Source organism: Streptomyces sp. NPDC020845, assembly GCF_044334165.1.
Lineage (GTDB): Bacteria > Actinomycetota > Actinomycetes > Streptomycetales > Streptomycetaceae > Streptomyces.
The window spans coordinates 224,962-340,304 of the sequence record NZ_JBIRSJ010000003.1 but is presented as its reverse complement, the minus strand read 5'-3'; the positions used below and the strand labels follow the sequence as shown (position 1 = coordinate 340,304).

Annotated in this window: 95 protein-coding genes, 4 pseudogenes and 1 riboswitch (2 of these 100 only partly in view); of the genes and pseudogenes, 40 read left to right on the top strand and 59 right to left on the bottom strand. The window is 72.0% G+C overall.

The annotated features are described in order from the left end of the window. The 9 genes from ACH4U7_RS08815 to ACH4U7_RS08775 form a co-directional block, all read right to left on the bottom strand. Positions 1–713 carry the 5' portion of a LacI family DNA-binding transcriptional regulator gene (locus tag ACH4U7_RS08815; RefSeq protein ID WP_398527508.1) on the bottom strand. The gene continues 319 nt to the left of window position 1, outside the view, so 713 of the gene's 1,032 nt are visible here — the first part of the coding sequence; its start codon is at positions 711–713; its stop codon lies beyond the left edge, outside the window. Between the two features lie 141 nt (positions 714–854). Continuing rightward, positions 855–2,360 (bottom strand): glycoside hydrolase family 28 protein, encoded by a 1,506-nt coding sequence (locus tag ACH4U7_RS08810; protein ID WP_398527258.1) that lies wholly within the window; start codon positions 2,358–2,360, stop codon positions 855–857. Positions 2,361–2,519: 159 nt separating this feature from the next. After that, complete coding sequence (locus ACH4U7_RS08805; RefSeq protein WP_398527257.1) at positions 2,520–3,542, bottom strand: LacI family DNA-binding transcriptional regulator; 1,023 nt, start codon at positions 3,540–3,542, stop codon at positions 2,520–2,522. Continuing rightward, the gene (locus tag ACH4U7_RS08800; protein WP_398527256.1) at positions 3,542–4,966 is read right to left on the bottom strand and encodes an arabinose isomerase; all 1,425 of its coding nucleotides are present in this window, start codon (positions 4,964–4,966) and stop codon (positions 3,542–3,544) included. The genes ACH4U7_RS08805 and ACH4U7_RS08800 overlap by 1 nt, the downstream gene beginning before the upstream one ends. 75 nt (positions 4,967–5,041) lie before the next feature. Next, positions 5,042–5,362, bottom strand: coding sequence for an L-rhamnose mutarotase (locus tag ACH4U7_RS08795; RefSeq protein ID WP_398527255.1), 321 nt, complete (start codon positions 5,360–5,362; stop codon positions 5,042–5,044). An 11-nt stretch (positions 5,363–5,373) separates the two neighbouring features. Continuing rightward, positions 5,374–6,462 (bottom strand): rhamnose ABC transporter substrate-binding protein, encoded by a 1,089-nt coding sequence (gene rhaS, locus ACH4U7_RS08790; protein WP_398527254.1) that lies wholly within the window; start codon positions 6,460–6,462, stop codon positions 5,374–5,376. A gap of 65 nt (positions 6,463–6,527) precedes the next feature. Continuing rightward, a complete protein-coding gene (locus ACH4U7_RS08785; protein WP_385625872.1) occupies positions 6,528–7,517 on the bottom strand; it encodes an ABC transporter permease in 990 nt (329 codons plus the stop codon). After that, positions 7,514–8,548, bottom strand: coding sequence for an ABC transporter permease (locus ACH4U7_RS08780; protein WP_398527253.1), 1,035 nt, complete (start codon positions 8,546–8,548; stop codon positions 7,514–7,516). Before ACH4U7_RS08780 ends, ACH4U7_RS08785 begins: the two co-directional genes overlap by 4 nt. Next, a complete protein-coding gene (locus tag ACH4U7_RS08775; protein ID WP_398527252.1) occupies positions 8,545–10,074 on the bottom strand; it encodes a sugar ABC transporter ATP-binding protein in 1,530 nt (509 codons plus the stop codon). Before ACH4U7_RS08775 ends, ACH4U7_RS08780 begins: the two co-directional genes overlap by 4 nt. 327 nt (positions 10,075–10,401) lie before the next feature. On the opposite strand from ACH4U7_RS08775, the gene rhaI reads away from it, so the two are divergent. The 7 genes from rhaI (at position 10,402) to ACH4U7_RS08740 (ending at position 21,673) form a co-directional block, all read left to right on the top strand. Next, positions 10,402–11,562 carry an L-rhamnose isomerase gene (rhaI, locus tag ACH4U7_RS08770; protein ID WP_398527251.1) on the top strand — a complete coding sequence of 387 codons (1,161 nt, stop codon included), beginning with the start codon at positions 10,402–10,404 and terminating at the stop codon, positions 11,560–11,562. Between the two features lie 1,205 nt (positions 11,563–12,767). Next, complete coding sequence (locus ACH4U7_RS08765) at positions 12,768–14,813, top strand: bifunctional aldolase/short-chain dehydrogenase (protein ID WP_398527250.1); 2,046 nt, start codon at positions 12,768–12,770, stop codon at positions 14,811–14,813. Positions 14,814–15,115: 302 nt separating this feature from the next. Then, complete coding sequence (locus ACH4U7_RS08760; RefSeq protein WP_398527507.1) at positions 15,116–16,621, top strand: rhamnulokinase family protein; 1,506 nt, start codon at positions 15,116–15,118, stop codon at positions 16,619–16,621. Continuing rightward, entirely contained in the window at positions 16,612–17,364 is a 753-nt protein-coding gene (locus tag ACH4U7_RS08755; RefSeq protein ID WP_398527249.1) for a (Fe-S)-binding protein, read from the top strand. Before ACH4U7_RS08760 ends, ACH4U7_RS08755 begins: the two co-directional genes overlap by 10 nt. Next, positions 17,361–18,857, top strand: coding sequence for a lactate utilization protein B (locus ACH4U7_RS08750; RefSeq protein ID WP_398527248.1), 1,497 nt, complete (start codon positions 17,361–17,363; stop codon positions 18,855–18,857). The genes ACH4U7_RS08755 and ACH4U7_RS08750 overlap by 4 nt, the downstream gene beginning before the upstream one ends. After that, positions 18,854–19,507, top strand: a complete 654-nt coding sequence (locus ACH4U7_RS08745; protein ID WP_398527247.1) for a lactate utilization protein C — start codon at positions 18,854–18,856, stop codon at positions 19,505–19,507. The genes ACH4U7_RS08750 and ACH4U7_RS08745 overlap by 4 nt, the downstream gene beginning before the upstream one ends. A 558-nt stretch (positions 19,508–20,065) precedes the next feature. Next, the gene (locus tag ACH4U7_RS08740; RefSeq protein ID WP_398527246.1) at positions 20,066–21,673 is read left to right on the top strand and encodes a penicillin-binding transpeptidase domain-containing protein; all 1,608 of its coding nucleotides are present in this window, start codon (positions 20,066–20,068) and stop codon (positions 21,671–21,673) included. Positions 21,674–21,723: 50 nt separating this feature from the next. Here the strand turns inward: ACH4U7_RS08740 and ACH4U7_RS08735 are convergent, their stop codons facing one another. After that, positions 21,724–21,963, bottom strand: coding sequence for a hypothetical protein (locus tag ACH4U7_RS08735; RefSeq protein ID WP_398527245.1), 240 nt, complete (start codon positions 21,961–21,963; stop codon positions 21,724–21,726). A gap of 109 nt (positions 21,964–22,072) precedes the next feature. Between ACH4U7_RS08735 and ACH4U7_RS08730 the strand changes: the two genes are divergently transcribed. Together ACH4U7_RS08730 and ACH4U7_RS08725 are read left to right on the top strand one after the other, a co-directional pair. Further along, the gene (locus ACH4U7_RS08730; protein ID WP_398527244.1) at positions 22,073–23,314 is read left to right on the top strand and encodes an ROK family transcriptional regulator; all 1,242 of its coding nucleotides are present in this window, start codon (positions 22,073–22,075) and stop codon (positions 23,312–23,314) included. A gap of 240 nt (positions 23,315–23,554) precedes the next feature. Beyond that, a complete protein-coding gene (locus ACH4U7_RS08725; RefSeq protein WP_398527243.1) occupies positions 23,555–26,479 on the top strand; it encodes a glycoside hydrolase family 2 TIM barrel-domain containing protein in 2,925 nt (974 codons plus the stop codon). Positions 26,480–26,558: 79 nt separating this feature from the next. Here the strand turns inward: ACH4U7_RS08725 and ACH4U7_RS08720 are convergent, their stop codons facing one another. Next, complete coding sequence (locus tag ACH4U7_RS08720; protein WP_398527242.1) at positions 26,559–27,530, bottom strand: ArsR/SmtB family transcription factor; 972 nt, start codon at positions 27,528–27,530, stop codon at positions 26,559–26,561. Between the two features lie 645 nt (positions 27,531–28,175). On the opposite strand from ACH4U7_RS08720, the gene ACH4U7_RS08715 reads away from it, so the two are divergent. Then, entirely contained in the window at positions 28,176–28,277 is a 102-nt protein-coding gene (locus ACH4U7_RS08715; RefSeq protein WP_358642318.1) for an HNH endonuclease signature motif containing protein, read from the top strand. Between the two features lie 49 nt (positions 28,278–28,326). On the opposite strand, the gene ACH4U7_RS08710 is transcribed toward ACH4U7_RS08715, so the two are convergent. Then, a complete protein-coding gene (locus ACH4U7_RS08710; protein WP_358642320.1) occupies positions 28,327–28,533 on the bottom strand; it encodes a hypothetical protein in 207 nt (68 codons plus the stop codon). 415 nt (positions 28,534–28,948) lie between these two features. On the opposite strand from ACH4U7_RS08710, the gene ACH4U7_RS08705 reads away from it, so the two are divergent. Both ACH4U7_RS08705 and ACH4U7_RS08700 read left to right on the top strand, forming a co-directional pair. Next, a complete protein-coding gene (locus ACH4U7_RS08705; RefSeq protein ID WP_398527241.1) occupies positions 28,949–29,113 on the top strand; it encodes a hypothetical protein in 165 nt (54 codons plus the stop codon). A 562-nt stretch (positions 29,114–29,675) separates the two neighbouring features. Beyond that, positions 29,676–30,887, top strand: coding sequence for an alpha/beta hydrolase (locus tag ACH4U7_RS08700; RefSeq protein ID WP_398527240.1), 1,212 nt, complete (start codon positions 29,676–29,678; stop codon positions 30,885–30,887). A 6-nt stretch (positions 30,888–30,893) separates the two neighbouring features. Here the strand turns inward: ACH4U7_RS08700 and ACH4U7_RS08695 are convergent, their stop codons facing one another. Next, entirely contained in the window at positions 30,894–31,349 is a 456-nt protein-coding gene (locus ACH4U7_RS08695; protein WP_398527239.1) for a peroxiredoxin, read from the bottom strand. Positions 31,350–31,514: 165 nt separating this feature from the next. Between ACH4U7_RS08695 and ACH4U7_RS08690 the strand changes: the two are divergent. Continuing rightward, positions 31,515–32,621, top strand: a pseudogene (locus ACH4U7_RS08690) (RNA-guided endonuclease InsQ/TnpB family protein); the annotation flags it as partial. Between the two features lie 76 nt (positions 32,622–32,697). Here the strand turns inward: ACH4U7_RS08690 and ACH4U7_RS08685 are convergent. The 4 genes and pseudogenes from ACH4U7_RS08685 to ACH4U7_RS08670 form a co-directional block, all read right to left on the bottom strand. After that, complete coding sequence (locus ACH4U7_RS08685; RefSeq protein WP_398527238.1) at positions 32,698–34,935, bottom strand: hypothetical protein; 2,238 nt, start codon at positions 34,933–34,935, stop codon at positions 32,698–32,700. Positions 34,936–34,994: 59 nt separating this feature from the next. Then, positions 34,995–35,822 (bottom strand): MerR family transcriptional regulator, encoded by an 828-nt coding sequence (locus tag ACH4U7_RS08680; RefSeq protein WP_398527237.1) that lies wholly within the window; start codon positions 35,820–35,822, stop codon positions 34,995–34,997. Positions 35,823–35,978: 156 nt separating this feature from the next. Continuing rightward, positions 35,979–36,818 (bottom strand): annotated as a pseudogene (locus tag ACH4U7_RS08675) (family 16 glycosylhydrolase); the annotation flags it as partial. A gap of 207 nt (positions 36,819–37,025) precedes the next feature. Further along, a complete protein-coding gene (locus ACH4U7_RS08670; protein WP_398527236.1) occupies positions 37,026–37,442 on the bottom strand; it encodes an ankyrin repeat domain-containing protein in 417 nt (138 codons plus the stop codon). A gap of 139 nt (positions 37,443–37,581) precedes the next feature. On the opposite strand from ACH4U7_RS08670, the gene ACH4U7_RS08665 reads away from it, so the two are divergent. After that, complete coding sequence (locus tag ACH4U7_RS08665) at positions 37,582–37,776, top strand: hypothetical protein (protein WP_014174892.1); 195 nt, start codon at positions 37,582–37,584, stop codon at positions 37,774–37,776. Between the two features lies 1 nt (position 37,777). Beyond that, positions 37,778–39,514 carry a hypothetical protein gene (locus ACH4U7_RS08660; RefSeq protein ID WP_398527235.1) on the top strand — a complete coding sequence of 579 codons (1,737 nt, stop codon included), beginning with the start codon at positions 37,778–37,780 and terminating at the stop codon, positions 39,512–39,514. Between the two features lie 117 nt (positions 39,515–39,631). On the opposite strand, the gene ACH4U7_RS08655 is transcribed toward ACH4U7_RS08660, so the two are convergent. Beyond that, on the bottom strand, positions 39,632–41,152 hold the full coding sequence (locus ACH4U7_RS08655; RefSeq protein WP_398527234.1) for a PLP-dependent aminotransferase family protein: 1,521 nt from the start codon (positions 41,150–41,152) through the stop codon (positions 39,632–39,634). Between the two features lie 237 nt (positions 41,153–41,389). On the opposite strand from ACH4U7_RS08655, the gene ACH4U7_RS08650 reads away from it, so the two are divergent. Next, positions 41,390–42,067: a YitT family protein gene (locus tag ACH4U7_RS08650; RefSeq protein WP_398527233.1), complete on the top strand. Its 678-nt coding sequence runs from the start codon at positions 41,390–41,392 to the stop codon at positions 42,065–42,067. 256 nt (positions 42,068–42,323) lie between these two features. Continuing rightward, a complete protein-coding gene (locus ACH4U7_RS08645) occupies positions 42,324–42,698 on the top strand; it encodes an RNA polymerase-binding protein RbpA (RefSeq protein ID WP_043486392.1) in 375 nt (124 codons plus the stop codon). Positions 42,699–42,795: 97 nt separating this feature from the next. Here ACH4U7_RS08645 and fxsA read toward each other — a convergent pair whose 3' ends face one another. From fxsA to ACH4U7_RS08620, 5 genes are all read right to left on the bottom strand, one after another. After that, positions 42,796–43,359 (bottom strand): FxsA family membrane protein, encoded by a 564-nt coding sequence (gene fxsA, locus ACH4U7_RS08640; protein WP_398527506.1) that lies wholly within the window; start codon positions 43,357–43,359, stop codon positions 42,796–42,798. Between the two features lie 101 nt (positions 43,360–43,460). Next, entirely contained in the window at positions 43,461–44,234 is a 774-nt protein-coding gene (locus ACH4U7_RS08635; RefSeq protein ID WP_398527505.1) for a polyprenol monophosphomannose synthase, read from the bottom strand. Positions 44,235–44,508: 274 nt separating this feature from the next. After that, complete coding sequence (gene lnt, locus ACH4U7_RS08630) at positions 44,509–46,275, bottom strand: apolipoprotein N-acyltransferase (RefSeq protein ID WP_398527232.1); 1,767 nt, start codon at positions 46,273–46,275, stop codon at positions 44,509–44,511. 592 nt (positions 46,276–46,867) lie between these two features. Continuing rightward, positions 46,868–48,556 carry an amidohydrolase gene (locus ACH4U7_RS08625; protein WP_398527231.1) on the bottom strand — a complete coding sequence of 563 codons (1,689 nt, stop codon included), beginning with the start codon at positions 48,554–48,556 and terminating at the stop codon, positions 46,868–46,870. An 86-nt stretch (positions 48,557–48,642) separates the two neighbouring features. After that, complete coding sequence (locus ACH4U7_RS08620) at positions 48,643–49,083, bottom strand: Lrp/AsnC family transcriptional regulator (protein ID WP_089510296.1); 441 nt, start codon at positions 49,081–49,083, stop codon at positions 48,643–48,645. Positions 49,084–49,337: 254 nt separating this feature from the next. On the opposite strand from ACH4U7_RS08620, the gene ACH4U7_RS08615 reads away from it, so the two are divergent. Continuing rightward, positions 49,338–49,715, top strand: a complete 378-nt coding sequence (locus ACH4U7_RS08615) for a hypothetical protein (RefSeq protein WP_398527230.1) — start codon at positions 49,338–49,340, stop codon at positions 49,713–49,715. 96 nt (positions 49,716–49,811) lie between these two features. Here ACH4U7_RS08615 and ACH4U7_RS08610 read toward each other — a convergent pair whose 3' ends face one another. Further along, positions 49,812–50,984: an acyl-CoA dehydrogenase family protein gene (locus ACH4U7_RS08610; RefSeq protein WP_398527229.1), complete on the bottom strand. Its 1,173-nt coding sequence runs from the start codon at positions 50,982–50,984 to the stop codon at positions 49,812–49,814. 377 nt (positions 50,985–51,361) lie between these two features. On the opposite strand from ACH4U7_RS08610, the gene ACH4U7_RS08605 reads away from it, so the two are divergent. Then, complete coding sequence (locus tag ACH4U7_RS08605) at positions 51,362–52,636, top strand: glycoside hydrolase family 18 protein (RefSeq protein ID WP_398527228.1); 1,275 nt, start codon at positions 51,362–51,364, stop codon at positions 52,634–52,636. Between the two features lie 169 nt (positions 52,637–52,805). After that, positions 52,806–54,002 (top strand): PP2C family protein-serine/threonine phosphatase, encoded by a 1,197-nt coding sequence (locus ACH4U7_RS08600; RefSeq protein ID WP_398527227.1) that lies wholly within the window; start codon positions 52,806–52,808, stop codon positions 54,000–54,002. A 191-nt stretch (positions 54,003–54,193) separates the two neighbouring features. On the opposite strand, the pseudogene ACH4U7_RS08595 reads toward ACH4U7_RS08600, so the two are convergent. Next, positions 54,194–54,841: pseudogene (locus ACH4U7_RS08595) on the bottom strand (sigma-70 family RNA polymerase sigma factor); the annotation flags it as partial. 34 nt (positions 54,842–54,875) lie between these two features. Between ACH4U7_RS08595 and ACH4U7_RS08590 the strand changes: the two are divergent. Next, positions 54,876–55,052: a zf-HC2 domain-containing protein gene (locus ACH4U7_RS08590; RefSeq protein WP_078610878.1), complete on the top strand. Its 177-nt coding sequence runs from the start codon at positions 54,876–54,878 to the stop codon at positions 55,050–55,052. A gap of 129 nt (positions 55,053–55,181) precedes the next feature. Here ACH4U7_RS08590 and ACH4U7_RS08585 read toward each other — a convergent pair whose 3' ends face one another. Next, the gene (locus ACH4U7_RS08585; protein WP_398527504.1) at positions 55,182–55,862 is read right to left on the bottom strand and encodes a hypothetical protein; all 681 of its coding nucleotides are present in this window, start codon (positions 55,860–55,862) and stop codon (positions 55,182–55,184) included. Positions 55,863–56,123: 261 nt separating this feature from the next. Between ACH4U7_RS08585 and ACH4U7_RS08580 the strand changes: the two genes are divergently transcribed. The 3 genes from ACH4U7_RS08580 (at position 56,124) to ACH4U7_RS08570 (ending at position 59,428) form a co-directional block, all read left to right on the top strand. Continuing rightward, entirely contained in the window at positions 56,124–57,464 is a 1,341-nt protein-coding gene (locus ACH4U7_RS08580) for a GAF domain-containing protein (protein WP_398527226.1), read from the top strand. A gap of 63 nt (positions 57,465–57,527) precedes the next feature. Then, positions 57,528–59,051: an aldehyde dehydrogenase gene (gene adh / locus ACH4U7_RS08575; RefSeq protein WP_398527225.1), complete on the top strand. Its 1,524-nt coding sequence runs from the start codon at positions 57,528–57,530 to the stop codon at positions 59,049–59,051. Further along, the gene (locus ACH4U7_RS08570; protein ID WP_398527224.1) at positions 59,051–59,428 is read left to right on the top strand and encodes a DUF779 domain-containing protein; all 378 of its coding nucleotides are present in this window, start codon (positions 59,051–59,053) and stop codon (positions 59,426–59,428) included. Before adh ends, ACH4U7_RS08570 begins: the two co-directional genes overlap by 1 nt. 50 nt (positions 59,429–59,478) lie before the next feature. On the opposite strand, the gene ACH4U7_RS08565 is transcribed toward ACH4U7_RS08570, so the two are convergent. The 5 genes from ACH4U7_RS08565 to ACH4U7_RS08545 form a co-directional block, all read right to left on the bottom strand. After that, complete coding sequence (locus ACH4U7_RS08565) at positions 59,479–61,023, bottom strand: DUF4038 domain-containing protein (protein WP_398527223.1); 1,545 nt, start codon at positions 61,021–61,023, stop codon at positions 59,479–59,481. A 36-nt stretch (positions 61,024–61,059) separates the two neighbouring features. Then, on the bottom strand, positions 61,060–62,073 hold the full coding sequence (locus tag ACH4U7_RS08560; RefSeq protein ID WP_398527222.1) for a sugar-binding transcriptional regulator: 1,014 nt from the start codon (positions 62,071–62,073) through the stop codon (positions 61,060–61,062). 66 nt (positions 62,074–62,139) lie between these two features. Next, complete coding sequence (locus tag ACH4U7_RS08555) at positions 62,140–63,639, bottom strand: FGGY family carbohydrate kinase (RefSeq protein WP_398527221.1); 1,500 nt, start codon at positions 63,637–63,639, stop codon at positions 62,140–62,142. Then, positions 63,636–64,622, bottom strand: a complete 987-nt coding sequence (locus ACH4U7_RS08550; protein WP_398527220.1) for a transketolase family protein — start codon at positions 64,620–64,622, stop codon at positions 63,636–63,638. Before ACH4U7_RS08550 ends, ACH4U7_RS08555 begins: the two co-directional genes overlap by 4 nt. Beyond that, positions 64,619–65,500, bottom strand: coding sequence for a transketolase (locus tag ACH4U7_RS08545; RefSeq protein ID WP_398527219.1), 882 nt, complete (start codon positions 65,498–65,500; stop codon positions 64,619–64,621). The genes ACH4U7_RS08550 and ACH4U7_RS08545 overlap by 4 nt, the downstream gene beginning before the upstream one ends. Positions 65,501–65,723: 223 nt before the next feature. Between ACH4U7_RS08545 and ACH4U7_RS08540 the strand changes: the two genes are divergently transcribed. The 4 genes from ACH4U7_RS08540 to ACH4U7_RS08525 all read left to right on the top strand — a co-directional run bounded on the left by ACH4U7_RS08540 (position 65,724) and on the right by ACH4U7_RS08525 (position 69,933). After that, positions 65,724–66,713 (top strand): sugar phosphate isomerase/epimerase family protein, encoded by a 990-nt coding sequence (locus tag ACH4U7_RS08540; RefSeq protein ID WP_398527218.1) that lies wholly within the window; start codon positions 65,724–65,726, stop codon positions 66,711–66,713. An 87-nt stretch (positions 66,714–66,800) separates the two neighbouring features. Next, entirely contained in the window at positions 66,801–68,102 is a 1,302-nt protein-coding gene (locus tag ACH4U7_RS08535; protein WP_398527217.1) for an ABC transporter substrate-binding protein, read from the top strand. Beyond that, complete coding sequence (locus ACH4U7_RS08530) at positions 68,102–69,025, top strand: carbohydrate ABC transporter permease (protein ID WP_398527216.1); 924 nt, start codon at positions 68,102–68,104, stop codon at positions 69,023–69,025. The genes ACH4U7_RS08535 and ACH4U7_RS08530 overlap by 1 nt, the downstream gene beginning before the upstream one ends. Before the next feature lie 2 nt (positions 69,026–69,027). Further along, positions 69,028–69,933 carry a carbohydrate ABC transporter permease gene (locus ACH4U7_RS08525; RefSeq protein WP_398527215.1) on the top strand — a complete coding sequence of 302 codons (906 nt, stop codon included), beginning with the start codon at positions 69,028–69,030 and terminating at the stop codon, positions 69,931–69,933. 30 nt (positions 69,934–69,963) lie between these two features. Here the strand turns inward: ACH4U7_RS08525 and ACH4U7_RS08520 are convergent, their stop codons facing one another. The 3 genes from ACH4U7_RS08520 to ACH4U7_RS08510 form a co-directional block, all read right to left on the bottom strand. Beyond that, positions 69,964–72,177: a putative bifunctional diguanylate cyclase/phosphodiesterase gene (locus tag ACH4U7_RS08520; RefSeq protein ID WP_398527214.1), complete on the bottom strand. Its 2,214-nt coding sequence runs from the start codon at positions 72,175–72,177 to the stop codon at positions 69,964–69,966. A gap of 323 nt (positions 72,178–72,500) precedes the next feature. Next, a complete protein-coding gene (locus tag ACH4U7_RS08515) occupies positions 72,501–72,929 on the bottom strand; it encodes a DUF2267 domain-containing protein (RefSeq protein WP_089510307.1) in 429 nt (142 codons plus the stop codon). A 134-nt stretch (positions 72,930–73,063) separates the two neighbouring features. Further along, positions 73,064–73,564 (bottom strand): Hsp20/alpha crystallin family protein, encoded by a 501-nt coding sequence (locus ACH4U7_RS08510; RefSeq protein WP_398527213.1) that lies wholly within the window; start codon positions 73,562–73,564, stop codon positions 73,064–73,066. 92 nt (positions 73,565–73,656) lie between these two features. Between ACH4U7_RS08510 and ACH4U7_RS08505 the strand changes: the two genes are divergently transcribed. Continuing rightward, complete coding sequence (locus ACH4U7_RS08505; protein ID WP_398527212.1) at positions 73,657–74,043, top strand: hypothetical protein; 387 nt, start codon at positions 73,657–73,659, stop codon at positions 74,041–74,043. A gap of 92 nt (positions 74,044–74,135) precedes the next feature. Here ACH4U7_RS08505 and ACH4U7_RS08500 read toward each other — a convergent pair. Together ACH4U7_RS08500 and ACH4U7_RS08495 are read right to left on the bottom strand one after the other, a co-directional pair. Continuing rightward, positions 74,136–74,279 (bottom strand): annotated as a pseudogene (locus tag ACH4U7_RS08500) (hypothetical protein); the annotation flags it as partial. A gap of 349 nt (positions 74,280–74,628) precedes the next feature. Then, positions 74,629–76,020, bottom strand: a complete 1,392-nt coding sequence (locus ACH4U7_RS08495) for a peptidase C39 family protein (protein ID WP_398527211.1) — start codon at positions 76,018–76,020, stop codon at positions 74,629–74,631. A 596-nt stretch (positions 76,021–76,616) separates the two neighbouring features. Here ACH4U7_RS08495 and ACH4U7_RS08490 point away from each other — a divergent pair. Continuing rightward, on the top strand, positions 76,617–77,303 hold the full coding sequence (locus tag ACH4U7_RS08490; protein ID WP_398527210.1) for a uridine kinase: 687 nt from the start codon (positions 76,617–76,619) through the stop codon (positions 77,301–77,303). 425 nt (positions 77,304–77,728) lie between these two features. Beyond that, positions 77,729–79,630, top strand: coding sequence for an AAA family ATPase (locus ACH4U7_RS08485; RefSeq protein WP_398527209.1), 1,902 nt, complete (start codon positions 77,729–77,731; stop codon positions 79,628–79,630). Between the two features lie 59 nt (positions 79,631–79,689). Here ACH4U7_RS08485 and ACH4U7_RS08480 read toward each other — a convergent pair whose 3' ends face one another. The 11 genes from ACH4U7_RS08480 to ACH4U7_RS08430 all read right to left on the bottom strand — a co-directional run bounded on the left by ACH4U7_RS08480 (position 79,690) and on the right by ACH4U7_RS08430 (position 91,065). Beyond that, the gene (locus ACH4U7_RS08480) at positions 79,690–80,841 is read right to left on the bottom strand and encodes a hemolysin family protein (protein WP_398527208.1); all 1,152 of its coding nucleotides are present in this window, start codon (positions 80,839–80,841) and stop codon (positions 79,690–79,692) included. Next, positions 80,838–82,226: a hemolysin family protein gene (locus ACH4U7_RS08475; protein WP_398527207.1), complete on the bottom strand. Its 1,389-nt coding sequence runs from the start codon at positions 82,224–82,226 to the stop codon at positions 80,838–80,840. The genes ACH4U7_RS08480 and ACH4U7_RS08475 overlap by 4 nt, the downstream gene beginning before the upstream one ends. Positions 82,227–82,537: 311 nt before the next feature. After that, the gene (locus ACH4U7_RS08470) at positions 82,538–83,008 is read right to left on the bottom strand and encodes a PH domain-containing protein (RefSeq protein ID WP_398527206.1); all 471 of its coding nucleotides are present in this window, start codon (positions 83,006–83,008) and stop codon (positions 82,538–82,540) included. 58 nt (positions 83,009–83,066) lie between these two features. Continuing rightward, positions 83,067–83,915 (bottom strand): ATP phosphoribosyltransferase, encoded by an 849-nt coding sequence (gene hisG / locus ACH4U7_RS08465; RefSeq protein ID WP_089510315.1) that lies wholly within the window; start codon positions 83,913–83,915, stop codon positions 83,067–83,069. 45 nt (positions 83,916–83,960) lie between these two features. Beyond that, on the bottom strand, positions 83,961–84,233 hold the full coding sequence (locus tag ACH4U7_RS08460; RefSeq protein WP_014174926.1) for a phosphoribosyl-ATP diphosphatase: 273 nt from the start codon (positions 84,231–84,233) through the stop codon (positions 83,961–83,963). Between the two features lie 48 nt (positions 84,234–84,281). Continuing rightward, entirely contained in the window at positions 84,282–84,755 is a 474-nt protein-coding gene (gene ribH / locus ACH4U7_RS08455; protein ID WP_398527205.1) for a 6,7-dimethyl-8-ribityllumazine synthase, read from the bottom strand. Positions 84,756–84,827: 72 nt separating this feature from the next. After that, positions 84,828–86,129 (bottom strand): bifunctional 3,4-dihydroxy-2-butanone-4-phosphate synthase/GTP cyclohydrolase II, encoded by a 1,302-nt coding sequence (locus ACH4U7_RS08450; protein WP_398527503.1) that lies wholly within the window; start codon positions 86,127–86,129, stop codon positions 84,828–84,830. Positions 86,130–86,236: 107 nt separating this feature from the next. Beyond that, complete coding sequence (locus ACH4U7_RS08445) at positions 86,237–86,866, bottom strand: riboflavin synthase (protein ID WP_398527204.1); 630 nt, start codon at positions 86,864–86,866, stop codon at positions 86,237–86,239. Continuing rightward, entirely contained in the window at positions 86,867–87,976 is a 1,110-nt protein-coding gene (ribD, locus tag ACH4U7_RS08440) for a bifunctional diaminohydroxyphosphoribosylaminopyrimidine deaminase/5-amino-6-(5-phosphoribosylamino)uracil reductase RibD (RefSeq protein WP_398527203.1), read from the bottom strand. A 146-nt stretch (positions 87,977–88,122) separates the two neighbouring features. Further along, positions 88,123–88,253: riboswitch (FMN riboswitch) on the bottom strand. Between the two features lie 81 nt (positions 88,254–88,334). Continuing rightward, positions 88,335–89,642: an alginate lyase family protein gene (locus tag ACH4U7_RS08435; RefSeq protein ID WP_398527202.1), complete on the bottom strand. Its 1,308-nt coding sequence runs from the start codon at positions 89,640–89,642 to the stop codon at positions 88,335–88,337. Positions 89,643–89,859: 217 nt separating this feature from the next. Beyond that, positions 89,860–91,065 (bottom strand): ROK family transcriptional regulator, encoded by a 1,206-nt coding sequence (locus tag ACH4U7_RS08430; RefSeq protein ID WP_398527201.1) that lies wholly within the window; start codon positions 91,063–91,065, stop codon positions 89,860–89,862. A 128-nt stretch (positions 91,066–91,193) separates the two neighbouring features. Here ACH4U7_RS08430 and ACH4U7_RS08425 point away from each other — a divergent pair, with 128 nt between their 5' ends. The 3 genes from ACH4U7_RS08425 (at position 91,194) to ACH4U7_RS08415 (ending at position 94,745) form a co-directional block, all read left to right on the top strand. Further along, entirely contained in the window at positions 91,194–92,417 is a 1,224-nt protein-coding gene (locus ACH4U7_RS08425) for an MFS transporter (protein ID WP_398527200.1), read from the top strand. Positions 92,418–92,531: 114 nt separating this feature from the next. Next, positions 92,532–93,248 (top strand): ArsR/SmtB family transcription factor, encoded by a 717-nt coding sequence (locus ACH4U7_RS08420; RefSeq protein WP_398527199.1) that lies wholly within the window; start codon positions 92,532–92,534, stop codon positions 93,246–93,248. 93 nt (positions 93,249–93,341) lie between these two features. Beyond that, positions 93,342–94,745: a uracil-xanthine permease family protein gene (locus ACH4U7_RS08415; protein WP_398527198.1), complete on the top strand. Its 1,404-nt coding sequence runs from the start codon at positions 93,342–93,344 to the stop codon at positions 94,743–94,745. Positions 94,746–94,802: 57 nt separating this feature from the next. On the opposite strand, the gene ACH4U7_RS08410 is transcribed toward ACH4U7_RS08415, so the two are convergent. Further along, a complete protein-coding gene (locus tag ACH4U7_RS08410) occupies positions 94,803–95,648 on the bottom strand; it encodes a helix-turn-helix transcriptional regulator (RefSeq protein WP_398527197.1) in 846 nt (281 codons plus the stop codon). Between the two features lie 130 nt (positions 95,649–95,778). Here ACH4U7_RS08410 and ACH4U7_RS08405 point away from each other — a divergent pair, with 130 nt between their 5' ends. Continuing rightward, entirely contained in the window at positions 95,779–96,642 is an 864-nt protein-coding gene (locus ACH4U7_RS08405) for an NAD-dependent epimerase/dehydratase family protein (RefSeq protein WP_398527196.1), read from the top strand. A 106-nt stretch (positions 96,643–96,748) separates the two neighbouring features. Continuing rightward, the gene (locus tag ACH4U7_RS08400) at positions 96,749–97,444 is read left to right on the top strand and encodes a DUF5995 family protein (RefSeq protein WP_398527195.1); all 696 of its coding nucleotides are present in this window, start codon (positions 96,749–96,751) and stop codon (positions 97,442–97,444) included. A gap of 6 nt (positions 97,445–97,450) precedes the next feature. Here ACH4U7_RS08400 and ACH4U7_RS08395 read toward each other — a convergent pair whose 3' ends face one another. The 4 genes from ACH4U7_RS08395 to ACH4U7_RS08380 all read right to left on the bottom strand — a co-directional run bounded on the left by ACH4U7_RS08395 (position 97,451) and on the right by ACH4U7_RS08380 (position 102,305). Further along, a complete protein-coding gene (locus ACH4U7_RS08395; RefSeq protein WP_398527194.1) occupies positions 97,451–99,166 on the bottom strand; it encodes a flavin monoamine oxidase family protein in 1,716 nt (571 codons plus the stop codon). A gap of 61 nt (positions 99,167–99,227) precedes the next feature. Further along, complete coding sequence (locus ACH4U7_RS08390; RefSeq protein WP_398527193.1) at positions 99,228–100,079, bottom strand: carbon-nitrogen hydrolase family protein; 852 nt, start codon at positions 100,077–100,079, stop codon at positions 99,228–99,230. A 257-nt stretch (positions 100,080–100,336) separates the two neighbouring features. Further along, positions 100,337–100,792, bottom strand: a complete 456-nt coding sequence (locus ACH4U7_RS08385; RefSeq protein ID WP_089510329.1) for an Lrp/AsnC family transcriptional regulator — start codon at positions 100,790–100,792, stop codon at positions 100,337–100,339. A gap of 10 nt (positions 100,793–100,802) precedes the next feature. Beyond that, positions 100,803–102,305, bottom strand: a complete 1,503-nt coding sequence (locus ACH4U7_RS08380; RefSeq protein ID WP_398527192.1) for an amino acid permease — start codon at positions 102,303–102,305, stop codon at positions 100,803–100,805. A 308-nt stretch (positions 102,306–102,613) separates the two neighbouring features. On the opposite strand from ACH4U7_RS08380, the gene ACH4U7_RS08375 reads away from it, so the two are divergent. Then, positions 102,614–102,820, top strand: coding sequence for a hypothetical protein (locus tag ACH4U7_RS08375; protein WP_353591469.1), 207 nt, complete (start codon positions 102,614–102,616; stop codon positions 102,818–102,820). Further along, on the top strand, positions 102,817–103,614 hold the full coding sequence (locus ACH4U7_RS08370) for a DUF2637 domain-containing protein (protein ID WP_398527191.1): 798 nt from the start codon (positions 102,817–102,819) through the stop codon (positions 103,612–103,614). Before ACH4U7_RS08375 ends, ACH4U7_RS08370 begins: the two co-directional genes overlap by 4 nt. Before the next feature lie 51 nt (positions 103,615–103,665). Here ACH4U7_RS08370 and ACH4U7_RS08365 read toward each other — a convergent pair whose 3' ends face one another. The 3 genes from ACH4U7_RS08365 to rpe form a co-directional block, all read right to left on the bottom strand. After that, a complete protein-coding gene (locus tag ACH4U7_RS08365; protein WP_398527190.1) occupies positions 103,666–105,105 on the bottom strand; it encodes a GuaB1 family IMP dehydrogenase-related protein in 1,440 nt (479 codons plus the stop codon). Positions 105,106–105,276: 171 nt separating this feature from the next. Then, positions 105,277–106,266 (bottom strand): sugar-binding transcriptional regulator, encoded by a 990-nt coding sequence (locus ACH4U7_RS08360; protein ID WP_179285391.1) that lies wholly within the window; start codon positions 106,264–106,266, stop codon positions 105,277–105,279. A 114-nt stretch (positions 106,267–106,380) separates the two neighbouring features. Then, complete coding sequence (rpe, locus tag ACH4U7_RS08355) at positions 106,381–107,082, bottom strand: ribulose-phosphate 3-epimerase (protein ID WP_398527189.1); 702 nt, start codon at positions 107,080–107,082, stop codon at positions 106,381–106,383. A gap of 55 nt (positions 107,083–107,137) precedes the next feature. Between rpe and ACH4U7_RS08350 the strand changes: the two genes are divergently transcribed. Then, positions 107,138–108,013, top strand: a complete 876-nt coding sequence (locus ACH4U7_RS08350; protein WP_398527188.1) for a serine hydrolase — start codon at positions 107,138–107,140, stop codon at positions 108,011–108,013. Positions 108,014–108,057: 44 nt separating this feature from the next. Here ACH4U7_RS08350 and ACH4U7_RS08345 read toward each other — a convergent pair whose 3' ends face one another. From ACH4U7_RS08345 to fmt, 3 genes are all read right to left on the bottom strand, one after another. Further along, positions 108,058–109,515, bottom strand: a complete 1,458-nt coding sequence (locus tag ACH4U7_RS08345; RefSeq protein WP_398527187.1) for an RsmB/NOP family class I SAM-dependent RNA methyltransferase — start codon at positions 109,513–109,515, stop codon at positions 108,058–108,060. Positions 109,516–109,720: 205 nt separating this feature from the next. Next, positions 109,721–111,670: an ABC transporter ATP-binding protein gene (locus tag ACH4U7_RS08340; protein WP_398527186.1), complete on the bottom strand. Its 1,950-nt coding sequence runs from the start codon at positions 111,668–111,670 to the stop codon at positions 109,721–109,723. 157 nt (positions 111,671–111,827) lie between these two features. Beyond that, the gene (gene fmt / locus ACH4U7_RS08335) at positions 111,828–112,760 is read right to left on the bottom strand and encodes a methionyl-tRNA formyltransferase (RefSeq protein ID WP_398527185.1); all 933 of its coding nucleotides are present in this window, start codon (positions 112,758–112,760) and stop codon (positions 111,828–111,830) included. Positions 112,761–113,016: 256 nt separating this feature from the next. Here fmt and ACH4U7_RS08330 point away from each other — a divergent pair, with 256 nt between their 5' ends. Beyond that, the gene (locus tag ACH4U7_RS08330) at positions 113,017–113,532 is read left to right on the top strand and encodes a hypothetical protein (protein ID WP_398527184.1); all 516 of its coding nucleotides are present in this window, start codon (positions 113,017–113,019) and stop codon (positions 113,530–113,532) included. 99 nt (positions 113,533–113,631) lie between these two features. On the opposite strand, the gene ACH4U7_RS08325 is transcribed toward ACH4U7_RS08330, so the two are convergent. Further along, on the bottom strand, positions 113,632–115,343 hold the 3' portion of the coding sequence (locus ACH4U7_RS08325) for a primosomal protein N' (RefSeq protein WP_398527183.1). Its footprint extends 436 nt past the window's final position; only the last 1,712 of its 2,148 coding nucleotides appear in the window; its start codon lies beyond the right edge, outside the window — the gene reads right to left on this strand; the stop codon is at positions 113,632–113,634.

Below are 115,343 nucleotides of genomic sequence, written 5' to 3'. Positions count from 1 at the left end.
CGCGGCGACATGCCCAGCAGCCGCGCCCCCGCGTCCCGCCCCGCCCCCACATCCAGCCGCTCGGCCTCGATATGGACCAGGTCGCCGGGCGACATGTTCTCCTCGGCGAGCGCGCTGAGCAGGCCCTTGCGCCGGTCCTGGCACTGCGGCAGATGCATCGGGCCGCTGACGTAGACCAGCGCGCGGTGTCCCTGGGCGAGCAGATGGCGGCCGGCGAGGGCGCCGCCCTCGACGTCGTCCACGGACACCGAGCAGCCCTCGTCCTCCGGCATCTCACGGTCCACGAAGACGTACGGGATGTCGTGGCGCCGGAAGCCCAGCAGATTGCGCCCGGTCGCGTCGGCCGGGGTCACCAGCACACCGCGCACCCGGTGCTCGGCGAACAGCGAGAGGTAGTCGGCCTCCTCATCGGAGCTCTGCGCGCTGTTGCACACCATCACCCCGAGCCCCGCCTCACGCGCCGCCCGCTCCGCGCCACTGGCCACATCCACAAAGAACGGATTCGCCATGTCCAGCACCAGCAACGAAATGATCCGGCTACGACCCGCCCGCAACTGCCGCGCCGACTCGCTGCGCACATACCCCAGCCGCTCGATCGCGGCGTGCACCCGGTCGCGGGTGGCCTCGGCGACCATCTCCGGACGGTTGATCACGTTGGAGACCGTGCCGACGGACACGCCGGCCTGCCGCGCGACGTCCTTGATCCCTACCATGCGTCCCACGACCTTCGACCGCCCGCCTTCCCGCGGCCGGTGGCGGCCGCGGGACCCATGCTAGGCCGTCCGGGGCGGCTTCCTCCCGCACTCTGCTGCGGGTCTCCCGTACGGGCGGTCTCTCCTGCGGGCGACCTCCGCCTATGAGCAGGTCTCCGTGGAGCCGCTTGTGCTGATCCGCAACGCACCGCCCGAGGTGTTGGCGCTGTCGCTCACGCAGTAGCCGTTGACGCTCTGGAACATGACGTCGGCGGGGCTGTCGTCGCCGCGCTCCGCCGTGAAGTGGTTGAACTTCAGGCCACTGGCGGCGTTGGCGATGACCGCCGGGCGGCCGTCGTCGCCGGCGAACCGCACCGAGCTGTCGGTGAAGGTGATGCGGTCCGCGTTGTGCAGGTACCAGCCGAAGGCCGGGCGGGTGCCGATGCTCTTCGGGTTGTAGTCCTTGGCGTCATTGCTGGGCACGCCGGTGGACATGGTGCCGTTGCCACCGGGGACGGTCAGGTTGACGTTGTTGAAGGTGATGTCGCTGATGCGGTTCGAACCCGACTCTCCCCACAGGGTGGGGCTGAAGGAGGGGCTGTTGCCGGTCCCGGTGATGTCGTCGAAGGTGACGTTGCTGATGTGTCCGACACCCGGGTTGTTGCCGCAGCGCTTTCTGGTCCCGATCTTCATCATGATGGGCGAGTGGACCCCGGTCATCGTGATGTCGCGGTAGTGGACGTCCGAGATGTTGGACCCGTCCATGGACACCATGCCGAGACCGGACTTGTCCGCGCCGTTGATGGTGATGCCCTGGAAGTCGTAGTCGGTGAAGTCGCCGCAGGTCTCGGAGCCGAACATCAGGGCGTTGCAGCACTTCGCGGACAACTTGCTGTCCCGCACCTTCACATGGCCGCCTGCGAGCTTGGCGCCGAGGGCGTAGTCGCTCTTGAAGACGAGCGCGTCGTCGTTGGCGGCGATATTGGCGCCTGTGACGGTGACATTGGTGGTGCTGATGATGTTCCAGCCGTCGCGGTCGCTCGCGGTGTCGATGGTGAGGTGGTCGGAGGTCACGTTGTCACAGCCGTTGATGAGGGCCGCGAAGTGGCCGCCGCGCCGCAAGGTGATCCCGCTGAGGGTCAGGTCTTTGCAGCGGGTCAGCGAGATGATCTTGTCGGCCTCGCCGGAGTCGGGGTTGCCGGTGATGAGGTTTCCGGCGCCGTCGATGGTGCCGGAGCCGGTGAAGCCGATGTTGGTGAGCTTGTCGCCGTAGAACATCGCGTTGTGGAAGTGGCTGTGCCCGTAGTCCTGGTAGTCGTCGTTCGGGTTGGACTCGGGCTTGTCGTAGGTGTCCGCGCTGGAGCCCTGGATAGTGGCGCCGGAGTCCAGCTGGAGGGTCACATTGCTCTTGAGATGCACCGTGTTCTTGGACTTGTACTGCCCGGACGGAAACTCCACGGTCCCGCCACCGGCGGCGTTGGCCGCGTTGATGGCCTTCTCGATCGCGCCGGTGTCGTTCGTCGACCCGTCGGCCTTCGCCCCGTAGTCCATGACGTCGAAGGTGGCGGCGGCGCGGCCGGCGGCGGCCGGGGCGGCCAGCGTGGGCGCCTGGGCCACTCCGAAGACGATGGCGAGCGCGGACACCGCTAATGCGGCGATTCTCTTCACCCTTCTCTCTCCTTCGTGTATCGGCCTTGGTAGATCCGATGTATCCGAAGGTTGAGCCCGTGATCTGTGCTACCCAATCGGCTACTGATGGCGGCGCGGCATGGATAGATCGGATCTCTCAGTCGGAATGTAACAGGCAGAGAAGAGCTGTCAATGGGCTCAGCGCAGCCGCGCCAGGCTCGATCCGCGGACCACGAGCTCGGGCTGGAGCACGATCCGCTGATGCCGGTGGGCGCCGGCCGCCTCCCCCGTCTCCTCGATCAGCAGCTCCGCCGCCGTACGCCCCATCCGGAACGCCGGCTGCCGTACGGACGTCAGCGGCACCGCGGCCGCCGCCGCGAACTCGATGTCGTCGTAGCCCACCAGCGCCACATCCCCCGGCACCGACACCCCCGCCCCGTACAGCGCCTGCAACACCCCCAGCGCCAAAAGGTCGTTGGCGCAGAAGACGGCCGTCGGCCGCGGCGACATCCCCAGCAGCCGCGCCCCCGCGTCCCGCCCCGCCGCCACATCCAGCCGCTCGACCTCGACATGGCGCAGCGCGTCATCGTCCAGGCCCGCCTCCCGCAGGGCGCGCACCGCGCCGGTGCGGCGGTCGTGGCACTGGGCCAGCTGCATGGGGCCGCTGACATACGCGATGGAGCGGTGGCCCTGGTCGAGGAGGTGGCGGGCGGCCAGTGTGCCGCCGGTGACATCGTCGACCGAGACCGAGCAGCCCTCCGCGCTGGGCACCACCCGGTCGACGAAGACGAACGGGATGCCGTGGCGCCGGAACGACTCCAGGTTGCGCCCGCTGATATCGGCGGGGGTGACCAGGACGCCGCGTACCCGCTGCTCGGAGAAGAGCGCCAGATACTCGGCCTCCTCGTCGGGGCTCTGCGCGCTGTTGCACACCATCACCCCGAGCCCCGCCTCACGCGCCGCCCGCTCCGCGCCACTGGCCACATCCACAAAGAACGGATTCGCCATGTCCAGCACCAGCAACGAAATAATCCGGCTACGACCCGCCCGCAACTGCCGCGCCGACTCGCTGCGCACATACCCAAGCCGCTCGATGGTGGCGAGCACCCGGGCCCGGGTCTCCTCCGACACCGACTCCGGACGGTTGATGACGTTGGAGACCGTGCCGACGGAGACCCCGGCCTGGCGGGCCACCTCCTTGATGCCCACCGGCCGTGCCATCAAGCCGCGACTTCCACAAGCTCCAGACCGGTGAGGTCGGCGAGGGCGCGCAGCTCGGGCAGCAGTTGGCCGGTGGCCAGCGCCCAGTGGTGGGCGACCCCGCTCGCGCTCCAGGCGTCGGTCCACTCCCCCGGGTCGCAGCCGAAGTCGACACGGGAGGTGGTGTTGCCGATCTTCAGCAGCGGGCCGCCGACCACCTCGCCCTCGGAGGCGACGATCTTGTAGCGGCCGTCCCGGGTCTGGCCGAGCCCGACGAGGGTGACCGGGCCGTGTCGCACATCGAACTCGACCGACACCCCCCAGCCGCGTTTGCCGTGATAGACACCGAGTCCGCGCAGCAGCGGCCTGCGCTCGCTGATGGCGAGGTGGCCGGGCCCGTCGTGGCCCATCTCGACCACCGCGTCCCGGAAGTTGAGCGCCTGCAGCTCCGTGAAGGAGCCGCCCGCGCCGAACCGGTCGCAGATCAGCATGGCCAGCGAGGTGCGCAACTCGTACTCGCCGGCCGCCGGGACGCCGCGCGCGGTGAGCAGCGACGAGCCGAGGATCATGCCCGCGCCCAGCTTCTCGTGGATCTCCCCGTCCAGGCCCCGGTGGTAGTACGCGAGCGAGTCCAGGTCGAAGTCGGCCACCAGCCGGTCCAGGCCCACGGACACACGCGCCGCCCAGGCCAGATCCTCCTCGACGACGGAGTCGGCGAGCTCGAACACCTCACGGGTCTCGGCCAGCTTCGCCGCCACCTCGTCGTCCTTGACCTGCTGGACCCGAACCCGCAGATCGTCGAACTCCAGGACCTCGACATGGCCGCCGAGGTTGCCGGTGACCATCGTGAGGTCGGTGGACACGTCGTACATCCCCGGGTAGAGGTGTCCCATCAGCCCGTGGCGGCCGTGGCGCAGCACGGACCGCACCCCGGCGGCCCGGATCCAGCGGCCGATACGGTCCCAGGCCCGCTGGTCCTCCAGATATCCGGACACCGAGCGGAAGGGGACACCGACCCGCTCGAAGGCGTTCGCCATCTCGGGCAGCGGACATGCGCCGCAGTAGGCGAGCCAGGCGCCGGTGTCGAACGACGCGTGGTCCATGGCCTCGGTGGGCTGGAGGTTGATCAGCAGCACGGGGGCACCGCTGCGCTGGGCGATGGGCACCAGCATGGTGGCGGTCATATAGGTGGTGAGAAAGCCGACGATCAGATCGCAGTCCGCCGCGCGAAGCTTCTCGGCGGCCACCGCGCCCTCCTGGGCGTCGGAGATGAAGCCCACATCGACGACCTCGGCGTCGAACTCCCGCATACGCTCGGTCACCCGGGCCGCGGAGCGGCGCAGCTGCGGCAGCAGATCGGGGAACTGGGGCCAGTACGCCCCGAGTCCGCCCGCGACCAGCCCGATCTTCGGTTTGCGGGCGACGGCGGGGAGACGTTCGGACATGGCGGCTCTCTCATCTCTCTGGCTGGTATCTGGCTGGGGAGGCGGGGCGGGGTGTTTCCCCGCCCCGCCCCACGGCTACGCGAGGTGGAAGACCTCCGTCAGCGGCTTCATCGCCTCATCCGGCTTCGCGCCGTCCAGCGCCTCGAAGAACTCCGCCATCTCCGCCTGCCACCTGGCATTGACGTCCGTCTCCGCCATGGCCGCCTGGGCCGCCGCGAAGTCCTCCGTCTCCAGGTAGCCGACGAGCAGGCCGTCCTCGCGCAGGAAGAGCGAGTAGTTGTGCCAGCCGGTGGCGGAGAGGGCGTCGAGCATGTCGGGCCAGACGGCCGCGTGACGCTCACGGTATTCCTCGAGCCGGTCCTGGCGGACCTTCAGCAGAAAGCAGACGCGCTGCATGCCGGGCCGTCTCAGAAGTCGAAGTCGTCGATGTTGTCCTTGTTGAAGACGGTGGGCGGGCCGAGGATGACCTCGCCGTCCTTGCCGATCGTGTACTCGCCGAGCTTGCCGGCCTTGAACTTCTCCCCCTCCGCACCGGTGATCTGCCCGGACGCCAGCGCCGCCGCCGCGTAGGAGCCGAGGTAGCCGAGCTTCTTCGGGTCCCACAGGGAGAACTGCTCGACCGTGCCGTCCTTGACGTACTTGCGCATCTGGTTGGGCGTGCCGAGGCCGTTGATGACGACCTTGCCCTTGTACGAGGAGGCGCTGATGTAGCGGGCGGCGGCCGCGATGCCGACCGTAGTGGGCGAGATGATGCCCTTCAGGTTCGGGTAGGCCTTGAGCAGGCCCTGGGTCTCCTGGAAGGACTTCTGGTCGTCGTCGTCCCCGTAGGCCGTCTTGACCAGCTTCATGTTCTTGTACTTGGGCTTCTTCAGCTCGTCCTTCATGAACTCGATCCAGGTGTTCTGGTTGGTCGCGTTCTGAGTGGCCGAGAGAATGGCGATCTCGCCCTTGTAGTCGAGCTGTTCGGCGATGTGCTGGACCTGGCTGCGGCCGATCTCCTCCGAGCTGGCCTGGTTGATGAACAGCTGGCGGCATTCCTTGGCCGTGTCGGAGTCGTACGCGACGACCTTGATGTCCTTCTTCATGGCCTGCTTGAGCGGGCCGCACACCGCGTTGGGGTCGTTGGCGGCGATGAGGATGGCGTCCTGCCGCTGCTGGATGAGGGTGTTGATGTACGACACCTGGGAGGAGGCGCTGGCGTCGGAGGGGCCGACCTCCTTGCCCTTGCCGCCGAACTCCCCGGCCGCCTCGATGCCCGCGTCGTCGACGATCTTCTCGTACGGGTTGTTGATCTGCTTGGGCAGGAAGGCGAGCTTGAGCCCCTTCTTCAGCGGGGCGTCGGGGTTGGCCTTCGCATCTGTGGCCTTGACGTCGCCGCCGTTGTCTGAGGAGTCCTTCTTGGTGGTGCCGCCGCAACCCGCGAGGGTGACGGCCAGGGCACAGGCCGCGGCGACGGAGGCCGCGGCGCGGCGCCGGGAGGACGTGCGGAGGAACATGGAGAGACCTTTCGGGGAAGCGGGGAAGCAGGGAAGTGGGACGTGGTGCGGCGACGCGTCAGCTGTCAGCTGGAGGGGGTGGCAGCGGCTCTGCGGTGGCGCCATTCGCTGACGGTGGAGATCAGCCGGGGGGTGAGGACGGAGGCCACCAGCAGCAGCCCGGTGACGATCACCTGGACCTCGTTGGCGACGTCGTTGAGGGTCAGCAGGTTCTTCAGGATGCCGATGAGCAGCACTCCGGCGACCGCGCCGAAGAGGGTGCCCTTTCCGCCGTCGAAGTCGATGCCGCCGAGCAGGACGGAGGCGATGACCAGCATCTCGAAGCCCTGGCCGTTGTCGGCGCGGGCGCTGCCGTAGCGGAGGGTGAACACCACGCCCGCGAAGGCGGACACCAGCCCGGTGACCACGAACAGGAGGAGCTTGATGCGCTTGACGCGGATACCGGCGAAGTACGCGGCGTCCTCCTGGGCGCCGATGGCGAACAGCGACCGGCCCAGGCCCGTGGCGTGGAGCACCACCGCGGCCACGACGGCCAGCACGATGAACAGCGCCACCGGATAGGTGATGAAGGTGCCGGGGATGGTGGTGGTGTCCACCGCCCACTTGGCGTAGGTCTCGGGGAAGTCGGTGATGGCGTTGGAGCCGAGCACCACGGAGGCAAGACCCCGGTAGAGGGCGAGCGTGCCGATGGTGACGGCGAGCGAGGGCAGCCCGACCTTGGTGACCAGCCAGCCGTTGAGCAGACCGCCGGCCACGCCGACCAGCAGCACCACGGGCACGATCGTCTCGAACGCCCAGCCGGAGTCCCACAGCTGCCCGGTGAGGGCGCTGCTCAGCCCCAGCATCGAGGCCACCGACAGATCCACCTGCCCCGCCACCACCAGCAGCGTCATGGGCAGCGCCATCAGCGCCACCTCGGCGATGTCGTTGAAGGCGAAGGCCAGGTTGTCGCGGCTCGCGAAGCCGTCGGTGGTGCCCAGGCCCGTGACGAAGACCGCCACCAGCAGCACGCCGACCGCGGTGTCCCAGCGCAGCGCTCCGCGCAGCGGGCTCATCGGGCGCTCCTCTTCCTCAGCGCACGGGTCATGCGCACATTGACGATCCGGTCCACGCTGATCGCCGCCAGCAACAGGGCGCCGGCGATGGCGTCCTCCCAGAAGGAGTCGACCTTCAGCACGGACAGGGCGCTGCCGATGGTGGTGAGCAGCAGCGCGCCCAGCGCCGCGCCCCACACCGTGCCGACGCCGCCGACGATGGCGACACCGCCGACCACGACCGCGCTGACCACGGTCAGCTCCCAGCCGTGCGCGTTGTCCGCGACGACGGTGCCGAAGCGGGCCAGCCACAGCGAGCCCGCGAAACCGGCGACGGCGCCGGAGAAGACGTACGCGCCCAGCACCCGGCGGCGGATCGGCACCCCGGCCAGCCGGGCGGCCTCCGGGCTGGAGCCGATGGCGTACAGCTCACGGCCGCTGCGGTAGGAGCGCAGGAAGTACGCGGTCACCGCCAGCACGGCGAAGGAGATCAGCGGCAGATACGGGATGCCCAGAACGCTGCCGCTGCCCAGGTCCAGTACGGACTGCGGCACATCGGCGGCGTTGATCTGCTCGCCCTCGGCCCACCAGTAGTCGATGCCCTGGATGATGTAGAGCATCCCGAGCGTCACCACCAGCGCGGGCACCTTGCCGAAGCTGACCAGCGCGCCGCTGACCAGGCCGCAGGCCATGCCGACCGCGATGCCGAGCAGGGCCACCAGCAGCGGGCCGTGGTCCGTACCGGACACGAACTTGCCGCAGGCGAAGGCGGAGAGCCCCACCACGGAGCCCACCGACAGGTCGATGTTCCGGGTGACCACGACCACGGACTGCCCCACCGCGAGCAGCACCAGGATCGCGGCGTTGAGCAACAGGTCCTTGATGCCCTGGTCGTTGAGGAAGCGGGGCTCGGCGATCCAGGTGAAGAGCACCAGGAGCACCAGGGCCCCGGCGATGCTGATCTCGCGGGCCCGGAAGACGGTGTCGACCAGCGAGCGCGCGGAGCGGCCCGCCTCGGCCTGCGCCGTGGGTTTCTCGATGGTGGCCGTCATGCCGCAGCCCTTCCCTTGCCGGTACGGCCGGTCGCGGCCGCCATGACGGACTCCTCGGTGGCCTCGGCGCGCGGGATCTCCGCGACCAGGCGGCCCTCGTGCATCACCAGGACCCGGTCGGCCATGCCCAGCACCTCGGGCAGATCGGAGGAGACCATCAGCACCGCGAGCCCTTCGGCGGCCAGCGACGACAGCAGCCGGTGCACCTCGGCCTTGGTGCCGACGTCGATGCCACGTGTCGGCTCGTCGACGATGAGCACCGCCGGGTCGGTGGCCAGCCACTTGGCGAGTACGACCTTCTGCTGGTTGCCGCCGGACAACACGCCGACGTGGTCGCTCAGCTTGCCGTACTTGAGCTGCAGCCGGGTGGCCCAGTCGGTGGCCCGGCCGCGCTCCAGGGCCCGTTTGACGAGCCCTCCGCTGCGAATCCGGTCCAGTCCGGTGAGGCCGATGTTCCGCTCGATGGACATCTCCATCACCAGGCCGCGCTGGCGCCGGTCCTCGGGTACGAGCGCGAGCCCGGCGGCCATCGCGGCGTTCGGCGAGCCGGGGCGCAGCGGCGTGCCCGCCACCCGTACCTCGCCCGCGTCCGCCCGGTCCACGCCGAACACGGCCTGCGCCACCTCGGTGCGGCCCGCGCCGACCAGCCCGGCCAGCGCGACGATCTCGCCCCGGCGCACCTCGAAGGACACATCCCGGAACACGCCCTCGCGGGTCAGCCGGTGCACCGACAGCGCCGTCTCGCCGACCCGCGTGTCCTGCTTGGGATACAGCTCGTCCAGGTCCCGGCCCACCATCCGGCGCACCAGGTCGTCCTCGGTCAGGCCCGCCAGCGGCTCGGAGGCCACCCAGCGGCCGTCCCGCAACGTGGTCACCCGCTGGCAGAGCCGGAAGATCTCCTCCAGCCGGTGCGAGATGAACAGCACGGCCGCGCCCTCGGCGCGCAGCGCCTCGACGACCGAGAACAGCCGGGCGGTCTCGCTGCCGGTGAGGGCGGCGGTCGGCTCGTCCATGATCAGCACCCGGGCGTCGAAGGACAGCGCCTTGGCGATCTCCACGATCTGCTGGTCGGCGATGGACAGCCCACGAGCGGGCCGGTCGGGGTCCAGGGCCACCCCGAGCCGCCCCATCAGCGCGGCGGTCGCGCTGCGCACCGCCTTGTGGTCGATCCGGCCGAGCCCCCGCCGGGGCTGGCGGCCCATGAAGATGTTCTCCGCGATCGACAGGTCGGGGAAGAGCGTCGGCTCCTGGTAGATGACGGCGATGCCCACGTCACGGGCGTTGGCGGGGCCGTGGAAGACCACCGGTTCGCCGTCGAGCAGCACCTGCCCGGCGTCGGGGCGGTGGACCCCGGCGAGCGTCTTGATGAGCGTCGACTTACCGGCGCCGTTCTCGCCGGCGAGGGCGTGTGCCTCACCCGGGAACAGCTCGAGGGAGACGTCCCGCAGGGCCCGGACGGCGCCGAAGGATTTGTTCACCCCCTTGAGGGCGAGGACCGGAACTCCGGTCGAATCAGCCTGGCTCACGGTGTCGGTGTCTCCTTGCTTCCTTGCAAGAGCGGCCTTCAGGCCGAGGGAAAATGAAATGTTTCAAAGTCGGTGGCGGGAAGCTAACCCGGCGATTTGCCACCGTCAAGGGGGTATGCGCCAGGTAAATCAAGTCGTTGCCGTCCCCCTTGACGCGCCGGTCGCGGTGGACCTACGGTCCAGTAGCTTCGACATTGAATCGTTTTTCCACGTCAGCGACCCCGGGCCTGGGGCCGCACCGCTTCTTGACGCCCGGCCATCCACACGGCTAGCGTCTGTTGAATCGTTTCATAGCCGTAGTTGCCACAGTTGCCCTCGAGGAGACGTATGTCTGACCTTTCGGCCGTGAAGGCGGCCCTCAAGACCCAGGCCGTCGAGACGCCGTCATGGGCGTACGGCAACTCTGGAACCCGCTTCAAGGTCTTCGCCCAGCCCGGTGTCCCGCGCACCCCGCAGGAAAAGCTCGACGACGCCGCCCAAGTGCACGCCTTCACCGGGGTGGCCCCCACCGTCGCCCTGCACATCCCCTGGGACAAGGTCGACGACTACGCGGCGCTCGCCAAGCACGCGGAGGAGCGCGGGCTGAAGCTCGGCGCCATCAACTCCAACGTCTTCCAGGACGACGACTACAAACTCGGCTCGGTCACCAACCCCGACCCCGAAATCCGCGGCAAGGCGCTCGCCCACCTCCTGGAATGCGTCGACATCATGGACGCCATGGGCTCCCGCGACCTCAAACTCTGGTTCTCCGACGGCACCAACTACCCCGGCCAGGACGACATCGCCGCCCGCCAGGACCGGCTCGCCGAGGCCTTGCAGGCCGTCTACGAGCGGCTGGGCGACGACCAACGGCTGCTGCTGGAGTACAAGTTCTTCGAGCCCGCCTTCTACACCACCGACGTCCCCGACTGGGGCACCGCCTACGCCCACTGCCTCAAACTCGGCCCCAAAGCCCACGTCTGCGTCGACACCGGCCACCACGCGCCCGGCACGAACATCGAGTTCATCGTCGCGCTGCTGCTCCGGGAGGGGAAGCTCGGCGCGTTCGACTTCAACTCCCGCTTCTACGCGGACGACGACCTCATGGTCGGCGCGGCCGACCCCTTCCAGCTCTTCCGGATCATGTACGAGGTGATCCGCGGCGGCGGCCTGGGCTCGGGCATCGCGTTCATGCTGGACCAGTGCCACAACATCGAGCCGAAGATCCCGGCGATCATCCGCTCGGTCATGAACGTCCAGGAGGCGACGGCAAAGGCCCTGCTGGTCGACCGCGACGCGCTGTCCGCCGCGCAGACATCGGGCGACGTCCTCGGCTCCAACGCGGTCCTGATGGACGCGTACAACACCGACGTACGGCCGCTGCTGGCCGAAGTCCGCGAGGAACTGGGGATCGACCCCGATCCGATGGCGGCGTACAAGGCCTCCGGGTGGGCGGAGAAGATCGTCGCGGAGCGAGTGGGTGGCACGCAGGCGGGCTGGGGCGCGTAGCGCCTCCGGCGGGGCTGTCGCAACGCCGCCGCGGCTCCGCCGCGCGGCGCGGCGTGCTTCCGGAGCTCCGCCCCGCGGTCCCCGGGCTCGGGGCTACGCCCCGGGCCTCCGGCTGCTCGGCTACGGCTTGGAGAGCCCATGGCCGGGGCGTGCGACGACGGTGGGGTGGGGGTCGGGCACCCCGCCCGGCGCGCCCGGGGGCTCCGCCCCACGCCCTGTCGGCCCGCTGCGCGGAACTTGGGCGGACGGGGCCGGGCTGGGCACCCGGCACTTGTTGGCCAAAGCAACCAGCTACCACCGGGAGGAGTCAGTGCCGAGCCGAGGCCACGCCACGGCGACGGAGTGGCGGCCCGCCCTCCCGGAGGGCCGGGACAGGGCCGGGCTGCCCACTCCCCGCAACGCGCTGGGACAGCGAGCGCGGCCTCAGCCAACTTGCCGTGGCCGGGCGGGCCTCGCGCCCGGAGTGCCGACGGACACGCCCCGCGCCATCCGGAAACGACCCGCTGTCCCGGCCGGACCGGAGCAAGCTGCCGGCTTGCCCGACCCACCCAGGCCCTCGCCCCGGGCAGGAACTGGGCCCCACCAGGAGCCCCGTACCGGCGGACCGGAAACGGGCCCCGGCGGTGGCCGGCAGCACCGCCTCGGCCGGGCCCACGGCCGGGGCGCGCAAACCAGCCGACGGACACCCCCGGGGCGGGGCGAGCCCGCCGGGTGGGGCAGGGACGGCGAGGCTCCGCCTCGCGGCCGCCGGGAGCGGGCCCGGGCTTGGCCACGCCCCGCAGCGGGGGCCTGGCAGCAGGTGGGCAGCACAACCCCAACCAGGCGCCCGCGACTCGGGCGCACCAGCTCGGTGGGGCGGAGGCAGTGGGGCTCCGCCTGGCATCCGCCGGGAACGGGCTTCGGCCATGGGCGGCAGCACGGCCTCGGCCGGGCCACGGCCGGGGCGCGCCAACCAGCCGGCGGACGCGGAGGCTCCGTTTCGCGGCCGCCGGGAGCGGGCCCGGGCTTGGCCAGGCCGCGCAGCGGGCAGCACGCCCCCGACCGGGCAGCCGCCGCCGAGGCGCACCGACCCGCCGACGGACGCGCACGCGCCACCGCCCCGCAGCCCCGGAGGGCAAGGCGGAACCGTACGGGCCCATCCCCACCCCGGAATGGGCCCGTGCGATGGATTGGCCGACTTCACCAACACACGAAGAAGGAAGAACATGACCGCAGAACCGCACCCCGAAGCGGCCACCCTGCTCGAGCGATCACATCGCCTCGGAGCCGATCCCCGGAACACCAACTACGCGGGCGGGAACACCTCCGCCAAGGGCACCGCGACCGACCCCGTCACAGGGCAGGACGTGGAGCTGATGTGGGTGAAGGGGTCCGGAGGGGACTTGGGCACACTCACCGAGGCCGGTCTCGCCGCGCTGCGGCTGGACCGGTTGCGGGCGCTGACCGCGGTCTACCCAGGGGTTGAGCGCGAGGACGAGATGGTTGCCGCGTTCGACTTCTGCCTGCATGGGAAGGGCGGCGCCGCGCCGTCCATCGACACCGCCATGCACGGCCTGGTCAACGCCGCCCATGTCGACCATCTGCACCCCGACTCCGGCATCGCGCTCGCATGCGCCGCCGACGGTGAGGCGCTGACCAAGGAGTGTTTCGGCAACCAGGTCGTATGGGTTCCCTGGCGCCGGCCCGGGTTCCAGCTCGGTCTTGACATCGCTGCCATCAAGAAGGCCAACCCCGAGGCGATCGGCTGCATTCTGGGCGGCCACGGCATCACCGCCTGGGGTGACACCTCCGACGAGTGCGAGGCCAACTCGCTCCGTATCATCCGCACCGCCGAGCAGTTCCTCGCCGACCGCGGCAAGGCGGACCCCTTCGGCCCCGTCGTCCCCGGTCACGAACCGCTCCCCGAGGCCGAACGCCGGGCCCGCGCCGCCGCGCTGGCCCCCGTCCTCCGTGGCCTCGCTTCCACGGACCGCCCACAGGTCGGCCACTACAACGACTCCGACGCCGTCCTCGACTTCGTCTCCCGCGCCGAACACCCGCGTCTGGCCGCGCTCGGCACCTCCTGCCCGGACCACTTCCTCCGTACGAAGGTCCGCCCGCTGGTCCTCGACCTGCCGCCCACGGCCCCGCTCGACGAGGCGATCGCCCGTCTCAAGGAGCTGCACACCGCATACCGCACCGACTACCAGGCGTACTACGAGCGGCACGCCACCCCCGACTCCCCCGCGATGCGCGGCGCCGACCCGGCGATCGTGCTCATCCCGGGTGTCGGAATGTTCAGCTACGGCAAGGACAAGCAGACGGCCCGGGTGGCGGGCGAGTTCTACGTCAACGCGATCAACGTGATGCGCGGCGCCGAGGCCGTGTCCACGTACTCCCCCATCGAGGAGTCGGAGAAGTTCCGCATCGAGTACTGGGCGCTGGAGGAGGCCAAGCTTCAGCGGATGCCGAAGCCCAAGCCGCTGGCCACCCGTATCGCCCTGGTCACCGGCGCGGGCTCGGGCATCGGCAAGGCCATCGCGAACCGCCTGGTGGCCGAGGGCGCCTGCGTCGTCGTCGCGGACATCAACGCGGAGAACGCCGCAGCCGTAGCAGCCGAGCTGGGCGGCCCCGACAAGGCCGTCCCCGTCACGGTCGACATCACCTCCGAAGACCAGATCAAAACAGCCTTCGATCAAGCGGTCCTGGCCTTCGGCGGCGTCGACCTCCTCGTCAACAACGCGGGGATCTCCATCTCCAAGCCCCTCCTCGAAACCACCGCCAAGGACTGGGACCTCCAGCACGACATCATGGCGCGCGGCAGTTTCCTCTCCTCCCGCGAGGCGGCCCGGGTCATGATCGACCAGAACATGGGGGGCGACATCATCTACATCGCCTCCAAGAACTCGGTCTTCGCGGGCCCGAACAACATCGCCTACTCCGCCACCAAGGCCGACCAGGCCCACCAAGTACGTCTCCTGGCAGCCGAACTGGGCGCACACGGCATCCGGGTCAACGGGGTGAATCCCGACGGAGTAGTCCAAGGCTCAGGAATCTTCGCGGGCGGCTGGGGCGCGCAACGCGCGGCCACGTACGGCATCCCCGAAGACGAGCTGGGCAAGTTCTACGCCCAGCGCACCCTGCTCAAGCGCGAGGTCCTGCCCGAGCACGTGGCGAACGCGGTCTTCGCGCTCACCGGGGGCGACCTGACGCACACCACCGGTCTGCACATCCCGGTCGACGCCGGGGTCGCGGCGGCCTTCCTGCGCTGATACGCAGGTGAGGGGGCGGGGGTGCAGGGGTGGCGCCCTGGACGCTTACGCATATTTGTGGCGCCGAGTTCCGGTCAGGACAACGCTTCCGGGCACCGGCGCCGTAAATATGCGGTCCAGGGTGACAGCCCCGGAGGCCCTGCCCCCGCCCCGTACCGAGCACCGCAACGCACCACGAACGCACCGCACCACAACCACGCCGCACCACAACCACGCCGCACCGCAACCACCACGAGGCCCCCGTGCAACCCGCAGAATCTCGCTTCGCCGCCATCGACCTCGGCGCGTCCAGCGGCCGTGTCATGGTCGGCACGGTCGCCCCCGGCGCGCCCGGCGCCCCCGGCACCCTCGAACTCCACGAGGTGCACCGCTTCCCCAACCGCCCGGTCCGCGTGGGCGGCACCCTGCACTGGGACATCCTCGCCCTCTACCAGGGCGTCCTGGACGGCCTGCGCGCCGCGGCCGAGGCCGCCCGTGCCGCGAACGCCCGGCTGACCAGCGTCGGCATCGACAGCTGGGCCGTGGACTACGGCCTCCTGGGCGCCGACGGGGCGCTGCTCGGCAACCCCGTCCACTACCGCGACACCCGCACCGACGGCGCGGCCGAACAGGTCGCCGCCGTCCTCCCGCCCGAGGAGCTGTACGCGGCCACCGGCCTCCAGCACCTCCCCTTCAACACGATCTACCAGCTGACCGCCGCCCGGGGCAGTTCGACGCTCGCCGCCGCACACCGCCTCCTCCTCATCCCGGACCTCATCTCGTACTGGCTGACGGGCGTGGCCGGCACCGAGCTGACCAACGCGTCCACCACCCAGCTGATCGACCCGCGCACCCGCGACTGGTCCCGCGCCGTCGCCACCGTCGCCGACACCCTCGGTATCGACCTGTCGCTCTTCCCGCCACTCCGCCACCCCGGCGACCCGGCGGGATACGTACGCCCGGAGATCCTGTCCGCGACCGGGATCGAAGGCCCCGTCCCCGTCACCGCCGTGGGCTCGCACGACACCGCCTCGGCCGTCGTGGGCGTCCCCGCCACCTCGCCCGACTTCGCGTACATCGCCACCGGCACCTGGTCCCTGGCCGGGCTGGAGCTCGACGCCCCGGTGCTCACCCAGGCGAGCCGGCGCGCCAATTTCACCAATGAGCTCGGCGTGGACGGCACGGTCCGCTATCTACGCAACATCATGGGCCTGTGGATGCTCCAGGAGTGCCTGCGCACCTGGGAAGCCGAAGGCAGACCCCAGGACCTGGAAACGCTCCTGGACCAGGCGGCCCAGGCCACCCCCCTCCGCTCGGTGGTCGACGCCGGGGCCCCGGAGTTCATCGCCCCGGACCGGATGCCCGACCGGATCGCGGAAGCATGCCGCCGCACCGGCCAGCCGACCCCCCGCACCCCCGCCGAGACCGCCCGCTGTGTCCTGGACTCCCTCGCACTCGCCCACCGCCGGGCGATCCTGGACGCCCAGCGCCTGTCCGGCCGTACGGTCCGCACCGTGCATATCGTCGGGGGCGGCGCGCACAACGCGCTGCTGTGCCGGCTGACCGCCGACGCCTGTGGGCTGCCGGTGGTCGCGGGTCCGGCGGAGGCGGCGGCGCTCGGGAATGTTCTGGTGCAGGCCCGGACCGCGGGGGTGATCGGCAGCGGCCTGGCCTGCTTGCGTGCGCTGCTTCACAGCACCCAGCCGCTGAGGCAGTATGAGCCGTCGGGTGATCAAGCGGCGTGGTCCCGGGCGGCCGCCCTCGTCGAGAACGTCGAGAATGTCGAGGGCGGGCGGGCCGAGGGCCAGGAGGAGGAACCGTGCGCGTAGCGCTCTTCATCACCTGCGTCAACGACACGCTCTATCCCCGCACCGGGCAGGCCGTCGTCACCCTCCTCGAACGGCTGGGTGTCGACGTCGGCTTTCCGCCGGGGCAGAGCTGCTGTGGTCAGGCGCAGTTCAACACCGGCTACCGCCATGAGACGGAGCCTCTGGTGCGCCGTTTCGCCGAGGCGTTCGAGGACTACGACTATGTGGTGACCCCCTCGGGGTCGTGTGCCGCCATGGTGCGCGACAACTATCCGAGGATCGGGGCGAAGGCGGCCGCCGAGGGCCGTGGCCAGGAGCTGACCGAGCTCGCCGCCGCGGCAGTGCCCAAGACGTACGAGCTCACCGAGTTCATCACCGATGTCCTCAAGGTGACGGACGTGGGCGCGTACTATCCGCACACCGTGACCTACCACCCCACCTGCCACGGGCTGCGGATGCTGCGCCTGGGGGACCGGCCGCGCAGGCTGCTCTCGGCGGTCGAGGGGCTTGAGCTGGTCGAGCTGCCGGGCGCGGAGGAGTGCTGCGGCTTCGGTGGCACGTTCGCCGTGAAGAACACGGCGGTCTCGGCCGCGATGGGCGCCGACAAGGCGCGCAACATCACCGCCACCGGGGCCGAGGCGGTGTGCACGGTCGACAACTCGTGCCAGATGCACATCGGCGGGACGCTCGCCCGGCAGGGCTCGACGGTCCGCCCGGTCCATATCGCCGAGATCCTGGCGAGCACCGAAGGAGACATCTGGTGACCGGCACCTATCTGGGCATGCCCGCGTTCCCCGTCGCGGCCGCCACCTCGACCAAGAACACGCAGCTGCGCGCCAATCTGCGGCACGCCACCCACACCATCCGCGCCAAGCGCGCCAAGGCCGTCGCGGAGCTGGCGGACTGGGGCGAGCTGCGCGCCGCGGGCGCGGCGATCAAGGACCGTACACTGCGCCATCTCGACCACTATCTGGAGCAGCTGGAGAGCGCCGTGACGGCGGCGGGCGGCCAGGTGCACTGGGCGGCGGACGCGGACGAGGCGAACCGGATCGTCACCGAGCTGGTCCGGGCCACCGGTGAGCGCGAGGTCGTCAAGGTCAAGTCGATGGCCACGCAGGAGATCGGGCTGAACGACGCGCTCGCCGAGGCGGGCATCCGCGCGTACGAGACCGATCTGGCGGAGCTGATCGTGCAGCTCGGCGACGATCTGCCCTCGCACATCCTGGTGCCCGCGATCCACCGCAACCGCACCGAGATCCGCGACATCTTCACCGACCAGATGGCCAGCTGGGGCCGCCCCGCGCCGGAGGGGCTGACGGACGCCCCGGCCGATCTGGCGGAGGCGGCGCGGCTGCATCTGCGCGAGAAGTTCCTGAACGCCAAGGTCGGCATCTCGGGCGCCAACTTCATGGTGGCCGAGACCGGCACGCTGGTCGTGGTGGAGTCCGAGGGCAACGGCCGGATGTGTCTGACCCTCCCCGAGACGCTGATCTCCGTCGTGGGCATCGAGAAGGTGGTGCCGACGTGGCAGGACCTTGAGGTGTTCCTCCAGCTGCTGCCCCGCTCCTCGACGGCGGAGCGGATGAACCCGTACACCTCCACCTGGACCGGCACCACCGACGGCGACGGCCCGCGCGCCTTCCACCTGGTCCTCCTCGACAACGGCCGTACGGACACCCTCGCCGACACCGTCGGGCGCCAGGCGCTGCGCTGCATCCGCTGCTCGGCGTGTCTGAATGTGTGCCCGGTGTACGAGCGGGCAGGCGGCCATGCGTACGGGTCGGCGTACCCGGGGCCGATCGGGGCGATCCTCACACCGCAGCTGCGTGGTACGCAGAGCGAGCTGGACGCCTCGCTGCCGTACGCCTCGTCGCTGTGCGGGGCGTGCTACGAGGTGTGCCCGGTGGCCATCGACATCCCGGAGATCCTGGTCCATCTGCGCGAGCGGGTGGTCGAGGGCGGCCCGGTGTCGGTGCGCGGGACCCGGACCGTCATCAAACCGGCCAAGGGGCATGCCGCGGAGCGCGCCGCGATGCGGGCGGCGCGCTGGGCCTTCGACCATCCGGGCGTGTTGCGCGCCGGGCAGCGGCTGGCCGCCCGTACCCGCCGCTTCCATCCGAGCCGGCTGCCGGGGCCGGGGCGGGCGTGGACGGACACCCGGGAGCTGCCCGAGGTGCCCGCCGAGTCGTTCCGCGACTGGTGGCGCAGGACGCGCGGCGACGAGGGCACGAACAGTGAGGGAAAGAGGACGACGTGAGCAGCCGAGACCTGGTGCTGGCCCGCGTCCGCCGCGCGCTGGCGGACGTCCCCCGTACGGAGCGCCCCTCCGAGGCCCCCGTGGACCGCGGCTATCTGCGGGCCCACGGGGACCGGACCACGGCCCGGACCGTGGATCTGCTCGCGGAGAACCTGGCCGACTACCGGGCGATCGTCCACCGTACGGACCCCGAGGGGCTTCCGGGCCTGATCGCCCGGCTGCTGGACGGGCGGGGCGCGACGAGCGTGGTGCTGCCGCCGGGGCTGCCCGCCGAGTGGCTTTCGGCCGTGGACGCGCAGCGGGTGGAGCGGATCGCGGACACCGAGGAGCTGACCCCGCACGATCTGGACGCGGTCTCCAGCGTCGTCACGGGCTGCGCGGTGGCCGTGGCCGAGACGGGGACCGTCGTCCTGGACGCGGGCCCTGACCAGGGGCGTCGGCGCATCACGCTGGTGCCCGACCACCATGTCTGTGTCATCCGCGTGCCCGAACAGGTCGTGGACTCCGTGCCGCAGGCCCTGGAACGGCTGGCTCCGGGGCGCCCGTTGACCTGGATCTCCGGGCCGTCCGCGACCAGCGATATCGAACTGGACCGGGTGGAGGGGGTGCACGGCCCGCGCACCCTGGAGGTCGTTCTCGTCGAGAGCTGAGGCCGCCACGGGGCCGCCGCGGGGCCGCCACGGGGCCGCCACGGGGCCACTGGGCGGGCCGCTACGGGGGCCGCGGTCGGCCGTCCAGAGCCGTGCGCCGGATGCGGTCTTGCTCACATACCCGCGGTAACAGGGCACTTGAACGTTTTGCGCCGGTGCCGTTGTCGGTGGCGGCCCGTACTCTAGTGCGCATGCGTCCGACTCCTACTCACCACGAACCCGCTTTAATCACCACGCCCACCGACCAGGCGAACGAGGCGATCCGCGTGTTTCTGCGCGCGCGGGCCGGCCGAGCGCTGCGCCCTCAGGAGCGCGTCGAATACGGTCGGTTGCTCTCTGTCTACACCAGGGCGCTGCGGGGAGAGGTCGAGCAGGCGGCATGAGCCGCGGCGGCGCGCTGGAATGCGTGTCGCGGGTCACGCCGTGCGCTTGTGGCCTGAACTACCCCTTGTGATGGAGTATCACCGTCCATAGGTTGTGAACTCGTTGTGCGCCCTGCCGCTTGACGCGGGGGTGGAGCGGCAGGGCGCCAACCATCATGGGGGGACGGACCAGGGCATGCGTGCAGCGGGAAGAGCCGTGCTCGGTGTGACAGCGGTTGCGGTCGTGGGCGTAGCGGGCCTCGGCGCGTACAACCTGTACACCGGGCTCACCGGGGGCGAGAAGGGTCCGGGCCACGACGGCGCGGTGACCGCGTCCGAAGTGCGGGAGACCGCTGGGAAGTTTCTGGCCGCCTGGGCCGATCAGAACGATATGCGGGCCGCGCAGCTCACCAATGACGCCGAGTCCGCCGTGGCCGCGCTGAGCGGCTACCGCAAGGACGGCCATGTGTCGAAGCTGACGCTCAAGTCGGGCCAACCCCACGGCACCCGGGTGCCGTTCGATGTCACGGCCGATATCTCCTTCGAGGACAGCCACTCCACCTGGACCTATGCCTCGGAGCTGACGGTGGTGCGCGGCCGGACGACGGGCCGGCCGCTGGTCGACTGGAGGCCCGCCGTACTGCACCCCAAGCTGACGGCCGAGCGTCCGGCCCTGCGGACGGGGATCGCCGATTCGGTGTCGATCAAGGTGGTGGACCGGGACGGCAAGGAGCTGACGAAGGACCGCTATCCCTCGCTCGGCCCGGTGCTGACCGAGCTCCGCACGAGGTACGCCTCCGCCACGGGCGGCGCCAGCCGGGTCGAGGTGTGGGCGGCCGGCGCGAGCGGCAAGCCCACGACGACGCTCCATGTGGTGGCCAAGGGCAAACCGGGCACGCTGCACACGACGCTCGACGCACAGGTGCAGAGCCGGGCCGAGAAGGCGGTGGCGAAGCGTACGGGCGCCTCGGTGGTCGCGCTCAAGCCCAGTACGGGCGAGGTGCTGGCGGTCGCCAACTCCGACCGCGCCGAGTTCAATCCGGCCTTACAAGGGGCCACCGCGCCCGGCTCGACGTTCAAGATCGTCACCTCGGCGGCGCTGCTGGAGTCCGGCAAGGTCACGCCCGGCCGCGCGGTGCCCTGCCCCAAGACCACCTCGTACCAGCAGGGCATGACCTTCCACAACGTCGAGGACAGCGAGAATCCGGCCGCCACCTTCGCCCAGGACTTCGCGGCCTCCTGCAACACCGCCTTTGTCTCACTGGCCGGCGATCTCCCCGACAGCGGCGTCGCGGACGTGGCGCAGGACGTGTTCGGAATCGGGCTCGAGTGGCATGTGGGGGTGCAGACCTTCGACGGCTCGGTCCCCACAGGTGGCGGGGACGACAAGGCCGCCGCGCTGATCGGGCAGGGCAGGGTCCAGATGAACCCGCTCACCGTGGCCTCGGTCGCGGCCACCGCCCAGACCGGTACGTTCCACCAGCCCGTCATCGTGCCGCGGTCCCTGATCGGCGAGCAGACGGCGACGGCGGTGCGCTCCCTGAGCCCGGCGGCCGCCGGGCAACTGAGGGCCATGATGCGGCTCACCGCCACCAGCGGCACGGCGGCGCGCGCGATGTCCGGGCTCACCGGGGACATCGGGGCGAAGACCGGCTCCGCCGAGATCGACGGGCAGCCGACCACGAACGCCTGGTTCACGGCCTACCGGAACGACATGGCGGCCGCCGCCGTGGTCGTCAAGGGCGGCCACGGCGGCGACGCGGCGGGTCCGGTCGTCAGGGACGTGCTCACCACCCACGGCTGACCGGCCGACCACCCCGGGGCCTCGGCGAGGGGCGGCCGTGAGGGGGCGGCCTACCTGACGTTGTTGATCGGCCAGTGGGTCACTGATATGGCGTCTCCGCAGTCCGCGGTGTCCGTGGTACCCCGGCACACCTTCAGCTGGCCGGAGGTGGGGCCGTCGACCCGTTCGGTCCACCGGGTGCCGGATGCGGTGGCCGAACCGTGGGTCGCCGACCACTCCGCCGCGGCGGCCGCCGCACTTTGGGGAGCGGCCGCCGCCGAGTTCGCCGAGACCGATAAGGCGGCGGCCACGTCACCCGCTTCGTACAATGGTTGCGCGAAGGGGTTGTCCAGGTGCGGCGCGCGGCCTAGTGTGGCGCGGCGTCATACGGGCCGCACCACCGAGCACGGAGGACCCGGCGTGAAGCGCACGTCCCGCGATATCCGCACCGAGAACCGCTACGACGTGCTGCGCCATATCATCGCCGAATCCCCCGTCTCCCGGCAGCAGTTGGCCGCCGCGACCGGGCTGAGCCTGGCCACCGTCGCCACCCTCGTCGGCGAGCTGCTGGACTTCGGCATGCTGGTGGAGGGTGGGTACGAGGACTCCGACGGCGGCCGACCGCGCGGGCTGGTCGCCGTCAACGCCGCGGGCGGCGCGCTGATCGGCGTGGACGTGGCCGAGACCTATATCCATGTCGAGCTGTTCGACCTGGCCCTGACCGTGCTGGCCCGCGCCGACGAGGAGCTGCGCCCCGGCGAGCGGGACGCGGCGCGGCTCGTCGGGCGTATCGCCGCCGCCGTGGCCGATGTCGTGGAGCGGTCGGCCGTCGCCGCGGACCGGGTGCTGGGCGTCGGGGTCAGCATGCCGGGGCAGGTGGACCGCGAGGGCGGGGTGTCCGTCTACGCCGCCAACTGGAACTGGCACGACGTCCCGCTGCTCGACCTGCTGGCCGAACACCTCCCCTATCCGCTCCACCTCGACAACCCGCTGCGCGCCAGCACCGTCGCCGAGCAGTGGTTCGGCGCGGCGCGCGGGCGCGATGACGCGATCGTGGTCAACCTGGGTACGGGCGTGGGGGCCGGGCTCGCACTGGGCGGCGCGTTGCACCGGGGGGTGACCAACAGCGCCGGCGAGTGGGGGCACACCACGCTCGTCCTGGACGGGCGGCTGTGCCACTGCGGCAACCACGGTTGCGTGGAGACGTACGTGGGCGCCCCCGCCATCATGCGCACCCTCAGCGAACTGAGCCCCGACAGCCCGCTGCTGCACCCGGACGACCAGACCGCCACCATCGAAGCGCTCGGCCGGGCACTGGCCGACGGCGATCCGGTGGCCGCGCAGGTGGTCCGCGAGACCGCCCGCTATCTCGGCGCGGCCCTGGCCGACCTGGTCAATCTGCTCAACCCGGAGGTGATCGTGGTCAGCAGCTGGGTGGCCACCGCGCTGGGCGAGCCGCTGCTGGTCGAGGTGCGCGAGGCGGTGGCGCGGCGCGCCCTGCGCCGCCCCTTCGCGAGCGTCGAGATCGTGCTGTGCCCGATCCCGTCCAACCCCGTGAGCCTCGGGGCCGCGACCTTCGCCCTGGAGGGCTCGCTCGCCACCATGAAATCGAAGCATCACCGCACGCCCGCCGCCAACGGCGGCCGCGGCGGCGCGTCCTGATTCCCGGCCCCCACCCGCCGCCACCCGCCGCCACCCGCCGCCACCCGCACAAGCGCTTGCAACAGACTTCGTCCAACCCCTTGCAAAAGTCTTTCGCCGCTCGTTAACGTCCCGTGCTGACGGCCCGGGCCGAAGTGCTCGGGCCGACGCGCGCTCGGGCCGCTGGGGCGCGTGCCGACCGATCGCCTCCATCGCAGTTCCCTCCAGCGCAGATACCTCCATCGCAGACCGAGGAGACCGATGAGCACCACCCCCGACGCCCAGCTCCCCTACTACGAGGACATGTCACCGGGCAGCGGAGGGCTGCCGCCCCGCGCCTGGACCGCCGGGTCCGACGCCGCCCGGCTGGGCCTGAGCGGCGACTGGGCCTTCCGGCTCTCGCCGACCGCCACCGCCGAGGACGAGTCCTTCGCCCGCCCCGACTACGACGCCTCCGGCTGGGGCACGGTCGCCGTGCCGGGCCACTGGGTGCTTCAGGGCCACGGCGCGCCCATCTACACCAATGTGCTCTATCCGTTCCCGGTCGACCCGCCCCGAGTTCCCGACGAGAACCCGACCGGCGACCACCGCCGGGTCTTCGACCTGCCCGAGGACTGGCCGGCCGACGGCGGCGCCGTGCTGCGGTTCGAGGGCGTGGAGTCCTGCGCCCGGGTCTGGCTCAACGGGCAGGAGCTGGGCGTCTTCAAGGGCAGCCGACTGCCGCACGAGTTCGCGGTGGGCGAGCTGCTGCGACCGCGCGGCAATGTGCTGGCCGTACGCGTCCACCAGTGGTCCTCGGGCACCTACCTGGAGGACCAGGACCAGTGGTGGCTGCCCGGGATCTTCCGCGAGGTGACCCTGCTGCACCGCCCGGCCGACGCGGTCACCGACTTCTTCGTGCACGCCTCCTACGACCACGCCTCCGGCGAGGGCACGCTGCGGGTCGACGCCGCGCCCGGCGGCCGGGTCACCGTGCCGGAGCTGGGTCTCGACCTGGCCACCGGCGAGAGTGCGACCGTGGCCGTCGAGCCGTGGACGGCCGAGACCCCACGGCTGTACGAGGCCACGCTCGCCACCGGCGGCGAGCGGGTGGCGCTGCGGGTGGGCTTCCGTACGGTCGTCGTCGAGGACGGCGTGATCAAGGTCAATGGCAAGCGGGTGCTGTTCCGCGGGGTCAACCGGCATGAGTTCCACCCCGAGGCCGGGCGCGCCGTGGACCTGGAGACCATGCGCCAGGACCTGGTGCTGATGAAGCGGCACAACATCAACGCCGTACGCACCAGCCACTACCCGCCGCACCCCGCCTTCCTCGACCTGTGCGACGAGCTGGGCCTGTGGGTGATCGACGAATGCGATCTGGAGACCCACGGCTTCGTCGACCTCGGCTGGCGCGGCAACCCGGTCGACGACGACCGCTGGACCCCGGCCCTGGTGGACCGGGCCCGCCGGATGGTCGAGCGGGACAAGAACCACGCGTCGGTGGTGATGTGGTCGCTGGGCAATGAATGCGGCACCGGCCGCGGGCTGACCGCCATGGCCGACTGGATCCGCGAGCGCGACCCCTCGCGGGTGATCCACTACGAGGGCGACATGTCCTGCGCCGACACGGACGTCTACTCGCGGATGTACGCCCCGCACGAGGAGGTCGACCAGATCGGGCAGCGCACCGAGGCCGCCTGGGCGGACGCCGAGCTGGACGCCAAGCGCCGCGCGCTCCCCTTCATCCTGTGCGAGTACGCCCACGCCATGGGCAACGGGCCGGGCGGACTCAGCGACTACCAGCGGCTGTTCGAGGCGCATGAGCGCTGCCAGGGCGGGTTCGTCTGGGAGTGGATCGACCACGGCATCGCCAAGCGCACCGCCGAAGGCGAGCTCTTCTACGGGTACGGCGGGGACTTCGGCGAGGAGCTGCACGACGGCAACTTCGTCTGCGACGGGCTGCTCTTCCCCGACCGCACCCCCTCCCCGGGGCTGATCGAGTACAAGAAGGTCATCGAGCCGGTCCGGATCGAGGGCGACGGCGCGGCGGGCACGGTCCGCGTCACCAACACCCATGACTTCGCCGACCTGTCCCATCTGACGTTCTCCTGGGCGTACGAGGCCGAGGGCGTCAAGGTCGGCGGCGGCGAGCTGGCGGTCCCGCCGCTGGCCCCGGGCGAGTCCGCCGACCTCAAGCTCCCCGACCGGCCCGCGACGGACGCCGGCGGCGAGGCGCTGTGGACCGTACGGGCGCGGCTCGCGGCCGACACCGCGTGGGCGGAGGCGGGCCACGAGGTGGCGTGGGGGCAGATCCCGGCCACCGCCCCGACCGCCTCGCCCACAGCCTCCTCCACTGGGGCTGCCGCGCTCGCGCCACGCCGCGAGGACGGCGCGCTCGTGCTGGGCCCGGGGGCCTTCGACCCGACCACCGGCGCGCTGCTCTCCCTCGGCGGCCTCGCCGTCACCGGCCCCCGGCTCGACGTGTGGCGCGCGCCCACCGACAACGACAACGGCGCGGAGTGGCAGCCCGATGAGCGCTACGGCCTGATCTGGCGCAAGCTCGGTCTGCACCGGATCCACCACCGCGTCGACGCGGTGGAGGTGGCGGACGACGCCCTGACCGTCCGTACCCGTGTCGCCCCCGCGGCCACCGACGTCGGCCTGGAGGCCGTCTACCGCTGGACCGCCGACGCGGACAAGCTGCGTCTGGACGTCTCCGTCACCCCGCTGGGCGAGTGGAACTGCCCGCTGCCGCGCCTGGGCGTACGGCTCGGCGTCCCCGCCGCGCTGGGCCGGGCCGAGTGGTTCGGCGGCGGCCCCGGCGAGGCGTACCCGGACACCCACGCCGCCTCCCGGATCGGGCGGTGGGCGCTGTCGGTCGACGAGATGCAGACGCCGTACGTCAGGCCGCAGGAGAACGGGGCCCGGGCGGACGTCCGATGGGCGCGGCTGACCGATGACGGCGGGGCCGGGATCGCGGTGGAGGGCGCGCCGCCGTTCTGGTTCACGGCGCGGCGGTGGACCACGGAGCAGCTGGACGCGGCCGAGCACACCCCGGATCTGTCCCCGTCGGCGGACACGGTGTGGGTGAACCTCGACCACGGGCAGCAGGGCATCGGCAGCCAGTCGTGCGGGCCCGGGGTGCTTCCCCCGTACCGCCTCGGCGCCGCGCCCGCCGAGTTCTCGTTCACCTTCTCGCGCATCTAAGAGGGGAGTTCGTGGTGGGTTCGAGACGACGGCACGCCGTCTCGAACCCATCACGAACCCACCACGAACGCACGCGTGTTCAGGACCCGTGCCGCACCAGCAGCCCGCCCAGCGCGGTGCGCCGGTGCAGCACCGCGCGCCCGGCGCGGACCGTGGTGATCAGTCCGGCGCCGCGCAGCGCGGCGGTGTGGGCGGAGGCCGTGGCGTTGCTGACGCCCAGTCGCCGGGCGAGCCCGCTGGTGGTGTGTTCCTCGGCGAGCAGCAGCAGAATGTCGAGGCGGGTCCGGCCGAGCACCGCGGCCAGCGCGTCGTCGCCGCCCGTGCCGCCCGCCCCGGCCGGCGGCAGCGGCAGGCCCGGGCCGGCCGGGTAGGTGACGTACAGGGGGTGGCCGGGCAGATCGGCGAGGAGGGGCCGGCCGCTCCAGTGGAAGGTGGGCTGGAGGACCAGCCCGCGGCCGCACAGCTCGATCTCCCGCTCCCCCGGCCCGTCGAGTTCCCAGACCTCCTCCTTGAGCCGGGCGCCGGGCACCAGCGCGGTGAGCGCGGCGGCGATGCCGTGCTCGGCCACGGCGAGGGCGTGACGGGTGAACTCCCCTTGGTGCAGATCCTGTACGAGGGGCCAGACGGGGGCCAGGACCGATTCGAAGGCCGTGCGCTGGGCGCGGCGCAGCAGCCGCCAGGCGTCGGCTCCGCCGTGGTGCAGATCGCGGATCCACAGCGGGGTGGGTCCCGGGTGACCTGCGTAGACGCGCTCGATCTCGGCGCGGACCAGGGCGGGGCGGGCGGCCCGTACGGTGTCCAGGCCCTCCTTGAGGTCATCGCTGAACACATCGATGAACGCGGGGGCCAGGCCCGCCGGGGCCAGATCGCGCAGCGGCCCGGCCGCGTCGGGCAGCGAGCGCAGCAGCCGCCGTCGCCAGCGGCCGTAGAGCGGTGCGTCGCCGGGCAGGCACATCCGCATCAGGGCCACGTTCAGCTCCTGCAGCGGGGCCGGCCGGGGCGCGAAGCGAACCCGGGCGAAGTCGGCGGCCGTGAAGCGGATGCGGATCATTGCTCCCCCAAGCGGTGTCAGGCGGATCCTTCCCGTTCCCGCCCCTTCCCGATGCTCCAGACGGAAAGTTCTGGGGTGGTCGGAAGATTCGGCGAAACATTAGCTCCGCCCATGCACCACGCGCCCCGTTCCGGGGCGGCCGCTGGGGTCGTGAGGCAGAGCGCGGGGAGACCGCACCGCTATGAGTAACCGGCTCGTGCGCGAGTCGCCGAAAAGGGTTGCAGCCCGTGTGATCTCCCTACCGTGTCCGGACCGGTCCCGCCGGCGAGGACGACACCGAGCCCGCCTGACCCAATCGGCAGAGGTGCACGGTACCGGCCCCGGCTCGGGGTATCGGCCGCAGAGTTCCCGGTTCAAGTCCGGGGTGGGCACACAACGACGAGCACCAGGACCACGGCGACCAGGGGGTGACCATGGCTCGCTGTACCGAGTGCGAGGACACCGCCACACACCGCGGACGCTGCGAGGCACACCACGCCGAGAACGAGAACCGTCCGGCCGTACGGGCAAGGCGCAAGCGTCGCGATCGTCGCCCGAGGGATCTCGGCTGCCGCACGGCTCCTCCGGATCATTCGGAAGTCGGGGCGGTGGAAATGCGCTAGCTGCGTTCACCACCTGCTTGCGTCGGGAATCGACGGAGACCACGTGCAGCCGCTCGCCCTCGGTGGCGAGGACATAGACGAGAACGTGCAGCCGCTGTGTAAGAGCTGCCACAATCTCAAGACTCGTGAGGACTTCGAAAGGTGAACGCGAATGACAATGAAGGCCCCTGCTCTTCCGCAGGAGCCTTCATCGCCTAATCCTCGCTGCGTCCAACCTGGTCGTCGGGCAGCGGGTCTACATTGTCATCCTGCCGACCTTTTCCTTCACCCTTCAGCTCTTCCCAAAGAGCACGCAGGGCCGGAATGGCCCTTCTCGCTTCACGGGAGAACAGGAGAATCTGGGCAAGGACGATTTGCAGGATCAGGAAGACGTCGAGGATCACGTCTTTGATCTGGTCCACTGACTGGCTTCCTTCTCGCGAAATGGTGCCCCGACGAGCCCCAAAAGGCATCAGTCCGGGAGTGCCATAAGATTTTCCGGGAAGATCCACGCACACAAAGGGCGCACGCCATGCGAATGTGAGAGTGGAATCAGTCAGTGGCTGTTCAGTTAAAGCAGGTTACTCCGGATGAGTCTAGACGGCCGAGTTGAAGCGTCGACGACGCGAACGTTCCTGAATATTTCAGGTGTGGCGCAAAATGGCGGGCTTCGCATTCTTCTTACCCTCCCGGGTATCACGAAGTTGGTAAATGCGCGGTTTCAAGACTCAACCTCTAGACGGTCGCATTTTCCTCACTGGGGTTCTCAGGGGAGCCTCTGATGATCGTCTCGGACCATCTCTCGGGAACTCCAACTGACGCTACGAGACCTACGCGTTGGAGGCAAGGGGCGACGCGGCAGCCCTTGGAGACACCAGCTCCTTCCTCGGGCGATACCGCGCGGGGAGCGCGCTGCCCACCCTGCAAGAACTGTCGGCCCGTACGGACGAGTTGGCTGCGGACATCCGGCGCCACCTGGACCAGGCGAAGGGTGGGGAGTGACCACCAGGCAGGCACAGCACCATTCAGCCACGGCGGAGGAGAAACCAGTAGAGCGGGAGCCCAACAGCTACTGCGGGTACTGCGCTGGATGGGGTGAGGTCTGGTGCCGCCATTGTGGCGGCTTCCCTGACCACCCCGCTTTCCCGGTCGTGGAATCAATCACGTCGGACATGTGCCAGACGTGCAACCCCAACGGCAAGGTCCCATGTCCCGCATGCGCGGGAGGCACCTTCGAGCGCTGGACGACGTCATCGACAAGCCCCCGCCATCTGCCCGCTCGTGCCCGATGGCGGGGGCATCCGCCTGCTCTGACCAACCGCTGAGCCCGGAACTCTTACTTACGAGCATCGAGACTTCCCGACACTGGGGCGGAGCCGCCGCGAGGCAAAATCCGCCCGCGAGGGCCCGCGCGGCGCCGCGCAAGCCTTTCGGGCAGAGCCTGAACCATCGCCCGCGCTGCCTGCCGCGCGCCAGCATCCAGGTCATGGCCTCTTCATCGGCGTCTTCATTTTCATCGGCGTCTTCATTGGCGTCCTCTTCATTCAAACAGGGTGCCGCCGGGGTGACCCGGCGGACCGTCACCACATCCGCCCTGCTGGCCGCCGCGCTGCTCGCGGGCGGTGGCGGCCTCGCGCGGGCGCGGGCCGCGGGCACGGCCAGCGTACGGCTGCCTGCGCCGACCGGCCCGCATCCAGTCGGGGTGACCACGCTGTATCTGGTCGATCGCGCCCGGCGCGACCCGTGGGAGCCGGGGATCCCGGTGCGGGAGGTGATGGCCACGGTCCGCTACCCGGCCCGCGCCGTCCGGGGGTATCCGCTCGCGCCGCAACTGTCCCAGGGCACAGCCGAGTTGTTCGCGGCCATCGCCCCCGCCACGCACCCCGGCCTGCCGCAGTCCGGGGTGGACTGGGCGGCCACCATGACGCACGCGCACACGGGCGCGCCCGCGCGGTCCACCCCGCATCCGGTCCTGCTGTACAGCCCGGGCGGCGGCGATCCGCGCAGCCTGGGCACGCTGGTCGCCGAGGAGCTGGCGAGCCACGGCTGTGTGGTGGTGGCGGTCGACCACCCCGGGGACGCCTGCGCGGTCGAGTTCCCGTGTGCAATGACGGGACGGGACATGGTCCGCCCGACCGTCTTCCGCGGGGATCCCCGGACCGACCCGGTGACCTTCCGCACCATGATCGCCACCCGGATCGCGGACCTCCGTTTCGTCCTGGACCAGTTGGAAGTGGTGGCGGGCGGAGGGAACCCGGACGCGGCGCAGCGCCCGCTGCCGGAAGGCCTCGGCCACGCGCTGGAACTGAGCCGGGTGGGGGTGTACGGCCACTCGGCGGGCGGCACGACCGCGGCCGAGGCACTGTACGAGGACCGCCGCATCGCCGCCGCGGTCAATCTGGAGGGCTACCTGAACCACCCGGCGGAAGGGCCGGGCCGGGAAGGGGAGTTGTTCCCGGTCGCCCGGTACGGGGTGGACCGGCCGTTGCTCCTGCTGGACACCGATGGCTTCGGCGCCCGGGACGAGGACGTACAGCGTTCCTGGTCGGTCGCGCTCGCCCACCCCGGCGGCCACATCGCGCGCGGGCGGCTGCGCGACGCCGGGCACTGGGTGTTCACCGACTACGCCACCGTCGCCCCCCAGTTGCAGACCGCCGGGCTGATGACCGCCGAGGCCCGCGCCGCGCTGGTGGGCGCGGTGGATCCGGCGTGCTCGGTGCCCGCCGTACGTGGCCTCGTACGGGGCTTCTTCGCCCGGCGGCTGCCCGCACGCTGATCCGTTCTACGCCGCCCTGCTGCGCAGCGCCTCGAGCGCCTTGTCCGCGTGCACACTCATCCGGAACTCGCTCTTGACCACCTCCAGCACCCGATGGTCGGTGTCGATCACGAAGGTGACCCGCTTGGTGGGGACGGCCGCGATGCCGCGCTTGACCCCGAACCGCTCCCGTACCACCCCCTCCGGGTCGGACAGCAGCGGATAGCCGAAAGAGTGCGTCCGGGCGAACTCCGCCTGCTTGTCCACCGAGTCGGCACTGACGCCGACCGGCTGGGCCCCAAGTGCCTTGAACTCCCCCGCGACGTCCCGAAAGTGACAGGCCTCCTTCGTGCAGCCGGGCGTGAAGGCCGCGGGATAGAAGAACAGCACCACAGGGCCGTTCTCGAGCAGCCCGCTCAGCGTGCGGGCGGCGCCGCTCTCATCCGCCAGTTCGAAGTCCTCGACGACATCACCAATATCCATCAGACCTTCTTTCGCGGGGACCACCGGCTTTAGCCAGTGTGGGAATCGAATCCTTGAAACGGAGGAACAGCAGACGATTACGCTGCGTTGTTAGTAGTAGCCGATAGAGTGATGACACCGGCCTTGTCCAGGGGGAGACGCTGACGAAGGGGGTGGGCCGCGTTTCTGCATGCGTACAAGTTCCTGCTGCGGCCCACCGTCCGGCAGGCGCAGGCCCTGACGGAGATGTTGCGGGACCACTGTTCGCTCTACAACGGGGCCTTGCAGGAGCGCCGCGATGCCTGGCGGCACACGTCGAAGACCAGCATCAGGTACGGCGATCAGTCCGCGCAGCTGAGGGAGATCCGGGCGTTCGACCCGGAGCGTCAGGGCCGCTGGTCCTTCTCCAGCCAGCAGGCGACGCTCAGGCGGCTGGACAAGGCGTTCCAGGCGTTCTTCCGCCGGGTCAAAAGCGGCGGGAAGCCCGGATACCCCAGGTTCAAGGGCGTCGGCCATTTCGACACCGTCGTCTTCCCGAGGGATGGGGACGGCTGCCGCTGGGACTCCACCCCGCACGACATCCACACCCGGATACGTCTCCAGGGCGTGGGGCGCGTGCGGGTGCATCAGCACCGGTCCGTGGAGGGCCGGGTCAAGACGGTTTCGGTGAAGCGCGAGGGCAACCGCTGGTACGTGGTGCTCGCCTGTGACAACGTGCCTGCTGAGCCCCTGCCCCCGACCGGCAGCGTCGTCGGCATCGACATGGGCACGGTGCACTTCTCCACCGACTCGGGCGGCGAGCATGTCGCCAACCCCAGGTTCCTTGACGCGATGGCCGAGGAGCTGACCGAAGCCCAGCGGCACCTGTCCACCTTCCACCACAAGCGGGCACTGGCGCTGGTGCGGGAGCACGACGTGATCGCCCACGAGAAGCTGAACACGGCAGGCATGACCAAAGCGCCCGCACCCAAGCCCGACCCGCATCGCGATGGAGCGTTCCTTGCGAACGGGGCCGCCGCGAAGGCCGGGCTGAACCGCAGCATCCACGATGCGGGTTGGGGGCAGTTCCTCCGAATCCTGGCGAACAAGGCTGAGAGTGCCGGTCGCCTCGTGATCCCGGTGGACGCCCGCAACACCTCGATCACGTGCACCGCATGCGGGCACGTCGACAAGAGGAACCGTGTCACTCAAGCGAAGTTCGAATGCGTCTCCTGCGGGTTCACCGCGAACGCGGACCACATCGGCGCAATCAACGTCCTCAACAGGGCCGGGCTGGCCCTCTGCGACGCTGCTTGGCCAGCGACGCAGGAAGCCCGCGCGTTTACGCGTAGGTGGAGTCACGGAGGGAGGCTACTCGGCGGCCGGAACGCTACTCGCCCAGGGCGGCCCGCAGGGCGGCCGTACGCCGCTGGTCGGTGCGGATCCGGTGGAGGGCGAACCCGCGCAGGGGCGGGCGGCGTTCGGCGGTCAGCGATTCGCGCAGCCGGTCGGCGGCGGCCGCGGGGAGGCTGCCGCCGCCGAGGTCGCGCAGCAGGTCGAGCGCCTCCCCGGGGTGAGCGACGGAGTCGACGGTCATGAGCAGCGCCTCGGTCAGCTCCTCGCGGTCGACCACCCCCTCGGGCCCCACGGCCCCGGGGATCGCCAGCAGGGCGCGCGCGGCGGGCAGGAAGGTGGCCAGGGACTCCAGCAGCGGTGCGATCCGCTCGGCCAGGGGCGCGGCGGCCACGCCCAGCCGGCCGGCCAGGCGGGCGGCCGAGGCCCGGGTCTGGGCGTCCCGGCTCTCCAGGCCCTGGGAGATGACCGGGATCAGCTCGTCCGCCGCCGATTCGCCGACGATCGCCAGGATGGCGGACGCGGCCGACAGACAGTCGCGCGGGTCCCAGCCGACGCGCTCGCCCTCCTCGCGCACCAGCAGCTCGCGCAGCCGGGGCAGCAGCGGCTCGCCGGCCGGCCCGAGCCGCCCGGCCCGGCCCACCGCGGCGCGCCGGCTGTAGAGGATGTCGTCGAGGCCGGGGCGGATCGCCTCGACCAGCTGCGCCGTGTCGCCGATGAGCTGGTGCAGGGCCTCGACGGTGGGCATGCGGTCGTAGACGGAGGCGCCCTCGGCGGCGGCGCGCAGCCGCTCCTCGGCCTCGGCAGCCGCCTCGGTGCCGACCGCCACGGCGGCCACCGCGCCCGGGGCGTGCTGGCGCTCCTTGGTCAGCAGGGAGTACAGCTCCGGGAGGGCGGGGGCCGCCTGCGGGCCCCAGGAGGCCAGCAGGGTGCACAGATACCGGGGCGCGCCGTAGTTCCGGCGGTCCGGGTTGCGGATCAGGTCGCGGGCGGCGTCGAGGAGCTGGGGGTCGAACGGTACTGACGGCTTGTCGTGGCGGCTCCAGGGCGAGGTGCCGACGGCGGTCTCCAGGGCCTCCTTGCGGTGCGGCAGATCGCGGGCGAGCAGCGGCAGGGCCCTGGGGTCGCCGAGGTCGACGAGCGCTCCGAGGGCGTTGTCGGCCACTTCATCGGCGTCCTCGGCGTCGAACTTGTCCTCCGCCTCGGCGACCCGCTCGCCCGAGGCATGGGTCAGCAGCGCGTCGGCGGCGGGCCGGCCCTCCTCCCCCAGGCGCCGCAGCTGGCCGATGGCCGTCCCGGCCACGACCAGGTCCTGATACGTCACCAGGGACGCCAGGCGCGGGGCCAGCAGCGCCGGGGCGGTGCGGAACTCCGCGCACAGCGGCTCGATGGCGGCCAGCGCCCGGCGGCCGCGCGTACCGGCGCCGGGGCCCTCGGCGGCCAGGACCGCGTCCAGCAGGCGGAGGGCCACGGGGAGCTCGCCGCGGTCGGCGAGCAGCTGGAGCAGAAGCTCGAAGGACTCGTCGTCGGGGTCAGTGTCCTTCCAGTCGCCGGAGCCGATGTCGAACCACTGCTCGACCTGCTCGATCTCGCTGCCCCGCAGGGCCCAAGCGGTGGCGGCGGCCTCCAGCTCGTCCGTCCAGGAGGCCCCGTCGCGCACCAGGTTGAGGGCGGCCACGAGCCGGATCTCAGGATCCCGGTCGGGGCCGAGCTCGCCCGCGGCGATCTCCGCCGCGACGTCCGGGTCGGCGATGCGGCAGGCCGACAGCAGGGCGGAGCGCAGCGCGGGGTCGGACTCCTCCGCCCAGCGGGCCCGTATCGCCTCGGCGGTCTCCCGGGACCGGCCGGACAGCAGGACGATACGGATCAGCCAGCGCCTGATGTCCTCGTCGTCGTGTGCGAGGAGGGGCAGCAGCAGCGGCACCTGCGCGGCGACGGCGGCCGTGAGCTCGCCCTGGTCGTCACGGGGCTGGTCCTCGCCACTGGCGACGCTGTGCAGGAGCTCGAGCAGCGGCTCCTGGTAGATCCCGGCCGCGCAGGCCCGGGCCAGATACGGGATGACCTGCACGGTCGCGCGGTAGGCGGGGACGCGGGCGCGCATCGCGCCCCAGAAGGAACCGAGCGCCTCCTCGCGGACATGTTCGTTGTCCGCCGAGACCAGGGCGCGCAGCGTCCCGGCCGGGTCGGCGGCGGTTCCGCGGGAGAAGCCGATGGTGGGCCAGTCCTCGTCGGCCAGGCCGGCGAGGATCGTTTCCGGGTCGTGCTGTGCCGTCATGCCTGCGATCTTGACATGTCCCGGAGGCCCGTCCCGACCGGGCCTCCGGGACATCGGCATCAGCCGCCGGCGACGATGGGGTCCTGGAGTTCGGTCACCCACTGGGTGCGGTCCTCGGGGCAGTGCAGGGAGACTTCGCGCGGGTACCCCGTCGAGCGGTAGCCGTTGGCGTCGATCCAGCGGGCCAGCGCCTGCGAGGTGGCCAGCATCTCGCCCTCCATGGGGCCGCGGTGCACCACGGTGGCGGCGCGCTCGACGCCCGGCAGCTGGACGATCTGGAAGTCCCCGCCGCCGACCTGTGCGCCGACCGGCAGCCCGGCGTGGACGGTGATCGCCCCACCGCCCTCGGGGGCGTCCTCGTAGTAGGCGAGCCCGGGGCCGGTCGGGGTCACGCCCGCGGCGTCCAGCAGACCGCACAGCCGCTCGAACAGGGGGCCGATGACGGGCCCGATGTGCTGCGGTTCGAAGCTCGCCGCGGTGGCGCTCAGCTCGGCCAGCCGGAGCGGCGGCAGGCTCTTGATCACAATGTCTTCGGTGGGCATGCGTCCCTCGTTCTCAATGGTCCGGAGCCTCGCCTCGACCTGGGCCAGCCGGGCCACCGCCTCCGCGACGGCCGACTCCAGCTCCGCCCGGCGCAGCCGCAGCATCCCGCGCAGCTCCTCGGTGCCGATGTCGTCGTCGAGGAGCGCCTTGACCTGGTGGAGGCTGAAGCCCAGGTCCTTGAGCGCGATGACGCGGTTGAGCCGTGCGAGCTGACCGGCTTCGTAGTAGCGGTAGCTGCTGGTCGGGTCGGTGTGGACGGGGCGCAGCAGCCCGATGGCGTCGTAGTGGCGCAGCATGCGGACCGACACCCGTCCGTGCTTGGCGAACTCTCCGATGGTGAACATGACGCCTTCCAGTGCAGGCCCTCACACAGTGAGAGGGTCAAGCGTACGGAGGCGAAAGTTCCGTCGGCGCTCCCCGGGGACGGCGTCGGCGCCCCGCCGTGGCCGGGCGCCGACGTCACCGCGTCACCGTGTCACCGATTCATCTGGTCGTCAGTTGCCGCCGGTGACCTTGACGTAGTCGACCACCAGCTGCTGCGGGAAGGTGGTCGAGCCATCCGGGTCGCCGGGCCAGTAGCCGCCGACCGCGAGGTTGAGAATGATGTAGAAGCCGTGGTCGAACACCCAACGGTTGCCGTTCAGATCGGCCGGGGTGCGGGTCTGGTAGACGTTGCCGTCCACGGACCAGGTGATCTTGTTGGGCGACCAGTCGACCGCGAAGGTGTGGAAGCCGTCGGCGAACTTCTGCCCGTTCGGCAGGGTGTAGCCGGCGCCTATGCCGCCCGAGCCGGAGTAGCCGGGGCCGTGGATGGTGCCGTGCACGGTGCTGGGCTCGAAGCCGACGTTCTCCATGACGTCGATCTCGCCGCAGTTGGGCCATCCGGCGCTGCCGATGTCGTTGCCGAGCATCCAGAAGGCGGGCCACATGCCCTGCCCCCGGGGCACCTTGATCCGGGCCTCCACATGTCCGTACGCGGTGGTGAAGGTGCGTGCGGTGGAGAGCCGGGCCGAGGTGTACTCGCACCGGCCGTACCAGCAGTTGTAGTTGGCCGGGTTCTCCTTGCGGGCGGTGATGACCAGGTTGCCCTGGCCGTCGAGCGCCGCGTTCTTGGTGCCGTCCGTGTAGTACTGGCGCTCGTGGTTGTTGACGTTGTCGCCGGTCTCATAGCCCCATTTGGAGCCGTCGACGGCGCTGCCCGCCGCGCCGTCGAAGTTGTCGGTGAAGGTGGCGGCGACGGCCGGCGGGGCGGCGTCGGCGGCCGGGGCGGGCCAGGGGGCGGCGGCGAGGGCGGCCGCCGCGAGCAGGCCGGTCATGGCGATGCGCAGAGTTTTCCTCATGAAGCGATGGCCTTCCTGTGTGGGGGAACGGGCGCGTGGGGCGGCCCGTGGGGAAGGGTGCGCGATGGGGACATCATGCCGAGCCTTGTTCAAGGCATGTCAATAGTCCGGACCATTCGCTTCAAAGAAGTTGAGGCATTTAGCCATCGGCAGAGTCGACGGCGGACAGAAGTCGAACGGGCGACAGGCCGCCAGTACGCCGTCAGCTCACTCCGCCGCACCGAACAGCGCGAGCAGATCCCGCCGCCGGAACATACGCGCCGCCTCGACCGCCGAGGGCGAGCCCGCCCGCGGATCGGCGCCGCCGGCCAGCAGCACCCGCACCACTTCCTCCTCGCCCTTGAGGGCGGCGCCGGCGATGGGCGTCTGGCCGCGTTCATTGGGGCGGTCGGGGTCGGCCCCGCGGTGCAGCAGGGAGGAGACGGTCGCCGGGTGCCCGTAACAGGCCGCGAGCATGAGGAGCGAATCCCCCTTGTCGTTGGTGAGATTGGCCGGGACCCCCGCGTCCACATAGGCGGCGAGCGTATCGGTGTCCCCGTGCCGGGCCAGATCGAAGACCGTGGCCGCGAGCTGAAGCACCTCCGGGTCGTGGGCCGGCTCGGCCTCGCGGTTCTGGTCGCTCATGGGCGTCTCGCCTCCGACTTCGCGTCCACACCAGTGAATACACCGATAATCCACCCATTTGCACCTTTTGCCGAGTGGGTACCTGGAGTGACCCTGGAAGAACTCATGGTGACCGTCCCCCACCAGCCAGGAGCCCGTGATGATCCTGTCCATTTCCGGCGTCGTACTGCTCGGTGTCATCGTCTTCGTGTTCTTCCGCAAGGACGGCCTCAAGGCGTCGCACGCCATCATCTGCGCCCTTTTCGGCTTCTATCTCGCGAGCACCGCGATCGCCCCGAGCATCAGAGCCGGTGGCACCAGCCTGGCCAACCTGCTGGGCGGGATCAAGTTCTGACGTGCGCCGACGACCACTCCCCCGTGTCCTCAGCGGCGGCGGCCCGCTGGCCCGCGCCCGCGGGTTCGCCCGCGGCGGACTGATCCGCGGCGGCGGGCTGATCCACGGCGGCACATCCGCCCGCCTCGGCAAGCCGGCCCGCGGCGCCAGGTCGGCCCGCGTCCGCGGGTTCGCCCGGGCCGTCGGCGACGGCACCGCCGACGTACTGCATCCGCTGATCGCGCTCGGCCGCGGGCTGCGCGCCATGGCCGCCGGAGGGCGGCGCAAATGGGCGCAGACCCCGAAGGAGCGCCGCGGCCCGGCGCTGTTCCTGATGGCCACCTGCGTGGTGGGCATCGCCCTGCTGCCGTACGGCCCGACGCTGTCGGCCGTCAGCCTGATGGGGGCCGCGTTCTGGGCCGGGCGCAAGGGCCCGGTGAAGGATCCGGGGCCCGACGAGGCCGGCCGGGAGCGCCTGCGGATCCTGTACGAGGCGCTGGTGCCGTACTTCTCCGCCGCCGAGGACCCGAGCCCGCTGTATACGCACGGCGGGGAGTGGTCGAGCGCGTTCGGCTCCTTCGAGTTCGACGACGGCGGGCGGCTGACCCTGCTGAAGCTGCGCTACCCCGCGTACTTCACCGACGGCGACGAGGAGTCCCGCACCCGCGTCGAGCGGCTGCTGTACGCCAAGTCGGGGCGCGGCCGGGAGTACTTCTTCGAATGGGACGAAGAGGCCAACCGCCTGACGATGACGGTGCTGCCCGCCCTGTCCACCGCGATCGGCGCCCAGCGCTTTGTGACCACGCCCGGCGAGACCGTGCTCGGCTTCACCGACGCCTCCTCGGTGCAGCGCACGCTGCCCGTCACGGAGGCCGCCGACGACCCGGCGGAGGAGGTGCGGCGGGACGCCCCGCCGGTGGTGTGGCGCACCGGGCCGCGGTCGACGGAGCCGCATCTGCTCGCGCTCGGCCCGCCCGGGAGCGGCACCACGACCCTGCTGCGGTCCATCGCCCTCCAGGCGCTGTGCCACGGCCAGGTGCTGGTGGTGGACGGCAGCGGCACCGGCGAGTACGCGTTCCTCGGCGGCCGGGCCGGGGTGCTGGGCGTCGAATGCGGGCTCGCCGGGACGCTGGCGACGCTGGAGTGGGCGGCACACGAGACGGAGCGGCGGCTGATCGCGGCGAACCGGGCCCGCCAGACGGGCCACCCGCCGCCACAGGACATCCTTCGCCCGCTGTGGCTCGTCCTCGACCGGCCGACGGTGCTCGGCCAGCTCGCCGCGGCCGAGGGCCGCCGCGACCCGCAGGAGCTGCTGCAGGTGCCGCTGCGCCACGGGCGGGCGGCCCACGTGCGGGTGGTGGTGGCCGACCACCTCGACGCCGCGGACGCGCTCGGCGAGGTCGTACGGTCCCACACCCGGGCCCGGGTGGTGCTGGGGCCCGCCTCCGACGACCAGATCCGGGCCGTACTCGGCGCCCCGCCGCACACCACGCCGACGCCCGAGGTGCCCCCGGGCCGGGGCTACGTACGGCTCGGCGCCGGCCCGGTGCACCGGCTGCAGGTGCCGGCCACCCCCGATCCGTACGACGAGGCGACGAGCGAGGCGCAGCGGCAGGCCGTGCTCGGGCTGCTGCCGGAGCCGGAGCGGCCACGGGAGGCCGCGGCCCCGGACCCGGACCCCGTCGAGGCCGCGGGGCGGATCGACATGGCGGTCGACATGGTGAAGGCCGGGCCCGCGGGGAGCCCGGCGGAGGGGTAGGCGGTGTCAGGGCGGCCGGGCCGTGCCCAGGCGGCCAGGTCGCGGTGGCGCGGCCCAGCCGTGCCCGGACGGCTGACTCGCGGGGCGCGGCCGTCAAGGCCGCGCCCCGCCACCGGCTCAGGCCACGTAGCTGCGCGGGACCTGGGCCTCCACCACGGCGCCGCTCGCGACCAGGTCCGCCGTGGCGGCCAGGCGGGTGGCGGCCTTCTCGGCGACCGCGCCGGCGACCGTGAACGGAAGCCGCACGTACCCCTCGAAGGCGCCGTCGACCCCGAAGCGGGGGCCCGAGGGGACCCGTACGCCAAGCCGCTCGCCCGTCTCCGCGATCCGTGACCCGGACAGGCCGCCGGTGCGGGTCCAGAGGGTGAGCCCGCCGTGCGGTACGGCGAACTCCCAGTCGGGGAGGTGGCGGCGGACGGCGGCGACGAGCTCGTCGCGGTTCTCCCGCGCCTGCGCGCGGCGCAGCTCGACCGCCTCGTCCCAGCCGCCGGTGGCCAGCAGCCAGCCCACGGCGAGCTGTTCGACGACCGGGGTGCCCATGTCCGCGTAGGCGCGGGCCGCGACCAGGCTGCGGATGATGTCGGGGGCGGCGCGCACCCAGCCGATGCGCAGCCCGGCCCAGAAGGACTTGCTCGCCGAGCCGACGGTGACGACGGCGCTGCCCCCGGGGTCGAGCGCGGCGACCGGCCGGGGCGGCTCCACCTCGTCGTCCAGGCGCAGTTCGGCCATGGTCTCGTCGACGACGAGCACGGTCCCGGCCGAGCGCGCCGCGTCGACGAGCTGTCTGCGCTGCTCGTCGGTGGCGAGCGAGCCGGTGGGGTTGTGGAAGTCGGCGACGACATAGGCCATCCGCGGCGCGGCCTCGCGCAGCGTCTGCCGCCAGGCCGGCAGGTCCCAGCCCGCGAGCCCGGGTCCCATGGCCACGGGCACCAGCCGGGTGCCGGCCTCCCGCAGGAGCTGGAGGACGTTCGCGTACGAGGGCGACTCGACGGCGACCCGCTCGCCGTGGCGGACGAACAGCCGGCAGATGGCGGCCACCGCGCCCATGGCCCCGGTGGTCACCATGATCTGTTCGGGCATGGTCGGGATGCCGCGGGCGGTGTAGCGGTCGGCGAGGGCCTGGCGCAGTGCGGGCAGCCCGGCGGGGTAGTCGCCGTGGGTGTGGGCGTACGGCGGGAGCTCTTCAAGGGCGCCGCGCATGGCGCGGGTCAGCCAGGGCTCGGGCGCGGGCAGGGCCGCACAGCCCAGGTCGATCACGGAGCGCGCGGCCTCGGGCGGCAGCGGGTCGAGCCCACGGGTGGGCAGCGGGCTCCCGTCGGGCATCGCGGTCCAGCTGCCGGACCCGCGCCGCGACTCCAGGAAGCCCTCCTGGCGCAGCGCCTCGTACGCGGCGGCCACCGTGGTCCGGCTGACCCCCAGGGCCGCCGCGAGCTCGCGCTCGGCGGGCAGCCGCGCCGCGACCGGGACCCGGCCTTCGAGGACGAGCAGCCGTACGCGATCGGCGAGCGAACGGTACGCGGGTACGCGTCGGCCGCCCGTCACCGAGACGATCGCCGCGGCCTCGGCCTCGCGTGTGTGCTCCGGCCCGAGCAGGCGAGCCAACTGGGGTGCTCCCACCGCGGATGTCCACGGACTCATCGTCTGCGGTCCACCTTTCCGGAATTGGCCATAGAACTGGACTGATCTCGGGGTACAGAGTGACACGCCACAGTCCACTGCCTCCACCGGCAAGGCCACTTCAGCCTCTGGGAGCCTTCTTTGTCCGCGCCACCCGTACCGCCCACGTCGTCCGAGCCATCACCCGAACCGTCACCTGAGCCGTCGCCCGCGTCGCCGTCCGCGTCGCCGTCCGCGTCGTCCGAACCCTCGGCGCCAATGCCGCCCCCGTCCCCCGGCCCCCGGCTCGCGCGCCGTCTGGTCCACCTCTACGCGGGGCTGGTGCTGTACGGCGTGAGCATGGCGCTCCAGCTGCGCGCCGGACTCGGGCTCGACCCCTGGGACGTCTTCCACCAGGGCATCGCCGGGCACACCTCGCTGTCCTTCGGCACGGTGACCATCGTGGTCGGCGCCGCCGTACTGCTGCTGTGGATCCCGCTGCGGCAGCGCCCGGGGTTGGGCACCGTGTCCAATGTGGCGGTGATCGGCGTGGTGGTGGATATCACACTCTGGCTGATGCCGGACCTTCACGCGCTGGCCCTGCGGATCCCACTGCTGGTGTTCTCGGTGATCCTCAACGGCGCGGCCACCGGCCTCTACATCTCGGCCCACTTCGGACCGGGCCCGCGGGACGGGCTGATGACCGGGCTGCACCGGCGCACCGGCCGCTCGGTGCGGCTGATGCGGACCACGATCGAGGTGACGGTGCTGGCGATCGGGTTCGCGCTAGGCGGGTCCGTGGGGGTCGGCACGGTGCTGTACGCGCTGTCCATCGGGCCGCTCGCCCAGTATTTCCTGCGCTTCTTCGCACTTCCCTCACCCGCGGGCGAGCGCTCGCCGGTCGTCGCACAGGGCGAACCAGGGACAACACGGACAGCGATACATGACCGGATTTAGCCCTCGCGGGTGCGGAGCGGTAGTGTACGCCCTCGGCCTACAAGGCGGACCGTTACTGCGCGCTAAAGTACCAGAAACGCTGGGTGACATCTGCTGCCAGATGTGACAAACCGGGCGCCTGTGGGTAGAACAACGGGGCGGCACGACGGGCGACGCATGTCCCAGTACGGGAATCTTCACCGCCGACCGGACGTTGACCGGATGACGACGACAGCGACACCTGTCCTGTGGGCGACAAGCCCGGGAGGCACGATTCATGAGTGAGCGAGCTCTCCGCGGCACGCGACTCGTGGTGACCAGCTACGAGACCGACCGCGGCATCGATCTGGCCCCGCGCCAGGCGGTGGAGTACGCATGCCAGAACGGACATCGATTCGAGATGCCGTTCTCGGTAGAGGCGGAGATCCCGCCGGAGTGGGAGTGCAAGGCATGTGGTGCCGTAGCACTCCTGGTGGACGGCGACGGTCCTGAGGAGAAGAAGGCCAAGCCGGCGCGCACGCACTGGGACATGCTCATGGAGCGGCGCACCCGTGAAGAGCTCGAGGAGGTGCTGGCCGAGCGGCTGGCCGTACTGCGCTCCGGCGCTATGAACATCGCTGTGCATCCGCGCGACACCCGTAAGTCTGCCTGATCACACGACGGCAACCGACAGCGACAACAGCGACATATCAAGGGCCGGGGCCACTGCCGAGCAGTGGCCCCGGCCCTTGTCGACCCCGCGTAACGGGTCAGTCCCTGCGCACCGAGTGCGGGTCCTCGTCGTCCCGTATGACCTCGCCCTGGATGACCTTGCCGTCGGGGTGGCGCATCCGGTCCTGGCCGGAGTCGGGCCCCGGCCCGAAGCCGCCGCCCATCGGCCCGGGCACATACCCGACCCGGCGCCTGAGCAGCGCCTCCACCCGGCCGCGCAGCAGCGCGCGCGTCGGCGGGAACAGACACACCAGCGCGGCCACATCCGAGATCAGGCCGGGAATCATCAGCAGCAGCCCGCCGAGCATCGTGAAGCTGCTGCCCGTCCCCGCCGCCGGGTCCTGCGGCGCGGCGCCCGGCTGCATGGACCGCGAGAGGTTCTGCCAGGCCCGGCGGCCGGCACGCTTGATCACGGCCGAGCCGACCACCACTCCGGCGAGCAAGAGCGCCAAGACCGTGAACCCGCCGGCGGCCTCCGCCACCACGGTCAGCAGCCAGATCTCCAGCACCAGCCAGGCCGCGATCCCCAGCGGCAGGAAGGTGCGGAGGCGGGAGCGCTTGGGGCGGGTCGGGTCGGTCTGCTGCTGCGACGGGCCGGTCATCATGCTCCAAGTGTGCCCGGCCCGGCGGCATAGCCGGGCCCCGGGGGCCAAAGATCTCCGCGGGGAGATCCGATGCCGCGGCTGAGCGGCCCCGGGGTCGCTCAGGAGGGGTCGCGCCCCAGCAGCTTGTTCGCCCGGGAGCTCACGCCCCAGGTGGCGACCCGCCAGAACGCCTCGGTGACGATGTCCCGGCTCATCTTGCTGTCGCCCCGCTCACGCTCGACGAACGTCACCGGGACCTCGATCACATGGAAGCCCGCCTTGACCGCGCGCCAGGCCATGTCGATCTGGAAGCAGTAGCCCTGGGAGGCGACCGCGTCCATGCCAAGGCCCTCGAGAGTCTCCTTGCGGAAGGCCCGGAAGCCGGCCGTCACATCACGGATCGGCACATCCAGCAGGATCCGGGAGTAGGTGCTGGCGCCGCGCGAAAGGTACTCCCGCCGCTTGGGCCAGTTGACGATGCGGCCGCCGGGCACCCAGCGCGAGCCGATCACCAGATCGGCGCCCTTGAGCGCGGTCAGCAGCCGGGGCAGCTCCTCGGGCTGATGTGAGCCGTCGGCGTCCATCTCGACCAGTACGCCGTAGCCGTGCTCGATGCCCCAGCGGAACCCGGCGAGGTAGGCGGCGCCCAGGCCCTCCTTGCCCTTGCGGTGCAGCACGCGCACGTGGTCGTCCTCGGCCGCGAGCTCGTCCGCGACCTTGCCGGTGCCGTCCGGGCTGTTGTCGTCGGCGACGAGCACATGCGCCTCGGGCACGGATTCCCGCACCCGGGCGACGATCGGCTTGATGTTCTCCGCCTCGTTGTAGGTCGGGATGATCACCAGAACCTTGCCCAGCGGACCGTACTTCCGCCGCCCGCCGTCCCCTTCGGTCACGGCGTCGCCCTTCTCGCTGCTCCCGCCGCGAGGCGAATCCGCGGCGTCCGAAGTCTGGCGCGGCTCGTCGGCCTCGCGTGCGTCGCTCACGGCACCATTTTGTTCGCTTCTCCGCCCGCGAGGCGAATCCGCGGCGTCCGAAGTCTGGCGCGGCTCGTCGGCCTCGCGTGCGTCGCTCACGGCACCACTTTGTTCGCTTCTCCGCCCGCGAGGCGAATCCGCGGCGTCCGAAGTCTGGCGCGGCTCGTCGGCCTCGCGTGCGTCGCTCACGGTCTTACTGCCCTTTCTCGTCCGTACGTCCCCGACGGCCAATCATGATCGCGGCCGCACAGGAGAGAACGCCCACCATAGCGAGCACCCACTCGGGGGTCGCACCGACGCGGTCGGCGACAGTCTTGCCATCGCGCAGCGGGACGCGCGCGGTGAGCACATCTTGCGTGAATTCTTTCGTCCGCTGCTCGATCGTGCCATCGGGCGCGACGACCGCGCTGATGCCGCTGGTGGCCGCGGTGACCACCGTGCGGCCGTGCTCGATGGCCCGCAGCCGGCCCATGGCCAGCTGCTGTTCGGGCTGGCCGGTGCGGCCGTACGTGGCGTTGTTGGTCTGGACGACGATCATGCGGGCGCCCGCGTTGACCGTGTCCCGGACGATCCCGTCGTACGCGACCTCGAAGCAGATCACATCGCCGAGCCGGGCCGGGCCGACCTTCAGCACCCCGGTGTGGTCACCGGGGTAGAAGTCGCGCGGGACCCGCTTGAACCGGGTGATGACCTTGGAAAGCTGCTCGCGGAAGGGGACGTACTCGCCGAAGGGCACCGGGTGCTGCTTGGTGTAGGAGGCGCCGGGGCCGGTCTTGGGGTCCCAGACGATGCCCTGGTTCAGCACATAGCCCTGCTTGGTGGGGTGGTCGACCAGGGCGCCGACGAGGACCGGCACATCGATCGCCTTCACGGCCTCGTCGATCCGCGCATACGCCTCCCGATACTGGAAGGGGTCGAGGTCGGAGGCGTTTTCCGGCCAGATCACCAGGTCGGGCTTTTTGATCCGGCCGGCCTTCACGTCCTTGGCCAGCTCGATCGTGGCGTTGACGTGGTTGTTGAGGATCTTCATGGGGCGGCCCAGGAAGTCCATACCGGGCTTCTGGACATTGCCCTGGACGATCGCGATGTCCACCGCGTCGTCGGCGGCCGTGGGGATCGGCACGGCGAACCCGGCCACGGTCACGGCCGCGGCCACGGCGACCGATCCGCCGGCCGCCAGCGCGGCGCGCGGCCGCGGGGTGCCGCCACGCATGCCGTACAGGGCCAGAGCCGCGGCGGCCAGCAGCGTGCCCGTCAGGGCGACGGCGAAGCTGACCAGCGGGGCACCGCCGATCGCGGCGAGCGGCGTAAAGGGCGACCCGGTGTTGGCGAAGGCCAGCCGGCCCCAGGTGAAGCCGCCGAACGGCACCCGCCCGCGGGCCCACTCCTCGGCGATCCACAGGCAGGCCGCCCACAGGGGCCGCAGCCAGGCCACCGGAAGCCGGGAGGTCAGGGCGAGGGCCGCGCCCAGCGGGAGGAAGTAGAGCGCCTGGAGGGTCGCGAGGCCCACCGTGGCGTCCCAGCCGACGACGTGCAGCCACTTCAGCAGGACTATGAAGAACGGCAACGCCATCGCGAAGCCGGTCCAGGCGCCCTGCCGGGCCGTACGACCGTGGGTGAGCAGGCTCAGGGCCGCCACGGAGGCCAGGGACAGCGGCCACAGCCCGTACGGCGGGAAGGCGAGGCCCAGCGCGAGACCGAATACGGCCGCGATGGCGCTGCGGCGCGCCTCGCGGCGGGCGAGCCGGGCCAGCCGGCGCATCCGGCCAGGGCGGGCCGACTCGGAACGTGCCTCGGCCGGGGCCGCGGCGTCGCGCGCCGGAGCCTCGGCGTCAGGCGCCAGAGCCTCGGCGTCGGCCGTGGCAGGCGCGGCGGCGGGCTCCGGCTGCTGCTCCCCCGGTCGGTCTTCGGCCGCGCCCCGGGGGCCGGCCTCGGCGTTGGTTTCGGTACCCGATTGCACGTGCTGCCTTCCTGCAAGTCGTGCTGTGGTGAGGTGACCGTATAACGCGGGGCTCGAATATGTGTCCCGAGGTGCGGAACGCTCAGGCGGACAGGCTGGTTCCCAAGGCTGTCACGAGGGCGCCATGAGAGCGACATGAGGGCGATATGAACGCGCCACGAGGGCGTCGTGAGTGCGCTATGAGCACACCATGGGTGCGGAATCGGGGCCCGGCGCCCTTCGGGCCGGCCTGGGACCCGCTGGCTGCGGATCGACCGAGAGCCGTTGTCTACTGAGCGTCCGGGCCCCTCCCGGGTCGCACCTGCCGACCCGGCGATCCCTCCCTCGCCCCCGTGCGCTGGACCTGGCTCCCAGCGGTGGCGCACCGGTCGGCGCGCCACCCCATGGCCCAGCGGCGTTCGACGACTGCGTGGAGATTCCCCGGTCGGACGTCCTGTGGTGGACTCGGCCGAACCTACCGGCCGCCGACCGCACCCTGTCAACACCGGCACGACCTGCGCTGTTTCCTCAAATGAGCAGGTCAGTACGGACTGTGTTCAGCTACCGCGACAAGCCGGGGGAGCATCGTTCGGCGGTACGACACGGCCGTGCGTCACTCGTCCGGCCGGAGGTGGACGGTCCGCCCGCCGACCACCGTGCGCACGCAGACCGGGAGTTGACCGCCGGGTGTGAGGTCGGGCAGCCCCGGGGTCCCCGAGCGCGGATCGGTCGACCAGTCGGCGACCCGCGTGTCGGGCACTTGTACGACGAGCTCACCGGTGCGCCAGACCGCGTAGTCGGCGGGCGCGCCGGGCACCAGGACGCCCGCGTCGTCACGCCCGATGGCCCGCCAGCCGCCGCGGGTGTGCGCGGTGAAGGCGGCGCGGGCGGAGACGCGGTGCTCGGGGGTGCGGTGGAAGGCGGCGGCGCGGACGGTGCCCCAGGGGTCGAGCGGGGTGACCGGGCTGTCGGAGCCGAGCGCCAGGGGCACGCCGGCGCGCAGCAGCGCGGCGAAGGGGTTGAGGGTACGGGCGCGCTCCGGGCCGAGCCGCTGTGCGTACATGCCCGTCTCGCCGCCCCAGACGGCGTCGAAGGCGGGCTGGACGGAGGCGGTGAGGCCGAGTTCGGCGAAGGCCGCGATGGCCTCGGGGGTGAGCATTTCGGCGTGCTCGACGCGGTGGCGGGCGGCGCGGACCCGGGCGAGGCCGACCTTGTCGGCGGCCGCCCGTACGCCCTCCACCACGGTGGTCGCGGCGGCGTCGCCGATGGCGTGGAAGCCGGCCTGCAGCCCGGCCTCGGTGCAGGCGATGACATGGGCGGCGACGGCCGCCGCGTCCAGGTGGGCGGTGCCGGTGTGCGGGGCGTCGGCGTACGGCTCGTGCAGATGCGCGGTGTGCGAGCCGAGCGAGCCGTCGACGAAGAGGTCGCCCGCCGCGCCGAGGGCGCCGAGGTCGCGCACCTTGTCCAGGTCGGCGGCGCTCGCGGCGGCCTCGGCCCAGTAGCCGAAGACGCGCGGGCCCGGCTCCTCGGCGGCCAGCCGCAGCAGCCCGGTGAGGTCGTCCTCGGCGGAGATGTCGGGGCCCGCGCACTCGTGGACCGAGCCGATGCCGAGCGAGGCGGCGCGGGCGAGGGCGGCGCGCTGGGCGTCGGTGCGCTGCCGGACGGTCACGGCGGCGCGGGCCGCGGCGCGTACGGCGTGGTGGGCGGCGCCGGTCAGCGGCGCGGCAGCGTCGTCGACGGCGTGGTATCCGGTCATCCCGGCGACGCCGGGGACCAGGTCGAGCAGGGCGGTGGTGACGACGGCGGAGTGCACATCGATGCGGGTGAGATAGAGCGGGCGGCCGCCGGCGGCCTCGTCGAGCTCGGCGCGGGTGGGGGGCCGCCCCTCGGGCCAGCCGCTGGCGTCCCAGCCGTGGCCGAGCAGGATCCGGTCTTCGGGGTGGGCCCCGGCGTACGCGCGCACGCGGCCGAGCGCGTCCGCGAGCGTACGGGCGCCCGCGAGGTCGAGGCCGGTGAGGGCGAGTCCGGTGGCGGTGGTGTGCACATGCGCGTCGGTGAACGCGGGGGTGACCAGCGCTCCGTCGAGGTGGACCACCTCGTCCACACCGTCGGCGAAGCTGTCCGCGGCGCCCTCCGAGCCGACCCAGGCGACGGTGCCGCGCTCGACCACCATGGCGGTGGCGAACGGGTCGGCGGGGCTGTGCACCTCGCCGCCGCGCAGCAGAACGGTGCGGCCTTCGGCCTGGTCGGATGTGGGGTCGTTCACGGCGGGCTGCCTCGCGGGGTCGGATCGGGCGTGCATGCGGTACGCGTGCGTGCGGTACGCCCCTCAGTCTCGCCCCTCGGCGGAGCCGGCCCGCATCAGGGTGGGCCTTCGCGGGGCGGGATTCACACGCGGGGCGGGCGTGCCTCGTAGGGCGTGGACAGCACGACGGTGGTCCGGGTGGAGACCCCGGCCAGCGAGCGGATCCGGCTGAGCAGGTTCTCCAGCTCCAGCGGCGCGGCGACGCGCACCTTGAGGATGTAGTTCTCGTCCCCCGCCACGCTGTGACACGCCTCGATCTCGGGCACGTCGGCCAGCCGCTCGGCGATGTCGTCGGGCGCGCTGGGGTCGAAGGGTTTGACGGAGATGAACGCGGTGAGTGGCAGGCCGACGGCCTCCGGGTCCACGACGGCCGCGTAGCCGCGGATGACCCCCCGCTGTTCGAGCCGGCGCACGCGCTGATGCACCGCCGACGTGGACAGGCCAGTGGCCTTGCCCAGGTCGGTGTAGCTCATCCGCCCGTCCTTGACGAGCAGTTCCACGATCTGTCTGTCCAACTCCTCCACAGCCCGTCACCCTATGCGGTCGGAGGCGGTCCGGCCCAGTCGGCGTTTCCCCTGTGGACACCCGTGGGACATACGCCCATGTTCGCAGCATCTGCAGCAGGCATGTGACGAACGCCACATACATTCGCGCTAGTCCCCGGGGGTGCCGCGATTACCCGCGTAGCGCGGCGGGAAATGCTTGCTGTGGTCGAGGCCGACGCGCCTGACCAGGCCGAGGCCGACGCGCCCGGCCCGCCCACCCGAGGGGGAAACTCATGCCCTATTTGGAGCGCCTCGAAGAAGGCGACAACGATACGGACGAGACCTACGAGATCTTCCGGGTCGTCTGCCCGGACTGCGCTCGTCCGATCGCCCTGCTCGCGGACGAGGACGTGCTGCCCGAGCACGCGCTGTGCCCGTCCCCGTGGAACCCGTTCGGACTCACGGTGTGCCCCGGCACGGGGCGGGGGGTGGCGGACACCTCCGCCGCCGACGCGTCGCTGGACGCGTCGGAGCAGGACGCGGCGATGCTGCTGACGCTGCCGGAGACGCTGGACTGGCGGATGCAGCCGTTCTCGCATATCGGCGGCCCCGGGTCGCAGCCGATCCGGATGCCGGGTCTGCGCCGCCGCCCGCGGACGTCCCGGGTCTGACACACCGACCGCTGCTCAGCGAGGGGGCCCGGCGCGCCGCGCCCCCATCAGCGTGAGCTTCAGTACGTCACTTCCGCCGTCACCGGCGGCACCACCTCAGCGACTCTCCGGACCCGCGAGATGGCGGGCGATCACGACCCGCTGGATCTGGTTGGTGCCTTCCACGATCTGCAGCACCTTGGCCTCCCGCATATAGCGCTCGACGGGGAAGTCCGCGGTGTAGCCGTACCCGCCCAGCAGCTGGACGGCGTCCGTGGTGACCTTCATGGCGGTGTCGGTGCAGAACAGCTTGGCCATCGCCGCCTGCTTGGAGAACGGCCTGCCCGCGTCGCGCAGCCGCGCGGCCGCGAGGTAGAGGGCGCGTCCGGCCTCGATCTGGGTGGCCATGTCGGCGAGCATGAAGCGCAGCCCCTGGAAGTCGGCCACGGGGTGGCCGAACTGCCGCCGCTCCGTGGTGTAGGCGAGCGCCTCGTCCAGGGCCGCCTGGGCGAGACCGATCGAGCACGCGGCGATGCCGAGGCGGCCCGCGTCGAGTGCCGAGAGGGCTATGGCGAAGCCCTGGCCCTCCTCGCCGATGCGGCGGGCGTCGGGCACATGGACGTCTTCGAGGTGGATCTGTGCGGTGGGTGAGCCCTTCATGCCCATCTTGCGCTCGGGCGCGGCGGCGGTGAGCCCGGGGGCGTCGCCGGGGACCAGGAACGCGGTGATGCCCCGGGTGCGGTCGGGCCCGGTGCGCGTCATGACGGTGTAGAAGTCGGCGATGCCGCCGTGGGTGATCCACGCCTTGGAGCCGGTCAGGGTCCAGCCGTCGCCCTCGCGGGCGGCGCGGGTGGTGAGTCCGGCCGCGTCGGAGCCGGAGGAGGGCTCGGACAGGCAGTACGCGCCCAGCAGCCCGCCGCCCAGCATCGCGGGCAGATGCTCGGCGATCTGCTCCTTGCTGCCGTAGTGGGCGAGCGCGTGGCAGGCGAGGGTGTGCACGCTGACGCCGAGGCCGACGGTGAGCCGGGCCGCGGCCAGCTCCTCCAGGACCTGGAGATAGACCTCGTACGGCTGGTCGCCGCCGCCGAACTCCTCGGGGTACACAAGCCCCAGCAGCCCGGACCGCGACAACAGGGCGAACAGCTCGCGCGGGAAGCGCCCGGCGGCCTCCTCTTCGGCTGCGTTCGGCCTGATCTCCCGCTCGATCAGCTCGCGGACGAGTGAGATCAGGTCGTGGGCTTCCTCGGTGGGCAGCTCACGCTCCACCGGCTGCGGTCGGTGGTCGGTCATGGCGGCGCTCTCCTCTCCCTCTTCGTCCCTGGTTCCCTCTTCCCCTGTCGGGGAGGGGTGCGGCGGCGGCGCGACGCCGGGGGTGCGGGCGGCGGGCCGTCGGGGTGCTACCGGGCGGCCGGAGACGCTTCCCTCGGGTTGCGAAGGGGGCGTGACCTGCGCCGTGGCGGTTGGAGTATGCCCGATCCGGGGCCCCGCGTCACCGGTCGGTAGATCTTCAACCAAGTTCTGCGAACGGCGAGCACATTGGTCCAAACCATTGACCTCACTGGTCTAGTCCTTCTACGGTGCTCCCACCGTGCCCTACGCGTTCATGTCAAGTCATGGGCAGGTCGTCAGTGAGCACCACTTCCCCTCACCCCCACGGAGGAGAATCCATGCGCAGACCTCGCGGACTTCGCGGACTGCTCGCCGCCCTCGCGGCGCTGTGTACGGCGGTCCTGGCCGCCACGACGCTCGCCGGCCCGGCTGCCGCCGGTGAAGCACCCCACACAAAGGCCGCGCAGGCCGCCAAGACCACCTCCAAGGCCGCCGCCAAGGCCGCCGCGGGCAGCAAGGTGGTCGGCTACTTCACCGAATGGGGCATCTACCAGCGCAACTACCACGTCAAGAACATCGAGACCTCCGGGTCGGCCGCCAAGCTCACCCACATCAACTACGCCTTCGGCAATGTCACCGGCGGCAAGTGCGCCATCGGCGACGCGTACGCCGACTACGACAAGGCGTACGACGCGGCGAGCAGCGTCGACGGCGTCGCCGACACCTGGGACAACGGCGCGCTGCGCGGCAACTTCAACCAGCTGCGCAAGCTCAAGAAGCTGCACCCGAACCTGAAGGTGATCTGGTCCTTCGGCGGCTGGACCTGGTCCTCCGGGTTCGGCGAGGCCGCCAAGAACCCCGCCGCGTTCGCCCAGTCCTGCTACGACCTGGTCAAGGACTCGCGCTGGGCCGATGTCTTCGACGGAATCGACATCGACTGGGAGTATCCCAACGCCTGCGGCAACACCTGTGACACCAGCGGCAAGGACGCCTTCAAGAACGTGATGGCCGCCCTGCGCGCCAAGTTCGGCAGCTCCAACCTGGTGACGGCCGCCATCACCGCGGACGCCTCCTCCGGCGGCAAGATAGACGCCGCCGACTACGCCGGCGCCGCGCAGTACGTGGACTGGTACAACCCCATGACCTACGACTTCTTCGGGGCCTGGGCGGCCCAGGGCCCGACCGCCCCGCACTCCCCCCTCAACTCCTACAACGGCATCCCGCAGCAGGGCTTCAACACCGACGCCACCATCACCAAGCTCAAGGGCCTCGGCATCCCGGCCTCGAAGCTGCTGCTGGGCATCGGCTTCTACGGGCGCGGCTGGACCGGCGTCAGCCAGGACGCCCCCGGCGGGACGGCCAGCGGCGCGGCCCCCGGCACGTACGAGGCGGGCATCGAGGACTACAAGGTGCTCAAGAACTCCTGCCCGGCGACCGGCACGGTCGCGGGGACGGCGTACGCACACTGCGGCAGCCAGTGGTGGAGCTACGACACGCCCTCCACGATCGCCGGGAAGATGAGCTACAAGCAGCAGCAGGGCCTCGGCGGCACCTTCTTCTGGGAGCTCAGCGGCGACACGTCGAACGGCGAGCTGATCAAGTCCATCAGCTGACCCCCATCAGCTGACCGCTCCCTGCCGGGGGCGTGGGGTGGGGAGCCGGATCACCGGCCCCCCACCCCTCCCTTTTTCGGGTCCCTTTTTCGGGTCCCTGTCCCGCTGGCTGGGGCGCGGGGCAGCGTGCGAGTCTTGAGACCGTCCCGATCTGGAGGCGGAGGTTCCGGTGCCCTGGAGGGAGCGCATTCGCGCATACGCCAATCGCGTCTTCGCCGTGCTCCTCGTCTATCTGGCGCTGATCGTCCTCATCGACTCGATCACCCCCCGCTCGTTCCGCCTGGACGTCTTCGCCGCGCTGGCCCCGCTCCTCGCCGCCGCCTTCTGCACCTACCGCCAGACGCTGGTGCTCGGCCTGCTCGACCTCGTCGTCATGGCCATCACCCACGGCGTGATCCCCGACAGCCTGGTCCCCCTCAACCGCGTCGCCTCGGTCCTCGGCAACACCCTCATGGTCGGTGCCAGCATCGCCGTCGCGCGGCTGCTGCGGGACCGCGAAGAGCTGCTGACCCAGGTCCGCGCCACCGGCGAGGCGGCACAGCGCGCCCTGCTGCGCGAGCTCCCGCTGCGCGGCAGCGACGTGGTCGTGGACGGCTTCTATGTCTCCTCACAGCAGGGCGCGCTGGTGGGTGGCGACATCTACGAGGTCGTCGACACTCCGTACGGGGCCCGGGTGCTGATCGGCGATGTGCAGGGCAAGGGGCTGCGCACCCTGGGGGCGGGGGCGGCGGTGCTGACCGCGTTCCGGGAGGCCGCGTACCACCTGCGGAGCCTGAGCGACGGGGTGGACGCCATGGAGGTGGGGCTGCGCCGCTACAACTCCTCGCATGCGCGGGAGCGGAACGGAAGCGAGGAGGAGCGGTTTGTGACGGCCCTGGTGATCGGGGTGGAGCGGGACGATCCCGCCCCCGTGCCCGGATCCCCGGCGGACACCCGGCCCGACGCCGCTCCCGATGCCGCTCCCGATGGACCGGATCCCGGGGACACCGCGCTCATGGTGTTGATCGACTGCGGGCACGTCCAGCCGTATCTGCTCCACGCCGACGGTACGGTCAACGAGCTGGACGCGGCGGAGCCCGGTCTGCCGCTCGGCCTCGGCGATCTGACGGGCGCCCCGCGCCCCGTCCAGCGGATCCCGATCGAGCCGGACACCCGGGTGCTCGCCTGTACGGACGGGGTGACCGAGGCGCGCTGCCCCACCGGGGAGTTCTACCCCCTGGCCGACCGCCTGAGCGGCTGGGCCTCGCTGCCGACCCCCGAGCTGCTGGGGCGGCTGAGGAAGGACCTGGACGCCCATACGAAGGGGCGGCTCCAGGACGATGCGGCGGTGCTCGTCCTGGAGCACGTCCCTTGCCTGCCCGGCTAGCGCGAGCCGGCCGGCTCGGGCGCCCCGAGGCGGGCGGGCCTGCCGGACCGGCAGGCCCGGGCCTCGTGGGCCTCCCGGGCCTCGCGGGCCTCGCGGGCCGAGCAGGTCGCGCAGGCCAACCGAGCCGGCTCGGCCACACCACGCGGCCCAGCCACGCCACCCGGCAGCTCAGTCACGCCACCTGGCAGCTCAGCCGCGCCGGAAGCGACCCGCTCCGCCGTCGCCAGCTGCTCGATCAGCGCCTCGCGCGCGCGGGCGACCCGGGAGCGGACCGTGCCCACCGGACAGCCGGCGACGAGCGCGGCCTCGGCGTACGGCAGCCCGAGCAGCTGGGTGAGGACGAATACCTCGCGCCGGTCGTACGGCAACAACGCGAGCAGCTGGGTCAGGGCCACCCCCTCGTCGAAGCCGGTGTCCGGCGCCGCCCGGCGCTGGGCCCGCTCGGCCGCCGCCTGCCAGTCGTCGGTGTCGGCGGCGCGCGGCCTGGCCGCGTTGCGGCGCAGCCGGTCCACGACCGCCCGGCGGGCGATCGACAGCAGCCAGGTGCGCGCCGAGGATCTGCCCTCGAAGCGGGGCAGTCCGCGCAGCGCGCGCAGATAGGTCTCCTGGACGAGGTCGTCGGCCGCGTGCGGGTCGTCGCTGAGCCGGTGGACGTACCGCCATACATCGCGTCGGGTGGCGCGTACGAAGCGGTCCACGGCCTCGGGGTCGCCGCCGCGCGCGGCGAGCGCCCAGGAGGTCAGGGTCTCGTCGTCGCGGTCAGTGCGGCCAGTGCGGCCAGTGCGGCCAGTGCGGTCAGTGCGGCCAGTGCGGCCAGTGCGGTCAGTGCGGTCAGGCATCGCGGCCCTCCGCGGCATCGGGGACCATGTGGGGGTGTGCTGTGCTCAGTTCCGGGTCGCCGTGTCGGCCCGTGTCGACGGCGAGGCGCCGCCGCCGGAGGTCCCGGACGCGGTGCTCGACGCCCATCTGCTGGAGTGCCCGGAGTGCCGCCGCTGGGGCGAGCGGGCGCGGCGGCTGCGGGAGCTCGCGGCCGGTCTCGACGGGCCGTGACCGTGCGAGCGGGGGTACCGGCCAGGGGGCCGGGATACGGGCAGGGGTCATCGCCTGCGGTCCTTCCTGGAGTCCGGACGGCCCTGCGGGCGGTCCGGTGATGTGGTGGGCCTGGTCGGCCGCCGTCCGTCACAGGACGGCGGCCCCAGGCGGTGGACCACGGGTGGCGATGACATGAGCGAGCAGCAGCAGCCGCAGCCGCTGAGGGCCGCCGTGCCGCACGGGGCGTACGCGGGGCCGCGCGGGCACGCGCGGGGCGCCGTACAGCAGGGTCAGCAGGGGTACGAAGAGACCGACGGCCAGGGTCCGCACCAGCCGGAACGCGGCCTGTTCGCCGCCGGAGAGCCACATTCCGCACAGCAGGGCGGCCAGCAGGTGCGCGGACCACATGCCGAGCGCGCCGTACCCCTGGCCCCCGGGCAGCGGCGCCGAGGCCATGGCGTCATGGGCGTGGGCCATGTGGTGGGCATGCCCGGACGGCATGGCCACCGACATGGACGGCATGGGCATGCGCATTGGCGCACCGGCACCGGCACCGGCACCGGCACCGGCCATGGAGTCCTGCGCGAGCATGAACGCGACGTGGAGCGCGGTCTGCGCCCCCACGGTCGCGGCGACGACCACCAACGGCCCTCGCTCGCGCCCTGTCAGGCACCAGGCCGCGCCGCAGGTGACCGGCAAGGCGGCGCCGATCACCCACCACGGGACGGCGGCTCCCGACATCAGAGCATGGCCGAGGGCCGCGAGCAGCACGCAGACCGCTGCGAACACCGCGGTTCGCAGCGCCCGCAGTACGAGGCCCGCTTCCATGACGTCCACATCGTCGCACCCGGCCCGTCCCTGGCGCCGCCAGGGGCGCGGAAGTTGAGCATGTTCGGCGCGGCCCCGGCAGGGGGCACCGCCCAGCGGTAGCTGGGGGCGAACCGAGCCTCAAAAAAGGGGCCGCCGTCCGGGCTCTTGCGGGCAGGCCCGCGCTCAGGAGAGTGTGAGGAATCGGGGCGGCCGGTGCCGCTCGGCTCTCCCGCGCCGCCCGAGGCTGATCTGACCGACCGTGACCTCGAGTGAGGACCTGTGGGCAATCCCTGGCTGGCGATGGCGTCGGGCGCGGATCCGGCGGAGCGCGTCCGCGCGGTGCGCCGCGCCCATGAGGCGTTTGTGACCGAGGGGGCGGTCTCGTCGGCCGTCCGCCCGGTGGTGGCGGACTCCTGGCGGCGTTCGGCCAGAGCGCGGGTGGACCAGGAGGGGCTGGCGCCGATCGACCTGGCGGACGCCGAGTTGGAGGCGTACCGCGCGGACCATCCGCTGGCCCGGGTGATGCCGCTGTTCCGCGAGCTGCTGGGCACCATCGCCCACGACGGCGCGCATCTGCTCGCGGTCTGTGACGAGCAGGGCCGCATGCTGTGGGTGGAGGGGCACACCGGCGTACGGCACGAGGCCGAGCGGATGAACTTCGTGGCGGGGGCGCGCTGGGACGAGCGGCACGCGGGCACCAACGCGCCGGGCACGGCGCTCACCGTGGACCACGCGGTGCAGATCTTCGCCGCCGAGCACTACCACCACGCGGTGCAGCCCTGGACCTGCGCGGCCGCCCCGGTGCACGATCCGCACACCGGGCGGCTGTTGGGCGCCGTCGACATCACTGGCGGCGACCATCTGGCGGCCCCGCACAGCCTGGCTCTGGTCCAGGCGACCGCGCGGGCCGCCGAGGCGCAGCTGGCGGCCGAGGCGCCGCGCGCGGCGGGCCCGCGGGTGCTGCTCACGGCGCTGGGGCGGGACGAGGCGCTGCTGCTGACCGAGGGGCGGCGGCTGCGGCTCGGGCCGCGGCACAGCGAGATCATGGTGCTGCTGGCCGCCCACCCGGAAGGCCTGAGCGGCGACCGGCTGGCCCTGGAGCTGTACGGGGAGCAGGCGGACCGGCGCTCCCCGGTCACCCTGCGCGCGGAGCTGTCGCGGCTGCGCCGCCTGGTGGGGCCGCTGCTGGGCTCGCGCCCCTACCGGCTGTGCGCGCCCGTGCGGGCCGATGTGGCGGCCGTGGCGGAGGAGCTGGCGGCGGGGAACGCGCATACGGCGGTGCGCGCGTACGCGGGGCCGCTGCTGCCGCTGTCGGAGGCGCCGGGGGTGTGCCGGATGCGCCGGATCCTGGAGGAGGACATCCGCCGCACCGTGTTGGCCTGCGGCGATCTGGAGTTGCTGCGGTGGTGGGCCCGTACGCCGTGGGGCGAGGAGGACCTGGAGGCCGGTGAGGCCCTGCTGGCGGCCCTTCCGGCGCACGCCCCGGGCCGTGCGTCGCTGCTGCCGCGGGTGCGGCGGCTGCGCGCGGCGTACGGGCTGACGGCCGACGGCGGCCCGTACGCCGACGCCCCCCGGGGGTCGGTGCGGCGCGCAACGTCCGTGCAACGTACCGGCCTCTAACCTCGCCGCCGACGTACCACCGACCAACACGGTCGGCTACGACGAACACTGGGAGGGCCGCCCATGCCTCGTTACGCAAGCCCGGGATCCGAGGGCTCGGTCGTCAGCTACCAGCCGCGCTACGACCACTGGATCGGCGGCGAGTACGTGCCGCCCAAGCAGGGCGGGTACTTCGAGAACCCGACCCCGGTCAACGGGCAGCCGTTCACCGAGATCGCCCGGGGCACCGCCGAGGACGTCGAGCGGGCCCTGGACGCCGCGCACGCGGCGGCCCCCGCCTGGGGCCGCACCTCGCCCGCCGAGCGCGCCTCGGTGCTGCTGAAGATCGCCGACCGTATGGAGGAGAATCTCGAAGCGCTCGCGGTCGCCGAGAGCTGGGAGAACGGCAAGCCGGTGCGCGAGACGCTGGCCGCCGACATCCCGCTGGCCATCGACCACTTCCGCTACTTCGCGGGGGCGATCCGGGCGCAGGAGGGCAGCCTCTCCGAGCTCGACGACGACACGGTCGCGTACCACTTCCATGAGCCGCTGGGCGTGGTGGCCCAGATCATCCCGTGGAACTTCCCGATCCTGATGGCCACCTGGAAGCTCGCCCCGGCGCTGGCCGCGGGCAACGCGGTGGTCCTGAAGCCCGCCGAGCAGACCCCGGCCTCCATCCACCTGTGGCTGAGCCTGGTCGCCGATCTGCTGCCGCCCGGCGTGCTCAACATCGTCAACGGCTTCGGCGTGGAGGCCGGAAAGCCGCTGGCCTCCAGCGCGCGCGTGGCCAAGGTCGCCTTCACCGGTGAGACCACCACCGGGCGGCTGATCATGCAGTACGCGAGCGAGCATCTGAAGCCGGTGACGCTGGAGCTCGGCGGCAAGAGCCCGAACATCTTCTTCGACGACGTCTCGGCCGAGAACGACGACTTCCTGGACAAGGCCCTGGAGGGGTTCACCATGTTCGCCCTCAACCAGGGCGAGGTGTGCACCTGTCCCTCGCGCGCCCTGGTGCAGCAGGGCCACTACCGGGACTTCATGGCCGCGGCCGTGGCCCGTACGGAGAAGATCACCCAGGGCCATCCGCTGGACACCGACACCATGCTGGGCGCCCAGGCCTCCAACGACCAGTTGGAGAAGATCCTGTCCTACCTGGACATCGGCCGTCAGGAGGGCGCCCGGGTGCTGACCGGGGGCGCCCGCGCGGACCTGGGCGGCGAGCTGGCGGGCGGCTACTACGTGGAGCCCACGGTCTTCGAGGGCGCCAACCATATGCGGGTCTTCCAGGAGGAGATCTTCGGGCCGGTGGTGGCCGTGGCCCCGTTCGCCGACTTCGACGACGCGATCAAGATCGCCAACGACACGCTGTACGGGCTGGGCGCGGGCGTATGGACCCGTAACGGCACGACCGCGTACCGCGCCGGGCGCGCCATCCAGGCGGGCCGGGTGTGGACCAACTGCTACCACGCCTACCCGGCGCATGCGGCGTTCGGCGGCTACAAGCAGTCCGGCATCGGCCGCGAGACCCACAAGATGATGCTGGACCACTATCAGCAGACGAAGAACCTGCTGGTCAGCTACTCCCCCAAGAAGCTCGGCTTCTTCTGATGGCCGACTCTGAGTGTGTCCGGGGTTCCCGGGTCGCGCTGACCCCTGCCGCGGCGGAGCTGATCCGGCGGCTGAGCGAGGCGCACGGCCCGCTGATGTTCCATCAGTCGGGCGGCTGCTGTGACGGCAGCGCGCCGATGTGCTATCCGCTGGGCGAGTTCCGTACCGGGGCGGCGGATGTGCTGCTCGGATCGCTGACGGTGGAGGGCGTCGCCGAGCCGGTCGGGTTCTGGATGTCGGCCGACCAGTTCGAGCGGTGGCGGCATACGCATCTGACGGTGGATGTGGTGCCGGGCCGGGGCAGCGGCTTCTCCCTGGAGGCCCCGGAGGGCGTCCGGTTTCTGATCCGCTCCCGGCTGCTCGACCCGCCGGGCTGACGAGGCCGCCGCCCGCGGCGGGGGCGGAACAAGCCCCCGCCGCCGGGCTCTCACCCGTCGTAGCAGATGTACACGCGAGGCGCCCCGCCCTCGTCCGGGATGGCCAGGTCGTCGGCGCCGCGCACGCCCTCGGCCACCGTTTCGCCGGTGCGGGGGTCGATCACCCGGTAGGAGCGCGGCACCGCCCCGGCGGTTGCGGGGACGAGCCGCAGCGGGCCGCCGTGCTCGCCGTAGCTGATGTAGAGGGTGCCGGCGCCGTCCGTCAGGCCCCTGGGCGCGAGGGCCAGTTCCCAGTCGGGGCGCAGGTCGGTGGTCGGCAGCCCGTCCAGGATGCGACCGACGAGGCCGACATAGCGCGAGCCCTCGAAGTCCAGCGCCTCCCGCCAGCCGCAGCCGGGGGCGAGGAAGTACGGATCGTGGTCCGGCTCCTCGGCGTGCAGCCGCCACTGCCAGAGGCTGCCCGCGCCGTAGACGACGCCCATGGTGCCGCCGGCGCACAGGTTGGACCACGCCTCGTGGCCCTGCCACCAGCCCGCGCCCTTGCCCGTGGCACCCGAATTCTCGTAGGTGGGCTCGCCGTTGGCGACACCCTTGACCGGCTCGTTGCGCCACATGTCGGCGACCCGCTCGGGGGCGTGTTCGCCGCGGTGTCCGGTCTGGCACCACTGGAAGTCGAGCCAGGCGGCGTCCTGGTGGGCGCCGTTGCGGGCGTGTGGCCGGTAGTGGATGCCGCAGGGCTGGCCGTAGGCGTCCCACTCCTCGATCTCCCGCCCGCCGGCCGCGATCTGCGGTTCCTCGCCCGAACCGTCCGCGCCCACCAGGTAGATCACCGGCCGCGCCCCGTAACGGGCCACCAGATAGCGGCAGTAGCGCGCGTACCCCTCCGGCGGGACCACCGTGCCCGCCACGGACCTGCCCTTCCAGCCGAACCCCTGGAAGACCGGCTGGAGCACGGGGACGATGCCTCGCTCGCCGAGGATCGCCACCAGCTTGTCCAGATACTGGAAGTAGGCCGGGTTCAGATGGTCCAGGTGTCCGTCCTTCAGGTCCTCGAAGCCGATGTCGAAGCCCTCGTCCGCGGTCCGGTCGCGGGGGCCGCGGGCGTGCATATCGGGCTGCACGCTCATCATCAGGACGGCGTTGAAGCCCTTCTCGGCGCGGTCGGCGGCATAGACGCGGACGTCGTCCTCCGTGGCCCGCCAGGGCAGTCCCCAGGCGGTGTCGGCGACCAGCAGCGCGGGCGCGCCGTCGGCGTGCACCAGGGAGCGCCCGCCCGGTGACATGCGCCAGAAGCCGTGGCTCAGGAAGCGGTCCGCCGACTCGGCGGGTACGAGGGTGAGTTCACCGGTGCGGCCGGTAAGTCCGGGGTCGTCGCCGCTGCTGTCGGTGCGCCAGCTCCAGCGCCCTTCGGAGAGCGGCGAGGCGAACCGTATCCGCCAGGTAGAGCCGCCGTCCCAGAAGGCGGGCCGGCGCAGGACGGTTCCGGTGGGCTCGTGGGTGAAGTCGGCCCACACCTGCACGTCGGTGTAGGGGTTGGCGTAGGTGTGTTCGGCGGTGAACGACAGCTCGGACTGCCGCCAGGCTTCGATGTTCATGGATGTGTCCTCATGTGTCCCGAGGGATCGGGGCGTTCAGGGCTCGTCGAGCAGTCGGCGGGCCGTGGTGATGTCAGTGACGAGCGCGGTGATCCAGCGGCCGCGCACCGCGCCGCGTACTGCGGTGTACTTGCGCTCCCCGCCGGCGACGGCGATGCGGCGCGGGACGATGCGCAGCTGGTCGGTGGAGACGCCGATCGTCCGCTCGCCCAGGCCGGCATCGACATGGACGCCGTTCTCGTCGAAGAAGCGCTGGCAGATGTCGCCCACGGCGCCGAGGCCGCGCAGCCGCGCGATCTCCGCCTCGGCGACCGCGTTGCCGCTGAGTCGCAGCAGGGGCGACGGCTGCAGGCTGCCGATGCCGACAAGGACGGCGGTCAGCTGCTGCCAGGCCTGGCTGACCTCCAGGACCGCCGGGTCGTGCAGCAGCGACAGGCGGGCCTCGGCGGAGCCGACGAGCCCGGGGGCCCGGACGAACAGCGGGGTGGCGCCGGTGAGTTCGGCCAGCCGCGCGGCGAGCCGGGTGGCCTGGACCTGGCCCTGGGGGTCGCCCATCCCGCCCATCAGCTGGACGACCTTGTCGGCACCCTGCATCTTGGCGGGCTGCATGGACTCGACGGCCGCGAGCAGGGTCTCGCTCCAGGTGGAGACGCCGATCAGATCGCCGGGGCGGAAGGCGGTCTCCAGGTAGCCGGCTGCGGCCGAGCCGAGGGCGCGCATCAGGGAGCGCGGGTGGTCCAGCAGGTCGTCGCCGTCGAGGATGACCACGTCGGTGAGGTGGTAGCGGTCGGCGAGCGCGTCCTCCAACTCGCTGTGGATGCCGGGCGGCGACACCACGATCGTGCGTACCACCCCCAGGTCCGCCGCTTGGCGCAGCAGCCGGGAGACACCGGCCTGGGACAGGCCGAGGGCCTTGGCGATCTCGGCCTGCCGCAACCCGCGTTCGTGGTACATGCGGGCCACGCGGACGATCAGCCTCAGCTTGTCGACGTCGGCATCGGCGGCCATGTTGATGCGGTGGCTGCTGGTGAGATCTGGACGCTGGGACACGTGACGCACCCTACTGATCTCCGAGGCGGACAGCGGGACTGATCTCCGAGGCGGACAGCGGGGCACTCATGGCGTACTCCAGGGTTCCCGGTCCGCCGTGCCCGGCCGCCGGGCCCGCGCCACCGCGTCGTGCCAGGCGAGGGCGCGGCGGGCGCGCTCCTCCGCGGACCGGCCCGGGCGGTGGACGTCCTCGCTGCGGGCGAGGCCCGCCAGCCGGCCCTTGGTGAACACCCCCAGCGCGCACCCGGCGAGGTGCGCGGCGCCCAGCGCGGACAGATCGCGGACGCGCGGACGCCGCACGATACGGCCCGAGGTGTCCGCCTGGAGCCGCATGAGCGTCGCGTTGTCGCTGGGACCGCCGTCGGCGAGCAGCGTGGTGACCCGCCCGGCGGCGGTGTCCAGGCCCGCCACCACGTCCTCCACCTGGAAGGCGATCGACTCCAGGGCGGCCCGGGCCAGTTCGGGCGGGCCCGCGCCGAAGGTGAGTCCGGAGATGAGGCCGGTGGCCTCGTTGTCCCACCAGGGGGCGGCGAGGCCGCCGAAGGCGGGGACCAGGTGGACGCCCGCGGAGTCGGGCGCGGCCAGCGCGGCGAGTTCGGCCTCGCCGGTGCGGAGCAGTTGTGCGAGCCAGCGCAGGGTGGCTCCGGAGGAGCGGATGTTGCCCTCCAGCGCATACGCGGGGGTGCCGTCGTCCCAGGCGAGGGTCAGGCACAGCGGGGAGCCCTCGGCGCGGTCGGGTCCCGCGATCAGCCCCATGACCGACGAACCGGTGCCGTAGGTGACCTTCACGCTGCCGGGCACAAAGACTCCGTGGCCGAACAGCGCGGCGTGCGAGTCGCCGAGGACGGACGCGACCGGGGTGCCGTCGGCCAGCGGCGAAAGGCCTCGTACTGCGGGGAAGGGGCCCGTCGACGCGGCGATCCTGGGCAGTGCTTCGCGCGGCACGCCGAAGGCGTCCAGCAGCCGCTGGTCCCAGTCGCGGGTACGGATGTCGAGGAGCTGGGTGCGCGCCGCGTTGCCGACCTCGACGACGTGCTCCGCTCCCTGGCCGAGGCGCCACAGCAGCCAGGAGTCGACGGTGCCCAGGCAGAGTTCGCCGCGCCGGGCACGGCCGCGGTCCGGGTCGTAACTGTCGAGCAGCCATTGGGCCTTGAGCGCGCTGAACATCGGGTCCAGGGGCAGTCCGGTCGCCTCACGGACGGGCTCGCCGAGGCCGTCGGCGAGCAGCGTGGCGCACCGGTCCGCCGTGCGGCGGTCCTGCCAGCCGAGCATCGGGCCGAGCGGGCGCCCGGTGGCGCGTTCCCAGAGCAGGCAGGACTCGCGCTGAGTGGCCAGGCCGACCCCGGCCACCCGCGCCGGGTCGTGTCCGGTCAGGCACTTCGCGACGGCCTCCGTGACGCTGTGCCAGATCTCCTCGGCGGACTGTTCCACCCAGCCGGGGCGCGGATGGGCGGTGGTGAGCGGGGCGGACGCCGAGGCGACGACGTCGCCCTCGCCGTCCACGAGCAGCGCCTTGGTCGCGGAGGTGCCCTGGTCGACGGCGAGGAGCAGCGGTCGGGGCGTCATGAGGCGGAGGCGGATCGGCGAAGGACCTCGCGGGCGGCGCGGTGGATGCCGTCGGCGGTGAGTCCGAAGTGTTCCAGGAGTTGGGCGGGGCTGCCGGTCGGTGCGAAGCCGGTGACGCCGAGCAGCCGCAGCGGTACAGGGCTGTGCTGGCCGGTGAGCGAGGCCACGGCGGCGCCCAGGCCCCCGCTGAGCGTGGCCTCCTCCGCCACGACCAGGCCCTTGGTCTCGGCGGCGGCCCGCCGGATCTCGGGCTCGTCGAGCGGGTCGACGAACGGGGTGTTGAGGACGCGGGCGGAGATGCCCTCGGCGGCCAGCCGCTCGGCGGCGATCAGGGCGCGGGAGACCAGGGTGCCGATGGCGACGAGCGTGATGTCGCCGCCCTCGCGGAGGACCTGGGCCCGTCCATAGGGGAATGAGGCGTCCTCGGGGGTCACATCGGGCACCTTGAACCGCGGGATGCGGATATAGCTGGGGCCGTCGTGGGCGTACGCCCAGCGCAGCGCGGCCCGGGTCTGGGCGCGGTCGGCGGGGACGACGACGGTCAGGTCGGCGATGGCGCGCAGCCAGGACAGGTCCTCGACGGAGTGGTGGGTGGGGCCGAGTTCGCCGTATGCCATGCCTGGGCTCTGGCCGCAGAGGATCACCTTGAGGCCGCTGTAGGCGCAGTCCGCCTTGATCTGCTCCAGGGCGCGTCCGGTGAGGAAGGGACCGGCGCCGGAGACGAAGGGGACGCGCCCGGCGTTGGCGAGGCCGGCTCCGACGCCGACCATGTTCTGCTCGGCGATCCCGACGTTGACCAGCCGGTCGGGGAACTCCTCGCGGAAGCCGACGAGGTTGCTGGAGCCGACGGAGTCGTTGCAGACGGCGACCACCCGGTCGTCCTCGCGGGCGAGGGCGGCCAGTTCCTCGGCGAAGGTCGTGCGGCAGTCGTACGTCGGCGCGTCGGCGAGCGCGGCGGCGAGGGGGGCGGTGGTCTCGGTCAACGGGTCAACTCCTCGATCGCGGCGCGCACCTGGGCCGGATCGGGCACCTTGTGGTGCCACTCCACTCGGTCCTCGATGAACGAGACGCCCTTGCCCTTGACGGTGTCGGCGATGACGGCGACGGGTTGTCCGGTGGTGGAGGGGGCGAAAGCGGCCAGCAGGGCGGCGTGGTCGTGGCCGTCCGTCTCACGCACCTCCCAGCCGAAGGCGGCGAACTTCTCCGCCAGCGGGTCGAGGCGGACCGTGTCCTCGGTTCGGGCCCCCTGCTGGAGCCGGTTGCGGTCGACGACGGCGTACAGCCGTGCCAGGCGCTGGTGTCCGCCGGTCATCGCGGCCTCCCAGTTGCTGCCCTCTTGCAGTTCGCCGTCGCCGAGGACGACGACCGTACGGGCGTGGTCGCCGCGCAGCCGGGCACCAAGGGCGCAGCCGATGGCGACCGGGAAGCCGTGGCCCAGGGGCCCGGTGTTGGTCTCGACGCCGGGGACCTCGCGGCGGTTGGGGTGGCCGTTGAGCGGGGAGTGCGGGGCCATGAAGGTGGCGAGCGCCGCCTCCGGGAAGTAGCCGCAGCGGGCGAGGGTGGCGTACAAGGCTGCGGCGCAGTGGCCCTTGCTGAGGATGAACCGGTCGCGGCCGGGGGCGTCCGGGTGTTCGGGGTCGACGTCGAGCACGGCGCCGAAGAGCGTCACGAGGATGTCGGTGACGGAGAGATCGCCGCCGATGTGCCCCATCCGGGCCCGGTCGATCATGCCGACGACCTTGAGGCGGACGTCGGCGGACATGGCCCGCAGCCGGCGCAGGGCCTCGGGGGGCTCCGCAATGCGGACGGCCTGCCTCAGTGCGCGGTGGTCGGCCGCGGCGGAGGGATCTGCGGTCAGCATATGAATATCCATTCAGGATCTGCTTTCTATGTGCACTGGATGATGAAGCGCCCTCCCGGACCACGTCAAGGGTGCACCGCAATTCGACTCACCATCCACTTCGTCCACTTTCATGTAGGTGATTTACGCAGCCGCAACACCCTTGACATGCGATCCGAGCCAGCTCTACGGTCCCGGTCACCAAGAACAACGGCACTTGAATAAATATTCAGAAGGAGTGGTCGTGACCCCCTTCCCGGCTCCGACTCCCCGCACCTTCACCGGCGGCATGTGGACCTTCGGCCGCATCATCGACCGCTACGCGACCGACGGATACGGCCCCACCGTGTCCACCCTGCGCACCATCGAGCTGGCCTCCGCCTCGGGGGAGTTGACCGGCCTCGACCTCAACTACCCCTTCGATGCGGGCGTGGCGGTCGACGACGTCAAGAAGTCCCTGGAGGAGCACAGGCTCTCCGCCGTCAACATCACCCCGGTCATCTACGACCGCGGTTTCCGCAGCGGCTCCTTCACCGCTGCCGACCCCGCCACCCGCGCCCGCGCCCTGGACCTCGCGCATGAGTCCGTCGAGGTCGCCCGCCAACTGAGCGCCCGCTACGTCAAGTTCTGGCCCGGGCAGGACGGCTACGACTACCCCTTCCAGGTCGACTACGCCACCCTGCGCCGCCATGCGGTCGAAGGCATCCGGGACGTCGCCCGCAACTTCCCCGAGGTCACCTTCGCCATCGAGTACAAGCTCAAGGAGCCCCGCAACCGGCTGTTCTGGTCCACGGCCGCCGCCAGCCTGCTCGCCATCGAGCAGATGGGCGTGGACAACGTCGGGCTGGTGGTCGACTTCGGCCACTCGCTGTTCGCCAAGGAGAACCCGGCCGAGGCCCTCACCCTGGCCCACTCCATGGGCCGCCTCGTCGACATCGAGCTCGACGACAACTACCGCGAGTGGGACGACGACCTCACCGCCGGCGCCCTGCACCTCGTGGAGACGCTTGAATTCATGCATGTGATCCGCGAGATCGGCTGGGAGAAGCCGCTCAAACTGGACCTCTTCCCCTACCGGGAGGACCCGGGCGACGCCGTCCGCGAATCGGTAGCCACCCTGCGCGCGCTCGAGGCCAAGGCCGCCGCGCTCCCCCTCGACGAGCTGCGCGCCGCCCAGGCCGCGCACGACGCGATGACCGTCCAACGGATCGTCCGCGCGGCACTGCTCGGCTGACGTACCTGTGCGCCGGACCGCTTCTCCGGCCGCCCTCCCTCACCCCGTACCCCGCGCCCCGCGTCTCCTCCCTGTTCGGAGATCACCATGCCCATACCCCGCTCCTTCTCCCGTCGGGGCTTCCTCGGCGGCACCGGCTCCGTCGCGCTCGCCGCGACCGGCCTCGGTTCGCTGACCGCCTGCGCCGGCACCGGCGGCGGTGCCGCCTCCGCCTCCAGCGACAAGCTGTCGATGTTCACCTACTTCGACGACGACAACGCCAAGCTGCTGAACTCGGCGCTGTCCGACTTCAAGAAGAAGGAGGGCATCACCGTCAAGCAGACCACGCTGCCGGGCAGCGGCGCCGCCCTCTTCACGGACAAGCTCCGCACCCAACTCCTGGGCTCCACTCCGCCGGACGCCTTCATGCTCTGGGGCGGCCAGATCGCCGCGCCTTTCGTCGAGTCCGGGCAGCTCGTGCCGCTCGACGACTACTACACGAAGTACAAGTGGGCCGACGAGCTGAACCCCTCCGCCCTGGGGGACATGACCTTCGACGGCAAGAAGTACGGCGTGCCGGCGCAGGTCGCCAATGTGGGCGCCTGGTACCGCACCGACCTGTTCGAGAAGGCCGGTGCCGAGGTGCCCAAGACCTACGCCGACCTGGAAAAGGCCTGCGCCAAGCTCAGGGCGAGCGGGGTCGTGCCGCTGGCCACCGCAGGCGTCTACGGCTGGGACGTGATGCGGCTGTTCGAGTACCTGCTGGAGACCACCGCGGGCCCGGATCTGCACGACAAGCTGCTGCTCGGCGAGGCCAGCTGGAAGAACTCCGCGGTCTACGACGCCTTCGGCCTGTTCAAGAAGTGGGTCGACAAGAAGTGGGTGCCCGACGGCTTCCTCGGCATCAAGCCCGACGACGCCGACAACTACCTCCTCAAGGGCACCGGCGCCTTCCTCATCACCGGTCAGTGGGAGGAGGTCGCCATCAACGCCTCCGGCAAGGACAAGTCGCTCTTCGACGTCTTCGTCCTGCCCACCGACCAGTCCAAGCTCCGCATGTCGGGCTGGACCGAAGGCTTCTTCATCGCCGAGGCCTCGCCCAACAAGGACAACACCGCCAAGCTCTACGACTTCCTCCTCACCCCGGGCGCGCAGCGGACGTTCGCCAGCTTCCGCACTCCGGTGAACGGCATCACCCCGGACGCGAAGACGTTCCCGCTCAACACCAAGTGGCTCGAATACGGCAAGAAGTACGAGCACTACACCATCCAGGACCAGGCGTTCCCCAAGGACGTCGCCGACAGCTACTTCGAGATCCAGAGCGATATCGCGCAGGGCAAGGCCTCCGCCCGCGAGGCCGGTGCGCGGATGCAGGACGCGGTGTCCACGTGGAAGAAGGGCGGCAGCTGATGGCCGCGGCCACCGCGGCCGGGGCGGCCGGGAAAACCCGGCCGCCCCGGCGCCGCCACCGCACCCGCGGGATCAGCGCGTGGGCGTACGCCGCGCCCGCCCTGCTGGTCTACCTCGCGTTCCTGGTCTATCCGACGTTCAACTCAATCGGCCTGAGCTTCACCGACTGGAACGGCATCCGGCCCTCGTACAACTGGGTCGGTCTCGACAACTACAAGAAGCTCGCCAACGATCCGGTGATCGGCACCGCCGTCCGCAACAATCTGCTGTGGACCGTCGTCACCATCGTCGTCCCGATGCTGCTCGGTCTGGTCCTCGCCCTCGCCCTCAACTCCCGGATGCTGCGCGGTCGCGCCTTCCTGCGCACCGTCTTCTACGCGCCCGCCGTCATCCCCCTCGTCTCCGTCGCCACCATCTGGGGCTGGCTCTACAACCCGAGCGAGGGCGCGGTCAACGCGGGCCTGGACACGATCGGGCTGCACTCCCTCACCCACGCCTGGCTCGGCGACGACTCCACCGCGCTGTGGGCCACGATGATCCCGGCGATCTGGGTGCGGGCAGGCTTCCCGATGCTGCTGTATCTGGCCGCACTCCAGGGCATCCCCAAGGAGCTGTACGAGTCGGCGAAGGTCGACGGCGCCGGCACCTGGCAGCGGTTCCGGTTCATCACCCTGCCCGGTCTGCGGCCGACGAACTACATCGTCCTCGCCCTGTCGCTGATCGAATCCTTCAAGGTGTTCGACATCATCTACGCCCTCACCTACGGCGGCCCCGGGCGTTCCACTCAAGTGCTGGGCACCTGGATGTACTTCAACGTCTTCCAGTACTACCAGGCGGGTTACGGCGCCGCGATCGCCGTCGTCATCACCCTGGTCGCCGTGTTCGTCGGCATTCCGTATGTGCTCTCCCAGACCAAGGACTAGCGATGGCCAGCCTCACCGCGCCCACCTCCGCCCGGCCGGCCGAGAAGCACCGGGCAGCCCCCGCCCCGGATTCCCCCGCGCGCCGGAAGCGCCGCGGCGGACTCGTCATGACGGCCGTCGTGGCCGTCGCGGCCTTCCTCTGGTTCTCACCGCTCATCGTGCTGCTGCTGACCGCCGTCCGCACCGCCTCCGACTTCGCGAGCCACGGCACGCTGGCCATGCCCCACGACTGGACCTTGTCCAACTTCGGCGACGCGTGGCGGATCGGCAAGTTCTCCACGACGTACCGCAACAGCCTGCTGATCACGGTCGTCAAGGTCCCGCTCGGCGTGCTGCTGTCCGCGCTGCTCGCCTACGCGCTGGCCAAACTGGAGCTGCGGTTCCGCCGGGCCGTGATGTTCTTCGTCTTCCTCGGCCTGACCGTCCCCATCTACATCGCGATCGTGCCGCTGTTCACCATGTTGCGCGACGCGGGGCTCACGGACAGCCTGTGGGGGCTGCTGCCGCCGTATCTGGCGTTCGGTCTGCCCTTCACCACGCTGGTGCTCCAGCAGTTCTTCCGGCGCATCCCGGACGAGCTGATCGAGGCGGCGCGGATGGACGGGGCCGGCAACTTCCGGATCTTCTGGCAGTTCGTCCTCCCGCTCTCGCTGCCCGCCCTGGTGACCGTCACCGTGCTGGACGCCGTCGCCACCTGGAACGAGCTGCTGATGTCGCTGATCATCCTCAGCTCCCCGGAAAAGTCGACGATCCCCCTGGGCATGCTGGGCTTCAGCGGGACGTTCACCACCAACTACACGGGGTTGAGCGCCGGCATCCTCATCGCCGTCGTGCCGATCCTCGTCCTCTACGCCTTGCTCCAGCGCTGGATCGTCGGCGGCCTCACGGCGGGGTCCGTCAAGGGCTGACCGCGAGCTGACGCGGGGCCGGCGCCCGCGTCAGCTCGCGTCGGCCAGGGCGAGGGTGTGCAGACGCTCGGGCGGACCGGGGCGGGCGTAGTACCAGCCCTGGGCGGTGTCGCAGCCCAGGCCCCGCAGACACTCGGCCTGGACCGCGGTCTCCACGCCCTCCACCGTCACCGCCAGATCGAGTGTGTGGGCGAGCGAGACGATGCCCTCCACGATCTTGACGTCGACCGGGTCGATCGGGGCCCGCTGCATGCCCCGGGTGAAGGAGCGGTCGAGTTTGAGCGTGGAGACCGGCAGCCGGCGCAGATACGAGAGGTTGGAGTAGCCGGTGCCGAAGTCGTCCAGGGCGATGTCCACGCCCAGGTCGGCGAGTTGGCGCAGCGGGCGCAGCGCGTCCTCGTCCACGTCGATCAGGTCGTTCTCCGTCACCTCCAGGCACAGCGCGCTCGGGCAAAGACCCGCGTCCTCCAGGACGGCCACGGTGTCGGAGACCAGGCTGGGGTGGCTCAGCTGGCAGGGCGAGAGGTTGACGTTGACCCGCAGCTGATCGCCGACACCGGCGCCGGCATCGGCGTCCCGCCAGTCGCGGGCCTGCCGGGCGGCCTGCTCCAGTACCCAGCGGCCGAGCGGCACGATCAGCCCGGTGTCCTCGGCGAGCGGGATGAACTGGTCGGGGCCGAGGACGCCGTGCTTGGGGTGGAGCCAGCGGACAAGCGCCTCGGCGCCGCGTACGGTGCCGTCGGCCAGCCGCACCAGGGGCTGGTACTCGATGAAGAACTCGCCCCGCTCCAGGGCGGCGGGCAGACCGTTGGTCAGGCTGTGGCGCGCGATGACCTGGGCGTTGGAGTCGGCGTCGGCGAGTTCGAAGCGGTTGCCGCCGGCCGCCTTGGCCCGGTACATCGTGATGTCCGCGCTGCGCAGCACCTCGGCCCGGCTGAGCTCGCCGGCCAGCCCGTCCACGACGCCGATGCTGGCGCGTACCAGCAGCTCACGGCCGTCGACGCGGACCGGCTCCGCCAGGGCGTCGAGCATCCGGCGGGCGAGCGCGGTGGCGTCCTGCTGGGCCGTGGGGCCGGTGACCAGGGCCAGGAACTCGTCGCCGCCCACGCGTGCCAGCAGCTCGCCGGGGGCGGCCGCGCAGTCCCGCAGCCGCTCGGCGACGGCCTTGAGCAGCCGGTCGCCCGCGATGTGCCCGAGGCTGTCGTTGACCGATTTGAAGCCGTCCAGGTCCAGGTAGCACACGCCGAAGCGCTCGGCGTCGGCCTCGCCGGCCAGCACCTTGTCCAGGCGCTCCAGGAACAGGGTGCGGTTGGGCAGCCCGGTCAGCTCGTCGTGGGTGGCCTCGTAGCGCAGCCGCTCGCGCAGCAGCCGGTGCTCGGTGATGTCCTCGGCGAGGGTGAGCTGGTACTGCGGGGCGCCGGTCGAGTCGCGGAGCAGGGTGACGGTGAGATTGGTCCACAGCACGCTGCCGTCGTCGCGGTAGTGGGGCTTCTCGATGCGGAAGTGCTCGCGCCGGCCGGTCACCAACTCGCGGTAGATCTCGTGGACTCCGGGCGCGTCGTCGGGGTGGACGAACTCGTTGACGTTGCGGCCGGGGCGGAAGAAGTCCATACCGCCGAACATCCGGGCCATGGCGTCGTTGACGACCAGGATCTCGCCGTCGAGGCCGCAGATCCCGACGCCGATGACCGCGCCTTCGAACACCGCCTGGAACTTGGCCTCGCTGGCGTGCAGCGCCTTCTCGGCCTCGGTGCGGGCGGCCTCGGCGGCGCGTGAGATGGCCTCGTGCTGATCGCGTTCGCGTTTTCTCAGCTCGCGGACGAAACCGGCGGCGAGGGCGTGCTGCAGCCGGGTGCAGCGGGCTCGCGCCTCGTCCTCCGCCGTGGTTCCGGCCATCGGCTCGGCCATCCGGTCGCCGGGCGGGCAGTGCGACACCAGATGGCCGTCGATCGCGCCCAGGATCGCCGGCAGCGCCTCGGGTTCGGTGCACTGCGCGCCCACCAGCGCGGCCCCGACCTCGTACGCCGGGGCGGTGTCGAAGGGCTGGGAGCCGAGGGCGTCGCTCAGCCGCCGGGCCAACGGCACCAGACGCACCTCGAATTCGGCACGGGTCAGCGTCGTCGCCGCCACCGGGTGGACGGCGCGGCTCCAGACCTCGGCGAACCGCCTGATCCGGGCGTCATCCGCCGCCGTGCTCTCCCCCGTGTCTCTCGGTCTCCGCCCGCCGCCCGGCCCGGAAGTCATATCGCGGGCCCCGCCGCGGTGCGGCCGCCATGAGCCGCCGCGTCCTCGCCTGCTCCGTCGTCTCCGTCGTCGCCCTTTGGCCGCCAGTACACGTCCTGCACTTCCTCGCCCTCTTCCGGCTTCCGGGGCCGCCCTCAGGGTCGTCCGCGTCCTCGGGGAAGTGGAGCATGACGAATAGCGGCAGGGCAACCCGCTGCTGAGCCGAGATTACTGATCAACCGTCCGTTGTGGAGCGTGAAGTGGAAATCACTAGTCCGCTTCTTGGTCATTTTCGGCGTCAGGAACGGAAAAGCCGGGAGGAGCCGGGCAATTGTCCGGCGTCGCTAAGGGATGACGGAGGCCAGCGACGATGGCAACCGCGCCTTCAGATCATTCCACTCGCCTTCGCTGACATGATGCTCGAGGGCTTGCAGAACGGTGCGCACCAATTGCTCGGTGTCACCTTCGATCGCGTACGGGAAGTCCGCGCGGACCCGTCTGAAGAATTCTTCACTGTTCATCTTCACCGGTGTGTGCGCGGGCCGCCACCCGTCGTAGTAGACCCCCCGCAACAGGGTCGGGAGCTGCGCGCCGAACTGCACGGCCTCGTCGACCGGGAGCCGGTCCCGCAGATGGTGCAGCACCGCGCGCAGGGCCGCGTACGACTGCTTGCGGCGCTCCTTGGGCCAGCCGTACGCCTCTTCGATCTCTTTCAGAAGCCGGTTGGCCTTGTCGACCATGGTGTCGAACGAGGAAAAGCCTGTCGCAACCATCTCGTAGTCCTTCTGCCGTCCTTACTGACGTCCTGCTGCGTTCGTCCGCGGCGTTCCACGTTCGCCCGCCGAGCGCGGCGGAACACACCCGAAGGGGCGGGTCCCACCGCGGGACGAAGCCTCCTTCGGCGGACTCAGCGGCCCCCGCTCTCGCCGGCCTCGGTGATTTCGATGTGGCGGAGCTTGGTGGTCTCCGCCTTGGGGACGTCGATCGACAACACCCCGTCGGACATGCTCGCCTTGACGCGTTCGGTGTTCACTTCGCTCGGCAGCCGCATCCGGTACTCGAAGCGGCCGGTACGGCGCGTGCTGCGGCGCAGGACGCCCTTGCTCTCCCGTTCCTTGATCTCCCCCGAAACGGCCAGTTCCGGCCCGCTCACCTCGACATCGACGTCCTGTCGGCTGACGCCTGGGAGCTCGATCTGCACGTGGTAGGACTCGTCGGTCTCGGACACGTCGGCGGACGGCGTCCAGGCCGCCAGGGCGGCGCCCGGCATCGTGCCGCCGACCGTGGATTCGAGCAGACCGCCCATCTGGTTGAGCAGATCGTCGAATTCGGCCAGCGGGCTGCGGGCCCAGCCGCGCTGACGCTCCAGCGCGCCCTCGTTTCGCGTACGTCGGACGGGCATGCTCATCGCCCATCACCTCCGTCCTCTCGGTGATCCGTGGATGTGTTGTGTCCACCGTCCGGCTCGAGGGGCGGGCCGGGCGGAGCATAGGTGGCGAGGTGGCTGAGGTGTTCATGGGCGTGGTGGATCGCCATCGCCCCTCCGCCGACGGCCGAGGCCACCCGCCGATCACCTCGCGCGCGTCGGTGTTGCACAGCACCTTCACCCGGGGGTGGCGCTCGATCCCCGGCACGTCCAGGCGGCGGTACCGGACTCCCGTGGCCGGCACGATGCTGGCGCTGATCACCTCGCCGCCGTGGCCGCCGGTGGCGATCGCGTCCATCACGACGGTGGACAGCCCCTCGGAGGCCCCGTACACGGCGGCCGCGAGCCCGGCCGGGCCGGAGCCGATGACGAGCGCATCGCAGCGGCCCTCGTCGGGGCGGGAGCCGATGATGCGGAAGCCCGCGCCCGCGCCGACCAGCAGGGCACGGCGGCCCAGGTAGGCGCGCAGGATGAGATCGCCGAGGATGGGGTCGCGGGCGACCAGCACGCGCACCCGGTCGACCGGCGCGGACAGGATCTCCCCGGCCTCGCGGGCCTGGGAGGTGGTGAAGGCGGCCTGGCCGCTGAGCAGCCCCACCTCGCGGAGGAAGCGGCCGGGGCCGTATACCCGCAGGACTCGCTCCCCGGGGCCGCCGAAGCCCTCCACGACGGCCACCGGGCCGCGCAGGACCACCATGAACTCGGTGACCCGCTCACCCTCATGGATCAGCACCTGTCCGGGCTCGGCAGGAATGCGGCGGCCGTGCTCGGCCAGGAACCCGATCTGCTCCTCGGTCAGCCGCGGGAACGCGCCGTACAGGTCCGGGGTTTCGAACGGGATCGCCTCGCCGGTCATCAGGCGGGCGGCCCGGGCTGGGTGGCCATGGATATTCACCCTTCCTCGCGCTGCGGGCGACAACCTCCCCCTGTCCAGGATGGGCAGCCGGAGGGCCGCCCGCACCTCGGATCATGGCCGAGGCGGGGCGTAGAAGGGCGGAGAGCGGCGCCCGGGGCCGCAGGGCCGGGGCCGGGCGCCGCCGGTGGGCTCAGCGGATGCCCAGCTCCTGCAGGGCCCGGCGCTGGCTCGCGGTCGGCTTGGCCGGGAAGTACAGGTAGCACACGCCCCCGGTGCCGGAGGCCACCTTGCCCTGAGCGTTGTAGCGCTTGGTGCGCAGCCAGATCGTTTCGAACTCGCGCCGCTTGTAGACGTGGCGGACCGCCGCGTTGTCGGCGGACGCCGGGTCGTTGGCGATGACATCGCCGTCGGCGGTGAAGCCGATCACGGTCATCAGATGGCCCGCGGTGCCGTAACCGGCCCCGGTCAGCTCCTCCTTGAGGAAGGACTGGGAGGTGATCACCGGAATACCGGCGGCGATCAGCTTCTCGGCGTCGTTCAGCGAGCCGAGCCGGGTGACCACGCCCTGCAGATCGCGGTACGTGGCGGCGTACGCGGCGTTGAACGGCCAGTTGCCGCAGCCCTCGTACTGGTAGTCGAAGGTGTACCGGGCGGCGTGGCAGACCTGCGGATCGGCGTAGTCGGGGTTGACCCAGGCCAGGTCCTCGGCAGTGGGCTTACGGCCCCAGTACTCGACGATCATCTGGGACGAGGTGGGGCTGCACCACGCCTCGCCGCCGTTGTCGTACTCCGGGTACTGGCCCTTGTGGATCTCCTGCGAGTAGCGCGGCACAGGCAGCTCCCGGCCGCCGGCCAGACCCGGGGTGGAGGCGGGCACCTCGAAGCGGTCGGGGACGTCCGAGCCCATCGCGCCCACGCGCCAGACCTTGGGCGTCAGGCCGCTGCCGGGCTTGCGGTAGAGGGTGAGCCGCAACTGGTACGAGGCGAGCCGCAGCCCGCTCGCCGGGTCGTCGACGGAGAAGGTGTCGGTCCACACCGCGCTCTTGCCGTCGCTCTGGTCGTCGACCGAGGTCCGCCGGATGGAGTCGGCGCCGTCGCCGGATGTCCAGCGGCCCATCACATACCAGGGGGTGTCGGTGCCGTCGGAGTAGGTGCCCTTCAGCTCGGCCTGGATCCAGGTGGAGGCCGGGGTGCTGGCGTTCCAGGAGACGATCACCTCGGTGGCCGGATGGGCCAGGGTGTGCTTAGGGGAGGTCCAGGTCGCGTACTCCCAGGAGGCGGTGGTGCCGGTGTGCGGATCGGTGTAGTCGGCGGTGCCCGCGGGGCGGGAGATGACCACGCCGGGGCGGGCTCCGGCCTCGGCGCGGATGCCGTCGCCCGTTCCGGCCCGCCAGTCGGCCAGGCTGGTCCAGCCGTGGTAGCCGATGGCGGGGGCGGCGGCTCTCCGGGCGGGCCGGGCCGCCGGGCGCACCGCCTCGGCGGCCGCGGCGCCCGTGGCGGACAGCGCGGTCGCCGAGGTGACGGCGATGGCGGCGGCGAGCACGGTGCGGCGAGGTGTGAATCCGTCTCCGGATCTGGTCATACGGGGTTCCCCCAGTCGTCGTCCGGGTGGGCCGCGGGTGCGCGACAGTCGCACAACTATGGCCGCTGCGAATGGTGTCAGGCCAGTGATTCCCGGTGCGGCACCTCATCAATATTGGTGTGGACCATTGGAGTGAGGCGGAGGGAACGACGAGGTGCGCACGGAGCCGGAAAACGGCGGCGCGACCGGGCCGGGGAGGCGCCGCGAGACCGTCCGGCAGTGGGGAGCGCGGGAGAAGGAGGGGGTACCACCCAGGCCCGAAGGGCCTAGGGTCTGTCGTCAAAGGGGGCGTCCGGCCGCGAGCGGCGTCTGGTGCGGTGCCTCGCAAGGCGGAGCGTCGCCCTCGTACTGGGCGTACTTGGGCGATGCGACAACGCGGCGAGGTGCCGCCCGCCGCGGTAGCGGCTGATGTCACTGCGGCGTCGGGAGCAGGGCGCCCCCTTTGACGACAGGCCATAGGGGGAGGGTCGAGGGCCGAGTCTGGGTGTGCCGCGTGAGGAGAGCGGGGGGTACCTCCCGTGCGGAGCTACGGGGGAGAGAGCCATCGGCACGCGACGCCGCGGGCCCTACTGTCGGACGGTCTAGGGTGGTCGGCGATGGACCTCTCCGACATAGCCACCACCCCGCCCGGCCCCCTCGCCGCCGCGGACACGCCCGACACGCCGGGCGAGCCCGATGGGCTCGATGCGCTGGCCGGGCGGCTGCGCGCGCTGCCGCCCTCGTGCGGGCCGGTCCGGCTGGTCGCGGTGGACGGGCACGCGGGGTCCGGTAAGACCACGTTCGCCGGGCGGCTGGCGGAGGCGCTCGGCGGCGCCCCCGTGCTGCACACCGACGACCTCGCCACCCACGAGGAGCTGTTCGCCTGGACCGGGCGGCTGCGCGAGCAGGTGCTCGTCCCCTTCGCCCGCGGCGCCGCCGCCCGGTACGCCGCGTACGACTGGGTGGAGCGCCGCTTCGCGGCCGACCGGCGGCGGCTCGCCCCGGCTCCCGTGGTGCTGATCGAGGGCGTGGGCACCGGCCGCCGCTCCCTGCGCCCGTATCTCGCGCGCCTGCTGTGGATGGAGGTGCCCGACGCGGAGTCCTGGCGGCGGGGACAGTTGCGGGACGGACCGGAGCTGTCCACATTCTGGGACGGCTGGCTTCCCGCCGAGCGCACGCATTTCGCCGTGGACCCTTCGCGCCCGTATGCCGAAACTCTGGTAGTGCAGCGAAAAGAGGGGTATGAGTTGCTGGCGGGGCCTGCCGTGGCGGCCCGAACCTCCCCTCGGCCTCACACTGCGTAACCGCGAGCGTCCGGGCCGCACCCGATCGGCGCTCCAGACCCGCGACGCGCGCCCCAACTCTGCTTGACCCGGGGCCCATACAGGTCTTACGTTCTCAATGTGCGACTCGTACGAGTCGCCCCACAACGCGAAGCCCCCGGTTGTTCCCCCGTGATCGGGGGCTTCGTCCTGTCCGGGGACCCTTCCGGGGGTTCTCCGGAAGTCCCTTTCCGCCGCTTTTGCTCCGCACCCCCCTCACCCTCGGTGACCAGCGTCTTCCGGCCTTTCGCGCCCCATGTGCGCCCCCGCGCACGCCGCCCGGCCAGGCAAGTTGGACACGAACAGCCGTGCGGCACCCTCGGCCCATGCGGCCTGCGCAGGTACGATGCGAAAACGGGGCAGCCGCCCCTGCGGCAACCACGGGGGCAGGGTTTGTGGGGGACGTGATGGATTTCGGCACGCAGAGTTCGCACGCCCCAGCCGATCTCGCCTGGCTGCGCGCCGTCGACGCCTACACCATGGGCGCATACGCGCAGGCCGAGGACGAGTTCCGGGCCGCGGTGCGGCACGACCCCGGAATGGCCGACGCCTGGCTCGGCCTGCACGCGCTGCGGGCCGACACCACGACCGCGCTGCTGCGGATGTACCGGCACCGCGACCGCTTCGGCGAGCAGCGCGCCCGCCACCACCGCACCCTGAACTCCTGGTACTGGCTGGGCTGGTGGGTTCAGCCGGTGCTGGAGACCAGCCGGGACCTGCTGCTCGCGCACGCCTCCCACTGGCTCGACGGCCGCCACGTACCCGAACTCGACCGGGCCCTGGCCGGCTGCCCGCCCGTCGAGGCCGATCCGCAGGCGCGCTTTCTGCACGCCTGCCGGGCGTATCTGGTCAAGGACTGGGAGCAGCTGGTGCGGCACACCGAACCGCTGCTGGACGATCCGTTACTGGGCATCGAGGCGGGGCTGTTCGGCGGGATGGCCCGGGTGCGCCTGGAGATGTTCGGTCAGGCCGAACCGCTGCTCGCCGCCGCCTTGATGCGCTGCCGCAGCGAGCAGCCGCAGCGCAAGGAGCTGCGCTACTGGCTGGCCCGCGCCCATGAGGGCACCGGCCGCAGCGCCGCGGCGCTGCCCCTCTACCGCGCGGTGCACCGCATCGACCCGACGTTCATGGACACCTCGGCCCGGCTGGCGGCCATAGCCGAGGGCGACGGCCTGGACGAGACCGCGGATCTGGCCGCCGTATCGCTGGCCGGGCTCGGCAGCCAGGACGCCGCCGAGGGCCGCGACGCCCCCGCCACCGACCCCGACCCGCTGGTGGCGGCCGATCCGCCGGACGGCCGCGAGCTGCGCACCACCGGCCCGGATCCGGAGGGCTCGCCGCTGGTGAGCTCCCCCGTGGTGACCCCCGACGGCCCGCGCGAGCGGATCGGCGTGCCCCCGCAGCCCGGCCCCTCCGACCCTGTCCTGCTGGAGAACGCGCTGCAGGAGCTGGAGCGCATGGTCGGCCTGGAGCCCGTCAAGCGGCAGGTGCGGGCGCTGTCGGCACAGCTCCATATGGCCCGGCTGCGCGCCGGGCAGGGCCTCCCGGTCCAGCCGCCCAAGCGGCACTTCGTCTTCTCCGGCCCCTCCGGCACCGGCAAGACCACGGTCGCCCGGATTCTCGGCCGCGTCTTCTACGCGCTCGGACTGCTGGGCGGCGACCATCTGGTGGAGGCCGGGCGCGCCGATCTGGTCGGCGAGTATCTGGGCCAGACCGCCGTGAAGGCCAATGAGCTGATCGACTCGGCGCTCGGCGGGGTGCTGTTCGTGGACGAGGCGTACTCCCTGTCCAACTCCGGCTACAGCAAGGGCGACGCGTACGGCGACGAGGCGCTGCAGGTGCTGCTCAAGCGCGCCGAGGACAACCGCGACCGCCTCGTGGTGATCCTGGCCGGCTACCCCGAGGGCATGGACCGGCTGCTGGCCGCGAACCCCGGCCTCGGCTCGCGCTTCACGACGCGCGTCGACTTCCCCAGCTACCGCCCGCTGGAGCTCACCCGGATCGGCGAGGTCCTGGCCGCCGAGAACGGCGACATGTGGGACGAGGAGGCGGTGGAGGAGCTGCGCTCCATCAGCGGGCACGTCGTGGACCAGGGCTGGATCGACGAGCTGGGCAACGGGCGGTTTCTGCGGACGCTGTACGAGAAGAGCTGCGCCTACCGGGATCTGCGGCTGTCCGGCTGGACCGGCGCGCCGACCCGCGAGGACCTGGCCACGCTGCGGCTGCCGGATCTGATGCAGGCCTACGGCGAGGTCCTTTCGGGCCGCGGCCCCATGTACCGCGACCCGCAGGACCCGCCGCTGGAGTAGACCCGAGGCGAACCGAGCCTGAGACAAGGGAGGGCCTACGGCTGAGCGGGGGTCCCCGCTCAGCCGACCATCGCCCGCTCCTCCTCCGCCGAGGCCGCGGAAGACGCGGGTTCGGAAGACGCGGGTTCGGAAGACGCGGGCGCCGCCTCGCCGCGGGGCTCGGCCACCCGGTCGCGGGTCCCGCCCCGGTGGGCGGGGTCGCGCACCTCGCCCACCAGCATCTCCAGGACGTCCTCCAGGGCGACGAGCCCCAGCACCTTACCCGAAGCGTCGGCGACGGCCGCCAGATGCGCGGCCGCCCGCCGCATCACGGTGAGCGCGTCGTCCAGCGGCAGTTCCGCCCGCAGCGTCCCGATCGGGCGCCACAGACGCTGGGGTACGGCCCGCTCCCGGGCCTCCAGGTCCAGGACGTCCTTCACATGCAGATAGCCCATGAAGGCCCCGCCGGCCCCGCGCACCGGGAAGCGGGAGTAGCCGGTCCGTACGGTCAGTTCCTCGATCTGCCGGGGCGTGACCGAGGGGTCGACGGTGACCAGGCCCGCCGGGTCGAGCAGGACGTCCGTGACCGGGCGGCTGCCCAGCTCCAGGGCGTCGGCAAGCCGCTCGTGCTCGCCCGGGTCGAGCAGCCCGGCCTGCCGGGAGTCCTCTACGAGGTGGGTCAGCTGCTCGCTGGTGAACACCGCCTCGACCTCGTCCTTGGGCTCCACCCGGAACAGCCGCAGCACCAGCCGGGCGCAGGCGCCGAGCAGCGCGGTGACCGGCCGGCACAGCCGGGCGAAGGTGACGAGGCCGGGCCCGAGCCACAGCGCGGTCTTCTCGGGGGCCGCCATGGCCAGGTTCTTCGGCACCATCTCGCCGATGACCAGGTGCAGACAGACCACCACCGCGAGCGCGATGGCGTAGCCGAGGGGGTGGACAAGACCGCTGGGCAGATGGACGGCGTGGAAGACCGGCTCCAGCAGATGCGCGACGGTCGGCTCGGCGACCGCGCCGAGCGTCAGCGAGCAGATGGTGATGCCGAACTGCGCGGCCGCCATCATCTGCGGCAGGTTCTCCAGGCCGGTGAGCACCGTACGGGCGCGGGCCGAGCCCTCGGCCGCGCGCGGCTCGATCTGGCTGCGGCGGACGGAGACGAGGGCGAACTCGGCGCCGACGAAGAAGCCGTTGGCGAGGACCAGGAGAGCGGCGAAGAGAAGTTGGACCAGGCTCATCGTTCCGCCCCCCGCGCGGCGGCGCCGCTTGCCGTGAGTGTGCCGGTGGCGGCGGCCGCCTCGGCTCCGGTGCCGGTGCGTATGATCCGCACCCGCTCGGCCCGGTGGTGTCCGACCTGCCGGACCGAGAGCTTCCAGCCGGGCAGCTCGGCGGTGTCGCCGACGGCCGGGATCCGCGCGAGGAGGTCGGCGACCAGCCCGGCCACCGTCTCGTACGGCCCGTCCGGCGCCTCCAGGCCGATCCGACGCAGGGTGTCGACGCGGCAGCCGCCGTCGGCCTCCCAGGCGGGGCGGCCGTCCTCGGCCGGGGCCGGCATGAGGTCGGGGGTGTCCGCGGCCTCGTCGTCGTGCTCGTCGCGCACCTCGCCGACCAGCTCCTCGACGATGTCCTCCAGGGTGACCACGCCCGCCGTACCTCCGTACTCGTCGACGACGACGGCTATCGGCTGCTCGCTGCGCAGCCGCTCCAGGAGCGGCTGGACGGGCAGCGTCTCGGGGACGAGCACCGGGGGCTGGGCGATCCGCGCGACCGAGGTGCGCAGCCGCTCCTCCGAGCGCACCGCGAGGGCGTCCTTGAGGTGCACCATGCCGACCACCTCGTCGAGGCGGTCGCGGTAGACGGGGAAGCGGGACAGCCCGGTGGCGCGGGTGAGGTTGAGCACATCCTCCGCGGTCGCGGACGTCTGGAGGGCGCTCACCCGCACGCGCGGGGTCATCACATGCTGCGCGGTCAGGTCGCCGAGGGAGAGGGTGCGTACGAACAGGTCGGCGGTGTCCTGCTCGATCGCGCCGGCCCGCGCGGAGTGGCGGGCCAGGGAGACCAGCTCACCGGGGGTGCGGGCGGAAGCCAGCTCCTCGGTGGGCTCGACGCCGAGCGCCCGCACCAGCCGGTTGGCGACCGTGTTGAGCAGGGAGATGACCGGGCGGAAGAAGCGCGCGAAGGCGTACTGCGGCCCGGCGACGAACCGCGCTACCTGAAGCGGCCGGGAGACGGCCCAGTTCTTGGGCACGAGCTCGCCGACGATCATCTGGACGGCGGAGGCGACCAGCATGCCCACGACGACCGCGACACCGGAGACCGCGCCGTGCGGCAGCCCGGTGGCGGTCAGCGGCGGGGTCAGCAGCTCACCGAGCGCCGGCTCCGCGAGCATGCCGACCACCAGGGAGGTGATGGTGATGCCGAGCTGGGTGCCGGAGAGCTGGAAGGACAGCTCGCGCAGGGACTCGACGACGGTCCCGGCCCGGCGGTCGCCCTCGGCGGCGGCTCGCTCGGCGTCCGGCCGCTCGACGGTGACCAGACCGAATTCGGCCGCCACGAAGAAGCCGTTGGCGAGGATCAATACGAGTGCTGCGGCGAGCAGCAGGAGGGACAGGGTGGTGCTCATGCCGCCGCCATCGGTTGATGAGGGGCGGCGCAGGTACTACAGGACGATCCGTCCATCTCTGGAGGGAGTCACTCCTCGGGTCGCAGGGGCCTGCCAGGGCGCGCACAACGGCGCGCGGACAGGTGGTACGGGCCGGGGCACTGGCAGCGCCCCGGCAACAGAGTAATCAAGGATCCGGCTTTCCGGGCAGGCCCCGGTACCCGGACAGGGCCGATCGGGCGGCCTCAGGGCGTGCCCCCCTTTTTTTTGGCGGTTCGCCTTCGGGGCGCTACAGCCCCTGTCGACGGTCGACAGGGTCGCGCCCCTTCGGCTCACTCGCCCGTGCCGTGGTGCTCGGCCAGGGCCCGCAGAGTGCGTGCGTCGTCGATGGCGCGGGCCTTGGCGATACCGGGCTGGATGCCCATCGCGGCCAGGCTGGTGCCGTCGGAGAGATCCAGGTAGACCCAGGGGTCACCGGGCCGCAGATTGACCCGGAGGACCTCCGCCCACGCCAGCCGGCGCTTGGTCGTCAGGTTGACGACGGTCACCCCGTCGGCGTCGGCGACCACCTTGGGCCGGCTGAGCAGCGCCAGCACCCCGAAGAACAGCAGACCGGTGAAGACGAAGCTCAGCTTCTCCCCCGGGCTCAGCCGCTCCAGGAGCAGCCCGATCGCGCTGAGGACGACGACCAGGGCGACCCCCGTGGTCAGCAGGACGGCCCGGGTGCGGGTCGGCCGGAAGGTGACGGGGAGGGCGGGGAGCCCGGCAGGGGGCTGCGCGGGCGCCGGCTCAGAGGCGGACACGTGGCGTGGGGTCTCTCCGTGAGAGGAACGGTGGGTCTGGTGCGGGGATGTCCGGGGCTCAGAGGCGGCAGGCGTGGATGCCGGTGGTCAGGATGGCCCGCGCCCCCAGGTCGTACAGCTCGTCCATGATCCGCTGGGCGTCCTTGGTGGGGACCATCGAGCGGACCGCGACCCAGCCCTCGTGGTGCAGCGGGGAGACGGTGGGCGACTCCAGGCCGGGGGTGAGGGCCACGGCCCGCTCCACCTGCTCGACGCGGATGTCGTAGTCCATCATCACGTAGCGCCGGGCCACCAGGACGCCCTGCATCCGGCGGAGGAACTGCTGGACCTTGGGGTCGTCGGCGGGGGCGCCGGTGCGGCGGATGACGACGGCCTCGGACTCCAGGATCGGCTCGCCGATGATCTCCAGACCGGCGTTGCGCAGGGTGGTGCCGGTCTCGACGACATCCGCGATGACCTCGGCCACACCGAGCTGGATGGCGGTCTCGACGGCGCCGTCGAGGTGTACGACGGCGGCGTCCACGCCGTTGTCCGCGAGGTGCTTGGTGACCAGGCCGGAGAAGGAGGTGGCGACCGTCATACCGCCGAACTCGCTGACGTCCTTCGCCGTGCCGGGCCGGGTGGCGTAGCGGAAGGTGGAACCGGCGAAGCCGAGCTGCATGATCTCCTCGGCCTGGGAGCCGGAGTCGAGCAGCAGATCACGGCCGGTGATGCCGATGTCCAGGCGGCCGGAGCCGACGTACACGGCGATGTCGCGGGGGCGCAGGAAGAAGAACTCGACGTCGTTCTCGGAGTCGACGAGCACCAGTTCCCTGCGGTCCTTGCGCTGCCGGTAGCCCGCCTCATGGAGCATCGCCGACGCAGGCTCGGACAGTGAACCCTTGTTGGGGACGGCGATGCGCAGCATGAGACCTTTTTCCTTACGTGGGCGAGGGTTGGGGCGGAAGCGTGCTCAGAGGTGAGCGTAGACATCGTCGAGGGTCAGGCCCCGGGCGATCATCATCACCTGGAGGTGGTAGAGGAGCTGGGAGATCTCCTCGGCGGCCGCGGCGTCGCTCTCGTACTCCGCGGCCATCCACACCTCGGCGGCCTCCTCCACGACCTTCTTGCCGATGGCGTGCACACCCGACTGAAGCAGGTCGGCGGTGCGGGAGGTGGCGGGATCGGCCGTGAGGGCCTTCTGCTGAAGCTCGGCGAAGAGCTCCTCGAACGTCTTCTTGGGCATGATGCCCGTCATCCTACTGGGGTCACACGATCCGACTCGGCGCCAGGGTCAGGCGACCGACCGCAGGGTGACGACGGTGGCGACGGCCGCGGTGACGGCCTCGTGGCCCTTGTCCTCGTTCGACCCTTCGAGCCCGGCCCGGTCCAGGGCCTGCTCCTCGGTGTCGCAGGTCAGCACGCCGAAGCCGATGGGCACCCCGGTGTCCACGCTGACCTGGGTGAGGCCCTGGGTGACGCCCTGGCACACATAGTCGAAGTGGGGGGTGCCGCCGCGGATGACGACGCCCAGGGCCACGACCGCGTCGAAGCCGCGGTCGGCGAGGGCCTTGGCGGCCACCGGCAGCTCCCAGCTGCCCGGTACGCGCAGCACGGTCGGCTCATCGATGCCCAGCTCGTGCAGGGCGCGCCGCGCCCCGTCGACGAGCCCGTCCATCACCTGGGCGTGCCATTGGGCGGCCACGACGGCCACGCGCAGGTCTCCGCCGTTCTCCACGGACAGCTGGGGGGCTCCCTTACCGCTCACGTCTACTTCTCTCCTTGGTGCGGGTGTTGCTCTGGTGCGGGTGGTGCTGGGGCTACGGGTACGGGGCTGCGGCTACTGGTTGCCGCAGGCGGACATCGGCTGGGGGCGGCCGCTCTCCAGCCACGGCAGGTCGTGGCCCATACGGTCGCGCTTGGTGCGCAGATAGCGCAGGTTGTGCTCACCGGCCTGGACCGGCATCGGCTCCCGGCCGGTGACCCGCAGCCCGTGCCGGACCAGCGCCGCGGTCTTCTCCGGGTTGTTGGTCATCAGGCGCAGCGAGCGCACACCGAGGTCGGCGAGGATACGGGCGCCGGCGGCGTAGTCACGGGCGTCGGCGGGCAGGCCGAGTTCGAGGTTGGCGTCGAGGGTGTCGCGGCCCAGCTCCTGAAGCTCGTATGCGCGCAGCTTGGACAGCAGCCCGATGCCGCGGCCCTCGTGCCCGCGGAGATAGACCACCACGCCGCGGCCCTCGGCAGTGATCCGCTCCAGGGAGGCGTGCAGCTGGGGGCCGCAGTCGCAGCGCTGCGAGCCGAAGACATCGCCGGTCAGGCACTCGGAGTGGATACGGACCAGGACGTCCTCGCCGTCACCGATGTCGCCCTGGACGAGGGCGATGTGCTCGACGCCGTCCGTGGTGGAGCGGTAGCCGTACGCCTGGAAGTCGCCGAAGGCGGTGGGCAGCCGGGTCTCGGCCTCGCGCCGCACGGTGGGCTCGACAGCCCTGCGGTAGGCGATCAGGGCCTCGATGGAGATGATCGCCAGCCCGTTCCGGCGGGCGAAGGCGACCAGTTCGGGCAGGCGCAGCATGGTGCCGTCGGGGCCCGCGATCTCGCAGATGGCGGCGGCCGGGCGCAGCCCCGCCAGCCGGGCGAGGTCGACGCCGGCCTCGGTGTGGCCGTCGCGGGTGAGCACACCGCCGTCGCGGGGGCGCAGCGGGAAGATATGGCCGGGGCGCGCGAAGTCCTCGGGGGTGGAGTGCGGATCGGCCAGCAGGCGCAGGGTGGTGGACCGGTCGGCGGCGGAGATGCCGGTGCCGACGCCGTGTTCGGCGGTGGCGTCGACCGAGACGGTGAAGGCGGTGCGCATGGACTCGGAGTTGTCCTCGACCATCTGCGGCAGCCGCAGCCGGTCGAGGTCGGCGGCGTCCAGGGTGGCGCAGATCAGGCCGCGGCACTCGCGCATCATGAAGGCGACGATCTCGGGGGTGGCCTTCTCGGCGGCGACGATGAGGTCGCCCTCGTTCTCCCGGTCCTCGTCGTCCACGACCACGACGGGGCGCCCGGCGGCGATCTCGGCAATCGCCCGCTCGACGGAGTCGAGGGACAGTTCGTCGGGCCATTCGGGGGCGCTCTGCGGGCTCGGCACGGCCGGCATGCCCTGCACGCTCTGCACGCTCTGTACGGGGGTCATGTGTCGCTGCTTCCTGGTGGTCCTGCCGTCCCTGCTGTTCGTGGGCTCCTGGACGTCGCCGACGGGGGCGGTCATGCGACGGCCTCCTCGTCCGTGCCGGCCGGGGCGCCCGCGCCCTTGCCGAGCAGCCGCTCGACGTACTTGGCGAGCACGTCCACTTCGAGGTTGACGGGGTCGCCGGCCTGCTTGACGCCGAGGGTGGTCAGGGCGAGGGTCGTCGGGATGAGGCTGACGGTGAAGTAGTCGGGGCCCGCGTCGACGACGGTCAGGCTGATGCCGTCGACCGTGATGGAGCCCTTCTCGACGACATAGCGGCTCAGATCGGCGGGGAGCGAGATCTTGACGATCTCCCAGTGCTCGGAGAGCTTGCGCTCGATGACGGTGCCGGTGCCGTCGACGTGACCCTGCACCAGGTGGCCGCCCAGGCGCCCGCCGAGCGCCATCGGGCGCTCCAGGTTGACGCGGGAGCCGACGGCGAGGGCGCCGAGGCTGGAGCGGTTCAGGGTCTCGGCCATGACGTCGGCGGAGAACCGGCCGTCCTCGAGGTCGACGACGGTGAGGCAGACGCCGTTGACGGCGATGGAGTCGCCGTGCTTGGCGCCTTCGGTGACGACGGAGCCGCTGACCAGGAAGCGGGACGCGTCGCCCAGGTTCTCGACGGCGACGATCTCGCCCAGTTCTTCGACGATTCCGGTGAACATTCAGCTCTCCTCGGGTGCGACAGGGGCGGTGGGCGTCGGCACGGCGGTGATGCGCAGGTCGGGACCGAGCCTGGTGACGTCGGTCAGCTCCAGGCGTAGCGCGTGGGTGATGGTGGTGATTCCGGCGTCGGCGAGGGCGGGGGCGCCGGCGCCGAGCAGTGCGGGGGCGAGATAGCCGACGACCTTGTCGACGGCGCGGGCGGCCAGGAACGCCCCCGCGAGCGTGGGGCCGCCCTCCAGCAGGACCGAGCGGACCCCGCGCGCGTGGAGCTCGCCGAGCAGCGCGGGGATGTCCAGGCCCGGCCCGGACGCGGCGCGCGGCAGCCGTACGGTCTCGGCGCCCGTCAGCCGTACGGCGGGGGCGTCTTCGGCGACGGCGATCAGGGTGGGCGCGGTGCCGTCCAGGACCCGGGCGTCCGGGGCGATGGTGGCCTTGCTGTCGAGGACGACGCGCAGCGGCTGCCGGGCGCCGCCTTGGCCACGTACGGCGAGGTGCGGATCGTCGGCGCGCAGGGTGCCGGAGCCGACCAGCACGGCGTCCGACCCGGCGCGCAGCCGGTGCACATCGGCGCGGGACTCGGCGGAGGTGATCCACCGGCTGGTGCCGTCGGCGGCGGCGCTGCGCCCGTCCAGGGTCGCGGCGTACTTCCACAGCACGAAGGGGCGGCCGAACCGCATGGAGGTCAGCCATGCCTCGTTGACCGCGGCGGCCTCCGCGGCGAGCAGTCCGCTCTCGACGGCGGTCCCAGCGGCGGCCAGGGTGGCGGCCCCGCCGGCGGCCTTGGCGTTGGGGTCGGCGACCGCGTACACGACGCGGACGATCCCGGCGTCCAGCAGCGCCTGGGCGCAGGGGCCGGTGCGGCCGGTGTGGTTACAGGGTTCGAGGGTGACGACGGCGGTGCCGCCGCGGGCCCGCTCGCCGGCCGCGCGCAGGGCGTGGACCTCGGCGTGCGGTCCGCCGGCCTGCTGATGCCAGCCCTCGCCTGCGGTATGGCCGTCGGCGTCGAGGATGACGCAACCGACCACGGGGTTGGGGCTGGTGTGGCCGAGGCCCCGGGCGGCGAGCGCTATGGCACGGCGCATCGCTTCGGCTTCGGCGGTGGTGGCCACCGGGTCCTCCTGCCTCTTCGGGCACGGACTCCGGGGCTGTCGAGATGACAGAAGCGGAAAGACGGCATCGGGGAACGCCTGGGCCGGGATACGGTCCGCCACAAAAAGCGGGCCGCCGAGCGCGGCGCACCGGTGCACTACTCCCGCCGCGCACTGCCTCCCATCCGGACTTTCACCGTCGGTCCAGGAATTTCACCTGGTCAACCGGCCGCTGGCAGCGGACGGGTCGCGGACTGTAACCGCCGGTTCGGATTTTCACCGACCCCGGAGTGCGCTGACGTCACTGGTACGGCCCCAGTGTGCCATGGGACATCGGCACAGCTGGGGCCGCGGGAGTGTGGCTTGCCTCACCCGTCCGTCAACCAGTGGTGGCGATGCTGTCAAGCTGCTCGACGGCCGGCCGCAGCGCCCACAGGTCGCCGCCGGGCGGTGCCTGGAGCGCGGGGAGTGCCGCCTTGGCCTTGCGGTCGCCCGCGTCGGCCGCCGCGTGCACGATGTCGCTGGCCGCGTAGGCGCGGAAGTCCAGCTCCGGGTACGGCCAGGGCTTGGCCCCGGTGGCCGCGGGGAGCAGTACGTCGACGGCCTTGAAGAGGTTCGCTCCGTCCGGCCCCGTGTAGTGCCACAGGTCCACGCCGACGTGCTCGCCGACGGCCGCGAGGCGGGTGAAGGCGACGAGGTTGAAGGTCGAGTAGTGGAAGCTGCGGGTGCGGGAGAGCTCGCCGGGCTGGGTGCCGTCCGCCGCGATCTGGGCGTCCACGCGCTTGGTGCGGGCCTCGCGGACGACCTGGCGGGCGAGGTCCCGGTCGCCCACGGCGGCGGCGATGGCGGCGATCTGCATATCGGCGAACGTGCCGTGGTTGTTCTCGGCGGCGCTCTCCTCCTTGCCGAAGTCGCTGTTCACCAGCCAGTCCAGGAACTGCTTGTTCCAGGTGCGGAAGCCGGCGTGGTCGCCGCGGGACCAGCCGGGGGCGCCGGTGTCGAGGATGGCGGCGGCGTCCAGCAGGCTGGTGAAGCCCTGGGAGAAGTCGATGATGCCGATCGAGCGGCCGTCGTACTTGCAGGGGATGAACTGGGCGTGGTTGAGGCTGGGGTTCATCCGGGTCGCGGGGTCGACGAACCAGGTGCGCAGGATCTCGGCGGCGTGCTCGGCGTAGCCGCGCTTACCGGTGTAGTACCAGGCCAGGGAGAGCTCATAGGCGGACTCGAATACCTTGCCCACCTCGGGACGGTCCGTCATCTTGTCCACGTCGGGGTTCCGTTGGCCATCCTTCTGAACGTAGGGGCAGCCGTACGGATTGTCTTCGGTCTTCGGCTGGGTGGGCCACCAGTACGGGGCCTGGCTGAAGTAGTCGTGCTTGTCGCCGCTGGGCGGCACCTGGTCCTTGTCGGTGACCGTCCAGGGGCCCTGGTTCATCCACTGGTCGGCCCGGGCGGTCAGATCGCGTACGGTCCGCTTCAGCCGCGCGTCTCCCAACTGCAGCTTCACCTTGGTCACCGCCAGCCGTGGGCCGTCGAGCACCACGGTCTCGGGCACCGGGGCCGGATGGCGGGCGGGTTCGGCGCCCTGGGCGGAGGGGGCGGCGGGGAGGGCGAACACTGCGAATAGCGCGGCAAGGGCGACGGCGGCGCGAGCGATCGGCCCACGTGCCGGAGAGGATGCACCCATCGAGGGACTCCAATCAGCTATCTGAACAGAATTCAGGAGCGCGATCGTGGGTCAGGCTATGCGGAGGCCATGCTCACGACAAGAGATCGCGCATAACTCCGCGGCGGCGAGAAGGGGCGGGAGGAGAGGTACGAGGGCGGCGTGGCACCGGGCCGCGGACCGGCAAAGGGGCACGGACCGGCTAAGGGGCACGGACCGGCTAAGGGGCACGGACCGGCTAAGGGGCGCCGAACAGCTGGTTCTGGGCGGCGTCCGTGGCGGTCAGGACCGCGCCGCGCAGCACTCCGCCGCCGCCCACCACGCCGGCCCGCACCTGGGTGCGCAGCGGCGACATGCCCCGCAGCCGGTCCCCCACGCGGCGCGCCAGGGCGGCGCCCCCGGCCCGGCCCACCTCTCCGCCGAGCACCACACAGCCCGGGTCGAGCACCGCGCACACCGCGGCCGCGCCCACCGCGATCCGGCCCGCGAGCGCGTCCAGGAACGGCTCGCCCCGCTCCCCCTCGTCCACCGCGGCCCGTACGACCGCCTCCGCCGCGCGCGCGTCGTCCGCCGGGTCGGCCGACAACCCCAGGTCGCGAGCGAGTTCACAGACCGCGGGGCTGCTCGCGAGCGAGTGGAAGCCGCCGTCGCAGGCGGTCGCGGACGGCAGCCCGGGCGTCCACGGCACCGGCATGAAGCCGATCTCCCCCGTCCCTCCGGAGGCCCCGCGTCTGAGCACCCGGTCGAGCACGACGGCCGCGCCGACGCCATGGCCCAGCCACAGCAGCACGAAGGTGTCCCGGTCGCGGACCACGCCGAGCCGCTGCTCGGCGACGGCGGCCAGATTGACCTCGTTCTCCAGCAGCACCGGCGCCCCGAGGCCGGCGTGCAGGGCCGCGCTCAGCTCGCGGTGCCAGCGGGGCAGTGCATCGGTGGCGGCGAGTTCGCCGGTCGCCGGGTCGACGAGCCCCGGGGCGCCGATGCCGATGTGGTGCAGCCGCTCGGCCCCGGCCTCCCGGGCGGTGCGCCGCACCAGGTCCACCGTGGCCTCGGCGGCCCGCGCGGGCTCGACGTCGGCGGCGACCGGCAGCGACGCCTCGGCGAGGGTGTTGCCCAGCAGATCGGCCACGCACACCGCCACGCTCCGCGCGCGGACGTCCACGCCCGCCACATGCGCGCTGTCGGCGACGATGCCGTACACCCGGGCGTTGGGCCCCCGGCGCTCGGCGCCCGTCTCCCCCACCACCGCGATCAGCCCGGCGTCCCGCAGCCGCTCCACGAGGTCCGCGATGGTGGGCCGGGACAGCCCGGTCAGGTTCTTGAGCTGGCCGGCGGTCAGCGGCCCCTCATCCTTGAGGAGGTGCAGGGCGAGGCGGTCGTTGATCGCCCGCGCCGTACTCGGAGAGGCGATACGGCCCGCCAGGGGCACGCGCGTCGACGTCATGGCGGGATCCTTTCAGAGGGCCGCTCATATGGACCCTATCTATCAGGGAGCCTTCCTGATAGTTTCCATGGTCGAAATCGCGTCTCCAGAAGGTCTCCAAAAGTCTCCGGAAGGGTGGGCAGCGGGGTATGGACAGCGATATGGACGCGAAAGCGCTACGCCGGGCGCGGGTGGCCGTGGCGACCGTATTCGCCGTCCACGGCGCGGTCACCGGCAACTTCGCCACCCGCGTCCCCTGGATCCAGGAGCACCTGGACCTCAGCGCGGGCCTGCTCGGCCTCGCCCTGGTCTTCCCCGCGATCGGGGCCTCCGTCGCGATGCCCCTGGCCGGGCGGATCAGCCACCGCTTCGGTGCCCGCGCCGCCCTGCGCGGGCTGATCGCGCTGTGGTGTCTGTCGCTGGTGCTGCCCCCGCTCGCGCCCGGCCTGGTCTGGCTGTGCGCCGCGCTGTTCGTCTACGGCGCCTCGGCCGGGATGGCCGATGTCGCCATGAACGCCCTCGGCGTGGAGATCGAGACGCGGCTGGGCCGCTCCATCATGTCCGGGCTGCACGGCATGTGGAGCGTCGGAGCGCTCCTCGGCTCGGCGGCCGGCACGCTCGCCGCCCACGCCGACGCGGACGCCCGGCTGCATCTCGGCCTCGCCGCCGCCGTGCTCACCGTGATCGGCGCGGTCGTCTGCCACTGGGTGCTCGATCTGCGCAGCGCCCCCGAGGAGCACCCGCCGCCCCGCTTCGCCCTGCCGCCCCGCTCGGCGCTGATCATCGGCGCGGTCGGCTTCTGCGCGGTGTTCGCCGAGGGCGCGAGCCTGGACTGGTCGGCGGTCTATCTCCGGGACGTCCTGGACTCCTCCCCCGCCCTCGCCGCCGCCTGCACCACGGCCTTCTCCTGCACCATGGCCGCGGCCCGGCTCGTCGGCGACGCGGTGGTGGGGCGCTTCGGCGCGGTGCGGACCGTACGCGTGGGCGGCGTCCTGTCCACGGCCGGCGGTGTGCTGATCGTGACCGCCAACGGCCCCGCCCTCGCCATCGCCGGATTCGGCCTGCTCGGCCTCGGCGTCGCGGTGGTCGTCCCGCTCGCCTTCGCGGCGGCCGGGCGCAGCGGGCCGAATCCCAGCCAGGCCATCGCGGGCGTCGCCACGATCACGTACACCTCGGGGCTGATCGCCCCGGCCGCGATGGGCTCGATCGCCGACGCGACCTCGCTGACGGCCTCGTTCGGTGTGGTGGCGGTGCTGACGCTGGGGCTGGTGGTGGGAGCGGGCGTGCTGCGAAGCGCGTCGTCCGAGCACGCGGGCGCGGCGGCGCGCGACGGCCACGCGGACGCCGCGGCGCCGAGCACTACGCCGCACTGACAGCGCACGCCGCCCCTGTCCCCGCTACGCCGCTCCGTCGCGTGAGGGCGTGGCCCGCCGGAGCCGGGCGTGAGTTCGGCCAGGGCCGAAGTGTCGGGGGCGCATGATGGGCGTATGTCGCAGCCCCATTCCCACGGCCCGCAGCTCGCCCGCTTCGCCGCGCTGCTCGCGGACGAGACCCGCGCGTCGTTCTGTCTGGCGCTGCTCGACGGGCGGGCCTGGACCGCCGGGGAGCTGGCACGGCTCGCCGGGGTGGCCCCGTCGACCACGAGCGAACATCTGAGCCGACTGGTCGAGGGCGGCCTGCTGGCGGAGGAGCGGCAGGGCAGGCACCGCTACGTACGGCTGGCGGGGCCGCAGATCGCCCAGCTGATCGAGGACCTGTCCGGTCACGCCGCACCGCCGCCCGCGCCCCGGACGCTGGGCGCCGCCAGCGCCGGTGCGGCCATGGCACGGGCCCGGACCTGCTACGACCATCTCGCCGGGCGGCTCGGCACGGCCATCACCGACGCCATGCTGGAACGTGGGCTGCTGCAGGGCGCGACGGGCTTCTCGCTGACCGACGCCGGGCTGGTCTGGTTCCGGGACCTGGGCGTCGATCTGTCGGGCGCGCCGCGCGGCCGTCGGCCGATGGCCCGCAGCTGTCTGGACTGGACCGAGCGCAGACCGCATCTGGCGGGCGTGGCCGGGGCCGCGCTGTGCCGGCACGCGCTGGACGCGGGGTGGTGTGTGCGGATCGGCAGCCAGCGGGCGCTGCGGGTCAGCGAGGACGGGCAGCGGGCGCTGCGCGATCTGCTGGGCGTGCGGATCGCTGAGCTGCAGGATCTTTGATCGCCGGCCTCCAGGATCTTTAGGGGGATGAAACACACTTTCGACCCACTAACATTGCTGCGATCCCCCTGAGCAATGAAGTGGAGCACAACCATGGGCCTCGGCGTGCGCTGGACCCTGCACGGCGACGGGCGTACGCCCGCCCCCGGAGCCGTCGTCAAGCCGGATGAGCGGCTGTCCTGGCCCAGGACGGCGGGTCTTGGCGCACAGCACGTCGTGGCGATGTTCGGGGCGAGCTTCGTGGCCCCGGTGCTCATGGGGCTCGACCCCAATCTCGCGATCATGATGTCCGGGGTCGCGACCATCCTGTTCCTGCTGGCGACCCGCGGCCGGGTGCCCAGCTACCTGGGCTGCAGCCTCTCCTTCGTCGGCGTCGCCGCCGTGATCAGGGCGCAGGGCGGTGGCAGCGCCGCCGTCACCGGAGCGATTCTCGTGGTCGGCGGGGTGCTGTTCCTCAGCGGTCTGGCGGTCCGCAAGTTCGGCGCGCGCATCATCCACGCGGCGATGCCGCCGGTGGTCACGGGCGCGGTGGTGATGCTGATCGGCTTCAACCTCGCACCGGTGACGGCGAACACATACTGGCCCGCCGACCAGTGGACCGCGCTGCTGACCATGCTCTTCACCGGTCTCGCCGTGGTCTGTCTGCGCGGCTTCTGGTCACGTATCGCGATCTTCCTGGGCCTGGTCTTCGGCTATGCGATCTCCTGGCTCTTCGACCGCGTCTTCGGCAAGATCCACTCGCTGGACGGCAGCGGACGGGCCACCGACCACTGGCGGCTCGACCTGTCCGGGGTGTCCAAGGCGGACTGGATCGGACTGCCCTCCGTCCACGCGCCCAGCTTCCAGTGGTCGGCCATCCTGGTCGCCCTGCCGGTCGTCATCGCGCTGATCGCCGAGAACGCCGGGCATGTGAAGGCGGTCAGCGAGATGACCGGCGACCCGCTCGACGACACCCTCGGCACCGCCATCGCGGCGGACGGTGCGGCCACCATGCTCTCCACGGCGGTCGGCGGCCCGGCCAACACCACGTACTCCGAGAACATCGGCGTCATGGCGGCCTCCCGTGTCTACTCCACCGCCGCCTACTGGGCCGCGGCCGGCTTCGCCCTGCTCTTCGGGCTGTGCCCCAAGTTCGGGGCGGTCGTCGCGGCGATACCCGGCGGCGTACTGGGCGGGATCACCGTCATCCTGTACGGCATGATCGGGCTGCTCGGCGCCCAGATCTGGGTGCACAACAAGGTGGATCTGCGCAATCCGCTCAATCTCGTGCCGGTCGCGGCCGGTGTGGTCATCGGCGTCGGCGGGGTCAGCCTCAAGGTCAGCGACAACTTCGAGCTCAGCGGGATCGCGCTGGGCACGGTCGTCGTGCTCAGCGGCTACCACCTGCTGCGCGCTCTGGCCCCGGCCCATATGAAGCGGGAGGAACCGCTGCTGGACTCGGGCACCAGCGCGTACGACGACGAGCCGGCGGCGGCCGAGACCGCCACCAAAGCCTGAGGGCTTGAAGGGCCTGAAGGGCCTGAGGCCCTGTGGGCCTGAGGAGGGCGCGCGGCGCTATCCGCGCGCCGCGAGGTCCTGGAGGCCCACCACCCGCAGCAGCTCAAGACGCTCGTACGACTCGGTGCCCGGGCGGGCCGAGTGAACGATGAGCCGCTGAGCGTGTTCGGAGCTCAGCAGCACCTCACACTCCAGCTCGAGCAGCCCCACCACCGGGTGCAGAAAGCGTTTGACCGCCGAACGCCGCACCGCGACCTCGTGCGCCTCCCACAGCGCGGCGAACTCCTGGCTGGCCGCCCGCAGCTCGGCGACGAGCGCCGCCGGGGCGGGGTCGTCGGGGCGGGCGGCCAGCACGGCTCGCAGATTCGCGACATGGTTCCGCGCGTGCTCTTCCTGGTCCTCGGGCGGGCAGAGTCGACGCGTGTCCGAATCGGTGAAGTAGCGGCGGATCATATTGCGCTGCCCCGGCGGCCGGGCGCTGAAGTCGCCGGACAGGGCGGCGGCCATCGCGTTCTGCGCCAGCACGTCGCCCCAGTCGTTGATCACCATCGCCGGGGTGTCGTACAGCCGGTCCAGGACCAGCAGCAGACCGGGCCGCACATGCCCGGAGGACGACCGGTCGCGCGGCGGCTCCTCCCCCACCAGATGGAAGAGGTGGTCCCGCTCGTCGTCGGTGAGCCGCAGTGCGCGGGCCAGCGCGGTCAGCATCTGCCGGGACGGGCGCGGGCCGCGGGCCTGCTCCAGGCGGGTGTAGTAGTCGGTGGACATACCGGTCAGCTGGGCCACCTCCTCGCGGCGCAGCCCCGGGGTGCGGCGGCGCGCGCCCGGGCCGAGCCCGACGTCGGCGGGTGAGAGCCGGGTGCGGCAGCGGCGCAGGAAGTCGGCGAGTTGAATGCGGTCCACGCCTCAAGGATCGCCGGTCCCCGGCTCCCCATCCAGGGTCTGCCAATCCCTGGATCGGCGGTGCTCTCCCGGTCGGCCGCGGACTCCCGCAGGGTCGGAGCCGACGAACACCGATAAAGGGAGTCAGGACATGTTGACGTTGGTGACCGGGGTGACCGGCCGGGTGGGACAGCGGTTCACGCCACGGCTGCTGCAGTGGCGCGCGCCCGGCGACGAGGTACGGGTACTGGTGCGCGACGAGGCGAAGGGTGCGCCCTTCGCCGCGCTGGGCGCGCAGGTGGCGGTCGGCGATGTGCGCGAGGAGCAGGACGTGCGCAAGGCGCTGACCGGGGTGGACGCGGTGGTCAATGTGGCGGCGGCGTTCCGGGGGGCGCCGGACGAGGAGGCGTGGGCGGTCAACCGCGACGCGGCCCTCGGCCTCGCCCGCGCCGCCCTGGAGGCGGGCGCCTCGCGCTTCGTCCAGGTCAGCACCAATCTGGTCTACGGCCTTGGGCGCGGCCGGCCGCTGGTGGAGGACGACGAGTCGGTGCCGGGCGGGGAGATGTGGGGCGCGTACCCCGCGTCCAAGGCCGAGGCCGAGCAGGGGCTGCTGGAGCTGCACCGCGAGCGCGGACTCGACGTCCGGATCGGCAGCCTGCCCTTCGTATACGGCGAGGGCGACCCACATCTGGCGGAGTCGCTGCGGTGGGCGGGGCAGTGGGCGGGCCATCAGCGGCTGCAGATGGCGCATCACGCGGATGTGGCGCGGGGGCTGGTGCGGCTGCTGACCGCGCCGGGCGTGGCCGGGCGGAAGTACAACATCGTCGATGACGCGCCCGTCACGGCGGTGGATCTGCACCGGGTCAACGGCGTTCCGCTGCCGGAGGGCATGGCGGACCGCACCGACCCCGACCCCTGGTTCGGGGTGTGCTCCAACGCCCGGCTCCGCGCCGAGCTGGGCTGGCGGCCCCTGTACCCGACGCTGTGGACGGCCCTCGACGCGGGGGCGCTGTGACGAGGCCCTGTGAAGGGGACGCCGTGACGGGCTCTCGTTAGTCCGTTTCGGGGAAGCGGCGGCGTACGGCCGGACGGGCCGCGGCTCGGCTGCGACGCTTGCGTCCATGACGACGTCGGCCGAGCGGCACGCGCCGCGGACCGTGGAGGGTGTCGTGGCGCGGATGCGCGCGCTCGGCGCCGCGCTGCCGCCCCGGGACGGGGTGGCGGTCTTCAACCGGGTGTATCTGGCGGTCACCGAGGAGGTCGGCCGTCGGCTCACGGACGGTTACTTCCAGGACCCCGCCGCCACCCAGGACCTGGATGTGCGCTTCGCCGCCCGCTATCTGGCCGCGGTCGACGCAGTGGCGGCCGGGCGGCGGCCGTCCGCCTGCTGGCGGCCGCTGTTCCAGCTGCGCCGCCATCCCGGGGTCCGTCCGCTGCAGTTCGCGCTGGCCGGGATGAACGCGCATATCGGCCATGACCTGGCCCTCGCGCTGGTGGAGACCTGCCGGGAGCGGAAGGCCGAACCGGAGGAGCTGGAGGGCGACTTCGACCGGGTCGGCACCCTGCTCACCGGTCTCGAGGAGCGGATCCGCGAGGACCTGATGCCCGGCCCCGACCTGCTGGACGTGGCCGATCCGCTCACCCACCTCGTGGGCGCGTGGAGCCTGGACAAGGCGCGGGGCGCCGCGTGGGCGGCGTTCCGCGCCCTGTGGGGGCTGCGTGGACTGCCGGAGCTGACCGAGGAGTTCGTCGAGCGCGTCGACGAGAGCGTCGGGCTGGTGGGGCGGTTTCTGCTCACCCCACTGCCCGGCGACTGAGTTGACTCAGTCCTCCGGAAGTTCGACGGGCACGATCTCGTCGTAGACATCGCCCGGGCCCGGGTTCTTCGGGTCCGTCCGCCCGCCGAAGTGGGTCATCACGCCCCACACCGCGTTGAGCGCGGTCTGTACGGCGCCCTCGGCCCACCCCGCGGTCCAGGAGATGTCGTCGCCCGCGAGGAAGACGCCGCGCCGGTCGGCCGGGAGCCGGTCCTGCATGAAGTGGGTGAACAGACGGCGCTGGTAGCGGTAGTGGCCGGGGAGGTTGGCCTTGAACGCGCCCATGAAGTAGGGCTCGTTCTCCCAGGAGACGGTGACCGGGCTGCCGATGATGTGCTTGCGGATGTCGACCTTCGGATAGATCTCCGACAGCGACTTGAGCATGACCTCCATACGCTCGTTCGCCGACAGCGGCAGCCACTTGAGGCTGTCGTCGCACCAGGTGTACGAGAGGCAGATGACGGCGGGCCGGTCCGGGCCGTCGTCCAGCAGATAGGTGCCCCGGGTCATCCGGTCGGTGAGCGTCATGCTCATCACATCGCGCCCGGTGGCCTCGTCCTTGTCCAGCCAGAAGGGGCGGTCCACCGGGACGAACAGCTTGCTGGACTCCATGTAGTGGGTGCGCTCCATCGCCGTCCAGTGGTCGATGGGGAAGAGCGAGTCATCGCAGTCGATCTTCGAGAGCAGCATCCAGGACTGCGCCGTGAACACCACCGCCGGGTACGAGCGGATATCGCCGGCCGCGTCGGTGACGACGATACGGTCGCCCGCCGCGCGGTGCAGCCGGGTGACGGCCGGGCGCGGCCGGCCGCCGTGCAGGGAGGCCAGCGAGGTGCCCGGCGTCCAGTGCACGAGCTTGCGCGGCTCGCGCTCCCACAGCCGCAGCGGGAGCTGCTGGCTGCCGCCCACGATGCCGCGGTGGTCGTCGTCCGCGCCGGTGTAGACGACGCGCAGGATCTCCAGGATGGAGTTGGGGAAGTCGGTGTCCCAGCCGCCGGTGCCGAAGCCGACCTGGCCGAAGATCTCGCGGTGCCGGAAGGAGGCGAAGGCCGGGGAGTCGCAGAGGTAGCCGTAGAAGGTCTGGTTGTCCAGCCGCGCGACCAGGCGGGACCAGATCTCCCGGATCCGCGGGACGTCGCGCTCGCGGATGGCGCGCTGCATGGCGGAGAAGTCGGCGCCGTCTTCCAGACAGGCGTTCCATGCCTCCATCACCTGGTGGTAGACCTCGGGCAGGTCCTCCAGGGTGCGCGCGTAGTGCGACTCGCCCTTCAGGTCGACGACGGTCGAAGGGGTGTCGGGCGCGAGGGGGTTGGGGAAGGGCCGGGTCTCCAGGCCCACCAGGTCGATGTAGTGCTGGAGGGCGGTGGAGCTGGGCGGGAAGCGCATCGCGCCCATCTCGGCGGTCAGCGACGGATCGCTGCCCTCGAAGCCGACGGTGCGCAGCCGCCCCCCGATCCGGTCGGCCTCGTAGACGACCGGCTTCAGGCCCATCTTCATCAGCTCGTACGCGGCGACGATGCCGGACAGCCCGCCGCCGATGACCGCGACCTCGGTGCCGTGTTCGGTCGCCGGGATCTGGCCGAGGCCCGCGGGGTGGGCGAGGTAGTCGTCGTAGGCGTAGGGGAAATCCGGGCCGAACATGGTCAGCGGCGGGGCGGGCTGCCGCTCGTTCTGCTGGTCGTCGTGCTGGTCGGGGACGGCGGTGGGCACCATGGACGTCATCGGGTACGGACTCCTTGCGGGGGTTGAACGAGGGGGCGCGCGGGGCCGAGGGGGTACGGGGTCAGGTCAGGGGCGTGTACAACTCGGGCCTGCGGTCGGCCAGATAAGGGTTCGCGGTGCGCGAGGCGGCGAGCAGCCCCGGGTCGACCTCGCCGAAGGCCAGCTCCTCGCCGCGCCCGGCGCGGGCCTTGACCGTGCCGTCGGGACCGGCCAGACAGCTCAGCCCGACGAAGTCGAAGTCGCCCTCGGGCCCGGTGCGGTTGACGTACGCGATGTACAGCTGGCTCTCGAACGCCCGGACCGGGACGAGGGCTTCGGCCACGAACTGGAAGGGGTGCATCTGCGCGGTGGGCACCAGCAGCAGATCGGTCCCGGCCAGGGCGTGGGCCCGCACGTTCTCCGGGAACTCCACGTCGTAGCAGATCATGATGGACAGCCGTACGCCGCCGAGCGTGGCCTGGACGACGGGGGTGTCGCCCGGGGTGAACCACGCGCGCTCGAAGTCGCCGAAGAGGTGGGTCTTGCGGTAGTTCGCGAGCTCGGCGCCGTCGGGGCCGACCAGCCGGGCGGAGTTGAAGATCGCGCCACCGTCGCCACCCCTACCGCCCGCGTCCCCCGTACCCCCCGTGTCCCCCGTGTCCCCCGCGCGCTCCGGGTAGCCGTAGAGGACGGCCAGCCCGTGGGTGGCGGCGATACGGGCCACCGCCCGGCCGCTCGGCCCGTCGGCCGGCTCGGCCAGCCGCCGTACGCCGTCGCCGATCGCGTATCCGGTGAGGAACAGCTCCGGGGCGATCAGCAGCCCGGCACCGCCCGCCGCGGCGCGCCCGGCCGCCTCGTCGAGGGCCTTGAGGTTCCGGGCGGTCTCGCCGGGGTGGCCGGAGCTCTGGAGCAGGGCGATGCGCAGCGGGGGCATGGGCATTCCTCGGGTGGGCGGGAGGGAGAGACGCAGCTGGGCGGGAGGGAGAGACGCAGCTGGGCGGGAGGGAGAGACACAGCTGGGCGGGAGGGAGAGACGCAGCCGGAAGGGGATGGGAGGGGAGACGTAATGGCACAAAGACGGTACGTCGGCCCGAGATCGGCGGACAAGGCGCGTCCGTTGCGCATCCGGCGTCGATTCATTACGTCTTCCGGGCCCTCGACGGCGATTCGTTGCGCCGCTCGTCCCGGGGCCTACGCCGGGGCCCCCGAGCCGTAGCGGCGCAGCAGGGGCGAGAGGACCAGGACGGACTTGGTGCGCTCCACGAAGGGCTCGCCCGCGATCCGCTCCAGTACGCGTTCGAAGTGCCGCATATCGGAGGCGAAGACCTGGACGATGGCGTCCGCGTCGCCGGTGACGGTCGATGCGGAGACCACCTCGGGGTAGCGGTTCAGGCCACGGTGGATGTCCTCGGGCGAGGTGTTGCGGCGGCAGTAGAGCTCGATGAAGCCCTCGGTCTCCCAGCCGAGGGCGGCCGGGTCGACCCGTACGGTGAAGCCGGTGATGGCCCCCTCGGCCCGCAGCCGGTCCACCCGCCGCTTGACGGCGGGGGCGGAGAGGCCGACCTCCTCCCCGATGTCGGCGTAGCTGCGGCGGGCGTCCTCGGCGAGGGCGTGGACGATGCGTTCGTCCAGATCGTTCAGTCGCACTGCTGGGATGTCACTTTTCTGCCGTGGCCAGTCGGGAGCGGCGCATGCCGTATGCGAAGTACAGCACAAGGCCGACGGCCATCCAGACGCCGAAGACCATCCAGGTCACCCGGTCCAGGCTGCCCATCATCCACAGGCACAGCCCGAGGCCGACGAGCGGGAACAGCGGCGCCAGCGGCACCCGGAAGGTGCGCTCCATCGTGGGCCGGGTCCGGCGCAGCACGATCACGGCGATGTTGACCAGCGCGAAGGCGAAGAGGGTGCCGATGCTGGTGGCGTCGGCGAGCTGGCCGAGCGGGATCGCGGCGGCCAGCACACCGCAGAAGAGGGAGACGATCACGGTGTTGGCGCGCGGCACCCCGCTGCCCGGGTGGACCCGGGAGAAGACCTTGGGCACCAGCCCGTCCCGGGACATCGCGAAGAGGATGCGGGTCTGCCCGTACAGCACGGTCAGCACCACGGAGGCGATGGCCACGACCGCGCCGGCCGCCAGCAGCACGGCCCAGAAGCTCTGCCCGGTCACATCCTTCATGATCCCGGCGAGCGCGGCCTCGGAGCCCGCGAACCGCTTCCAGGGCAGCGCACCCACCGCCACGGCCGCGACCAGGCAGTACAGGGCGGTGACGATCACCAGCGAGAGCATGATCGCGCGCGGCAGATCGCGCTGCGGGTTCTTGGCCTCCTCACCGGCCGTGGAGGCGGCGTCGAAGCCGATGTACGAGAAGAAGAGGGTGGCCCCGGCGGCGCTGACACCCGCCATGCCCAGCGGCATGAACGGCGTGTAGTTCCCGGCGCGGATACCGGTGAAGGCGACGGCGCAGAACAGCACCAGGGCGGCGATCTTCACCCCGACCATGATCGTGTTGGCCCGGGCGCTCTCCTTGGCCCCGCCCAGCAGAAACGCCATGGCCAGCAGGACGACCAGCAGCGCGGGCAGGTTGAACAGACCGCCGTCGCCGGGCGGGGCGGCCAGCGCGTCGGGGATGGTGACGCCGAGAGTGCCGTCGAGGAGTTCGTTCAGGTACTGGCCCCAGCCGACCGCGACGGCGGCCACCGACACCCCGTACTCCAGGATCAGACACCAGCCGCAGACCCAGGCGACCAGCTCACCGAGGGTGGCGTAGGCGTACGAGTACGAGGACCCGGAGACCGGGATGGTGCCCGCCAGCTCGGCGTACGACAGGGCGGAGAACAGCGCGGTCAGCCCCGCGATCACAAAAGAGACGATCACCGCGGGCCCGGCGTCCGGCACGGCCTCGCCGAGCACCACGAAGATGCCGGTGCCCAGCGTCGCACCGATGCTGATCATGGTCAGCTGCCACATGCCGAGCGAGCGGCGCAGATTGCCGCCCTCGCCCTGACCGCCCTCGGCGACCAGCAGTTCGACAGGCTTGCGCCGCAGCAGCCGGGAGGAGAGCCCTCGTGGGCCGAGCCTCTGGGAGCCGGGTGCCTGGGCACGTGGCCCGGCCTCGGAATGCTCGGCGGTGGGCGGGGCTGCGCCGTGGTCCAACAATTGAGTGGCTCCTTATCGCTGCCGGTCGGGCGGTCAGATGGCGGTGACCGGCGGCGTACATACGGGTGCTCGGGGCAAAACCCGCAGGTGCGAACCGCCGAGCAGGCGGTCCCCGCCACTCCACGTCAGCGCAAGACACTACGAGCCTGCACGGCCCGGCCGTAATGCACCGTTGTTGCGCATACGTATGCGAACGTTGCGCACGGGGTGGCTGTACGGTGAATCGTTGCGGGAGGCCGGGCCGCACTGAAGCGCGTTTCACCCGAATGCCACGATACGGCACCAATTTGGCCCTCGTTGGTGGGAACGTGACCCCAGACAGCCTGCAGAGCACCGATCATGACCCCCACGGCCCGGACGGCGGGTGCCGCCCCGGAGGCCACGGGGGCGAGGACGAGCGGCTTCCGCTCGAGTACTGCGCCCGGGTGTGGGAGGACTTCCTGCGGACCCTGAACCGCATCGAGACCGACTTCGTCCACCGCTGCGGCACCACGGAACCGGGTGTCCAGGCATGACCTACACCGAGCCGAGGCCGGGCGGCTACGGCGCCCCGCCCCCCGCCGGCCACCGGTCCGCTCCCGGCGAGCGGTTCGACATGGCCCCCGACGACCCGCGGGGCTTCCCGCTGCCGGATCCCGAGACGATCGAGAGCCGGTGGGACCTGGAGGGGGACCTGGCCCGGCTGCTCCAGACCTCCGCCCCCGCCTCCTCCGCCGCTTCCTCCCCTTTCGATTCGCCCGTCGGCTCCCCCCTCGACGAGCCGCCCGAACGGACCACCGGCAGCTTCCCCGCCGCCCGCTCCCCCGCGCACGTCCGCGGTCGCGGGCGGCGGCGCCGGGTCCGCTTCCGGCTGCCGACCATGCCCTGGCTCCAGCTGATCAGCCTGATCTTCGCGGCGCTCACCACGGTGATCGTGGCCATGCTCAGTGTGCTGGGCGGGATGATCTCCTACGGCCCACTGCGCTATCTGGCCTCCCCCAGCACCTCGGAGTCCATGGCCGCATGGTGGCCGCTGCTGGTCTACGGGCCGTGGCTGGTCGCCTCGCTGTCGGTGCTGCGCGCCGCCCTGCACCGCCGGGGCGCGGCACACTCCTGGGCAGTGGTGGTGCTCTTCTCCACCATCGCGGTCTTCCTCTGTGTCGCACACGCGCCCAAGGACCCGCCCAGCATGGCCGTCGCCGGGCTGCCGCCCGTCGCCGCGCTGGTCTCGTTCCACCAGCTGGTACGCCAGATCACCCTGACCAGCCCACCGCGCCACGCCCTGCCCCGCACCCGGGGGGCCGAGCCGCGCGACAAGCCGCGTGCGTAACAGGCCCCCGCTCGGCCGAGCGGGGGCCACACCATGTCATCTGCCCGGTCGTCAGTCCCAGCTGGCGTGGAGCGGCTTGCCCTCCGCGTAACCGGCGGCGCTCTGCACCCCGACCACGGCCCGCTCGTGGAACTCCTCCAGCGAGCCCGCGCCCGCGTAGGTGCAGGAGCTGCGCACGCCCGCGACGATCGAGTCGATCAGGTCCTCGACGCCCGGCCGGGCCGGGTCCAGGAACATCCGGGAGGTGGAGATGCCCTCCTCGAACAGCCCCTTACGGGCCCGGTCGTACGCCGACTCCTCGCTGGTGCGATTGCGCACGGCACGGGCGGAGGCCATCCCGAAGCTCTCCTTGTACGGCCGCCCGTCGGCGGTGTGCTGAAGGTCGCCCGGCGACTCGTACGTCCCGGCGAACCACGAGCCGATCATCACATTGGACGCGCCCGCGGCCAGCGCCATCGCAACATCCCGCGGATGCCGGACGCCGCCGTCCGCCCATACGTGCTTGCCGAACTTCCGCGCCTCGGCGGCGCATTCGAGCACCGCGGAGAACTGCGGCCGCCCCACACCCGTCATCATGCGGGTGGTGCACATCGCGCCGGGGCCGACCCCCACCTTCACGATGTCGGCGCCCGCCTCGATCAGATCGCGCACACCCACGGCGGAGACGACATTGCCCGCGGCCACCGGCACGCCCGGGTCGAGCGCCCGGACCGCCTTCAGCGCGCTGATCATCGACTCCTGGTGGCCATGCGCGGTGTCCACCACCAGCGTGTCCACCCCCGCCGCGAGCAGCCCCTTGGCGCGCCCCGCCACATCGCCGTTGACCCCGACGGCCGCGGCGATCCGCAGCCGGCCGTCCGCGTCCACCGCGGGCCGGTAGAGCGCAGCGCGCAGCGCGCCCTTACGGGTCAGAATGCCCGCCAGCCGCCCGTCCGCGTCCACGGCGGGGGCGAGCTTGCGGTGTGCGGCGTCGAGCCGGTTGAAGGCCTCGCGCGGGTCGATGTCCGCGTCGAGCAGCAGCAGCTCCCGCGACATCACCTCGCTCAGCTGGGTGAAGCGGTCCACGCCGGTCAGATCCGACTCCACGACCACGCCCACCGGGCGGCCGTTCTCCACGACCACACCCGCGCCATGCGCCCGCTTGGGCAGCAGCGCCAGCGCGTCGGCGACGGTCCCGGTCGGGCCGAGCACGATCGGCGTGTCCAGCACGAGGTGGCGCTTCTTGACCCAGCCGACCACATCGGCGACCACGTCCAGCGGAATGTCCTGCGGTATGACGACCATCCCGCCACGGCGGGCGACGGTCTCGGCCATCCGGCGCCCGGCGATCGCGGTCATATTGGCCACCACGATCGGGATGCTGGTGCCGCTGCCGTCGGGCGTGGACAGGTCCACATCCTGGCGCGAGCCGACCGCGGAGCGGCTGGGCACCATGAAGACGTCGTCGTACGTCAGGTCGTAGGGCGGCTGCTGATCATTGAGGAAACGCACGCTCGGAACTTCCCAGTCGTTCGGAATTGGCCCTCGACGAAGGAAGCCGAGGAAAACGCACGTACTTCATTCTCCCACGTCGGCCCCGATACCCGGGCCGGGACGATCATCCAGAACGGCCGGGAACCGCCTGGTCTGATCGTCCAACGCCGCCCGCGTACTACAACCCTGTTACACCCCGTCGGGGTCCGCCCGGTCCAGCGCCGGGCGCGGGCCGGGGCCCGTCTCCAGCAGCAGGTGATCGGCGGCGGCGGTGTCCGTGACCAGGCTGGTGACCAGGCCGGAGCGGAGCACCGCGCCGATCGCGGGGGCCTTGCGGCGGCCGCCCGCGATGGCGACGACCTCCGGGATCCGCCGCAGCCGGTCGGCCTCGACCGTGATGCAGCGCTCGCCCAGGTCCCGGCCGATGCGCCGGCCCTCGGCGTCGAAGAGGTGGGCCGACATCTCGGCGGCGGCGCCGAGGCCCGCGTAATGGGCCCGTTCCTGCTCGGTCAGCATGTCGTAGACCGTCGAGATACCGGCCTCCCACGAGCCGATGGAGACGGCGGCGACGGTGACCTTGTCGAAGTACTCGAAGGCGCGGGCGATACCGGTCTGGCCGCGCAGCACATCGGCGGTGGCCGTATCGGGCAGCAGCATGGGCGCGTAGATGGGGTGCGCCTCGCCGCCGGAGACGGCGGCGGCGCGCCGGACCGCCTCGACCGAGCCGCGCTCGGCGGTGCCCGCGTCGTACACCCCGGTGAGCTGGACGACGGTGCACGGGGGCAGCTGGTGCAGGGCCGCGGCCATGTGGATCGTGGACCGCCCCCAGGCCAGGCCCAGCACATCGCCCTCGGTCACCAGCTCGCCCAGCAGATCCGCGGCGACCTCGCCGAGGTTCTCCGGGTCCGGGGTGTCGGCCTCGGCGTCGGCCGGGGACTCGACCACGACCGCGTGGCGCAGCCCGTACCGGGCGCGCAGCGCGTCGGAGCGCTCCGCGTCGAGCTCGGCGGGCACCCGGATCTCGATGCGCACCAGATCGCGCTCCAGCGCGGTCTCCAGCACCCGCGCCACCTTGAAGCGGCTGACGCCGAACTCCTCGGCAATCTGGATCTTGGACTTGCCTTCGAGGTAGAAGCGGCGCGCCATGGCGGCCGCCTGCACCAGTTCGGCGGGTCCCATCCGCGTGCCTGAACGGCCCGTCGACACCGCGGTCTCCTCACTACTTCCTATGTTCTGGACTCACCGTTCATCCTGTCAGAAACGGCGGACTTGATCTGCCCTTTACCGATGAGTTCATCGGGCGGTCGCGGGCCCGTCTTCCGCACGCCGCGCAATGGGGGTGGCCTGCCGGGCCAGACCACGCAGTTCCTCCACCGCCTTGGCCGGGTCCTGTGCCCCGTACACCGCGGACCCGGCGACGAACACATCGGCGCCCGCCTCGGCACACCGCTCGATCGTCGAGGCGGAAACCCCGCCGTCCACCTGAAGCCACATCTCCAGGCCGTGCTTGGAGATCAGCTCGCGGGTGCGCCGGATCTTCGGCAGCATGATGTCGAGGAACGCCTGCCCGCCGAAGCCGGGCTCAACCGTCATCACCAGCACCATGTCCAGCTCGGGCAGCAGGTCCTCGTACTGGTCGATGGGGGTGGCGGGCTTGAGCGCCATCGACGCCCGGGCGCCCTTGGCCCGGATCTCACGGGCCAGCCGTACGGGGGCGGCGGCGGCCTCCGCGTGGAAGGTCACCGAGCCGGCGCCCGCCTCGACGTACTGTGGGCCCCAGCGATCCGGGTCCTCGATCATCAGATGGCAGTCCAGCGGCGTGTCCGTCGCCTTGCCCAGCGCTTCGACCACCGGCACGCCGAGAGTCAGGTTGGGAACGAAGTGGTTGTCCATCACATCGACATGGAGCCAGTCGGCGCCTTCGACGACCTTGGCTTCCTCCGCGAGGCGGGAGAAGTCGGCGGACAGGATGCTGGGGTTGATCTGCACGGCCATGGCACCAGCCTGCCACGGCCGCCGCCGGTCCATGGACCCGGGTGATCACGCACACATGACGCGACACCGAATCTCCACGACACCGGACCGCTCCCGGCTGGTCCAGGGCGTCCTGTCCGTGGCCCTGGCGGCGGGACTGCTGGTGACACCAACCGCCGGGAGCGGGACCGCCACGGCCGCCGGTGCCTGGCGGCCGGTGTGCACCTCCGCCCGGCCGGGGCTGGCCACCAGGCTCTCCACGGACATCGCGACGGCGCTGCGCGGCCGGCCCGAGGCGGTCGCGATCGCCCTGCGCGACCCCGCCACCCACACGGTCTGCACCCTGCGCGGGAACCGGGCCTTCGACTCCGCGAGCGTGGTCAAGGTGACCGTCCTGGCCACCTTGCTATGGGACGCGGACAAGCGGCACCGGCAGCTCACCGAGCGGGAGGCCGAGCTGGCCACCGCCATGATCACCAAGTCGGACAACGCCGCCACCAGCACGCTGTGGCGGCAGCTGGGCGCCGACAAGGTGGCGGCGTTCCTCCGGGCCGCCGGGATGTCCCGGACCGTGCCCGGCGCCGACAACCACTGGGGCCTGACCCAGATCACCGCGCGCGACGAGATGAGGCTCCTGGACCTGGTGACCAACCCGAACCCGGTGCTGAGCGACGGCGCCCGCGCGTACGTCCTCGATCTGATGGGCAAGGTGGTGCCCTCCCAGCGCTGGGGCACCCCGGCAGGCGCCCCGAACACCGTGCAGAGCCATGTGAAGAACGGCTGGCTGTCCCGCGCCACGCATGGCTGGCGAGTGCACAGCATCGGTGTCTTCACGGGCAACGGCCCCAGCTACACCATCACCGTGCTGACCCGGGACAACCGCACCATGGCCACCGGAGTCGCCACCGTCGAGGCCGTCGCCCGCGCGGTGCACCGGGACCTCCGCACCTAGGCGAACTCCGCGCCCAGGTGCGGTCCCGATGTCCCGGGGTCCCGTCAGTCCGTACGCCGCAGCAGCGCCAGATACATCGCGTCCGTGCCGTGCCGATGCGGCCACAGCTGCACATCCGGGCCGTCCCCGAGCTCGGGCACCCCGGGCATCAGCGGCCGGGCGTCGATCCACTCGGCGGCGGGCGCGGGGCCGCCGCGGCCCTTGAGGACGTCGTCGACCACGGCCCGCGTCTCGGCGAGGTGCGGCGAGCAGGTCGCGTAGCCGACCACGCCGCCCACGCGCACCGCGCTCAGCGCCTGCCGCAGCAGCTCCCGCTGCAGCGGCGCGAAACCGGCCAGGTCCTCGGGACTGCGCCGCCAGCGCGCCTCGGGGCGGCGGCGCAGGGCGCCGAGCCCGGTGCAGGGCACGTCCACCAGGACCCGGTCGAAGGTGCCGGGGCGCCACGGCGGCCGGGTGCCGTCCGCCGCGATCACCTGGTACGGGCCGGGGTTGCCCGCCAGCGCCCGCTCGACCAGGCCCGCCCGGTGCGGCTGCTTCTCCGAGGCGAGCAGCGCCGCGCCCCGCTCCGCGGCCAGCGCGCCGAGCAGCGCGGCCTTGCCGCCGGGGCCCGCGCAGCCGTCCAGCCAGCGCTCGTCCGCCCCGGTGAGCGGCGCGTTCGCCAACGCGAGGGCGACCAGCTGGCTGCCCTCGTCCTGCACCCCCGCGCGCGCCTCGCGGACCGCGTCCAGCGCCCCCGGCTCGCCGCCCTCGGCGAGCCGCACGGCGTACGGGGACCAGCGGCCCGGCAGCGCGGAGCCCTCGCCGACCGCCGCCATCAGCTCCTCGGTCGTGCTCCGGCCCGGCCGGGCGACGAGGGTGACCTCGGGCCGTTCGTTGTCGGCCTCCAGCAGGTCCTCGACCCCGGCGCTGCCGCCGCCCAGGGCGTCCCACAGGGCGGAGACGATCCACCGCGGATGGGAGTGGACGACGGCCAGATGCTCCTCGGGGTCCTCGTCGTACGGCGGGGCGACCTTCTCCAGCCAGCCGTCGAGGTCATTGGCCGCGACCTTGCGCAGCACGGCGTTGACGAACTTCGCCCGCCCGTCGCCGAGCACCACCCGCGCCAGCTCGACGCTCGCCGAGACGGCGGCGTGGGTGGGGATACGGGTGCCGAGCAGCTGATGCGCGCCGAGGCTGAGCACGTCCAGTACGGGCGGGTCCACCTCGCGCAGCGGCCGGTCCACGCATTCGGCGATGATCGCGTCGTAGGTGCCCTGGCGGCGCAGCGTGCCGTAGACCAACTCGGTGGCCAGCGCGGCGTCCCGCGCGTCGAAGGGCTTGGCCTCGGTGCTGTCCTGGCGGGCCTTGCGCAGCAGCGGCGGCAGGACGAGATTCGCGTACGCGTCGCGTTCGTCGACGGCCCGCAGCGCCTCGAAGGCGAGGATCCGTACGGGGTCCTTCTTCGGGCGCCGGTAGGGCTTAGCGGGGGCGCTGCGGCGGGGACGGCCGGGCTGGGGACTCACGGGAAATGTGCTCCGGGGAGGGATGGGGCTCTGAGAGTCCCAGCCTACGGCGCCCCCTTTTAAAGGCTCGGTTCGCCTCCGGGGCGCTTCAGCCCCTGCCGACGGTCGACCGTGCTCGGCCCTTCGTACCTCAGGGCCTCCGCGCGCTCTCCCTTTCGACAGCGACCGCGCCCCTTCGGCTCACTCGCCAGCGGCCGACCGCAGTTCAGGCGCCCTTGGCCGCTTGGGCCGGGCCCTCGACGAGCGCCGCCTCAGTCAGGGCCGACTCGCTCAGCGCCGCCTCGCTCAGCGCCGACGGCTGCTCGAACTGGGTGCGGTACAGCTCCTCGTAGCGCCCGCCGGCCGCGAGCAGCGCGGTGTGCGTGCCGCGCTCCACGATCCGCCCGTCCTCGACGACCAGGATGAGGTCCGCGGCCCGTACGGTGGACAGCCGGTGGGCGATGACCACGGCGGTGCGCCCGTCCAGCGCCTCGGCAAGCGCCTCCTGGACGGCCGCCTCGGAGGTGGAGTCCAGATGGGCGGTGGCCTCGTCGAGGATCACCACGCGGGGGCGGGCCAGCAGCAGCCGGGCGATGGTCAGCCGCTGGCGCTCGCCGCCGGAGAGCCGGTAGCCGCGCTCGCCGACCACGGTGTCCAGGCCGTCGGGCAGGGCCGCGATCAGCCCGTCGAGGCGGGCCCGGCGCAGCACCTCCCACAGCTCGTCCTCCGTCGCCTCGGGCCGGGCCAGCAACAGGTTGGCGCGGATCGAGTCGTGGAAGAGGTGGCCGTCCTGGGTGACCATGCCGAGCGTCCGGCGGATCGACTCGGCCGTCAGATCGCGTACGTCCACGTCCGACAGCCGTACGGCGCCGCCGTCGGCGTCGTAGAGCCGGGGCAGCAGCTGCGCGATGGTCGACTTCCCGGCGCCCGAGGAGCCCACCAGCGCCACCATCTGGCCCGGTTCGGCGCGGAAGGACACCGAGTGCAGCACCTGCTCCCCGCCACGGGTGTCCAGGGTCGCGACCTCTTCCAGGGAGGCGAGGGAGACCTTGTCCGCCGAGGGGTAGCCGAAGTCCACCCGGTCGAACTCCACCGCCACCGGCCCCTCGGGCACCGGCCGGGCGTCCGGCTTCTCGGCGATCAGCGGCTCGAGGTCCAGCACCTCGAAGACCCGCTCAAAGCTGACCAGGGCGCTCATCACCTCCACCCGGGCGCCGGCCAGGGCGGTCAGCGGCGCGTAGAGGCGGGTGAGCAGCAGCGCGAGGGCGACGACCGCGCCGGGGTCCAGCTGGTCGCGCAGCGCGTAGTAGCCGCCGAGGCCGTAGACGAGGGCGAGGGCCAGGGCTGAGACGAGGGTCAGGGCGGTGACGAAGGAGGTCTGCACCATCGCGGTGCGCACCCCGATGTCGCGCACCCGCCGGGCCCGCGCCGCGAACTCGGCGGACTCCTCGTCCGGCCGGCCGAAGAGCTTGACGAGGGTGGCGCCGGGCGCGGAGAAGCGCTCGGTCATCTGGGTGCCCATGGTGGCGTTGTGGTCCGCCGCCTCGCGCCGCAGCCGCGCCAGCTTGCCGCCGACGCGCCGGGCGGGCAGCAGGAACATCGGCAGGAGCACCAGTGCGAGCAGGGTGATCTGCCAGGAGATGCCGAACATCACCGCGAGCGTGAGCAGCAGCGTCACCAGATTGCCGACCACCCCGGAGAGGGTGTCGCTGAACGCCCGCTGCGCGCCGATCACATCGTTGTTGAGCCGGCTGACCAGGGCGCCGGTGCGGGTGCGGGTGAAGAACGCGATGGGCAGGCGCTGTACGTGGTCGTACACGGCGGTGCGCAGGTCGAGGATGAGCCCTTCGCCGATGTTCGCCGACAGCCAGCGGGTGAGCAGCCCCAGCGCGGCCTCGGCGACCGCGATGACGGCGATGAGCGCCGCGAGACCGAGGACGGTGCCCTGGCCCGAGCGGTGCACGATCGCGTCGACGACCCGGCCGGCGAGCAGCGGGGTGGCGACCGCGAGCACGGCCGTGACGACGCTGCTGACCAGGAAGAAGGCGAGGCGGCGGCGGTGGGGGCGGGCGAAGCCGCCGATACGCCGCAGGGTTTCGCGGGAGAACGGACGTTTGTCGTCGTTGGCCATCGCGGTCCGGTAGAGCGAATGCATGGCGGTGGCTTCCATGTCCATCGCGCACCTCCGTCGGTCTCGGGGTGCCGTCCCTGGATCGCGGCTCTTCCGGACCGGCGGCACACCTCAGGACCGTAAGACTTGAACCTTTGTTGAGGTCAAACTCGACTGGCTCCGTCCCGCGCCCGGAGGCGCGGGACGGACGGGAGAAAGGTCGCTACCCGCCCAGCCGCTCACCCTGGGCGATCCGCACCCCGCGCGCCCAGTCGGCCCCGGGCATCGGTCGCTTGCCCTGCGGCCGCACCCACGTCAGCTCCACCGCGTGGCTGCCCGTGCCCACGTATACGGCCTTCTTGGTGACGGCGAGCTCGCCGGGCGCCAGGTCCGTACGGTCCGTCACCAGCGCCGCCGCGTTCACCTTCAGCCGCTCACCGCGGAAGGCGGTCCACGCCCCCGGCGCGGGGGCGCAGCCCCGCACCAGCCGGTCGACGCGCAGCGCGGGCGCGGTCCAGTCGATCTCGGCGTCCTCGACGTTGATCTTCGGGGCGAGCGAGACGCCCTCGGCGGGCTGCGGCTCGGCGCGCAAGGAGCCGTCCTCGATGCCGTCCATGGTGGCGGCCAGCAGCCCGGCCCCGGCCAGGGACAGCCGTGTCAGCAGATCGCCGCTGGTGTCCGTGGGCCGTACGTCCTCCGTCACCACCCCGTACACCGGGCCGGAGTCCAGGCCCTCCTCGATCAGGAAGGTCGACGCGCCGGTCACCTCGTCGCCCGCCAGCACCGCGTGCTGCACGGGCGCCGCGCCGCGCCAGGCGGGCAGCAGCGAGAAGTGCAGATTGACCCATCCGTGCGCGGGAATCTCCAGCGCCGCCTTGGGCAGCAGCGCGCCGTACGCGACCACCGGGCAGCAGTCCGGCGCGATCTCGCGGAGCCGGTCCAGGAACTCCGGATCGCGCGGCTTGGCCGGCTTCAGCACCTCGATCCCCGCCTCCGCCGCCCGCTCGGCGACCGGGCTTGCCACCAGCCGCCGACCGCGCCCGGCCGGTGCGTCCGGCCGGGTGACGACGGCCACCACCTCATGCCGGTCGGACGCGATCAGCGCGTCCAGGGCGGGCAGGGCGACCTCGGGAGTACCGGCGAAGACGAGCCTCATGGGTGGCGAACTACCTCTCACGCGCAGCGGGAACAGCGCACCAGTCTAGGCGCCGCGCTCCGGGGGGCGTACGAAAGCGGTGGCGCACGCCCCCGGACCGTGACCCGACGGGCGGGTGTCGCGTTGGTCAAGGCAGTCAAGGCAGATTGACCGCGTCGGGCCGCTGCGGCGGCCCGACGCGTTTCCGACTTCCCGTCTGCTGTCTTCGAGTACCAACTGTCTTCGAGTACCAACGCCGGATTCGAGAGGCTTGTTCATGGCCGACCACGCAACCCACGACGCCCAGGCACGGGCCAGCCTGCACCTCCTGGTCCGGGACATCGAGCGGGTCCGCCGGCAGGTGGACGCGCTGCGCACGCTCACCGCCCAGCTCGGCAATGTCTACCGTCCACGGCGCACGGGCCCGTCCGCGGGCTTCGTCGTCTACGGGCGCGCCCCGGCCCCCACCGTGCGCCTGGCCCAGGAACTGCGGGACAGCGTCGAGACGCTGGTCACGGCCGCCGTGGACTTCGACCGCTCGCTCGGCTTCTCCTGGGACGCGGTGGGCTCGGCACTCGGCGTCACCAAGCAGGCGGTGCACCGCCGTTACGGGGCGCGCCGGGCCGCCGCGCAGAACGCCGCCGCCGAGGGGGCCGAGGCGCCGCCGGTGCGTACGGCGGAGCCAGGAGCCGTGCCGTCGGTGCCCGCGGCGCGCTCGATGCCGCCGCAGCCCGCCCCGGCGCTGCGCGAGGAGCCCCGCCCGGGTGCGCTCCCCAACCCGCGCAACGGCTGAACGGGCGCAACTGGCTGAGCAAGCACGGCAGTTGAGCTGGCGCACCGGCCGGAGCCCGGCGCGTCCAAGGCCCGACGCATCCGAAGCCCGACTCAGCACTCAGCCGATGTCGAACGGATCGATCCGCACCGCCGGATCCTTCTCGCCCCGGGCCAGCCGCTCCGCCTTCGCCGCCTTGACCGCGTCCGCGAGCGCGCTGCCCTGTCCGGGGCGTACCCGCAGCAGCGCCCGCTGCCACTCCTCCCCCGGCGGCGGCTGACCGGGGCGGCGGGGGCGGCCCGGCTCCGTCAGGGGCAGCGGGACCGGGCCCAGGGTCTCGGTGCCCTCCGGCAGCCGGGCCGCGGCGATCAGTTCGGCCACCGCCTCGGCGGGGCCGGCGACCGAGGCCATCCGGGAGACCGGCGGAAAGCCCAGCTGGGCCCGCTCGGCCAGCTCCCGCGCCGCGTAACCTGCCGGGTCCCAGCGCACCAGGGCCTGCACCGGCCGCTGCGTCGGCTCGGCCGTCACCACGACAAGTCCGCCGTCCCCCTGGCCGCGTACCAGCGCCGCCGCGTCCAGCCAGCGGCGCAGCGCCTCCTCGCCCGCCCGCAGGTCGGGGCGGCCGAGCAGGGCCCAGCCGTCGAGCAGCAGCGCCGCCGCGTATCCGCCGTCGGCGACCGGTTCGGCGCCCGGGGTGCTGACGACGAGCGCGGGACGGTCCGGCACCCGGTCCAGCACATGGTCGCGCCCGGACGTCCGTACCGGCACGGCCGGGAAGGCCCGGCCCAGCTCTTCGGCGGTGCGCCGGGCGCCGACGATCCGCGCCCGCAGCCGCACGCCCCCGCACTCGGCGCAGTGCCAGGAGGTCTCGGCCCGGCCGCACCAGCCGCACGCCAGCCGGTCCGCGTCCCGGGCCTCCAGCGGCCCGGCGCAGTGCGCGCAGCGGGCGGGCGCTCGGCAGCGCTCGCAGGCCAGCCGGGGTACGTAGCCGCGGCGCGGCACCTGCACCAGCACCGGGCCCCGGGTCAGCGCGTCCCGTACGGTCTGCCAGGCGAGCGTGGGCAGCCGGGCGGCGCGCGCCTCGGCGTCCCGGGCCACCTCGCCCTCGTCGACCGTACGGATCAGCGGGGCCGCGGCCCGGACCTGCTCGCGGTCGGCCTCCAGGGGCCTGGCCCAGCCGTTCTCGACGAGCTGGGCGGCCTCCACGGTGCGGCCGAGGTCGCCCAGCAGAAAGCCCGTCCGCTCGTGGACGGCGCGCAGCAGCAGGACGTCGCGGGCGTGCGGATGCGGCGCGTGGTCGTCGCTGTGGCTGTGGTCGCCGTCGTCCCAGATCCCGACCAGGCCCAGGCCCCTCACGGGTGCGAACATGGCCGCCCTGGTGCCCACCACGGCCCGCACCGAGCCCCGGCTGACGGCCAGCCACCGCCGGTAGCGCTCCTCGGGCCCGAGGTCAGCGGTGAGCAGCACATGCCGCCCCGCCCCGCCGAGCACTTCGGTGAGCGCCGCGTCGACCCGCGCGGCCGTCCGCCCGTCGGGGACGACGACGAGCGCACCGCGCCCCGAGGCGAGGGTGGCGGCCACCGCGACGGCCCATTCGCGCGGCCAGTGCGGTCCGGGCAGCGCGGTCCACACCGCCCGCGGCGTCCCGCCGCCCGCGAGCGCGTCCAGAAACCCGGGCCCGGCCGGATAGCGCTCCCAGCTCCCGGCCGCGGGGGGCCCCGGCGGCGGCAGCGGCGGCGGGGACGGCTCGCCCTCGGCCCGTACGTTCCGCTTGGGCACGGCCAGCTGGAGTACGTCCGCGAGCGATCCCGCGTACCGGTCGGCGACCGCCC

Coding starts and splice junctions, on each gene's coding strand:
- ACH4U7_RS08805 (WP_398527257.1), bottom strand. CDS start 3,542: ATGGCACGGCCGGTGGGCATCAAGGAGGTGGCCCGCCAGGCCGGGGTC.
- ACH4U7_RS08625 (WP_398527231.1), bottom strand. CDS start 48,556: ATGCACGCCCGATCCGACCCCGCGAGGCAGCCCGCCGTGAACGACCCC.
- ACH4U7_RS08535 (WP_398527217.1), top strand. CDS start 66,801: ATGCCCATACCCCGCTCCTTCTCCCGTCGGGGCTTCCTCGGCGGCACC.
- ACH4U7_RS08430 (WP_398527201.1), bottom strand. CDS start 91,065: ATGACGTCGACGCGCGTGCCCCTGGCGGGCCGTATCGCCTCTCCGAGT.
- ACH4U7_RS08515 (WP_089510307.1), bottom strand. CDS start 72,929: ATGGTTGCGACAGGCTTTTCCTCGTTCGACACCATGGTCGACAAGGCC.
- fmt (WP_398527185.1), bottom strand. CDS start 112,760: ATGAGGCTCGTCTTCGCCGGTACTCCCGAGGTCGCCCTGCCCGCCCTG.
- ACH4U7_RS08530 (WP_398527216.1), top strand. CDS start 68,102: ATGGCCGCGGCCACCGCGGCCGGGGCGGCCGGGAAAACCCGGCCGCCC.
- ACH4U7_RS08485 (WP_398527209.1), top strand. CDS start 77,729: ATGGATTTCGGCACGCAGAGTTCGCACGCCCCAGCCGATCTCGCCTGG.
- ACH4U7_RS08685 (WP_398527238.1), bottom strand. CDS start 34,935: ATGACGGCACAGCACGACCCGGAAACGATCCTCGCCGGCCTGGCCGAC.
- ACH4U7_RS08615 (WP_398527230.1), top strand. CDS start 49,338: ATGCCCTATTTGGAGCGCCTCGAAGAAGGCGACAACGATACGGACGAG.
- ACH4U7_RS08460 (WP_014174926.1), bottom strand. CDS start 84,233: ATGCCCAAGAAGACGTTCGAGGAGCTCTTCGCCGAGCTTCAGCAGAAG.
- fxsA (WP_398527506.1), bottom strand. CDS start 43,359: ATGACCGGCCCGTCGCAGCAGCAGACCGACCCGACCCGCCCCAAGCGC.
- rpe (WP_398527189.1), bottom strand. CDS start 107,082: ATGGCCGTGCAGATCAACCCCAGCATCCTGTCCGCCGACTTCTCCCGC.
- ACH4U7_RS08695 (WP_398527239.1), bottom strand. CDS start 31,349: ATGGATATTGGTGATGTCGTCGAGGACTTCGAACTGGCGGATGAGAGC.
- ACH4U7_RS08565 (WP_398527223.1), bottom strand. CDS start 61,023: ATGAACATCGAAGCCTGGCGGCAGTCCGAGCTGTCGTTCACCGCCGAA.
- adh (WP_398527225.1), top strand. CDS start 57,528: ATGCCTCGTTACGCAAGCCCGGGATCCGAGGGCTCGGTCGTCAGCTAC.
- ACH4U7_RS08510 (WP_398527213.1), bottom strand. CDS start 73,564: ATGAGCATGCCCGTCCGACGTACGCGAAACGAGGGCGCGCTGGAGCGT.
- ACH4U7_RS08570 (WP_398527224.1), top strand. CDS start 59,051: ATGGCCGACTCTGAGTGTGTCCGGGGTTCCCGGGTCGCGCTGACCCCT.
- ACH4U7_RS08400 (WP_398527195.1), top strand. CDS start 96,749: ATGACGACGTCGGCCGAGCGGCACGCGCCGCGGACCGTGGAGGGTGTC.
- ACH4U7_RS08450 (WP_398527503.1), bottom strand. CDS start 86,129: ATGCCGGCCGTGCCGAGCCCGCAGAGCGCCCCCGAATGGCCCGACGAA.
- ACH4U7_RS08405 (WP_398527196.1), top strand. CDS start 95,779: ATGTTGACGTTGGTGACCGGGGTGACCGGCCGGGTGGGACAGCGGTTC.
- ACH4U7_RS08390 (WP_398527193.1), bottom strand. CDS start 100,079: ATGCCCCCGCTGCGCATCGCCCTGCTCCAGAGCTCCGGCCACCCCGGC.
- hisG (WP_089510315.1), bottom strand. CDS start 83,915: ATGCTGCGCATCGCCGTCCCCAACAAGGGTTCACTGTCCGAGCCTGCG.
- ACH4U7_RS08585 (WP_398527504.1), bottom strand. CDS start 55,862: ATGGAAGCGGGCCTCGTACTGCGGGCGCTGCGAACCGCGGTGTTCGCA.
- ACH4U7_RS08520 (WP_398527214.1), bottom strand. CDS start 72,177: ATGACTTCCGGGCCGGGCGGCGGGCGGAGACCGAGAGACACGGGGGAG.
- ACH4U7_RS08740 (WP_398527246.1), top strand. CDS start 20,066: ATGCGTGCAGCGGGAAGAGCCGTGCTCGGTGTGACAGCGGTTGCGGTC.
- ACH4U7_RS08800 (WP_398527256.1), bottom strand. CDS start 4,966: ATGTCCGAACGTCTCCCCGCCGTCGCCCGCAAACCGAAGATCGGGCTG.
- ACH4U7_RS08665 (WP_014174892.1), top strand. CDS start 37,582: ATGATCCTGTCCATTTCCGGCGTCGTACTGCTCGGTGTCATCGTCTTC.
- ACH4U7_RS08720 (WP_398527242.1), bottom strand. CDS start 27,530: ATGATCCGCATCCGCTTCACGGCCGCCGACTTCGCCCGGGTTCGCTTC.
- rhaI (WP_398527251.1), top strand. CDS start 10,402: ATGTCTGACCTTTCGGCCGTGAAGGCGGCCCTCAAGACCCAGGCCGTC.
- ACH4U7_RS08525 (WP_398527215.1), top strand. CDS start 69,028: ATGGCCAGCCTCACCGCGCCCACCTCCGCCCGGCCGGCCGAGAAGCAC.
- ACH4U7_RS08330 (WP_398527184.1), top strand. CDS start 113,017: ATGGCCGACCACGCAACCCACGACGCCCAGGCACGGGCCAGCCTGCAC.
- ACH4U7_RS08760 (WP_398527507.1), top strand. CDS start 15,116: ATGGTCGGCACGGTCGCCCCCGGCGCGCCCGGCGCCCCCGGCACCCTC.
- ACH4U7_RS08645 (WP_043486392.1), top strand. CDS start 42,324: ATGAGTGAGCGAGCTCTCCGCGGCACGCGACTCGTGGTGACCAGCTAC.
- ACH4U7_RS08445 (WP_398527204.1), bottom strand. CDS start 86,866: ATGTTCACCGGAATCGTCGAAGAACTGGGCGAGATCGTCGCCGTCGAG.
- ACH4U7_RS08435 (WP_398527202.1), bottom strand. CDS start 89,642: ATGGGTGCATCCTCTCCGGCACGTGGGCCGATCGCTCGCGCCGCCGTC.
- ACH4U7_RS08425 (WP_398527200.1), top strand. CDS start 91,194: ATGGACAGCGATATGGACGCGAAAGCGCTACGCCGGGCGCGGGTGGCC.
- ACH4U7_RS08360 (WP_179285391.1), bottom strand. CDS start 106,266: ATGGGACCCGCCGAACTGGTGCAGGCGGCCGCCATGGCGCGCCGCTTC.
- ACH4U7_RS08765 (WP_398527250.1), top strand. CDS start 12,768: ATGACCGCAGAACCGCACCCCGAAGCGGCCACCCTGCTCGAGCGATCA.
- ACH4U7_RS08395 (WP_398527194.1), bottom strand. CDS start 99,166: ATGACGTCCATGGTGCCCACCGCCGTCCCCGACCAGCACGACGACCAG.
- ACH4U7_RS08725 (WP_398527243.1), top strand. CDS start 23,555: ATGAGCACCACCCCCGACGCCCAGCTCCCCTACTACGAGGACATGTCA.
- ACH4U7_RS08785 (WP_385625872.1), bottom strand. CDS start 7,517: ATGAGCCCGCTGCGCGGAGCGCTGCGCTGGGACACCGCGGTCGGCGTG.
- ACH4U7_RS08370 (WP_398527191.1), top strand. CDS start 102,817: ATGACCTACACCGAGCCGAGGCCGGGCGGCTACGGCGCCCCGCCCCCC.
- ACH4U7_RS08655 (WP_398527234.1), bottom strand. CDS start 41,152: ATGAGTCCGTGGACATCCGCGGTGGGAGCACCCCAGTTGGCTCGCCTG.
- ACH4U7_RS08495 (WP_398527211.1), bottom strand. CDS start 76,020: ATGACCAGATCCGGAGACGGATTCACACCTCGCCGCACCGTGCTCGCC.
- ACH4U7_RS08670 (WP_398527236.1), bottom strand. CDS start 37,442: ATGAGCGACCAGAACCGCGAGGCCGAGCCGGCCCACGACCCGGAGGTG.
- ACH4U7_RS08650 (WP_398527233.1), top strand. CDS start 41,390: ATGCCGCCCCCGTCCCCCGGCCCCCGGCTCGCGCGCCGTCTGGTCCAC.
- ACH4U7_RS08610 (WP_398527229.1), bottom strand. CDS start 50,984: ATGACCGACCACCGACCGCAGCCGGTGGAGCGTGAGCTGCCCACCGAG.
- ACH4U7_RS08680 (WP_398527237.1), bottom strand. CDS start 35,822: ATGTTCACCATCGGAGAGTTCGCCAAGCACGGACGGGTGTCGGTCCGC.
- ACH4U7_RS08415 (WP_398527198.1), top strand. CDS start 93,342: ATGGGCCTCGGCGTGCGCTGGACCCTGCACGGCGACGGGCGTACGCCC.
- ACH4U7_RS08340 (WP_398527186.1), bottom strand. CDS start 111,670: ATGGACATGGAAGCCACCGCCATGCATTCGCTCTACCGGACCGCGATG.
- ACH4U7_RS08545 (WP_398527219.1), bottom strand. CDS start 65,500: ATGCTGACCGCAGATCCCTCCGCCGCGGCCGACCACCGCGCACTGAGG.
- rhaS (WP_398527254.1), bottom strand. CDS start 6,462: ATGTTCCTCCGCACGTCCTCCCGGCGCCGCGCCGCGGCCTCCGTCGCC.
- ACH4U7_RS08605 (WP_398527228.1), top strand. CDS start 51,362: ATGCGCAGACCTCGCGGACTTCGCGGACTGCTCGCCGCCCTCGCGGCG.
- ACH4U7_RS08780 (WP_398527253.1), bottom strand. CDS start 8,548: ATGACGGCCACCATCGAGAAACCCACGGCGCAGGCCGAGGCGGGCCGC.
- ACH4U7_RS08350 (WP_398527188.1), top strand. CDS start 107,138: ATGACGCGACACCGAATCTCCACGACACCGGACCGCTCCCGGCTGGTC.
- ACH4U7_RS08475 (WP_398527207.1), bottom strand. CDS start 82,226: ATGAGCACCACCCTGTCCCTCCTGCTGCTCGCCGCAGCACTCGTATTG.
- ACH4U7_RS08555 (WP_398527221.1), bottom strand. CDS start 63,639: ATGACGCCCCGACCGCTGCTCCTCGCCGTCGACCAGGGCACCTCCGCG.
- ACH4U7_RS08795 (WP_398527255.1), bottom strand. CDS start 5,362: ATGCAGCGCGTCTGCTTTCTGCTGAAGGTCCGCCAGGACCGGCTCGAG.
- ACH4U7_RS08490 (WP_398527210.1), top strand. CDS start 76,617: ATGGACCTCTCCGACATAGCCACCACCCCGCCCGGCCCCCTCGCCGCC.
- ACH4U7_RS08420 (WP_398527199.1), top strand. CDS start 92,532: ATGTCGCAGCCCCATTCCCACGGCCCGCAGCTCGCCCGCTTCGCCGCG.
- ACH4U7_RS08480 (WP_398527208.1), bottom strand. CDS start 80,841: ATGAGCCTGGTCCAACTTCTCTTCGCCGCTCTCCTGGTCCTCGCCAAC.